106 protein-coding genes and 1 tRNA gene (1 of these 107 running past the window's edge) are annotated in these 112,212 nt (G+C 71.0%); 50 read left to right on the top strand and 57 right to left on the bottom strand.

Going from position 1 to position 112,212, the window contains the following annotated elements; all coding sequences use genetic code 11:
- The 3 genes in view from ACIP79_RS15655 to ACIP79_RS15645 are tightly spaced (at most 60 nt apart) and all read left to right on the top strand, a layout consistent with a single transcriptional unit that may run on beyond the window.
- Positions 1–550 carry the 3' portion of a carbohydrate ABC transporter permease gene (locus tag ACIP79_RS15655; protein ID WP_401223378.1) on the top strand. It extends 353 nt beyond the left edge of the window, so only the last 550 of its 903 coding nucleotides appear in the window; its start codon lies beyond the left edge, outside the window; the stop codon is at positions 548–550.
- 21 nt (positions 551–571) lie between these two features.
- On the top strand, positions 572–1,537 hold the full coding sequence (locus ACIP79_RS15650) for an arabinan endo-1,5-alpha-L-arabinosidase (RefSeq protein WP_401223376.1): 966 nt from the start codon (positions 572–574) through the stop codon (positions 1,535–1,537).
- A 60-nt stretch (positions 1,538–1,597) separates the two neighbouring features.
- Entirely contained in the window at positions 1,598–3,103 is a 1,506-nt protein-coding gene (locus tag ACIP79_RS15645) for an alpha-N-arabinofuranosidase (protein ID WP_401223374.1), read from the top strand.
- Here ACIP79_RS15645 and ACIP79_RS15640 read toward each other — a convergent pair.
- Positions 3,100–6,039, bottom strand: a complete 2,940-nt coding sequence (locus tag ACIP79_RS15640; RefSeq protein WP_401223372.1) for a beta-galactosidase — start codon at positions 6,037–6,039, stop codon at positions 3,100–3,102. The two genes, ACIP79_RS15645 and ACIP79_RS15640, sit on opposite strands and share 4 nt — an antisense overlap.
- A gap of 342 nt (positions 6,040–6,381) precedes the next feature.
- Here ACIP79_RS15640 and ACIP79_RS15635 point away from each other — a divergent pair, with 342 nt between their 5' ends.
- Positions 6,382–7,296, top strand: a complete 915-nt coding sequence (locus ACIP79_RS15635; RefSeq protein WP_401223371.1) for a sulfite exporter TauE/SafE family protein — start codon at positions 6,382–6,384, stop codon at positions 7,294–7,296.
- A 102-nt stretch (positions 7,297–7,398) separates the two neighbouring features.
- Here ACIP79_RS15635 and ACIP79_RS15630 read toward each other — a convergent pair whose 3' ends face one another.
- Complete coding sequence (locus ACIP79_RS15630; protein ID WP_401223369.1) at positions 7,399–7,965, bottom strand: TetR family transcriptional regulator; 567 nt, start codon at positions 7,963–7,965, stop codon at positions 7,399–7,401.
- A gap of 122 nt (positions 7,966–8,087) precedes the next feature.
- Here ACIP79_RS15630 and ACIP79_RS15625 point away from each other — a divergent pair, with 122 nt between their 5' ends.
- Entirely contained in the window at positions 8,088–9,017 is a 930-nt protein-coding gene (locus ACIP79_RS15625) for an SDR family oxidoreductase (protein WP_401223367.1), read from the top strand.
- Positions 9,018–9,117: 100 nt separating this feature from the next.
- The gene (locus ACIP79_RS15620; protein ID WP_401223365.1) at positions 9,118–9,657 is read left to right on the top strand and encodes a hypothetical protein; all 540 of its coding nucleotides are present in this window, start codon (positions 9,118–9,120) and stop codon (positions 9,655–9,657) included.
- An 8-nt stretch (positions 9,658–9,665) separates the two neighbouring features.
- On the opposite strand, the gene ACIP79_RS15615 is transcribed toward ACIP79_RS15620, so the two are convergent.
- The gene (locus ACIP79_RS15615) at positions 9,666–10,838 is read right to left on the bottom strand and encodes an acyltransferase family protein (protein WP_401223363.1); all 1,173 of its coding nucleotides are present in this window, start codon (positions 10,836–10,838) and stop codon (positions 9,666–9,668) included.
- A 229-nt stretch (positions 10,839–11,067) separates the two neighbouring features.
- Positions 11,068–11,502, bottom strand: coding sequence for a DUF3662 domain-containing protein (locus ACIP79_RS15610; RefSeq protein WP_401223361.1), 435 nt, complete (start codon positions 11,500–11,502; stop codon positions 11,068–11,070).
- Between the two features lie 88 nt (positions 11,503–11,590).
- On the opposite strand from ACIP79_RS15610, the gene ACIP79_RS15605 reads away from it, so the two are divergent.
- Positions 11,591–12,088 carry an STAS domain-containing protein gene (locus ACIP79_RS15605; RefSeq protein WP_401223359.1) on the top strand — a complete coding sequence of 166 codons (498 nt, stop codon included), beginning with the start codon at positions 11,591–11,593 and terminating at the stop codon, positions 12,086–12,088.
- Between the two features lie 44 nt (positions 12,089–12,132).
- Here the strand turns inward: ACIP79_RS15605 and ACIP79_RS15600 are convergent, their stop codons facing one another.
- Positions 12,133–12,546 carry an ATP-binding protein gene (locus ACIP79_RS15600; RefSeq protein WP_401223357.1) on the bottom strand — a complete coding sequence of 138 codons (414 nt, stop codon included), beginning with the start codon at positions 12,544–12,546 and terminating at the stop codon, positions 12,133–12,135.
- Positions 12,547–12,813: 267 nt separating this feature from the next.
- Here ACIP79_RS15600 and ACIP79_RS15595 point away from each other — a divergent pair, with 267 nt between their 5' ends.
- A complete protein-coding gene (locus ACIP79_RS15595) occupies positions 12,814–13,659 on the top strand; it encodes an RNA polymerase sigma factor SigF (RefSeq protein WP_401223355.1) in 846 nt (281 codons plus the stop codon).
- Between the two features lie 35 nt (positions 13,660–13,694).
- Here the strand turns inward: ACIP79_RS15595 and ACIP79_RS15590 are convergent, their stop codons facing one another.
- The 8 genes from ACIP79_RS15590 to ACIP79_RS15555 all read right to left on the bottom strand — a co-directional run bounded on the left by ACIP79_RS15590 (position 13,695) and on the right by ACIP79_RS15555 (position 24,112).
- On the bottom strand, positions 13,695–15,344 hold the full coding sequence (locus tag ACIP79_RS15590; RefSeq protein WP_401223353.1) for a pyridoxal phosphate-dependent aminotransferase: 1,650 nt from the start codon (positions 15,342–15,344) through the stop codon (positions 13,695–13,697).
- A gap of 192 nt (positions 15,345–15,536) precedes the next feature.
- On the bottom strand, positions 15,537–16,685 hold the full coding sequence (locus ACIP79_RS15585; RefSeq protein WP_401223351.1) for an aldose epimerase family protein: 1,149 nt from the start codon (positions 16,683–16,685) through the stop codon (positions 15,537–15,539).
- Between the two features lie 57 nt (positions 16,686–16,742).
- Positions 16,743–17,987: a multiple monosaccharide ABC transporter permease gene (gene mmsB / locus ACIP79_RS15580; RefSeq protein WP_401223350.1), complete on the bottom strand. Its 1,245-nt coding sequence runs from the start codon at positions 17,985–17,987 to the stop codon at positions 16,743–16,745.
- Positions 17,984–19,534, bottom strand: coding sequence for a multiple monosaccharide ABC transporter ATP-binding protein (mmsA, locus tag ACIP79_RS15575; RefSeq protein ID WP_401223349.1), 1,551 nt, complete (start codon positions 19,532–19,534; stop codon positions 17,984–17,986). The genes mmsB and mmsA overlap by 4 nt, the downstream gene beginning before the upstream one ends.
- 32 nt (positions 19,535–19,566) lie before the next feature.
- On the bottom strand, positions 19,567–20,679 hold the full coding sequence (gene chvE / locus ACIP79_RS15570; protein WP_383684010.1) for a multiple monosaccharide ABC transporter substrate-binding protein: 1,113 nt from the start codon (positions 20,677–20,679) through the stop codon (positions 19,567–19,569).
- A gap of 142 nt (positions 20,680–20,821) precedes the next feature.
- Complete coding sequence (locus ACIP79_RS15565) at positions 20,822–21,790, bottom strand: hypothetical protein (RefSeq protein WP_401223347.1); 969 nt, start codon at positions 21,788–21,790, stop codon at positions 20,822–20,824.
- A gap of 163 nt (positions 21,791–21,953) precedes the next feature.
- On the bottom strand, positions 21,954–22,958 hold the full coding sequence (locus ACIP79_RS15560) for a zinc-binding dehydrogenase (protein ID WP_401223345.1): 1,005 nt from the start codon (positions 22,956–22,958) through the stop codon (positions 21,954–21,956).
- Positions 22,955–24,112, bottom strand: a complete 1,158-nt coding sequence (locus ACIP79_RS15555; RefSeq protein ID WP_383684005.1) for a mandelate racemase/muconate lactonizing enzyme family protein — start codon at positions 24,110–24,112, stop codon at positions 22,955–22,957. Before ACIP79_RS15555 ends, ACIP79_RS15560 begins: the two co-directional genes overlap by 4 nt.
- 264 nt (positions 24,113–24,376) lie before the next feature.
- On the opposite strand from ACIP79_RS15555, the gene ACIP79_RS15550 reads away from it, so the two are divergent.
- Entirely contained in the window at positions 24,377–25,069 is a 693-nt protein-coding gene (locus ACIP79_RS15550; protein WP_401223343.1) for a hypothetical protein, read from the top strand.
- 211 nt (positions 25,070–25,280) lie between these two features.
- On the opposite strand, the gene ACIP79_RS15545 is transcribed toward ACIP79_RS15550, so the two are convergent.
- Positions 25,281–25,715, bottom strand: coding sequence for a MarR family winged helix-turn-helix transcriptional regulator (locus tag ACIP79_RS15545; RefSeq protein ID WP_401223342.1), 435 nt, complete (start codon positions 25,713–25,715; stop codon positions 25,281–25,283).
- 91 nt (positions 25,716–25,806) lie between these two features.
- Here ACIP79_RS15545 and ACIP79_RS15540 point away from each other — a divergent pair, with 91 nt between their 5' ends.
- Positions 25,807–26,829 carry an NADP-dependent oxidoreductase gene (locus tag ACIP79_RS15540; protein ID WP_401223340.1) on the top strand — a complete coding sequence of 341 codons (1,023 nt, stop codon included), beginning with the start codon at positions 25,807–25,809 and terminating at the stop codon, positions 26,827–26,829.
- A 105-nt stretch (positions 26,830–26,934) separates the two neighbouring features.
- On the top strand, positions 26,935–27,354 hold the full coding sequence (locus ACIP79_RS15535; protein ID WP_401223338.1) for an organic hydroperoxide resistance protein: 420 nt from the start codon (positions 26,935–26,937) through the stop codon (positions 27,352–27,354).
- 71 nt (positions 27,355–27,425) lie between these two features.
- Here ACIP79_RS15535 and ACIP79_RS15530 read toward each other — a convergent pair whose 3' ends face one another.
- Both ACIP79_RS15530 and ACIP79_RS15525 read right to left on the bottom strand, forming a co-directional pair.
- A complete protein-coding gene (locus tag ACIP79_RS15530; protein ID WP_401223336.1) occupies positions 27,426–29,963 on the bottom strand; it encodes a M14 family zinc carboxypeptidase in 2,538 nt (845 codons plus the stop codon).
- A 222-nt stretch (positions 29,964–30,185) separates the two neighbouring features.
- Entirely contained in the window at positions 30,186–30,914 is a 729-nt protein-coding gene (locus ACIP79_RS15525; protein ID WP_383687037.1) for an SDR family oxidoreductase, read from the bottom strand.
- Positions 30,915–31,068: 154 nt separating this feature from the next.
- Between ACIP79_RS15525 and ACIP79_RS15520 the strand changes: the two genes are divergently transcribed.
- Together ACIP79_RS15520 and ACIP79_RS15515 are read left to right on the top strand one after the other, a co-directional pair.
- On the top strand, positions 31,069–31,545 hold the full coding sequence (locus ACIP79_RS15520) for an RrF2 family transcriptional regulator (protein WP_401223450.1): 477 nt from the start codon (positions 31,069–31,071) through the stop codon (positions 31,543–31,545).
- A gap of 32 nt (positions 31,546–31,577) precedes the next feature.
- Entirely contained in the window at positions 31,578–32,387 is an 810-nt protein-coding gene (locus tag ACIP79_RS15515; RefSeq protein WP_401223334.1) for an EI24 domain-containing protein, read from the top strand.
- 149 nt (positions 32,388–32,536) lie between these two features.
- Here ACIP79_RS15515 and ACIP79_RS15510 read toward each other — a convergent pair whose 3' ends face one another.
- Positions 32,537–33,787, bottom strand: coding sequence for a pyroglutamyl peptidase (locus ACIP79_RS15510; RefSeq protein ID WP_401223332.1), 1,251 nt, complete (start codon positions 33,785–33,787; stop codon positions 32,537–32,539).
- Positions 33,788–34,023: 236 nt separating this feature from the next.
- Between ACIP79_RS15510 and ACIP79_RS15505 the strand changes: the two genes are divergently transcribed.
- The gene (locus ACIP79_RS15505; RefSeq protein ID WP_401223331.1) at positions 34,024–36,474 is read left to right on the top strand and encodes a beta-glucosidase; all 2,451 of its coding nucleotides are present in this window, start codon (positions 34,024–34,026) and stop codon (positions 36,472–36,474) included.
- 86 nt (positions 36,475–36,560) lie between these two features.
- Here ACIP79_RS15505 and ACIP79_RS15500 read toward each other — a convergent pair whose 3' ends face one another.
- Together ACIP79_RS15500 and ACIP79_RS15495 are read right to left on the bottom strand one after the other, a co-directional pair.
- Positions 36,561–37,553: an aldose epimerase family protein gene (locus ACIP79_RS15500; RefSeq protein WP_401223329.1), complete on the bottom strand. Its 993-nt coding sequence runs from the start codon at positions 37,551–37,553 to the stop codon at positions 36,561–36,563.
- A 42-nt stretch (positions 37,554–37,595) separates the two neighbouring features.
- Complete coding sequence (locus ACIP79_RS15495) at positions 37,596–38,498, bottom strand: SGNH/GDSL hydrolase family protein (RefSeq protein ID WP_401223327.1); 903 nt, start codon at positions 38,496–38,498, stop codon at positions 37,596–37,598.
- Between the two features lie 220 nt (positions 38,499–38,718).
- Between ACIP79_RS15495 and ACIP79_RS15490 the strand changes: the two genes are divergently transcribed.
- Positions 38,719–39,213: a DUF3145 domain-containing protein gene (locus ACIP79_RS15490; protein ID WP_387188323.1), complete on the top strand. Its 495-nt coding sequence runs from the start codon at positions 38,719–38,721 to the stop codon at positions 39,211–39,213.
- Between the two features lie 78 nt (positions 39,214–39,291).
- Here ACIP79_RS15490 and ACIP79_RS15485 read toward each other — a convergent pair whose 3' ends face one another.
- The 5 genes from ACIP79_RS15485 to ACIP79_RS15465 form a co-directional block, all read right to left on the bottom strand.
- The gene (locus tag ACIP79_RS15485; RefSeq protein ID WP_401223326.1) at positions 39,292–40,563 is read right to left on the bottom strand and encodes a beta-ketoacyl-[acyl-carrier-protein] synthase family protein; all 1,272 of its coding nucleotides are present in this window, start codon (positions 40,561–40,563) and stop codon (positions 39,292–39,294) included.
- Positions 40,564–40,644: 81 nt separating this feature from the next.
- The gene (locus tag ACIP79_RS15480; protein WP_365438688.1) at positions 40,645–40,893 is read right to left on the bottom strand and encodes an acyl carrier protein; all 249 of its coding nucleotides are present in this window, start codon (positions 40,891–40,893) and stop codon (positions 40,645–40,647) included.
- 70 nt (positions 40,894–40,963) lie between these two features.
- A complete protein-coding gene (locus tag ACIP79_RS15475; protein ID WP_401223324.1) occupies positions 40,964–41,995 on the bottom strand; it encodes a ketoacyl-ACP synthase III in 1,032 nt (343 codons plus the stop codon).
- Positions 41,996–42,011: 16 nt separating this feature from the next.
- A complete protein-coding gene (locus ACIP79_RS15470; RefSeq protein ID WP_401223448.1) occupies positions 42,012–42,926 on the bottom strand; it encodes an ACP S-malonyltransferase in 915 nt (304 codons plus the stop codon).
- A gap of 89 nt (positions 42,927–43,015) precedes the next feature.
- Positions 43,016–44,221, bottom strand: a complete 1,206-nt coding sequence (locus tag ACIP79_RS15465; RefSeq protein WP_401223322.1) for a PucR family transcriptional regulator — start codon at positions 44,219–44,221, stop codon at positions 43,016–43,018.
- Between the two features lie 95 nt (positions 44,222–44,316).
- Between ACIP79_RS15465 and ACIP79_RS15460 the strand changes: the two genes are divergently transcribed.
- The gene (locus tag ACIP79_RS15460) at positions 44,317–44,979 is read left to right on the top strand and encodes a pirin family protein (RefSeq protein ID WP_401223446.1); all 663 of its coding nucleotides are present in this window, start codon (positions 44,317–44,319) and stop codon (positions 44,977–44,979) included.
- A gap of 133 nt (positions 44,980–45,112) precedes the next feature.
- On the opposite strand, the gene ACIP79_RS15455 is transcribed toward ACIP79_RS15460, so the two are convergent.
- On the bottom strand, positions 45,113–45,931 hold the full coding sequence (locus ACIP79_RS15455) for a serine hydrolase domain-containing protein (protein WP_401223320.1): 819 nt from the start codon (positions 45,929–45,931) through the stop codon (positions 45,113–45,115).
- 19 nt (positions 45,932–45,950) lie between these two features.
- On the bottom strand, positions 45,951–46,424 hold the full coding sequence (locus tag ACIP79_RS15450; protein ID WP_401223319.1) for a GNAT family N-acetyltransferase: 474 nt from the start codon (positions 46,422–46,424) through the stop codon (positions 45,951–45,953).
- Positions 46,425–46,519: 95 nt separating this feature from the next.
- On the opposite strand from ACIP79_RS15450, the gene ACIP79_RS15445 reads away from it, so the two are divergent.
- Both ACIP79_RS15445 and ACIP79_RS15440 read left to right on the top strand, forming a co-directional pair.
- Positions 46,520–47,002 carry a MerR family transcriptional regulator gene (locus ACIP79_RS15445; protein ID WP_401223318.1) on the top strand — a complete coding sequence of 161 codons (483 nt, stop codon included), beginning with the start codon at positions 46,520–46,522 and terminating at the stop codon, positions 47,000–47,002.
- Positions 47,002–48,018 (top strand): aldo/keto reductase, encoded by a 1,017-nt coding sequence (locus ACIP79_RS15440; RefSeq protein WP_401223316.1) that lies wholly within the window; start codon positions 47,002–47,004, stop codon positions 48,016–48,018. Before ACIP79_RS15445 ends, ACIP79_RS15440 begins: the two co-directional genes overlap by 1 nt.
- Positions 48,019–48,255: 237 nt before the next feature.
- Here ACIP79_RS15440 and ACIP79_RS15435 read toward each other — a convergent pair whose 3' ends face one another.
- The 3 genes from ACIP79_RS15435 to ACIP79_RS15425 form a co-directional block, all read right to left on the bottom strand.
- Positions 48,256–49,122 (bottom strand): DUF4429 domain-containing protein, encoded by an 867-nt coding sequence (locus ACIP79_RS15435; protein WP_401223315.1) that lies wholly within the window; start codon positions 49,120–49,122, stop codon positions 48,256–48,258.
- A 76-nt stretch (positions 49,123–49,198) separates the two neighbouring features.
- A complete protein-coding gene (locus ACIP79_RS15430; protein WP_401223314.1) occupies positions 49,199–50,407 on the bottom strand; it encodes an alpha/beta hydrolase in 1,209 nt (402 codons plus the stop codon).
- Positions 50,408–50,622: 215 nt separating this feature from the next.
- Positions 50,623–51,282, bottom strand: a complete 660-nt coding sequence (locus ACIP79_RS15425; protein ID WP_401223312.1) for a TetR family transcriptional regulator — start codon at positions 51,280–51,282, stop codon at positions 50,623–50,625.
- Positions 51,283–51,452: 170 nt separating this feature from the next.
- Between ACIP79_RS15425 and ACIP79_RS15420 the strand changes: the two genes are divergently transcribed.
- Together ACIP79_RS15420 and ACIP79_RS15415 are read left to right on the top strand one after the other, a co-directional pair.
- The gene (locus ACIP79_RS15420) at positions 51,453–53,075 is read left to right on the top strand and encodes an MFS transporter (RefSeq protein ID WP_401223311.1); all 1,623 of its coding nucleotides are present in this window, start codon (positions 51,453–51,455) and stop codon (positions 53,073–53,075) included.
- Between the two features lie 235 nt (positions 53,076–53,310).
- Positions 53,311–53,616, top strand: coding sequence for a small hydrophobic protein (locus ACIP79_RS15415; RefSeq protein ID WP_401223310.1), 306 nt, complete (start codon positions 53,311–53,313; stop codon positions 53,614–53,616).
- A 53-nt stretch (positions 53,617–53,669) separates the two neighbouring features.
- On the opposite strand, the gene ACIP79_RS15410 is transcribed toward ACIP79_RS15415, so the two are convergent.
- Together ACIP79_RS15410 and aceE are read right to left on the bottom strand one after the other, a co-directional pair.
- Positions 53,670–54,467, bottom strand: a complete 798-nt coding sequence (locus ACIP79_RS15410; RefSeq protein WP_401223308.1) for a potassium channel family protein — start codon at positions 54,465–54,467, stop codon at positions 53,670–53,672.
- A 79-nt stretch (positions 54,468–54,546) separates the two neighbouring features.
- Positions 54,547–57,279, bottom strand: coding sequence for a pyruvate dehydrogenase (acetyl-transferring), homodimeric type (gene aceE / locus ACIP79_RS15405; RefSeq protein ID WP_401223306.1), 2,733 nt, complete (start codon positions 57,277–57,279; stop codon positions 54,547–54,549).
- Positions 57,280–57,738: 459 nt separating this feature from the next.
- Between aceE and ACIP79_RS15400 the strand changes: the two genes are divergently transcribed.
- From ACIP79_RS15400 to ACIP79_RS15375, 6 genes are all read left to right on the top strand, one after another.
- The gene (locus ACIP79_RS15400) at positions 57,739–58,179 is read left to right on the top strand and encodes a DUF3052 domain-containing protein (protein WP_383679461.1); all 441 of its coding nucleotides are present in this window, start codon (positions 57,739–57,741) and stop codon (positions 58,177–58,179) included.
- 214 nt (positions 58,180–58,393) lie between these two features.
- Positions 58,394–58,852 (top strand): peroxiredoxin, encoded by a 459-nt coding sequence (locus tag ACIP79_RS15395; protein ID WP_401223445.1) that lies wholly within the window; start codon positions 58,394–58,396, stop codon positions 58,850–58,852.
- A 112-nt stretch (positions 58,853–58,964) separates the two neighbouring features.
- The gene (locus ACIP79_RS15390) at positions 58,965–59,540 is read left to right on the top strand and encodes a TerD family protein (protein ID WP_055617911.1); all 576 of its coding nucleotides are present in this window, start codon (positions 58,965–58,967) and stop codon (positions 59,538–59,540) included.
- Between the two features lie 103 nt (positions 59,541–59,643).
- A complete protein-coding gene (locus ACIP79_RS15385; RefSeq protein ID WP_401223303.1) occupies positions 59,644–60,219 on the top strand; it encodes a TerD family protein in 576 nt (191 codons plus the stop codon).
- A 75-nt stretch (positions 60,220–60,294) separates the two neighbouring features.
- Positions 60,295–61,440 (top strand): DUF475 domain-containing protein, encoded by a 1,146-nt coding sequence (locus tag ACIP79_RS15380; protein WP_383679466.1) that lies wholly within the window; start codon positions 60,295–60,297, stop codon positions 61,438–61,440.
- Positions 61,441–61,562: 122 nt separating this feature from the next.
- Positions 61,563–62,300 (top strand): Tellurium resistance, encoded by a 738-nt coding sequence (locus ACIP79_RS15375; protein ID WP_401223301.1) that lies wholly within the window; start codon positions 61,563–61,565, stop codon positions 62,298–62,300.
- A gap of 23 nt (positions 62,301–62,323) precedes the next feature.
- On the opposite strand, the gene ACIP79_RS15370 is transcribed toward ACIP79_RS15375, so the two are convergent.
- Positions 62,324–63,184 carry a TerD family protein gene (locus tag ACIP79_RS15370; protein WP_401223299.1) on the bottom strand — a complete coding sequence of 287 codons (861 nt, stop codon included), beginning with the start codon at positions 63,182–63,184 and terminating at the stop codon, positions 62,324–62,326.
- Positions 63,185–63,372: 188 nt separating this feature from the next.
- Here ACIP79_RS15370 and ACIP79_RS15365 point away from each other — a divergent pair, with 188 nt between their 5' ends.
- From ACIP79_RS15365 to ACIP79_RS15355, 3 genes are read left to right on the top strand one after another with little or no spacing between them, the layout of a single operon-like run.
- Positions 63,373–64,545, top strand: coding sequence for an HpcH/HpaI aldolase/citrate lyase family protein (locus ACIP79_RS15365; protein ID WP_401223297.1), 1,173 nt, complete (start codon positions 63,373–63,375; stop codon positions 64,543–64,545).
- Between the two features lie 46 nt (positions 64,546–64,591).
- On the top strand, positions 64,592–67,081 hold the full coding sequence (locus ACIP79_RS15360) for a phosphoribosyltransferase (RefSeq protein WP_401223295.1): 2,490 nt from the start codon (positions 64,592–64,594) through the stop codon (positions 67,079–67,081).
- The gene (locus ACIP79_RS15355; protein WP_401223293.1) at positions 67,081–67,911 is read left to right on the top strand and encodes an HAD family hydrolase; all 831 of its coding nucleotides are present in this window, start codon (positions 67,081–67,083) and stop codon (positions 67,909–67,911) included. Before ACIP79_RS15360 ends, ACIP79_RS15355 begins: the two co-directional genes overlap by 1 nt.
- 88 nt (positions 67,912–67,999) lie before the next feature.
- Here ACIP79_RS15355 and ACIP79_RS15350 read toward each other — a convergent pair whose 3' ends face one another.
- From ACIP79_RS15350 to ACIP79_RS15335, 4 genes are all read right to left on the bottom strand, one after another.
- A complete protein-coding gene (locus ACIP79_RS15350; RefSeq protein WP_399213200.1) occupies positions 68,000–68,221 on the bottom strand; it encodes a zinc ribbon domain-containing protein in 222 nt (73 codons plus the stop codon).
- A 40-nt stretch (positions 68,222–68,261) separates the two neighbouring features.
- Positions 68,262–68,843, bottom strand: coding sequence for a DUF4383 domain-containing protein (locus tag ACIP79_RS15345; RefSeq protein WP_401223292.1), 582 nt, complete (start codon positions 68,841–68,843; stop codon positions 68,262–68,264).
- A 139-nt stretch (positions 68,844–68,982) separates the two neighbouring features.
- Entirely contained in the window at positions 68,983–70,419 is a 1,437-nt protein-coding gene (locus tag ACIP79_RS15340; RefSeq protein ID WP_401223290.1) for a hypothetical protein, read from the bottom strand.
- 74 nt (positions 70,420–70,493) lie between these two features.
- Entirely contained in the window at positions 70,494–71,303 is an 810-nt protein-coding gene (locus tag ACIP79_RS15335) for a DUF4097 family beta strand repeat-containing protein (protein WP_401223288.1), read from the bottom strand.
- A 202-nt stretch (positions 71,304–71,505) separates the two neighbouring features.
- On the opposite strand from ACIP79_RS15335, the gene ACIP79_RS15330 reads away from it, so the two are divergent.
- A tRNA-Val gene (locus ACIP79_RS15330) sits at positions 71,506–71,580 on the top strand.
- Between the two features lie 104 nt (positions 71,581–71,684).
- Here the strand turns inward: ACIP79_RS15330 and ACIP79_RS15325 are convergent.
- Entirely contained in the window at positions 71,685–72,440 is a 756-nt protein-coding gene (locus tag ACIP79_RS15325) for a hypothetical protein (RefSeq protein ID WP_401223286.1), read from the bottom strand.
- Between the two features lie 242 nt (positions 72,441–72,682).
- Between ACIP79_RS15325 and ACIP79_RS15320 the strand changes: the two genes are divergently transcribed.
- Positions 72,683–73,075 (top strand): hypothetical protein, encoded by a 393-nt coding sequence (locus ACIP79_RS15320; RefSeq protein WP_401223284.1) that lies wholly within the window; start codon positions 72,683–72,685, stop codon positions 73,073–73,075.
- 129 nt (positions 73,076–73,204) lie between these two features.
- A complete protein-coding gene (locus ACIP79_RS15315; protein ID WP_401223443.1) occupies positions 73,205–73,777 on the top strand; it encodes an AAA family ATPase in 573 nt (190 codons plus the stop codon).
- A gap of 42 nt (positions 73,778–73,819) precedes the next feature.
- On the opposite strand, the gene ACIP79_RS15310 is transcribed toward ACIP79_RS15315, so the two are convergent.
- Complete coding sequence (locus ACIP79_RS15310; RefSeq protein WP_401223283.1) at positions 73,820–74,155, bottom strand: hypothetical protein; 336 nt, start codon at positions 74,153–74,155, stop codon at positions 73,820–73,822.
- Positions 74,156–74,307: 152 nt separating this feature from the next.
- Between ACIP79_RS15310 and ACIP79_RS15305 the strand changes: the two genes are divergently transcribed.
- The 3 genes from ACIP79_RS15305 to ACIP79_RS15295 all read left to right on the top strand — a co-directional run bounded on the left by ACIP79_RS15305 (position 74,308) and on the right by ACIP79_RS15295 (position 76,885).
- Positions 74,308–74,766 carry a MarR family winged helix-turn-helix transcriptional regulator gene (locus ACIP79_RS15305; RefSeq protein WP_401223281.1) on the top strand — a complete coding sequence of 153 codons (459 nt, stop codon included), beginning with the start codon at positions 74,308–74,310 and terminating at the stop codon, positions 74,764–74,766.
- 104 nt (positions 74,767–74,870) lie between these two features.
- On the top strand, positions 74,871–76,295 hold the full coding sequence (locus ACIP79_RS15300; RefSeq protein ID WP_401223279.1) for an MFS transporter: 1,425 nt from the start codon (positions 74,871–74,873) through the stop codon (positions 76,293–76,295).
- 2 nt (positions 76,296–76,297) lie between these two features.
- A complete protein-coding gene (locus ACIP79_RS15295; protein ID WP_401223277.1) occupies positions 76,298–76,885 on the top strand; it encodes a hydrolase in 588 nt (195 codons plus the stop codon).
- Between the two features lie 170 nt (positions 76,886–77,055).
- On the opposite strand, the gene ACIP79_RS15290 is transcribed toward ACIP79_RS15295, so the two are convergent.
- A complete protein-coding gene (locus ACIP79_RS15290; RefSeq protein WP_401223275.1) occupies positions 77,056–77,967 on the bottom strand; it encodes a ketopantoate reductase family protein in 912 nt (303 codons plus the stop codon).
- A gap of 154 nt (positions 77,968–78,121) precedes the next feature.
- On the opposite strand from ACIP79_RS15290, the gene ACIP79_RS15285 reads away from it, so the two are divergent.
- The gene (locus ACIP79_RS15285) at positions 78,122–78,349 is read left to right on the top strand and encodes a DUF2277 domain-containing protein (RefSeq protein ID WP_401223273.1); all 228 of its coding nucleotides are present in this window, start codon (positions 78,122–78,124) and stop codon (positions 78,347–78,349) included.
- A 37-nt stretch (positions 78,350–78,386) separates the two neighbouring features.
- On the opposite strand, the gene ACIP79_RS15280 is transcribed toward ACIP79_RS15285, so the two are convergent.
- Complete coding sequence (locus ACIP79_RS15280) at positions 78,387–79,016, bottom strand: DedA family protein (protein WP_383679665.1); 630 nt, start codon at positions 79,014–79,016, stop codon at positions 78,387–78,389.
- Between the two features lie 252 nt (positions 79,017–79,268).
- Between ACIP79_RS15280 and ACIP79_RS15275 the strand changes: the two genes are divergently transcribed.
- A complete protein-coding gene (locus ACIP79_RS15275; protein WP_401223272.1) occupies positions 79,269–79,850 on the top strand; it encodes a superoxide dismutase family protein in 582 nt (193 codons plus the stop codon).
- Positions 79,851–79,909: 59 nt separating this feature from the next.
- Here ACIP79_RS15275 and ACIP79_RS15270 read toward each other — a convergent pair whose 3' ends face one another.
- The 3 genes from ACIP79_RS15270 to ACIP79_RS15260 all read right to left on the bottom strand — a co-directional run bounded on the left by ACIP79_RS15270 (position 79,910) and on the right by ACIP79_RS15260 (position 84,463).
- Positions 79,910–81,904, bottom strand: coding sequence for an FAD/NAD(P)-binding protein (locus ACIP79_RS15270; RefSeq protein ID WP_401223270.1), 1,995 nt, complete (start codon positions 81,902–81,904; stop codon positions 79,910–79,912).
- Positions 81,905–82,085: 181 nt separating this feature from the next.
- Positions 82,086–83,723 (bottom strand): alkaline phosphatase D family protein, encoded by a 1,638-nt coding sequence (locus ACIP79_RS15265; protein WP_401223268.1) that lies wholly within the window; start codon positions 83,721–83,723, stop codon positions 82,086–82,088.
- Between the two features lie 95 nt (positions 83,724–83,818).
- Positions 83,819–84,463, bottom strand: a complete 645-nt coding sequence (locus ACIP79_RS15260) for an HNH endonuclease family protein (RefSeq protein ID WP_401223266.1) — start codon at positions 84,461–84,463, stop codon at positions 83,819–83,821.
- 425 nt (positions 84,464–84,888) lie between these two features.
- On the opposite strand from ACIP79_RS15260, the gene ACIP79_RS15255 reads away from it, so the two are divergent.
- Positions 84,889–85,470 (top strand): TMEM165/GDT1 family protein, encoded by a 582-nt coding sequence (locus ACIP79_RS15255; RefSeq protein ID WP_383679680.1) that lies wholly within the window; start codon positions 84,889–84,891, stop codon positions 85,468–85,470.
- Positions 85,471–85,755: 285 nt separating this feature from the next.
- On the top strand, positions 85,756–86,430 hold the full coding sequence (locus ACIP79_RS15250; RefSeq protein WP_401223263.1) for an HAD family hydrolase: 675 nt from the start codon (positions 85,756–85,758) through the stop codon (positions 86,428–86,430).
- 445 nt (positions 86,431–86,875) lie between these two features.
- Here ACIP79_RS15250 and ACIP79_RS15245 read toward each other — a convergent pair whose 3' ends face one another.
- The gene (locus tag ACIP79_RS15245) at positions 86,876–87,847 is read right to left on the bottom strand and encodes a peptidoglycan-binding protein (RefSeq protein ID WP_401223261.1); all 972 of its coding nucleotides are present in this window, start codon (positions 87,845–87,847) and stop codon (positions 86,876–86,878) included.
- A gap of 187 nt (positions 87,848–88,034) precedes the next feature.
- Here ACIP79_RS15245 and ACIP79_RS15240 point away from each other — a divergent pair, with 187 nt between their 5' ends.
- From ACIP79_RS15240 to ACIP79_RS15230, 3 genes are all read left to right on the top strand, one after another.
- On the top strand, positions 88,035–90,116 hold the full coding sequence (locus ACIP79_RS15240; protein ID WP_401223260.1) for a DHA2 family efflux MFS transporter permease subunit: 2,082 nt from the start codon (positions 88,035–88,037) through the stop codon (positions 90,114–90,116).
- A 184-nt stretch (positions 90,117–90,300) separates the two neighbouring features.
- A complete protein-coding gene (locus tag ACIP79_RS15235; protein WP_401223258.1) occupies positions 90,301–90,993 on the top strand; it encodes a hypothetical protein in 693 nt (230 codons plus the stop codon).
- Positions 90,994–90,998: 5 nt separating this feature from the next.
- A complete protein-coding gene (locus ACIP79_RS15230) occupies positions 90,999–91,955 on the top strand; it encodes a hypothetical protein (protein ID WP_401223256.1) in 957 nt (318 codons plus the stop codon).
- A 124-nt stretch (positions 91,956–92,079) separates the two neighbouring features.
- On the opposite strand, the gene ACIP79_RS15225 is transcribed toward ACIP79_RS15230, so the two are convergent.
- Positions 92,080–92,499: a DUF1992 domain-containing protein gene (locus ACIP79_RS15225; protein WP_383685928.1), complete on the bottom strand. Its 420-nt coding sequence runs from the start codon at positions 92,497–92,499 to the stop codon at positions 92,080–92,082.
- Positions 92,500–92,619: 120 nt separating this feature from the next.
- Here ACIP79_RS15225 and ACIP79_RS15220 point away from each other — a divergent pair, with 120 nt between their 5' ends.
- Positions 92,620–93,015 carry a hypothetical protein gene (locus ACIP79_RS15220; protein ID WP_383685927.1) on the top strand — a complete coding sequence of 132 codons (396 nt, stop codon included), beginning with the start codon at positions 92,620–92,622 and terminating at the stop codon, positions 93,013–93,015.
- A gap of 36 nt (positions 93,016–93,051) precedes the next feature.
- Here the strand turns inward: ACIP79_RS15220 and ACIP79_RS15215 are convergent, their stop codons facing one another.
- A complete protein-coding gene (locus ACIP79_RS15215) occupies positions 93,052–93,723 on the bottom strand; it encodes an O-methyltransferase (protein WP_401223253.1) in 672 nt (223 codons plus the stop codon).
- A gap of 362 nt (positions 93,724–94,085) precedes the next feature.
- Here ACIP79_RS15215 and ACIP79_RS15210 point away from each other — a divergent pair, with 362 nt between their 5' ends.
- Positions 94,086–96,149 carry a bifunctional glycosyltransferase 87/phosphatase PAP2 family protein gene (locus ACIP79_RS15210; RefSeq protein ID WP_401223251.1) on the top strand — a complete coding sequence of 688 codons (2,064 nt, stop codon included), beginning with the start codon at positions 94,086–94,088 and terminating at the stop codon, positions 96,147–96,149.
- Here ACIP79_RS15210 and ACIP79_RS15205 read toward each other — a convergent pair.
- Both ACIP79_RS15205 and ACIP79_RS15200 read right to left on the bottom strand, forming a co-directional pair.
- Complete coding sequence (locus ACIP79_RS15205; protein ID WP_401223441.1) at positions 96,103–97,713, bottom strand: hypothetical protein; 1,611 nt, start codon at positions 97,711–97,713, stop codon at positions 96,103–96,105. The two genes, ACIP79_RS15210 and ACIP79_RS15205, sit on opposite strands and share 47 nt — an antisense overlap.
- 191 nt (positions 97,714–97,904) lie before the next feature.
- On the bottom strand, positions 97,905–98,318 hold the full coding sequence (locus ACIP79_RS15200) for an ATP-binding protein (protein ID WP_401223249.1): 414 nt from the start codon (positions 98,316–98,318) through the stop codon (positions 97,905–97,907).
- Between the two features lie 87 nt (positions 98,319–98,405).
- Between ACIP79_RS15200 and ACIP79_RS15195 the strand changes: the two genes are divergently transcribed.
- Together ACIP79_RS15195 and ACIP79_RS15190 are read left to right on the top strand one after the other, a co-directional pair.
- The gene (locus ACIP79_RS15195) at positions 98,406–99,254 is read left to right on the top strand and encodes a helix-turn-helix domain-containing protein (protein ID WP_401223247.1); all 849 of its coding nucleotides are present in this window, start codon (positions 98,406–98,408) and stop codon (positions 99,252–99,254) included.
- Complete coding sequence (locus ACIP79_RS15190; protein ID WP_401223245.1) at positions 99,214–99,477, top strand: DUF397 domain-containing protein; 264 nt, start codon at positions 99,214–99,216, stop codon at positions 99,475–99,477. The genes ACIP79_RS15195 and ACIP79_RS15190 overlap by 41 nt, the downstream gene beginning before the upstream one ends.
- Here the strand turns inward: ACIP79_RS15190 and ACIP79_RS15185 are convergent.
- Positions 99,464–100,048: a cysteine hydrolase family protein gene (locus tag ACIP79_RS15185; protein ID WP_401223243.1), complete on the bottom strand. Its 585-nt coding sequence runs from the start codon at positions 100,046–100,048 to the stop codon at positions 99,464–99,466. The two genes, ACIP79_RS15190 and ACIP79_RS15185, sit on opposite strands and share 14 nt — an antisense overlap.
- Before the next feature lie 74 nt (positions 100,049–100,122).
- On the opposite strand from ACIP79_RS15185, the gene ACIP79_RS15180 reads away from it, so the two are divergent.
- On the top strand, positions 100,123–101,145 hold the full coding sequence (locus ACIP79_RS15180) for a GlxA family transcriptional regulator (RefSeq protein ID WP_401223241.1): 1,023 nt from the start codon (positions 100,123–100,125) through the stop codon (positions 101,143–101,145).
- 78 nt (positions 101,146–101,223) lie between these two features.
- Here ACIP79_RS15180 and ACIP79_RS15175 read toward each other — a convergent pair whose 3' ends face one another.
- Complete coding sequence (locus tag ACIP79_RS15175) at positions 101,224–102,468, bottom strand: cytochrome P450 (RefSeq protein WP_401223239.1); 1,245 nt, start codon at positions 102,466–102,468, stop codon at positions 101,224–101,226.
- A gap of 296 nt (positions 102,469–102,764) precedes the next feature.
- On the opposite strand from ACIP79_RS15175, the gene ACIP79_RS15170 reads away from it, so the two are divergent.
- Both ACIP79_RS15170 and ACIP79_RS15165 read left to right on the top strand, forming a co-directional pair.
- Complete coding sequence (locus ACIP79_RS15170) at positions 102,765–103,934, top strand: steroid 3-ketoacyl-CoA thiolase (protein WP_401223237.1); 1,170 nt, start codon at positions 102,765–102,767, stop codon at positions 103,932–103,934.
- 140 nt (positions 103,935–104,074) lie between these two features.
- Positions 104,075–104,422, top strand: a complete 348-nt coding sequence (locus tag ACIP79_RS15165) for a hypothetical protein (protein WP_401223235.1) — start codon at positions 104,075–104,077, stop codon at positions 104,420–104,422.
- A 51-nt stretch (positions 104,423–104,473) separates the two neighbouring features.
- On the opposite strand, the gene ACIP79_RS15160 is transcribed toward ACIP79_RS15165, so the two are convergent.
- Entirely contained in the window at positions 104,474–105,067 is a 594-nt protein-coding gene (locus tag ACIP79_RS15160) for a TetR/AcrR family transcriptional regulator (protein WP_401223233.1), read from the bottom strand.
- 218 nt (positions 105,068–105,285) lie between these two features.
- On the opposite strand from ACIP79_RS15160, the gene ACIP79_RS15155 reads away from it, so the two are divergent.
- Positions 105,286–106,161, top strand: coding sequence for an LLM class flavin-dependent oxidoreductase (locus tag ACIP79_RS15155; RefSeq protein WP_401223232.1), 876 nt, complete (start codon positions 105,286–105,288; stop codon positions 106,159–106,161).
- A gap of 34 nt (positions 106,162–106,195) precedes the next feature.
- Here the strand turns inward: ACIP79_RS15155 and ACIP79_RS15150 are convergent, their stop codons facing one another.
- The 6 genes from ACIP79_RS15150 to ACIP79_RS15125 all read right to left on the bottom strand — a co-directional run bounded on the left by ACIP79_RS15150 (position 106,196) and on the right by ACIP79_RS15125 (position 112,143).
- On the bottom strand, positions 106,196–106,879 hold the full coding sequence (locus tag ACIP79_RS15150; RefSeq protein WP_401223230.1) for a YoaK family protein: 684 nt from the start codon (positions 106,877–106,879) through the stop codon (positions 106,196–106,198).
- Between the two features lie 55 nt (positions 106,880–106,934).
- Positions 106,935–107,483 carry a YciI family protein gene (locus tag ACIP79_RS15145; RefSeq protein WP_401223229.1) on the bottom strand — a complete coding sequence of 183 codons (549 nt, stop codon included), beginning with the start codon at positions 107,481–107,483 and terminating at the stop codon, positions 106,935–106,937.
- Positions 107,484–107,748: 265 nt separating this feature from the next.
- Complete coding sequence (locus tag ACIP79_RS15140; protein ID WP_401223227.1) at positions 107,749–108,162, bottom strand: transglycosylase SLT domain-containing protein; 414 nt, start codon at positions 108,160–108,162, stop codon at positions 107,749–107,751.
- 377 nt (positions 108,163–108,539) lie between these two features.
- The gene (locus tag ACIP79_RS15135; protein ID WP_401223225.1) at positions 108,540–109,367 is read right to left on the bottom strand and encodes an ECF transporter S component; all 828 of its coding nucleotides are present in this window, start codon (positions 109,365–109,367) and stop codon (positions 108,540–108,542) included.
- Entirely contained in the window at positions 109,364–111,040 is a 1,677-nt protein-coding gene (locus ACIP79_RS15130; protein WP_401223224.1) for an ABC transporter ATP-binding protein, read from the bottom strand. Before ACIP79_RS15130 ends, ACIP79_RS15135 begins: the two co-directional genes overlap by 4 nt.
- On the bottom strand, positions 111,037–112,143 hold the full coding sequence (locus ACIP79_RS15125) for an energy-coupling factor transporter transmembrane component T (protein WP_401223439.1): 1,107 nt from the start codon (positions 112,141–112,143) through the stop codon (positions 111,037–111,039). Before ACIP79_RS15125 ends, ACIP79_RS15130 begins: the two co-directional genes overlap by 4 nt.
- Between the last annotated feature and the right edge of the window lie 69 nt (positions 112,144–112,212).

The raw sequence follows: 112,212 nt of genomic DNA, 5'->3' as shown, positions 1-112,212 counted from the left end.
CGGCTTCGCCCGCACCGAGTTCCGCGGCAAGAACGCTCTGCTGGGCCTGGTGATGACCGGCCTGATGGTCTCGCCCGCGGTGCTCGGCGTCCCCCTCTTCACGACCGTCCAGCAGATGGGGATGGTCGACACCTACTGGGGCATGATCCTGCCCCAGTGCGCGCCCGCCGCGATGGTGTACATCCTCTACAAGTTCTTCCAGGGCATCCCCAGGGAGCTGGAGGAGGCCGCGTTCATCGACGGCGCGGGCCGCTGGCGGGTCTTCTTCACCATCGTGCTCCCGCTCTCCCGCCCCTCCCTCGCCGCGGTCGGCATCTTCACCTTCATCGCGTCCTGGAACAACTTCCTGTGGCCGTACATGGTGACCAACAACCCCGACCTGATGACCATGCCGAACGGCATCGCGACCGTCATGAACTCCTACGGCATCCAGTGGGCCCAGCTCATGGCGGGCGGCCTGATGGCGGGCCTGCCGCTGATCGTCGTCTTCGTCTTCTTCCAGCGCCAGATCGTCGCGGGTGTCGCGCACACCGGTCTCGCGGGCCAGTAACTCCCGACAAGGAGCTACCAGTTGAAGCACACCAAGCTCGCCGCGGTACTCGCCGCCGCCCTCCTCGCCCTGCTGCCGGCGACGGCACAGGCGGAGACCTATCCCGACCCCGTGGCGATCACCGGACAGCGGATCATCCACGACCCGACCGTCATCCGCCTCAACTCCGGTGAGTACGCGGGCTATTCGACCGGCGGGGTGATCGGCGCCCGCCTGTCGGCGGACGGCCGGCACTGGAACGACGCGGGCAACGCCTTCGCCTCGCCGCCGAGCTGGTGGTACCAGTACAACGACACCGGCGACCCGTGGGCCCCCGACATCTCCTACCGCGCGGGCAGGTACTGGCTGTACTACGCGGTCTCCTCCTGGGGCACCAACCACTCCGCGATCGGCGTCGCCACCTCCGCGTCCGGCCGCCCAGGCACCTGGACCGACCAGGGCAAGGTCTTCTCCTCGGAGACGACCGACAGTTGGAACGCCATCGACCCGGCGATCACCAGCGCCGGCGGCCGACTGTGGATGGCGTTCGGCTCGTACTGGACCGGCATCCGCATGGTCGAGCTGAACCGGACCACCGGAAAGGCGGTCTCCGGCGCGACCGTCCACCACCTGGCGACCCGCCCGGACGCCCCGTACGCGGTCGAGGGCCCGTACATCCTCCGACGCGGCGGCCACTACTACCTCTTCGCCTCCTACGACGCGTGCTGCGCGGGCGTGAACTCGACCTACAAGATCAGGGTCGGCAGGTCCACGAGCGTCACCGGCCCGTACGTGGACAGCGCGGGCAGGTCCCTCCTGAACGGCGGCGGCGACCTCCTGCTGGCCGGTCACGGCAGGTACGTGGGAACCGGCGGCCAGTCGGTCTTCCGCGACCGGGGCCAGGACTGGCTTGCCTACCACTACTACGACGCGCAGGACGCCGGCACCCCGAAGCTGGGGCTCAACCGGCTGGCCTGGACGCCGAGCGGCTGGCCGCGGGTGGCCTAGGAGCGCGGAGCCGCACCCCCATCCCCCACGAAACAGGAACCACCGTCCCGAAAGGCGCCCATGCACGACAAGGCTAGTTTCACCCTCGACCCCGCCTTCACCGTAGGCGACGTGAACCCCCGTCTCTTCGGCTCGTTCGTGGAACACCTCGGCCGCTGCGTGTACACCGGAATCTTCGAGCCGGACCACCCCACCGCCGACGAGGAGGGTCTGCGCCAGGACGTCCTCGACCTGGTCCGGGAACTCGGTGTCACCACCATCCGCTACCCCGGAGGCAACTTCGTCTCCGGCTACAAGTGGGAGGACTCGGTCGGCCCGGCAAAGGACCGCCCCCGCCGCCTGGACCTCGCCTGGCGCTCCACGGAGAGCAACCGCTTCGGCCTCTCCGAGTACATCGCGTTCCTCCGGAAGGTCGGCCCCCAGGCCGAGCCCATGATGGCCGTCAACCTCGGCACCCGGGGCGTCGCCGAGGCCCTGGAACTCCAGGAGTACGCCAACCACCCGGCCGGCACCGCCCTGTCCGACCTCCGCGTCACCCACGGCGACAAGGCCCCCTTCGGGATCCGGCTGTGGTGCCTGGGCAACGAGATGGACGGCCCCTGGCAGACGGGGCACAAGACGGCCGAGGAGTACGGCCGTCTCGCCGCCGAGACCGCCCGCGCGATGCGGCAGATCGAGCCGGACCTCGAACTCGTCGCGTGCGGCTCCTCGGGACAGGGCATGGAGACGTTCGCCGCCTGGGAGGCGACCGTGCTCCAGGAGACGTACGACCTCGTCGACCACATCTCCCTGCACGCCTACTACGAGGAGACCGACGGCGACCGGGACTCCTTCCTGGCCTCCGCCGTCGACACCGAGTCCTTCATCGAGAACGTCGTGGCGACCTGCGACCACGTGGGCGCCCGTCTCAAGTCGAAGAAGAAGATCAACCTCTCCTTCGACGAGTGGAACGTCTGGTACCAGAGCCGGCCGAACCCGCACCCCGTCGAGGACTGGCAGGAGGCCCCGCGCATCCTGGAGGACGTCTACTCCGTCACGGACGCCGTCGTCTTCGGCTCGCTGCTCATCGCGCTGCTGCGGCACGCGGACCGGGTGACGGTCGCCTGCCTCGCCCAACTCGTCAACGTCATCGCCCCGATCATGACGGAGCCGGGCGGCCCGGCCTGGCGGCAGACGACCTTCTTCCCCTTCGCGCAGGCCTCGCAGTACGGGCGCGGCCAGGTGCTCGACGTACGCGTCGACTCACCGACGTACGAGACCAGGAAGTACGGCGAGACGGACCTGCTGCACGCCACCGCCGTGCGCGCCGAGGACGGTTCGGTCACCGTCTTCGCGGTCAACCGCGGCCAGAGCGAACCGCTGCCGCTCGAAGTCGCTTTGAACGGACTCGGGTTGACGAAGGTGATCGAGCACAGCGCGATCGCCGACGCCGACCCGGACGCCGTCAACACCGCGGCGGACCAGGAGCGGGTCACCCCGCACCGGGTCGAGGGGACCGGTCTCCAGGACGGCACGCTGACCGCCGTCCTGGAGCCGCTGTCCTGGAACGTGATCCGGCTCGGCTAGCCGGTGGCGCGGCCGGGGGAGTCCACCACGGTCACCGGTACTCCGCCGGCCGCGCTGCCCATCAGCGTCAGCTCCACCTCGCCGGGACCCGAGGGCGTGGTCCCGTCGGAAAGCACGGCGAGGGCCAGCGTGTTCGAACCCCGGGTGCGCAGCAGGCCGTTCGGCAGCACGAAGGTGTGCTGGGGGCCCACGTCGTTGATGTACTGGCCCATGTTCCAGCCGTTCAGGAAGATCTGGACGCGGTAGGCGCGGTCCGGGTCGTCGGTGAGGGTGAGGCCGACCGAGGCGTCGACGCCGGGGTCCACGGCGAGCCGGAACGCGGTGCGGTACCAGACGACGCCCTGCCGCCGCTCGGCCCGCGGGAAGCGGGCCCTCTTCCAGTCGCCGTCGGCGAACCCGGGCAGATGCCAGCCCTCGCGCTCCCCGTGCAGGCCCCCGTGGTTGAGCGGCCCGCGCACCGGATCGGCGGCCGTCCCTCCCTGGATTCGCCAAGTAACTTCGGGAGAGGCGCCGTTGAAGGTCACCGCGGTCAGACCGCGGGCCGCCTTGTGGGTGTCGTCCGCCTTCCCGTCCTGGTCGTGCTGCATACGGCGGACGAGCACGGAGAGCACCCGTGACCCCTCGCCCGCGGGGAGGGGGAAGGTCACCGTGGCGTCCCAAGTCCCCTGCCTGACCGTCCTCTTGTCCGGCACCGGCATCCGGTGCGAGCCCAGTGGCCGCCCGTCGAGCCAGGCCATCAGCAGACCCTGGGTGCCCGTGGTGAAGGCGAGGGACACCGACTCGGCGGAGCCCTCGAAGTGCCCCCGGTACCAGACGTCTCCGTAGTGGAAGCCGTAGTCGTCGGCGAACAGCACGGGTTGTCCGGCCGGTACGGGAGTGGTGCTGTGCGAGGAGGTCCGGTCCGCCACCCGCCATCCCGAGTCGTCGAATCCGGTGGCGGACTCCGGGTTCTCCTCGCGCCGCCGCCAGCCGGTCAGCGCGGGAAGCGGGACCTCCGGCACCCCCGGCAGCCGCCGTTCGACCCGCAGACTCCCGGAATCCGTGGCCCGCGTCCGCAAGCCGCGCTGATTCCAACGGACTTCACTCATCCCGCGCGGCCCCCACACCTCCAGCTCCGCCGCCTCCACGGTGTCCCCGGTGAGCTCCACGGCTGAGCCGCGCAGGTGGGCGGTGCGCAGCAGCGCGGGGCCGTGCACCAGCACCGGGCCCGACGGGGTGTCGTACCGCCACAGCCGCCCGGAGGTCTCGTCGTCGGCGAGAAGCAGCAGCAGCGGCGCCCGCACACCGCCGCCCTCCACCAACACCCGCGTGAGACCGCCGAGTCGGGCGTGGATCCGCAGCACGCCACTCTCGTACGTGTGATCCGCGTCCCCCGCCCGCACGGTGACCGTCGGTTCGCTCGCGCACTCCAGCGCGGTCTCGGTGTTCTCCCCGGAGCGGCCGGTGAGCACCGCGATGTCCTGCCGCCCCGCCGTGAGCCACAGCATCGGCTGCGCGGTGGAGTACACCAGCTTCCGCCGCCCCAGGGAGATCCCGGCGGCCAGCAGTCGCGCGTCGCGCGCGGGCACGGTGAGCGGGAGCCGAGCGAGCGGGACCCGCGTCGTCACCTCCGCCGTCCCGTCGTTGCGCACGACGTGGAAACGCGCGCCGGTGTCCGGGTTGACCAGGGGATACACCGTGAGCCGCGGATCCGTTCCGGTGACGGGACCGGCGCGGTCCAGCTTGGCCAGGTCGGGCACGGAACGCAGCAACTGCCCGATCTGGTGCATCGGGACCAGCTTGGGAGTCGGCCGGCGTGCCTCGTCGAGGGCGGCGCCGTAGTCGTAGGAGGTGTAGACGACCGGCGCGGGCAGCCAGCCCCAGGACGTGCCGCCGAAGGTCATGTAGACGTTGTGGATCTTGATGCCGTTGGCGAGGTTGGTGAGGTAGAACCGCCTCTCGTACGCCGCGTCACGCGTCCTGGCCGACTCCGCGTACCCCTTGCCGCCGAACTCGGCGCCGCCCCACGGGTCGAACCAGCCGCCCCCGAACTCGGCCATGAACCCCGGCGTACGGGGACTCGCGGTCGAGCCCCCCTTCGTACCGCCGGCACCGAAGTAGCCCCAGTCCGGAGGGGGTTGGGCGGGCGAGGGATACCCGTCGAAGCCATACAGGTAACGCCCCCTCTCCCCGCCCGTGTCGAAGGTGCCCGGCGCCCAATGACCGTTCCTGCCCTTGTCGTTGTGGAACAGCGGCACGTCGATGCCGTCGGCGCGGACCTTGGCGTACAGGTGGGCCATGTAGTCGCGGCCGAGAGGGCTGTCGACGTGGTCCGCGTACTCGTTCTCCAACTGGTAGAGGACGACGGTGCCGCCGCCGTCGCTGTGGAGGTGCCGGGCGACGATCCGGTCGACCGCGGTCAGCCACTCGTCGACGTGCCCGAGGTAGGCCGGGTCCGAGGTCCGCGCCGTGCCCTCGGTGACGGTCAGCCAGCCGGGGAAACCGCCCGCGTCCACCTCGGCGTTGATGTACGGGCCGGGACGCACGATCACGTACAGCCCCGTCTCGGCGGCCGTCCGCAGGAACAGGTCCAGGTCGCGGACGCCGGTGAAGTCGTAGGTCCCGGGCGCGGGGGAGTGGTAGTTCCAGGACACGTAGACGCTGATCGTGTTGAAGCCGTGGGCGCGCAGCTTCTGCAGGACGTCCCGCCACAGGGAGGGGCTCGGCAGCCGGAAGGGGTGGACCTCGCCCGACCAGAGGACGACGCGTCTGCCGTCGATGAGCATCGAGTACCTGTCGAAGCCGATGGTGTGCCGCTCGCCGTCGGCGCCCGGCGTGCCCGGCGCGGGCCCGGTGGGCACGGTCCCGGCGGCGTACGCGCTCCCCCCGCTCCCCAGCGAGAGCCCGAGCGCGGTGGTCGTGGCCAGTGCGCCGAAGGTACGTCTGCTCAACACCATGTGGATCTCTCCTGGACAGCGGCGGCTCGGGCGGCCATTGTCCAGGTCGATTCGTCCCGTAATGGCGGTACGGCGACCTCGGCGCGGGCGGATTACCCGGTACGGGCGGCCCGCACGTCCGGGGATTCCCCGTCGGCCCCGGCGTGGCGGCCCGGGACACCCTGAGCTGCCAGGCCGCGGTCCCCGAGGTGAGGCCGTCCGGCGGAAGGACGGGTTCCGTCTGTGAAGCGTCCTCATGCGGCACCAAGGCCGCGCTCAGGTTCAGCCCTTAACGTCACGTCCCGTTCATTCCTGTCGACCGGACGGGAAGTCCGGACACCGAGAACGACGGGACGGCTCCCCTTGCGCACGCTCATCCTGCTGGCCCTCGCCGGCCTGGGCGCCCAGCTCGTGGACGGCAGCCTGGGCATGGCCTACGGCGTCACCTCCACCACCCTGCTGCTCGCCATGGGCACCAACCCGGCCCTGGCCTCCGCCACGGTCCACCTCTCCGAGATCGGCACCACCCTGATGTCGGGCGCCTCGCACTGGCGCTTCGGCAACGTGGACTGGAAGGTCGTCGCCCGCATCGGCGTGCCGGGCGCCGTCGGCTCCTTCCTCGGCGCGACCGCGCTCTCCCACCTCTCCACCGAGGTCGCCGAGCCCGTGATGTCGCTGATCCTGTTCGGCCTGGGCCTGTACGTCATGTCCCGCTTCACCTTCCGCGGCATGCCCAAGGGCAACCTCGGCAAGCCGCTCCGCAAACGGTTCCTCGCCCCGCTCGGCCTGGTCGCCGGCTTCCTGGACGCGACCGGCGGAGGCGGCTGGGGTCCCGTCGGTACGCCCGCGCTGCTCGCCAGCGGCCGGATGGAGCCGCGCAAGGTGATCGGCTCGATCGACACCAGCGAGTTCCTGGTTGCCGTCGCAGCGAGCCTCGGCTTCCTCTTCTCCCTCGGCTCCCAGGGCCTCAACTGGGGCTGGGTCGCGGCCTTCCTGCTCGGCGGAGTCGTCGCCGCGCCGCTCGCCGCCTGGCTGGTCCGGCTGGTCCCGCCGCGCGTCCTCGGCTCCGCGGTCGGCGGCATCATCATCGTCACCAACGTCCGTACGCTCCTCAAGAGCGACTGGATCGGGGCGTCGAGCTCGGTCAGCACCCCGGTGTACGTCCTCCTGTACGCGCTGTGGGCCGCCGCCCTGACGTACTCGATCCGCGCCTACCGCAAGGAGAGGGCGGCCGAGGAGCCGGCCGTCGAGGAGCGGCGGCCCGTCGCGGTCCGCTGATCCTTCGCGGTCGGGTGGTCGGGTGGTCCGGCCGGGTTTCCGGGGTTGTGGCACCCCCTGTCCGCCTCACCGGCGATGGCGGGAACTGCCGTATGGGCAGGCCTAGTCGCCCGCGGTCACGGCCTTGAGCTCGTCGAACGACTCCCTCATGATCCGCGACATGCCCTGCGGGTCGCTTTCGCCGACCCACCGCTCGAACCCGATCTTGAAGACGGCGATCCCCGCCTCGGCGGCCAGGCTCGCGGCCGGGTCGGTGACACCGCGGCGGCGCAGGGCGTCGGCCAGCGCCGCGGAGAGCGTGGCGAGCTTGATCAGCTCGCGCTCGCGCAGCTCCGCGTTCGCGGCGATGACCTTCTGGCGCTGCCGGGCGTGTGCGTGGCGCTCCTCGAAGGCCGTCGCGGCGGCGTCGAGGGCCAGTGCCACCGCGTCGATCGGGGTCGCGGAGTCCGGGGCGCTCTCAAGGGCTCCCACCATGAGTTCCTCCAGCATCGCCGAGCCCGCGAAGAGGACCTCGCGCTTGTCGGCGTAGTGCCGGAAGAAGGTCCGTTCCGTGAGACCGGCCCGCTTGGCGATCTCGGTCACGGTGGTCTGTTCGAACCCGCGCTCGCTGTAGAGCTCAAGTGCGGCCTTCTCCAGCCGGCCGCGCGCGTTCGGCTCCCATCGACTCATGGCGCTGATTCTATGTGATGACAGTGACTGGCATCAGATGTAGGGTGATGACAGTCGCTGACATCGCCTGTCTCGTCGCGTCCGGCGTGGCGCGGGCGGTCGGCCTACTCAGGAGGTTTCCCATGCGTGTGTTCATGACGGGTGCGTCCGGCTGGATCGGTTCCGCGGTCGTTCCCGAGCTCATCGGCGCGGGTCATCAGGTCACCGGGCTCGCCCGCTCGGACGCCTCGGCCGCCGCCCTCGTGGCGGCGGGGGCGGAGGTGTGCCGCGGCGACCTCGACGACCTCGACGGCCTGCGTGCGGCCGCCGCCGCGTCGGACGGCGTGATCCATCTCGCGTTCAAGCACGACATCGCCTTCTCGGGCGGCTTCCAGGACGCCGCCCTGGCGGACCGCCGCGCCGTCGAGGCCTTCGGCGAGGCGCTCGCGGGCACGGACCGGCCGTTCCTGATGGCTGCCGGGACGATCGGGATCGCGCCCGGCCGGGTGGCGACCGAGGAGGACGGGCACGGCTCCGACATGGCGGCGGCCTCCGGGGACGAGGGGCCGCGGCTGCGGCTCGCCACCTCCGAGCTCGCGCTCTCCTTCGCCGACCGCGGCGTCCGCTCCTGCGTCGTACGGCTCCCCCCGACCAACCACGGCGAAGGTGACAACGGCTTCATGACGGCCCTGGTCGGCATCGCCCGCGCGAAGGGCGTGTCCGGCTACCTCGGGGACGGCTCCAGCCGCTGGCCCGCCGTGCACCGGCTCGACACCGCGCACCTCATCGCCCTGGCTCTGGAGAGGGCCCCGGCGGGATCGACCCTGCACGCCGTCGCCGACGAGGGCGTGCGGATCCGCGACATCGCCGAGGTGATCGGACGTCACCTCGACGTCCCCGTGGTCTCCGTCCCCGACGAGGACGCGGCCGGGCACTTCACCTGGCTCAGCGGCTTCCTGGGAGTCGACAGCCCCGTCTCCAGCGCGCACACCCGCGAGTCCCTCGGCTGGCAGCCGACCCGTCCCGGACTCCTTGAGGACCTGGAGAAGGGGCACTACTTCCACACCGCCTGATCCGGCGGGCGGAGGCGGCCGTACGTCCTTGCCGACCCGCCGGGGCTCCGGACGCGGCGGGGTGCATGATGAGCTCTCCGACCGGGGTGGGAGGCCAGGCGTGGCTTATGTACTTGAGGCGGTCGTCGCCCGGGACGAGTTGCTGCGAGCCGTCTCACGGGAGCTCGCCGAGAGTGGGGCAGGGGTAGGGACAGTGGCAGCTGTGGTGCCGCTCGCCCAGGGCCTGGCGCTGATGCCGATGACGGACCGGCTCTTCGACGCGGTCACGGACGGCGGTGACGGCGCTCGTGACGGTCACAGCGGTGCGGAGGGGTCGCTGGGATTCTGGCGGCTGCCGAAAGGCTTCGACGGACGGCTCGCCCGGTGGTCCGCCGTCGGTCCGGTCGCCTACGTCGAGGCCGAGTACTTCGGCGGCGTGGGCGAACAACGCGCCGTCGTCTGGGCCGACGGGGCCGTCGCACTCGGGCCGCTGCACAAACCCGAGGACCGGCCGTGGTCCTCCGCCGGGAGCCCTCTGTCCCAGGCGCTCCGGCGGCTCGGCGCGGTGGCCGGCGCGATCGGGGACGAGTTCCAGGCCGTAGGACTCGACCGTCATCGGGACACCGGTGACTGGCTGCGGCTCGCGGACGACAGCCCCTAAGGGCTTGGTCAGTGCCTGGCGTCCAGTCTGCTGAACGCCCCGTTCAGGCCCCGTTTGAGTCTCCGGGACAGTGGGACCTCGACGAAGCGGTGGACTAGCCAGCTCAGGGCGAGCATCGCGGCGATGACGGCGGGGACCAGGAGGCGGGCGTCGACGCGGTCGTGCAGGTGGTGGATCAGCGTGGTGCCGACGCCGTAGTGGAGGAGGTAGAAGGGATAGGTGAGCGCTCCCGCCGTAGCCGTCCACCTCCACCGGAACCTGTCGGTCGCACCGAGGGCGATGGCCGTCATGAGGAGCAGGAAGAGCGTGTAGAGGATCACGGAGCCGGACCAGCCCGAGACCTTCTCCACGCTGATCCGGGCGAGCAGTTGGTTCTGGGACATCACCCAGGCGAGGCCCAGGATGCCCCAGAGCAGCAGGTCCTGGCCGAAGCGGTGCATGAGGTACAGGGCGAGTCCGGCGATGAAGAACCAGGCGGCCTCGGGGTTGACGACCGTCACCAGCAAGGGGATCCCCGAGTTGTGCGCGACCGCCGCCAGCGCGCCCCAGACGCAGCAGAACAGCACGACCCTGCGGTAGGTCAGCCCGGCCGCCACCACCAGCATGAAGACGACGTAGAACCGCAGTTCGGACCAGAGTGTCCAGTACACGCCGTCCACCGCGGGCGCTCCCTCGCCCTGCTGGAGCATCGAGAGGTTGAGGATGACCTTCGCCGACGGAACGGCGCTGAACTCCGCGGGCCACAGGGTGAGGACCGCGGTGGTGAACAGCACCGCGAACCAGTAGGCCGGGTAGAGGCGGATCACCCGCGAGACGAAGAACTCCCTGGGCCGCCTGCCCCAGCTGGACATACAGATGACGAACCCGCTGATGACGAAGAAGAACTCGACACCGATCCAGCCGTACGCGGCGACCGGGAAGAGGCTGGGGAAGATCTCCGACACCGGCCGGTCCCAGATGTGGTTGCCCGGCCGGTCGGCCCGGTAGGTGCCGATGTAGTGGTGCAGCGCCACCATCAGGGCCGCCATCAGCCGCAGCGCGTCGATCACGTACAGCCGGGGCCGGCGCGGCGCGTCCCCGGAGGCGGTCGGCGACTCGTCCCGCGCCGGCGGGAGCTGGTCGTGCGGGAGTGGCTGGTGCTGCTGCCGGTGCCCGGTGGCGACGCTTCCGGCCCGTGTCACGTGTCCGTTCCGCCTGTCCGGCCCCGTACGGGGAGCCCTTGTCCGAATGACCGAGAGGGGCGGCGCGGCCCACGGCGGATCCGGCGCCTCCGTACCGCGTCCCGGGCCGTGCACGGCGGCCCGGGGGCTCGCTCGCCGGCGCCCACCCGGGCGCCGCGCCGCCCGGCGGACCGTACCCGCACAGCCTGGGAGCCACCTGGGTGCCGCGTGGCCGCGGGCCGCGGCGGGGCTAGGGCGTGTCGTCGCGCGGGAGCCGGGAACTGGACGACACGGCCTGGGGAGAGGTGCCCTGGGCCGGCACGATGCGGCTCCGGACCCGGAAACGGTCGACCCCCGCCGCCCGTGCGGGGGCCAGCCGGACCGCCACCGGACCGGCGAAGGTGTACCCCTGTTCCGCGGCGTGCCGGCATACCTGCGCCGCGAGCTGTCCGGCCAGCAGCGCGCTGTCGGGGGTCAGCCGGCGGTGGGACTCCGGCGGGAGTTCGATGACGAAGGCGTTGGGGACCAGGGTGCGGCGGCTGTCAAGGATCAGCGCGTGGTCGTCACACTCGCGACGGAGTCTCCCCACCACCTCGGCCTGCTCGCGCGCGGGCGGGATGAGCAGCTCCCACAGGGCGTCCGACCAGCGCTCCATGGCGCGTTCGAGGTCACCGAGGAATCTCATCCGGGTCCGCTGCCCACCGGAATCCGGGGCACACGCACCCATACGGGTGTCGCGCGGAACGGCGCCGAGAGCCTACGGTGGAGGCGCGATGTCCACGCAGACCCACCGCCTGACGATCACCGAGGTCACCGACTGCGACGCCTGCGCGGTGCTGCGGGTCAGTGGCGAACTCGACCAGAGCTGCGAGGCGTTCTTCCTGAGCACGCTCGCCGCCAGTGTCGACGCCGGACACCGGCATCTGGTGCTGGATGTGACAGCCCTCGTCTTCTGTGACTCCCGAGGTCTCAACTGCCTGCTCGCCGTCCGCTGGCTGCTGCGACGCCGGGACGGGAAACTCCTCCTGGCCGGTGCGGGCCGCCGCCTGACGGAGCTGCTGGTGGGGACGGGAAGCTCGGAGCTCCTCCCCACCCGGCGCACGGTCGCCCACGCCCTGCTCGACCTGCCCCCGGCGCACCGCCCCGTCTGGCCGCCGACCTCGGCACCCGAGCCGACGCTGCCCCGTGAGAGCGGTCCGGGAGATCCGGCTCAGCAGCCGCCTCCGGTCCTGCCGCGACAACATCCGCCGCAGGACGACGAGAGCGAATAGCCGACCGGGGGAGGCACTGTCAGAGAAGCTCTACCGAGGAAGCACTACCGAGGAAGCACCGCCCGTACGGTCTTGCCGCCCGGCCCCGTGCTCACGGTGACGCGGTCGGCCAGGTTCTGGACCATCGGCCAGCCGAAGCCGCCGGTTCCGCCCGTCAGGTCGGGCGCGCGCTCCCGCGGCGGCCGGGGGTCGGGGTCGGTGACCGCGACGATGACGGTGCCGTGCCGGGCCGACAGGCGCAGCGAGCAGGTCGCGCCGTGCGCGTGCCGTACGGCGTTGGTGACGAGCTCGGACACCACGAGGGCGACGCTCGACGCGGCCAGGGTGTCCATCGGCGGGTCGAGACTGTTCATGAACATGTGGGCGAGATCCCGTGCGTCCGCGGCGGCCTCGGGCCGCGCGTCGAAGACGGCGTGGTCCGGCGGCCTGTTGTCGATTCGCGGATGACGCGTTCGCATAGGCCCCTCCTCGTACGGGGTGGCTTTCGTTCAGGATGAACGGTTGCCCCTGAAGCGGGTGCTGTAACGCACTCAACTGTGAGGACCGTGAGTCACCACTCGTCACGCGGGACCGGCCGTCGGAAGATCCTTGGGGTGGGCTTTACAGATTGTCGGGTTCCAGGGGGAGTGAGACGGTGAGACCCGGGTAGGCGCCGACTACGCTTCTGTTGGGGATGGCAGAGGGCCGACGGACCAGGGAGGGCAACGATGACGACGATGGCGACCATGACGACGGCTGACCGGACACACACGGAGGCCGGATTCGCGGGGCTGCCGGAGATCGTCGACCCGCAGACGGTCGCGCCGAAGGACGCGCGCGACCTGTCGACGCGGTTCTTCGCTCAACTCGCCGTACTGGAAGAGGGAACCCCCGAGTACCAGTACGCGCGCAACACCCTCATCGAGATGAACATGTCGCTGGTGCGCTACGCGGCGGGCCGGTTCCGCCACCGCGGCGACGACATGGAGGACATCGTCCAGGTCGGCATGATCGGCCTCATCAAGGCGATCGACCGCTTCGAGCTGAGCCGCGAGAACCAGTTCGCCACCTTCGCCGTGCCGTACATCGTCGGCGAGATCAAGCGGTTCTTCCGTGACACCTCGTGGGCCGTGCACGTGCCGCGCCGGCTCCAGGAGGCGCGCGTCGAGCTCGCGAAGGCCACCGAGGAGCTGAGCACCCGCCTGGGGCGCGCTCCCAAGGTCGCCGAGCTGGCCGTCCTGATGAACCTCACCGAGGACGAGGTCATCGAGGCCCGCATGGCCTCCAACGGCTACAACTCCACCTCCCTCGACGCCGCCATCCACGGCGACGCCGACGAGGGCGAGACCGCTCTCGCCAGCTTCATCGGCGAGGAGGACCCCGCGATGGAGCTGGTCGAGGACTTCCACGCCCTCGCCCCGCTCATCGCCGAACTCGAGGACCGCGACCGGCTCATCCTCCAGCTGCGGTTCGTCGACGAGCTGACCCAGTCGCAGATCGGCGAGCGCCTCGGCGTCTCCCAGATGCACGTCTCGCGCCTGCTGACCCGCACCCTGTCGCGGCTGCGCGAGGGAATGCTCACCACTCACTGACCCTCCGGCCCCGCACCCGGACAGGCCCCGCCCGACTAACCCGCCTGGTTGTACATCGCTCCCGCTGCCGGCCATCCCATGGCCTGCGGCGGAGGTTCTGGTTGTGTGCGGCCGCGGACCTGGGCGGCGGTCAGTCCGCTGGGGTGACCGGCCTGCTGGGTGGGGCCGGGCTGCTGGGGCTGTACGGCGGCGGCCATGCCCGGCATCCCGGTCTGTGTGTACGCGGGCAGTCCGGCGGCCGGGACCGGGGCGTACTGGGGCATCGGGGCGGCCTGCGGCTGCGGAATGACGGCGGCCGGCGGCGGTGCCATCGCGGCCGCGGGCGCGGCGGGTATCAGGCCCGGCATGGCGCCGGGGGCCTGCGCGGCGGCCGGCGGCGGCCAGGTGGCCTGCTGTACGGGCTGCGGCTGCTGCACGGGCTGTGCGGGCGCGAGGCTCGGCATCGCCGCGGCCTGCGCCGCGAGCCCCTGCATGCCCGCGCCGTTCGTGGCGCCGACCAGCCGGTCCACCGCCGCCGTACCCGAGCTGTAGTTGGCCGCGTTGTTCAGCTCGGGCACGACGGCTCCCCTCCTGGTCCCGTAGAGCACCCCTTCCAGGCCGGACACCAGGCGACGCACGTCCACCTGGGGGCGCACCACGAGCCGCAGGAAGCGGCTGGACGAACCGATCTTGTTGCCGCACTCGCGGACCAGGATGCGGTGCTCGGTGAGCAGCCGGTCCCGGACCACCGTGCCTTCGGCGCCCACGGGGAGGCGTACGAAGAGGAAGTTGCCCTGCGACGGGTAGACCGTCAGGCCGGGCAGGTGAGAGAGCTGCTGGGCCATGTCGAGCCGGTCGCGGCGGACCATGTGCAGGCTCTGCATGTACTCCTGGCCGTGGTTCTTGAGCATGAACACCACGGTCTCCGCGAAGGAGTTGAGGTTCCACTTGGGCAGCATCGAGCGGACCTTGCCGGCCAGCGCCGGGTTGGCGACCATGTAGCCGAAGCGGATGCCGTGCAGGCCGAAGTTCTTGCCCAGGCTGCGCAGCACGATGACGTTGGGCCGCATCACGGCGTCCTCGACGACACTGGGATCGTGCTCCGCGTCGGCGAACTCCAGGAACGACTCGTCGATGATGACGAGGTCCAGGTCCGCCATCGCGTCCATGAACTGCACGAGCGACTGGCGGGGGATGAAGCCGCCGTCGGGGTTGTTCGGGTTGCAGATGACGGCGACCCGGGTGCCGCGGGCGCGGATGAACTCGGCGTACTTGGCGAGGTCGAGGGCGAACCCGCTGGACTCCTGGAGCGGGAACATGTCGACGCGCTTGCCGGTCTCCATCGGCTGGTCGGTCCAGCGGCCGAAGGTGGGGACGGGTATCGCGAGGGATTCCCGGACCAGCAAGTGGTCGATCCAGGTGATCAGTTCGGTGGAACCGTTGCCCATCGCGACGCATTGCGGCGGTAGTTGGAGAAGGTTGCAGAGCTCGGCCGTGATGGTGTCGGCGCTGCTCGGGTAGTACGTGATGATCTCCCGCAACCGGCCCGCCAGGTCGTCGAACATGGCGGGCGTCGGGAAGTACGGGTTGCACGGGATACAGAAGTCGACCGGACCGGCCCCTTCGCCGCCCTCACGGGTGAGCGCTGCCATCGAGGGGCTGTGCGCCGCCGTGCTGCGGAACAGCGAGGTGACGTTGTCGGCCATGGAACCTCCGTAAGGCGCGGGCCCGGTGGGGAGGACGGGCCCTGACGTCTGTGGGTGGCCCGCGCGGGGGAGCGCGGGCCACCCATTCATACGGATGCGGGGGAGGCGCTGTTCAACTCGTGTGAATTCCGTGAGTGTTGGTGATCACAGGCAACCAGGAGGACCGGAAGTCCGTCCACGCCCGCGGAATCCTCAGCTGCCGAAGGTGTGCACCGTGCTCGTACGGTACGTCTGACCTGGCCGAAGCGTGGTCGAGGGGAACGACGGCTGGTTGGGGGAGTCCGGGAAGTGCTGGGTCTCCAGGCAGAGCGCGTCGCCCTGCCGGTAGATCCGGCCGCCGGTGCCGACCAGCGTGCCGTCCAGGAAGTTGCCGGAGTAGAACTGCAGGCCCGGCTCGGTGGTGGCGATCTTCAGGGTACGCCCGGAGGAGGGGTCCCGCAGGGTCGCCGCGTGCTCGGGCTTCGCGGTGATCCCCTTGTCCAGCGCCCAGTTGTGGTCCAGGCCCTTGCCGTACAGCAGTTGCTGGTCGGCGACCCGGATGTCCTCGCCGACCGTCTTGGCGCGCCGGAAGTCGAAGGGGGTGCCCGCGACCCTGGCCAGTTCGCCGGTGGGGATCAGCCCCGAGTCGACCGGTGTGTAACGCGCGGCGGCGATCTTCAGCTCGTGGTCGTAGATCGAGCCGCTGCCCTCGCCGGCCAGGTTCCAGTAGACGTGGCTGGTGAGGTTGACGACGGTGGCCTTGTCGGTGGTGGCCGCGTAGTCGATCCGCCAGTCGCCCTGCCGGGTGAGCGTGTAGGTCACCTTGACCCTGAGCGTGCCCGGGAAGCCCTGTTCGCCGTCGATGCTCGTGTAGTGCAGGTGGAGGCCGACGTCGGAGCCCTTGGTGAAGGGCTCGACGTCCCAGACCCGCTTGTCGAAGCCCTGGGCGCCGCCGTGCAGGGTGTTCTCGCCGTCGTTGACAGACAGCTGGTGGGCGGTCCCGTCCAGCGTGAACCTGCCCTTGGCTATGCGGTTCCCGTACCGGCCGATCAACGCGCCGAAGTACGGGCTTGAGGCGACGTAGTCCTCGATGTTGTCGAAGCCCAGCGAGACGTTCTTGTACCTGCCGTGCCGGTCGGGGACTTCGAGCGACTGGACGATCCCGCCGTAGGACAGGACCTTGAGCCTCGTCCCGCCGTTCGCCAGGGACCAGCTGTGGACCTTGGTGCCGTCGGCGAGCTTGCCGAAGAGCGACTTCACCGGCGTCCTGCCTCCCGTGGCGTGTGCCGTGCCGCCGAGCGTGGCGGCGGTGATTCCGGCGGCTGCCGCCGCGGTGAGGACCGTGCGTCTGTTCGTTTCCATCTCTAGCGGCTCCAGAAATAGGTACGGGGGCCCTTGCGGACCCCCGTACGACAGGACTTACGAACCGACCTTGCGTTTGTTCCACACGTCGAAGCCGACCGCTGCCAGCAGGGCCATGCCCTTGATGACCTGTTGCCAGTCGGAGCCGACGCTGAGGAGGTTCATGCCGTTGTTCAGCACGCCGAGGACGAGACCGCCGATGATCGCGCCGAGGACGGTACCGACACCGCCGCTCATGGACGCGCCGCCGATGAACGCCGAGGCGATGGCCTCGAGTTCGTAGTTCAGGCCCGCCTTCGGAGAGGCCGCGTTCAGGCGGGCGGCGATCGCCATGCCCGCCAGGGCCGCGAGCGCGCCCATGTTCAGGAAGACCAGGAAGGTGACCTTCTTGTCCCGGACGCCGGACAGCTTCGCCGCCGGCAGGTTGCCGCCGATCGCGTAGATGTGACGGCCGAAGACGGCGTTGCGCATGAGATAGCCGTAACCGACCACCAGCACGCCCAGCACCAGCAGGATGATCGGCGCGCCCTTGTAGCTGGCGAGCAGCATCGTGACGACGAGGATCGCGGCGACGATGGCGACGAGCTTGAGCAGGAAGATGTTCCTGGGCAGCACTTCCAGCGAGAACTCCTGCTGGCGCTTGCGGTCGCGGACCTCCTGGAGGACCGCGAAGACGATCAGCGCGATGCCGAGCAGCAGCGTGAGGTTGTGGTAGTTGGTGTCCGGGCCGGTCTCCGGGAGGAAGCCGTTGCCCATCTTCTGCAGCCCGTCCGGGAACGGGCCGAGGGTCTGGCCCTCCAGCAGGATCTCCGTCAGACCGCGGAAGATCAGCATGCCGGCGAGGGTGACGATGAACGACGGTATGCCGCCGTACGCGATGAAGAACCCCTGCACCGCGCCCGCCACCGCGCCGATCAGCAGGCACAGCACCACGGCGACCGGCCACGGCACGTCGTGCTGCACCGTCAGCACGGCCGCGAACGCGCCCACGAACGCGGTGAGCGAGCCGACCGACAGGTCGATGTGGCCCGCGATGATCACCAGCATCATGCCGATCGCGAGGATCAGGATGTAGCTGTTCTGCAGCACCAGGTTGGAGACGTTGCGCGGCAGCAGCAGGTCACCGTCGGTCCACACGGCGAACAGCGCCACGATCAGACCGAGGGCGATCAGCATGCCGTACTGGCGCATGTTGCGGCGCAGGCCGTCCAGCACCAGCTGGAGCAGGCCGCCGCCGGCCGAGCCGCCGGACTTCCCCGGCGGCGCCGGGGCCGGGCTCTTGGCGGTCACATCCGTGCTCATCGGGATACCTCTTTGTCCTTCGTCATCTGGCGCATCAGCGCTTCCTGCGTGGCCTCGGCCCGCGGGACCTCGCCCGTGAGCCGCCCGGCGGCCATGGTGTAGATGCGGTCGCACATACCGAGCAGTTCGGGCAGCTCGGAGGAGATGAAGACGACCGCCTTGCCCTCGGCGGCCAGCTTGTCGATCACCGTGTAGATCTCGAACTTGGCGCCCACGTCGATCCCGCGGGTCGGCTCGTCCAGGATCAGCACCTCGGGACCCGCGAAGATCCACTTGCTGAGGACGACCTTCTGCTGGTTGCCGCCCGACAGCTTGCCCACCGGCTCGAAGACGGTCGGCGCCTTGATGTTCATGGACTTGCGGAAGCCCTCGGAGACCTGCCGCTCCTCGTGCTCGTCGACGACCCCGCGCCTGGAGACCTTGCCCAGGGCGCTGAGCGAGATGTTGCGGTTGATGGTGTCGATGAGGTTGAGGCCGTAGTGCTTGCGGTCCTCGGTGACGTACGCGATCCCGTGCCCGACCGCCTCGGGCACGGTCTTGGTACGGATCTCCTTGCCGTCCCGCAGCACCGTGCCGCCCGCGTACCGGCCGTAGGTGCGCCCGAAGACGCTCATCGCGAGTTCGGTGCGCCCGGCGCCCATCAGGCCCGCGATGCCGACGATCTCGCCGCGCTTGACGGTGATCGACACGTCGTCGACCACCTTGCGCGACTGGTCGATGGGGTGGTGCACGGTCCAGTTGCGCACCTCCAGGGCCGGAGCCGCGCCCACCTCACCCTCGTACGGGGTGCGGTCGGGGAAGCGGTGGTCGAGGTCGCGGCCGACCATGCCGCTGATGATCCGGTCCTCGGTGGTCTCCGCGGCCTTCACGTCGAGCGTCTCGATGGACTTCCCGTCGCGCAGGATGGTCACCGAGTCGGCGACCCTGCGGATCTCGTTGAGCTTGTGGGAGATGATGATCGAGGTGATGCCCTGGTTCTTCAACTCCAGTATGAGATCCAGGAGTTTGCCGCTGTCCTCGTCGTTCAGGGCGGCGGTCGGCTCATCCAGGATGAGCAGCTTCACCTTCTTCGACAGCGCCTTGGCGATCTCCACGAGCTGCTGCTTGCCCACGCCGATGTCGGTGACGCGGGTCTCGGGGTGGTCGTTCAGGCCGACCCGGCGCAGCAGCTGGGAGGCGTGCCGCAGGGTCTCGTTCCAGTTGATGAGCCCGCGCTTGGCGTGCTCGTTGCCGAGGAAGATGTTCTCCGCGATGGAGAGGTAGGGCACCAGGGCCAGCTCCTGGTGGATGATCACGATGCCGTGCTGCTCACTGGCCCTGATGTCCTTGAACGTGCAGACCTCTCCCTCGAAGAGGACCTCCCCCTCGTAACTCCCGTGCGGGTGCAGGCCGGAGAGGACCTTCATCAGGGTCGACTTGCCGGCTCCGTTCTCCCCGCAGATGGCGTGGACCTCGCCCTGACGGACGGTCAGTGTGACGTCCGACAGCGCCTTGACGCCGGGAAAGGTCTTGACGATCGAGCGCATTTCCAGGACGGGTCCCGCCATGGTCGTGCCTTCCAATCCCTAGAGTGCGGCGGTTACTTGAGGTCGCTTTCCTTGATGTAACCGGAGTCGACGACGACCTTCTGGTAGTTGGCCTTGTCGACGCTCACCGGCACCAGCAGGAACGCGGGAACGACCTTCGCGCCGTTGTCGTACGTCTTGGTGTCGTTGGTCTCGGGCTTCTTGTCGTTGAGCACCGCGTCGACCATCTCCGAGGCCACCTTGGCCAGTTCACGGGTGTCCTTGTAGACGGTCATCGCCTGCTCGCCCGCGATGATCGACTTCACCGAGGCGACCTCGGCGTCCTGGCCGGTGACGACCGGCAGCGGCTTGCTCGCGGAGCCGTAACCGTCCGACTTCAGCGCCGAGATGATGCCGATGGAGATGCCGTCGTACGGCGAGAGCACCGCGTCGACCTTGCCGCTCTTGTACGAGGCGGTGAGGATGTCGTCCATGCGGCGCTGCGCGGTCGCGCCGTCCCAGCGCAGCGTGGTGACCTGGGTCAGCTTCGTCTGGCCGGACTTGACGACGAGCTTGCCCTCGTCGATGTACGGCTGGAGGACGGTCATCGCGCCCTGGAAGAAGTACCGGGTGTTGTTGTCGTCGTTCGAGCCCGCGAAGAGCTCCAGGTTGAACGGGCCCTTCTCGCTGCCGTCCTTCAGGCCGAGCTGCTCGACGATGTACGAGCCCTGGAGCTCGCCGACCTTCTCGTTGTCGAAGGAGGCGTAGTAGTCGACGTTCTTCGTGCCGAGGATCAGCCGGTCGTAGGAGATCACCGGGATGTCGGCGTCCTTGGCCTGCTGGAGCACGTTGTTCAGCGACTTGTTGTCGATCGCGGCGACGATCAGCGCGTCCACACCCTGCGTGATCATGTTCTCGATCTGCGAGACCTGCTGGTCCGGCTCGTCCTCGCCGAAGACCAGCTTGGTCTTGAAGCCCTTGGACTCCAGGTTCTTGACAACGTTCGCCCCGTCGGCGATCCAGCGCTCGGAGGACTTGGTGGGCATCGAGATCCCGATGGTGGCGTCCTTGGCGTCGCCCCCCTTGTCCTCGCTGCCGCCGTCACTGTCCTGCCCGCAGGCGGAGAGGGTGAGGGCGAGGGAAGCGGCTCCGGCTATGGCGGCGAGTGCGGCTCTGCGGTTACGCATGATCATCATCCTTGATGTGTGTGCCGGTTCGGTCAGGCGGTGCGAGGACGTTGTCCGAGGGGAGTACGAGGTACGACCGAGAAGAGGTGTGTGGGATTGTGTGCGGCTGCGTCGTCTTTTGTGAAGCGGTTGGCCCGGAACGTTATGAGGGCGTTTCGAACCGCACAAGTGCGCCCGGCAACCGCGAGCCCAGCGGCGCCATTTCGCCGTCCGCCCCGTGCCGCGCGAGCAGGTCCAGGGCGAGCCGGCCGCGCCGCACCCGCTCCCTGGCCGTGTTCAGGGTCAGGTCCCGCAGATGGTGTCCGTAGGGGTAGATCCCGGGGGACTTGGACAGGCCGAACTTCAGGTAGAGCGGTGCGCCGCGCCGGATCAGCTCGGCGACCTCGTACATCCGCACATACCCGCCGAGATCGTCGGGAGCCTCGATGTACATGTCCATGGGAGCGGCCGAAACCCGCCGGATCTCGGTGAGGTGATAGAGCGTCAGGTCGCTGGGCACGTTGAGGGAGTCCGCGCCGAGGTGCTCGTAGACGGCGTACGCGGCCGGGTTGACCGGGCCCACCAGCGCCGAGAGCTTGAGGGTCGTGTCGGCCGGGATGATCCCGGCCACGCGCGCCCTGTGCAGCGTCCACAGCACGCCCTCGTCGGCGACGAGCAGGCACTTCACGCCCAACTCCGTCGCCCTGATCGCGTCTTCGACGCATCCGGCGACCGCGTCGTGGCCCCGGGCGCGCAGTCCGGCGCCCCGTGAGTCGGAGCGCACCGAGCCGCCGATGTCCCAGGTGCCGCGCGGGCCGGTGAACAGGCAGAGCTCGATGTCGTGTTCGTCGGTGGCCTCGACCATCTCGGTGATCTCCGAGTCGGTCAGCATCCAGACGCCGCTGCCCTGGCTGATCCGGTGGATCGGCACATCGAGCCGCGAGGACTCCTTGAGGACCACGGCGAGCGCCTCGGGGCCCTCGACGGAGGGAACCTCGGTGCGCCAGCGGCCGCCTCCCGGGAAGGTGTGCGGCGAGGCGTCGGCGGGGGAGAGGGGCGGTGCGCCCAGGCCGAGCGCGGCGAGCGCCTGCTCGCCGGGTCGACGGGCTGCCGGAGGCGGGGCGTCGGTCACAAGCTGTCCTTCGCGTTCGTTGACTTGGAGTGCGTTCGACATCTCGAACGCGGTTCGTGTCGGTGGGTGTACGCCGGTACGGGAGTGGTCAGGCACCCCGTACCGGCGTACCGCTCAAGGGAGCGGAAGGATCTGGCTCATGGACGGTGGTGAACGAACGGGTTCATGGGCGTAGCAGGACCTTTCCGACCTTGGGATCGCCGGACCCCACCAGCTCGATGGCCTCGGCGAACTCGGCGAGCGGCAGCTCGTGGCTGACCATCGGCAGCGGGTCCAGGAGCCCGGCACCGAACACCCGCACCGCGTGCGCCCAGGCATCAGGGGGCGCCCCGAACACGGTGTGCACCTCCAGCTGCCGTACGACGAGATCGGTGGGGTCAAGACCCTCCGCGCCCGGCGCCGGAATACCCGTGAGGACAAGACGTCCGCCGCGCCTGAGCAGGGAGGCGGCGGTGCGCGCGGCGGACGCCGACCCGGCGGTTTCGACGACCACGTCGAAGTCGGCGGGCAGTTCCTGGTCCCTGGTACGGAAGTCGGTGGCGCCGAAGTCCCTGGAGAGCGCCGCGCGGTCGGGGCGGGTGCCGACGACCAGCAGCTCGGCCGGGGAGCCGGCCTTCAGGAACTGCACGGCGAACATCCCGAGCGTCCCGGTGCCCACGACCGCGACCCGTTCGCCGGGCAGCGCGTTGGCCTTGAGCGCGGCGGCCGCGATGCAGGCGGCGGGCTCCAGCAGCGCCGCCGCGGTCAAGTCGGCGTCGTCGGGCAGGACATGGAGAAGACGGGCGGGGAGGGTGAGGGTGGTGGCCATCGCGCCCGGCTGGGTGAAGCCGGTCTCCTCGTACCCCGCCGTGCACAGCGTGGTCTCGCCCGCGTGGCAGCGGTCGCACACCTGGCAGTTGCGGAAACCCTCGCCGACGACCTTACGGCCGACGAGAGCGGCCGGCACTCCCGCGCCGGCCTCCTGCACGGTCCCGGACCACTCGTGGCCGGGCGTGAGGGGGTAACGGACGTACCCCTCGGGCCGGTTGCCCTGGTAGACCTCGCGGTCGCTGCCGCAGATGCCGACCGCGTGCACGCGCACCAGCGCCTCGCCCGCCGCCGGCCGCCGGGGCTCGTGGCGGATCAGCCGGTGCTCGCCCGGCGCCGCGACGACGACCGCCGTACTCACTGCGACCCCTTGGGCTTGCGCTGCTCCCAGCCGTCCGCCCACAGGTCGAACCGGGCCTGCTGCTGCGGGAACTCGGCCGCGGCGTCGGTGTCGAGCTCGACACCGAGACCGGGCGCGTCCGAGAGGTGGAAGTAGCCGTCGACGACCTCCGGGGCACCCTTCACGACCTTCTTGATCTCCGCGTCCGCGAAGTCGTTGAAATGCTCCAGGATCTTGAAGTTCGGTGTGCTGAAGCCGACTTGGAGGGAGGCGGCGGTCAGGACGGGACCGCCCACGTTGTGCGGCGCCACCAGGACGTAGTGCGCCTCGGCGGTCGCGGCCAGCTTCCGGGTCTCCCAGATGCCCCCGATGTGACCGACGTCGGGCTGGATGATGTCCACGGCCTGGCTCTCGAAGAGCTCGCGGAACTCGACGCGGTCGTGGATCCGCTCACCGGTGGCGACCGGGATGTCCACCTTGGCCGCGACCTTCTCCAGCGCCTTCAGGTTCTCCGGCGGGACCGGCTCCTCCAGCCAGGCGGGCTTGAAGGGCGCGAGCTCGTGGGCGAGCCGGACGGCGGTCGAGGGCGAGAACCGGCCGTGCATCTCCAGCATCAGCTCGGTCTCGGGACCGATCGCGTCGCGCACGGCCTCGATCAGCGAGACGGAGTAGAGGGTGGCCGCGTGGTCGAGCTCGAAGTGGCCGGTGCCGAAGGGGTCGATCTTCAGCGCCCGGTAGCCGCGGGCCACGACCGCCTGTGCGGCCTTGTGGTAGGCCTCCGGGGTCCGCTCCGTGGTGTACCAGCCGTTGGCGTACGCCTTGACCTTGTCGGTGACCTTGCCGCCGAGCAGCTGCCAGACGGGGACGCCGAGCGCCTTGCCCTTGATGTCCCAGCACGCCATCTCGATGACGGCGATACCGGACATCACGATCTCGCCGGCCCGCCCGTAGTCGCCGTACTTCATCCGCCGGACGAGGTCCTCGACAGCGAACGGGTCGGAGCCGAGAATGTGGTTGGCCTCGGCCTCCCGCAGATATCCGATCAGCGCGTCGGTGTGGCCCAGCATGCGGGTCTCTCCGACTCCGGTCACACCCTCGTCGGTGTGCACCTGGACGTAGGTCAGGTTCCGCCAGGGTGTCCCGACCACGTGTGTGCTGATTCCCGTGATGCGCACGGCGATTGCCCCCTGTGCTCTTCGGCTCTGTTCGAAATTTCGTCACACGTTCGAAATGCTGGCGTGACACTAAGGAAGTGGCCCCGGGGGTGTCAATGGGTCGAACACATAACGGTTTCGACGCGATGGGCGCGGGATGCCCGGCGATGGCGCGGAATGTTCGGGGGCGTCCCCAACTGGCCGACCGGAACCGATGGTTCACTACACAACATTCACAGCCCCGACTAGGAACGGAACGTGCGGGGAACCTAGTCTTCCGGCGTCATGGACTACTGCCACCCGTGCCGCAGGCACCTCAATGGCGCCCTCGCATGCCCGGGGTGCGGTACACCAGCCGAGAAGGTCCGCGAGCACGCGGACGCCGTCGGATCACGCCCGGAGGCCGACGAGGACGTCGGTGAGACTCCCGAGGGCGACGACGCGCATCCCCGTGGGCGGCGGCGGGGGTCCGGTGCCGGGCCTGCCGGGCGGCGGGACCGGAAGGCCGCCGCGCACCGGAAGCGGCGGCGGGGGGCGTTGATAGCCGGGGCGGGGCTGTTGCTCGCCGCGGGTGGGCTGAGCCTTGCCGAGCTCGGTGTGGAGGGGCCGGGATCCAATCCGCAGGCCTCCACGGCGGACGAGTCGCCCGAGGGGGGTGCCGCGACTCCGGCCCGGACCGCTCTCCCGATCGACGACGCGGAGGGCTCTTCCGGTGCCGGCGCCTCCGCCTCCGGATCGCCGTCCGCCTCCTCATCGGCCTCGCCGTCGGCGTCGGTGTCCGCCTCCCCCTCCGACTCCGCGTCGAGCGACCCGCAGGACCAGTCGCCGTCCTCGACCCCCGACGCCACGACCTCGACCCCGGCCTCGCCGGACCCCACCACCTCCCAGCCCCCGAGCCCGGACCCCACCTCGGCGGACCCGACCCCGTCTCCTACGCCCTCGGAGACGTGCGCGCAGTTCCTGTGGTGGTGCTCGTAGGGGTTTCTTCGCCCCCTCCGCCCCTTCCCGTCCCGTTCCTGGGGGCTGCCGCCCCCAGACCCCCGCTTCGCGCTGACGCGCTCGTCCTCAAACGCCGGACGGGCTGAAAAACTTCAGCCCCTCCGGCGTTTGAGGAGCGGGGGTTCGGGGGCGGAGCCCCCGAGTACGGGACGGGCAGGGGCGGAGGGGGCGAAAAACGCCCTGCCCCCGGCTACGCCGAGAGCATCCGCTGGAGCAGCCCCCGCAAGGACAGCCGCTCCTCGCGGGAGAGCCCGGCCAGCGGCTCGCGGGCGAAGCGGAGGGAGTCGCGGAGGCCGCGAGCGACCCGCCGCCCCTCGTCCGTCGCCGCCGCCAGCTTGACCCGCCGATCGGTCGGATCGGGCCGCCGCTCGACCAGCCCCCGCACCTCCAGCCGATCCACGATCCCGGTGACGTTCGACGGCTCGCACTTGAGCTTCTGGGCAAGCCGCCGCATGGGAAGCGGCTCCAGCGACAACAGGCTCAGCAGCCGCGCCTGCGCCCCGGTCAACGCGTGCTCGGCGGCAGCCTCCTCGTACTCCTCGTGATACCGCGCCACCACCGTGCCGATGAGGTCGACGACCTCCAGCGTCAGCGGGTCGATACGGGGAGTCTTCTGCGTGGCCATGCGTTCAATGCTAACCGCTTACTTGACATCATGAAATATTCAAGAGCATGGTTGTTTCAGTTAGTGAAGTAGTTGAGAGAGGCGTACCCATATGACCGACACCCCCCAGCTCCCCGCCGTCAGCCGCGAGTGGACCCTCGTGAGCCGCCCGGTCGGCAGGCCGGTGCCCGCGGACTTCGCCCTGGTCGAGGCGGAGATCGAGCAGCCGGGCGAGGGCCAGGTGCTCGTGCGGAACAGTTACGTCTCCGTGGACCCGTACATGCGCGGCCGCATGAGCGACGCCAAGTCGTACGTCGCCCCCTACGAGCTGGGCAAGGTCATGCAGGGCGGCGCGGTCGGCGAGGTCGTCGTCTCCAACGCCGAGGGCATCGCGGCCGGCGACCACGTGCTGCACTTCTTCGGCTGGCGCGAGTACGCCGTGGTGGACGCCAAGCACGCCGTCAAGGTGGACCCGGACGCCGCGCCGCTGAGCACGTACCTCGGCGTGCTGGGCATGACCGGCCTCACCGCGTACGCCGGTCTGCTGCGCACCGCCTCCTTCAAGGAGGGCGACTCGGTGTTCGTGTCGGGCGCCGCGGGCGCCGTCGGCAGCCAGGTCGGCCAGATCGCCCGGCTCAAGGGCGCCTCGCGGGTCATCGGTTCGGCGGGCTCCGACGAGAAGGTCAAGCTCCTTCTCGACGAGTACGGCTTCGACGCCGCGTTCAACTACAAGAACGGCCCCGTGAACGCGCAGCTGCGCGAGGCCGCCCCCGACGGCGTCGACGTCTACTTCGACAACGTCGGCGGCGACCACCTGGAGGCCGCCATCGGCCGGCTCAACCGGGACGGCCGCATCGCCGTCTGCGGTGCGATCTCCGTCTACAACAACACCGAGCCCGCCCCCGGCCCGAAGAACCTCGCCCGCCTGATCCAGACCCGCGGCCGCATCGAGGGCTTCCTCGTCGGCGACCACTACGACCTCCAGTCGCAGTTCGTCCAGGAGGTCGGCCCCTGGGTCGCCTCGGGCGCGCTCAAGTACCGCGAGACGGTCGTCGAGGGCATCGAGAACAACCTGGAGGCGTTCTTCGGGGTCCTGCGCGGCGACAACATCGGAAAGATGATCGTCAAGCTCTGAGCGCCGCCCCGCCCTTCTGCTGGACTTCCGGCATCCGGTAACTTCTTTCCATAATCGTCGCGATCGTGGGCGCGAGTCGCGGCTGACCAAGGAGGAACGCACCGTATGTCCATCCAGCAGTCGGACGTCCTGTACACCGCCGTCGCCACCGCAGAGAACGGGCGCGACGGCCGGGTGACCACCGATGACGGCAAGATCGACGTCGTCCTCAACCCGCCCAAGGAGATGGGCGGAAGTGGTGTCGGCACCAATCCCGAGCAGCTCTTCGCCGCCGGGTACAGCGCCTGCTTCCAGGGCGCGCTCGGTGTCGTGGCCCGCCAGGAGAAGGCCGACATCTCCGGCTCGACCGTCACCGCGAAGGTCGGCATAGGCAAGAACGAGGACGGGTTCGGCCTCATCGTCGAGATCTCCGCCGCCGTTCCGAACGTGGACCCGGCGACGGCTCGGGCACTGCTCGAAAAGGCCCACCAGGTCTGCCCGTACTCGAAGGCGACACGCGGCAACATCACTGTGACGCTCGTCTGACGGCGGTCGATCCGTACGCCAGAGGCCGCACCCCGCGTCATGGGGTGCGGCCTCGCGGCATACGGACTTTGCTAGGAGACTGTCAGCAACGCCCTTCCCACCTGCGGGAACTGGCCCTTCGGATGGTCGCGGAAGAGCGGCTCGGTGCCGAAGAGGACCGCGTGCGGGCCGCTCACCACGGAGGCCTGGCCCGCGGCGGCCGTGGGCCCGGCCGTGCCGTCGGCCAGCGGACGCCAGTGCCCGGCGACCAGCGGATCACCCGTCGCGTACGACTGCTCCACGCGCACCCCGGGGCCGAGGTCGGTGAACCAGAGCGGCGCGTAGACGAAGCCGTGATCGGGGGCACCGGCGGTCACCGGGCCCGAACTCACCACCCGTACAACGCCGTTGGCGTCACCGTCGGCCGCCACCGGGCGCACCGGGAGCAGCCCTGTGGCGGCGTTGAGCGCCGCGCCGGCCGCTCCCCGCCCCACCAGGCCGTGGGTGCCCAGAAAGGCGCCGAGAGCGGCCCGTGCGGACGCGTTGAGCCCCGTGTGGCTGAGCCCCGACGACGCGAACAGCACATCCGCCGCCGACCAGTCGAAGCCGGCGTTGAGGATCGCCGTCGACACCGGCACCACGTCGAAGTTCATCTCGCGCAGCGCGAACAGCTCGCCCGGGGTGACGGCGGCGGCCACCCGGGTGTGGTGCAGCGGAGTGCCGCCGGTCGCCTTCGTCGCGTCGAAGGCGACGTCGTACTCGCGGGCCAGGGCGACCGCCCTCGCCCTCGCCGAACCCGGCACGAGCACACTGCCGTCGGCCGCCAGGCGCACCGGAACCCCCTGCTTCAGAAGGGAGTTGAGGGCCGCGATCTCCCGCGGGTCGTCGAGCCGGAGCCGCAGGGTGCCGCGCGGCGCGACGTACCCGACGCCGGCGGCCGCGTCGACGGGGCGCCGCGGGACGGCCGCCAGGCTGGTGCCGCCGCGCACGGGTGTGACCGTCACGCCCCACAGTCGGCCCAGGCTCCACCCCGAGATGTCGTACATGACCGACACCTTGTCGCTGATGTCCGTCCCGTCCGCCAGCAGCACGTTGGCCATGCCGCGCTTGGGCTGCCGCAGGTCGACGACGTAGCTGCCCTTCGGGTACGACCGTCCCGCGAGCCGGAAGGCCCCGGTCGCGCGGGTGACGCGGACGTCGTTGGCGAGCAGATGGTCGACCAGCCGGGCCGCGGCGGTCGCCGAACGCTGCGTCGCGCCCGCCGGAACGACGTACGCGCGCGGGAACTCGGTCGTGTAGACGTCCTCGGGCCCGATGCCCGGGACGCCGGGGACCGTCTCGGCGGAGACCGGCACCTGCGCCGCTCCCTCCGCGCCGCGCCGGAAGACCTCGATCTGGTCGGCGATCAGTGAACTCCGGTGCGTGCGGGCGAAGTCGAGGGTCGCGCGGACGGCCGCGTCCGCGACGTCGACGTTGACGGCGGCGCGCCGCCTCAACTCCGCCACCGGCAGCGACTCGTAGGCGGCGTTGTTCACCTGCAACGGGATCTCGACGGTGTGCGCGGCGACCGTGCCGTGGAAGGCCGCGTACTGCGGCGTGAAGATCGGCGGCCAGTCGTCCCAGCCCTCCTCCTGGTCGCGGAAGGGGATCTGCGCGGGCTCCACACCGTCCTCGGCGGGCGTGTAGCCAAGGCCGTTGACGGCGGCCTCCATGCCCAGGGCGTTGGCGTAGGTGTTCTTGAGGAAGAGGTCGTACTCGTAGTTCTCGCCGTGCGGCGGGGTCGTCGGCTCGATCAGCGTGCCGTTGACGTAGCCGTGCAGGTCGACCATGACCGCGGGCTGCTTGTCGATGCCGATCTGGCGGATCGCCCGGGACTCGGGCTGCGAGGCGGTGATGAAGTCCCGGTTCAGGTCGAAGCCGTTGGCGTTGGCCCGGGTTCCGGCGATCCGGCCGTCCGGGTTCGCGGTGATGTTGAAGTACAGCCGGTTGTGCGCGAGGAGGTCGGCGGTTCCGGCGTCCTTGGCCGTCGCGAGCCGCTCGACGGCCCTGAGGGCGGCGTCCGTGCCCTCCCACTCGTTGCCGTGGATGTTGTTGTTGAAGAAGACGGGCGTCTTGTAGGTCCTCTTCACCGCCGGGTCCTTGGCCGCCGCCCGCGGCGCGTTCTCGATCAGCTCGCGCATCCGTTCCTGCGCGCGGGTCTCGCGGGCCGACTCGGGCGCGGTGACGGTGACGAGGTAGAGCCGGTGGCCGCCCGCCGACTCGCCCGCGATCTCCACACTGACCCGGTCGCCCAGCCGTTGCAGGGCGTTCAGCTTCGGGGCGATCGCGTGGTACGGGGTGAGGCCCAGCTTGACGGACCTGTCGGCCGGGTTCTCCGGGTCCGGGGTGAGGACCTGTTCACGGGGATAGCCGGCCGTCGTGCCCGAGAGGTCGGTGACGGGGGCGGCGAGCGCGTTGCGGGCGGTGCTCGCGGAGTTCCTCGCGGCGCCGTTCCCCGCGGCGCCGTCCTGGGCCGATCCCTCGCGCACCGGGGGATCGCGGTCGGCGGTGGCGCTGTGCGGGACGAGCAGGAGCGAGCCGGTCGCCGTGACGACGACAGAGGCGGTCAGTACGGGTCTCGGTAGGCGCACGCTTCGTACCTCCTGAGTGATCCCCGGGGCCGGTCCTGTACCGGTCGGCACAGGACCGACCCGTACAGGACCGGTGGTCGGGTCGGTACGGCGAGGTGTACCTGTTCGACTCTCCCGCAACAAGAGGGCGTTGCCGTCCCGCACGCGGTCACCCCTCCGCGTGCGTCCGTACATCACCGGGCGCTGTCAACGCCCTGGCGGTGGCGGTGACTTCGGCGTGGCTCAGGAGAGCCAGTCGGCGTAGTGGGTGGGAGCGAGGTGGGCGTCCTTGTCGGTGAGGACGTCGCCCTTGACGGCGCCGAACATGCCCGCGGTGGGGTCGGTCACCACCGTGCGGCCGTCGGCCTTGTGGGCCAGGGTGATCCGGCCCAGCTCGTCCAGCGCGAAGATCTCGGGCCCGCCGATGTTGCGGATGCCCCCGATCGGGGCGCCCGCGGCGACCTCCGCGACCGCGTCGGCGACGTCCTTGGCGGCGATCGGCTGGATCGGCGTCGCGGGCAGCCGGACGGTGTCCCCGTCGGTGGTCCAGGACAGCACCGCCTCGATGAACTCCATGAACTGCGTCGCGCGGACGATCGAGTAGGGGATCGGTCCGGCCGCGAGGATCTCCTCCTGGAGCGCCTTCGCCTTGTAGTAGTCCAGTTCGGGGACCTGGTCCACGCCGACGATCGACAGGATGACGAAGTGACCGACGCCGGCCCGGTGGCCCGCGGCCAGCAGGTTCTCCATCGAGGTGCGGAAGAAGGCGGGGGAGGCCTCGTCGAAGGTCGGGGAGTTCGTCAGGTTGACGATGACGTCCGCGCCCGCCGCCGCGTCGTCGAGCCCCTGACCGCTGATGACGTCGACGCCGGTGGACTGCGAGTGCGGTACCGCCTCGTGCCCGGCCGCGTTCAGGTTCCTGACGACCTGCGAACCGATCAGTCCCGTACCGCCGATGACCGCGAACTTCATGGCATGCCCTTCGCTTGGGGATTATGTCCGCAATATGGCATATGAACGCCAGGGCGGCGCCGGGTGCGCCGAACTCGGACATCTTTCATCCGAGAATATACTCGGACATTCACTGTCCGAGTCAAGCGGGTCTGGTTACAGTGATCGGGTGAAGATGTCCGGCGGAGTCGAGTGGGCCCTGCATTGCTGCGTCGTCCTCACCTCGGTCGACGAGCCCGTCCCCGCCACGCGGCTGGCGGAACTGCACGACGTCTCGGCCAGCTATCTGGCCAAACAGCTCCAGGCGCTCTCCCGCGCCGGGCTGGTGCGCTCGGTGCAGGGCAAGGCGGGCGGCTACGTGCTCACCCGGGAGCCCGCCTCGATCACGGTGCTCGACGTCGTCGAGGCGGTCGACGGCCCCGCCCCGGCCTTCGCCTGCACGGAGATCCGCCAACGCGGCCCGCTGGCCTCCCCGGCCGAGTCCTGCACCGCGCCCTGCGCGATCGCCCGTGCGATGAACGGCGCGGACGAGGCCTGGCGAGCCGCGCTGCGCGCGGTGTCGATCGCCGATCTGGTCCGGAGCGTCGGCTCGGACTACGGCCCCGGCGCGATGGCCGGAATCGGCAGATGGCTGACCGCGACGGAGGCGTGAGGGCTCCGGGAGAACGAGGTTAAGGTTCCCCCATGCGTGACTTCGGGGTGGGCTTCAACTACTTGATAAAGGGCCAGCGATGGGTGGCCAGGCACGGGAAGCAGTACGGCTTCGGCCTGCTCCCGGGACTGATCACCCTCGTGGTGTACGCGGCGGCCCTCGTCGCCCTGGCCATATACGGCGACGACCTGATCGGCTGGGCGACCCCGTTCGCGGACGACTGGTCCAGCCCCTGGCGGGGAGCCTTCCGCGGCCTGCTCACCGCCGTCCTGTTCGCCCTCGCCCTGCTCCTGTCCGTCGTCACCTTCACGGCGGTCACCCTGCTCATCGGCCAGCCCTTCTACGAGAACCTCTCCGAGAAGGTCGACCGTGACGTATCCCCGGACGGCACGGCCCCCGAGTCGGGCCTGCCGCTCTGGCGGGAGCTGGGGATCTCGGCCCGCGACAGCCTGCGCATCGTCGTCAGGGCGGCTCTGTGGGGCCTGCTGCTCTTCGCCCTCGGCTTCATCCCGTTCGTCGGCCAGACGGCGGTCCCGGTGATCGGCTTCTTCGTCACCGGCTTCTTCCTCACCGAGGAGCTGACGGCGGTGGCCATGCAGCGCCGCCGGGTCGGCCTCCGCAAGCGCCTCGTCCTGCTCCGCTCCCGCAAGAGGCTGATCTGGGGCTTCGGCACCCCGCTGGCCGTCTCCTTCCTCGTCCCGTTCGTCGCCGTCTTCCTGATGCCCGGCGCGGTCGCGGGCGCCACCCTGATGGCCCGCGACCTGCTGGGCGAGGAGACGACGGAGGGCGAGCGGGGCGGCAGGGCCGCCGCGAACAGGCAGCGGTCGGCGACCCAGGGCTGAGCCACGCCCCCCGAGCGACACCCACCGCCCCCGGTCAGCCTCCGGGCCCCGCCCACCCCCGCCGCTCCCGGTCAGGCCCCGGGCCCTGGGCCCCGCCCACCGCCACCACTCCATCAGGCCCCAGGCCCCACCACCGGCCGCCGCTCCCGTCAGGCCCCCGCCTCCAGCGCCACCACCAGGATCGCCCGCACCTGGGCGATGATGTCCAGCCGGTTCCGTACGAACTCCGCGTCGGTGATCACCCCGGTCGCGGGATCCGTGTTGCCCGTGCCGAACTGGAGCACGGGCGTGTGCACATGCCCGCCCGGCAGACTGTCCTTCAGCCCGAGCCGGTCGCGCAGCAGCGTCGCGCGGTAGGCGATCTCGTTGGACAGGTAGTCCCCGCCGCCCCCGGCACGAGCCGTCGAACCAGGTGTAGGACCGTCCGGCCGTACGACCGCGGTGGTGCCGCCCGCCGGGATCTCGGTCACCGACGTGTTGTCGTACACCGGGAAGCGGCCCGTTTCGGCGGCGACGATCTCCGCGTACGGCAGGGTCGTCGACGTCCACTGCGGCTGCGAGGCCGGGTCGGTGACCGGCACGGTCCCGGTGACCGAGAGATTCCGGTTGTCCGCGAAGCCGCCGCGCCAGGCGCCGTTGGTCCGCTCCACGTCGAACCGGCCCACCCGGCCCTGGCTGACGGTCGTGAACAGGTCCACCCGGGGCAGCTTCGACCGCAGTGTCCGCTCCACCGTGCCCTCGGCGAAGTCCTCCCAGCGCACCGGGAACACGGCGGTCTCCACCCGCGCCGGACCGTCCGCGGTCCGGATCGTGGTGCCGTCCAGGGCGAGGGCATTGGCCCCGGACGGGTTGGAGATCCGCACGTCACGGTCCAGCGTGAACGGGTCGAAGCCGGTCACCAGCACCCGCTTCACGCCCTTGGCCCGCGGATAGCGGAGGTCGTCCTGACCGCGCGAGGACGCTTCCAACCTGGCGAGCAGCCTGTTCCGTTGGGCGTCGGTGAGTCCGAACTCCGGCGCCCACTGCCGTATTTCACGCGTCATGCCGAGCCGGGCCCAGTACAGCGGCCGGTCGTCGTCCCTGCTCAGGTCCCCGCCCGCCGGACCCCGGCCCTGCGCCCGGTCCACGGCCCGCCGCCACAACCGCGCACCCTGCTGCACGGCGGCCCGCTCGGCCCGCGCGTACGAGTCGGCCTTCTCCAGCGCCCGCGCGAACCGCGATGCCACGGCGTCGAATCCGGAGCGCCGCAGGATCTCCTGGGGCGCGGCCCTGTCGAGCCGCAGCTCCTCCACGGTGGGGGTCCCGGCGGCCGACGGGGCGGCGGAGGAGGTGGGCGCCGCCGAGAGCCCCGCCACCATCGCCAGTCCGAGTACGCCGATCCGAGTACGTATGTGATTCAAGGGAGTTCTGGCCTTCCGCCGCCGTGGGGTGTGCCGGACGGCGGCAGTATCCCGTGACGGACGGGGCGTACGCCATGGGGCGTGACGGAGGTGAGGGAGGTGACGGACGTGACGGAGATGGGGAGGCGGGGTTCCGGGGGACTCGCCAGGTGTTCTCCGGGTCTCTTCCCCTGGACAGGATTGAGACGCCGCGAGCCTGTCAAAGACTCCAGGGACTTCAACGTGGAGGTGCCGCCGTGCCGGAGACCGCGCAGAGCCCGTCCGACCGGGCCCGTGAGAGGGTCGTCGAGGCGGCGCTCGGCAGGCTCGGCCTCGACGCCAAGGCGCGTCTGCTGTCCGGGCAGGACATGTGGTCGCTGCCCGCGCTCCCGGAGATCGGGCTGGGCTCGCTGGTCATGTCCGACGGGCCGGTCGGTGTCCGCGGCGTCCGCTGGACCGTCGACGACCCCTCCGTCGCGCTGCCGTCCCCGACCGCGCTCGCCGCCACCTGGGACCCCGATCTCGCCCACCGCGCCGGGGTCCTGCTCGCCCAGGAGGCCCGCCGCAAGCAGGTTCACGTGCTGCTGGCGCCGACCGTGAACCTGCACCGCTCCCCGCTCGGCGGCCGGCACTTCGAGGCGTACAGCGAGGACCCGTATCTGACCGGCGTGATCGGCGGCGGCTATGTGCGGGGCGTCCAGTCCGGCGGCGTGGCCACCACCGTCAAGCACTTCGTCGCCAACGACGCCGAGACCGACCGCTTCACGGTGAACAACCTCGTCTCCGCGCGCGCCCTGCGCGAGCTCTACCTGGCTCCCTTCGAGGCCATCGTCGACAGCGCCCGCCCCTGGGGCGTCATGACCGCCTACAACTCGGTCAACGGCACGACCATGTCCGAACACGGCCACCTCGTGAACGGGATCCTGCGCGGCGAATGGGGCTTCGACGGCTTCAACGTCTCCGACTGGCGGGCCGCGCGCTCCACGTCCGCCGCCATCGAGGGCGGCCTCGACGTCGCCATGCCGGGCCCGCGCACCGTGTACGGCGAGCCGCTCGCCAAGGCGGTGCGGGACGGCCTGGTCGCGGAGGCCGCGGTCGACGCCGCCGTACGCAACGTCCTGCGCGTCGCCGCCCGCGTGGGCATCCTGGAGGGCGCCGAACCGGTCGTGTCCGAGCCGCCCGCCACCGTCGACGGCGAGTCGCTGGCCCGCGAGATCGCCCGCCGCTCCTTCGTGCTCGTCCGCAACGTCGTCCGCAACGAGAACGCGGTCCTGCCGCTCCACCCCGGCACGGTCGCGCTCAGCGGTGCGGCCGCCCGCGACGCCCGCGTCCTCGGCGGCGGCTCCGCCACCGTCTTCCCCGCCCGGATCGTCCCGCCCCTCGACGGCCTCACCGCGGCCCTTCCCGAGGGCAGCCTGACGTACGACGTCGGAGCCGACCCGAACGAGGAACTCGCCATCGCCGACAGGGGGTTCGAGCTCCGAGCCGTCTGCCGCGACGCGTCCGGCGACGTCATCGGCGAAGGCGCCGCCCCCAACGGCCACATCCAGTGGACGGGCAACGACCTCCCGGACGGCGTCACCCACGACGCCCTCCGCACCGTCGAACTGACCGGCACCTTCAATCCGCGTGACACCGGCACGCACACCTTCGGCATCAAGGGCCTGGGCGCGTTCACCCTCACCGTCGACGGCACCACGTACTACGACGACGTGCAGCGCACCGACGAGGACAGCCCCTTCCAGACCTTCTTCGGCGCCCCGGTGCCCCATGCCCTTGCCGAACTGACCGCGGGCCGGCCGGTGGAGGTGTCCCTCACCCACACGCTCGCCCGCGCCAAGGACAGCCCCGTCAAGATGATCGCCTTCACGCTCGCCCACCAGGAACCGCGCCGCGACGCCGACGAACTGATCGCGGAGGCCGTGGAGTCGGCCCGCGCCGCCGACACCGCCGTCGTCGTGGTCGCCACCACCGAACGCGTCGAGTCCGAGGGCTTCGACCGCGAGAACCTCCGCCTCCCGGGCCGCCAGGACGACCTGGTCCGCGCCGTGGCCGCCGCCAACCCGAACACCGTCGTGATCGTCAACTCCGGCTCCCCGGTGGAGCTCCCGTGGCGCGAGGAGGTCGCCGCCGTCCTGCTGAGCTGGTTCCCCGGCCAGGAGGGCGGCGCGGCCCTCGCGGACGTCCTCACCGGCGCCCACGAGCCCGGCGGGCGGCTGCCCACGACCTGGGGCTCCCTCGCGGCGGCCCCGGTCACCCGCGTGGCCCCGGAGGACGGTGAACTCCCGTACGCCGAGGACGTGTTCATCGGCTACCGGGCCTGGGAGAAAGCCGGCGCCACCCCCTCGTACGCCTTCGGGCACGGCCTCGGCTACACCGACTGGACCTACGAGTCGATCGAGACCGACGGCACGACGGCCACGATCCGGATCCGCAACAGCGGTGAGCGGGCCGGCCGCGAGGTCGTCCAGGTCTATCTGGCGCCCACCGAGCCGGACGGCGCCCGCCCCGCCCGGTGGCTCGCCGGGTTCGCCGGTGTGGAGGCGGGACCGGGCGAGAGCGCCGAGGCCGTGGTGGAACTCCCGCGCCGCGCCTTCGAGGTATGGGACGAGACGGCGAACTCGTGGGCGTTTGTGAAGGGTTCGTACGAGATCCAGGCAGGACGCTCGATCGCGGACCGCCGAGTCGCGTCGAGCATTACGGTCTGAGCCAGGCCGACCCGCCCTCCTGAGCAGCCCCGGTCCGGAACCTGACATCCGGGCCGGGGCTCGGCAAGCTTTTGGTCCCGCGGGCCCTAGGCGCGGACCGCGAACCGCCAGACGGTCTCCGACCGGTACACCCCGCCGGGCCGCAGCTCGGTGCTCGGGAACTCCGGCCGGTTCGGGGAGTCGGGGAAGTGCTGCGTCTCCAGCGCGATGCCGTCGCCGGGCGCGTAGGGCACCGAACCGTCGAGGTGGTCGGCGGTGTAGAGCTGGAGGCCGGGCTCGGTGGTCGCCACGGTCAGTACGCGCCCGGACGCCGGGTCGTACAGCTCGGCCACCTCCACCGCCGTCCCGGTCAGCCCCTTGTCGAGCACGAAGTTGTGGTCGTACCCGGTGCCCGTCTTCCGCGCCGCACGGAAGTCGAAGCGGGTGCCGGCCACGTCCAGGAACTCACCGGTCGGGATGAGGTCCTCGTCCACCGGCGTCAACCGCGAGGCGGCGAGCCGGAGTTCGTGTCCGCCCGCGCTCCCCGAACCGCTCAGGTTCCAGTACGTGTGGTTCGTCAGGTTCACCACCGTCGGCGCGTCCGTGACCGCCTCGTACGCGATCCGCAGCGCGGGGACCGTCCCGACCACGTCCAGCGTGTAGGTCGCCGAGACCTCCAGGCTCCCGGGGAAACCCTCCTCGCCGTGCGGAGAGGTCCGCGACAGCCGGACACCGTGCTCGACCGGCTGTGCGTCCCACACGCGCTTGTCGAAGCCGCGCTCGCCGCCGTGCAGGGAGTTGGTGCCGTTGTTCTGCGCCAGGTGGTACGTCGGGCCGTCGAGCGGGAAGCGCCCGCCCGCGATCCTGTTCGCGTACCGCCCCACCAGCGCCCCGAAGTACGGCTCGGGGTGCGCGAGATAACCCGCCAGGTCGGGGAAGCCCAGCACCACGTCGGTGGTCCGCCCCTCCCGGTCCGGGACCTCGACCGACTGCACGATCCCGCCGTACGTCAGGACCCGCACCCGTGCACCGGCCCGCTCCAGCGTCCAGCGGTGGACGGGGGTGCCGTCGGCAAGCGTGCCGAAGAGTTCGTCGTACATGATCCAGAGCCTAGGCCACCGGACCGCCTCCCGATCGAACTCCTACGCCACCGGCTTCCTCGCCGTCACCACGCGATAGGCCGTCTCCGCGAGCCAGGCCTGCCCCGACTTGCTCGGATGGAACCAGTCCCAGTGGCTCAACTCGTCCGTCCCGAAGCGGTAGTCGAAGACCGCGCCGCCGTCGAAACGGCAGTACCTGTCCTTGGCGCAGACCTCCGCGAGCACGGTGTTGTACGCCTCCACCCGGTCCTGCACCGTGTCGCGCCGCAGCGTCGCCGCCGCGTCCAGGGAGTCCGCGTCACCCAGCATCGAGGGGCAGATGCCCAGCTTCCAGACCTGCTTGCCGAGCGGGTTGGTGCGGCCCTCGGACCACAGCCGCTTCAGGTCCGGCACGCTCGCCACGTACACCTGGGCCTTGGGCAGCGACTCGCGCAGCGTGTCCAACGCGTCCTCGAAGTCGGTCCGGAACTCCGCGACGGACGTCATCGCCGAGACGGACGAGCGGCAGGCGTCGTTGGCGCCGGCCATCACCGCCACCAGGTCGGGCTCACGCGTGACGGCCTGCGCCATCTGCCCGGGCAGGTCCGCCATCCGCGCCCCGGTCACCGCGTAGTTCCAGCTGTGCTCCGCCGCCCCGGCCGCCCCCAGCAGCCGTACGGCGAGACTCCGCACCCCCGCGTCGCTGCCGGTCGCCCAGGACGCCTCGGGGCAGTCGGACAGCACCGTGCACGCGTCGAAGCCACGGGTGATCGAGTCGCCGACCGCGGCCACCGACCCGGGGCTGCGGTCCCAGGCCGGTGTGGGCCGCGGGGACGGCCTGCCCGCGGCCGTGCTGCCGTTCGGCGCGGGGGAGTCGCCACCGGTGGCGTCGCACCCGGCGACACCTAGCAGGGCCGCCGCCGCGACAGCGAGGACGGCCCGCGAACGATGGCTACGGTTCCGCATCCCCAGGTCCCCTCGTTCGTTGTGCAGGGTCGGTCCATACCCCGGCGAACATGGTCGGTCAACACCGCGTCCCCTTGGGTGAAACCTCAATGATTCTGCGCGCTGGGACCGACGGTACGTCACACTCCCCGCGCCGCCGCACGGTAGCCTCGCCACGTGGCCAACCCGCCACTGCCGTCCCGCTAAGTTACAAGATGTCTCGCTCTGTCCGGAGGCCCCAGTGACGACACGTGGAGTTCTCTACGTGCACTCCGCGCCCCGCGCGCTGTGCCCGCACGTCGAGTGGGCGGTCGCGGGGGTGCTCGGCACGCGCGTCAACCTCGACTGGATCCGGCAGCCCGCCTCGCCGGGCACCTGGAGATCCGAGTTCTCCTGGAAGGGCGAGGTCGGCACCGCCTCCAAGCTCGCCTCCGCGCTGCGCGGCTGGCAGATGCTGCGCTTCGAAGTCACCTCCGAGCCGTGCCCCACAGCCGAGGGCGAGCGCTACAGCTGCACCCCCGACCTCGGCATCTACCACGCCGTCACCGGAATCCACGGCGACATCCTGATCCCCGAGGACCGGCTGCGCGCCGCCCTGCTGCGCTCCCAGCGCGGGGAGACCGACCTGGAGGCCGAGCTCGCCAGGCTCCTCGGCAAGCCGTGGGACGACGAGTTGGAGCCCTTCAGGTACGCGGGCGAGGGCGCCCCGGTCCGCTGGCTCCACCAGGTCGTCTGAGCCCGCCCCGACCGCACGCGCAAGGGCCCCCACCGAATCGGTGGGGGCCCTTCACGTACGTGAGCGGAACGGCCGGAACTAGACCGTGCGGAACGCCAGCACCACGTTGTGGCCGCCGAACCCGAACGAGTCGTTCAGCGCGGCGATCCGGCCCTCGACGGGCAGCTTCCGCGCCTCGCCCCGCACGATGTCGGCGTTGGCCGCCGCCTCGGGGTCGAGGTTCTCGACGTTGATGGTCGGCGGCGCCACCCGGTGGTACAGGGCGAGCACCGAGGCGACCGACTCCACGCCGCCCGCGCCACCGAGGAGGTGACCCGTCATCGACTTGGTGCCGGAGACCGCCATGTGGTCGGTGTCGTCGCCGAAGACCTTGCGCAGCGCCTTCAGTTCCGCCACGTCACCGGCCGGCGTCGAGGTGGCGTGCGCGTTCACGTGCACGATCTCGGCCGGGTCCAGGTCGGTGTTGTCCAGCAGGTTCTGCAGCGCGTGCGCGATGCCGCGGCCCTCGGGCTCCGGCTGCACGATGTCGTGCCCGTCGGAGGAGATGCCCTGGCCGACCGCCTCCGCGTACACGCGGGCACCGCGCTTGGCGGCGTGCTCGGCCGACTCCAGGACCAGGACGCCGGCGCCCTCGCCGAGGACGAAGCCGTCGCGCCCCACGTCGTAGGGGCGCGAGGCACCCTGCGGGTCGTCGTTGTTCTTGGACATCGCCATCATGTTGCCGAACGCGGCGATGGGCAGCGGGTGGATGGCCGCCTCCGTGCCACCGGCGACGACGACGTCGGCACGCCCGGTACGGATCATCTCGATCGCGTAGCCGATGGCCTCGGCGCCCGACGCGCAGGCGGAGACCGGGGTGTGCACGCCGGCGCGGGCGCCCACGGCGAGTCCCACGTTGGCGGAGGGGCCGTTGGGCATCAGCATCGGCACGGTGTGCGGGGAGACGCGGCGTACGCCCTTCTCCTTCAGCACGTCGTACTGGTCGAGGAGAGTGGTCACGCCGCCGATGCCGGAGGCGATGACCGCGCCCAGCCGGTCGGGGTCGACGTTCGCGTCGTCGCCCGCCTTGTCGGTGAAACCGGCGTCGGCCCACGCCTCCTTGGCCGCGATCAGCGCGAACTGCGCCGAGCGGTCCAGACGGCGGGCCTGCGGGCGCGGAATGACCTCGCCCGGCTCCACGGCGATCTGCGCCGCGATACGGACCGCCTGCTCGGCGGCCCACTCCTGGTCGAGGGCGCGGACGCCGGAACGTCCGGCGACCAGGCCCTCCCAGGTAGAGGCTGCGTCGCCACCCAGCGGTGTGGTTGCGCCGATACCGGTGACGACCACGGTGCGATTGGTCGGGCTCACGGGAATTCTTTCTCCAACGGATACGAGGATTCAGCGGCGCCACCGCCGGGTGGCGGGGCAGTCAGTCCAGGGACCGGGAGATCAGCCCTGGTTCTTGAGGATGTAGTTGGTCGCGTCGCCGACCGTCTTGAGGTTCTTGACGTCGTCGTCCGGGATCTTCACGTCGAAGCGCTCTTCGGCGGCGACGACGACCTCGACCATGGACAGCGAGTCGACGTCCAGGTCATCCGTGAAGGACTTGTCCAGCTGGACGTCCTCGGTGGGGATCCCGGCGATCTCGTTCACGATCTCGGCGAGACCTTCGACGATCTCTTCCTGAGTGGCGGCCATGTCGGCGCTCCTTCGGTATGTATCCAGAGGGTGTGGCATTACTCCGGCCGGAGATATCCGGCCGGTGTGCCTAGGGGAGGGTAACGACCGTGGCGGCGTAGACGAGACCCGCCCCGAAGCCGATGACGAGCGCGGTGTCGCCGCTCTTCGCCTCGCCGGTCGCCAGAAGCCGCTCCATCGCGAGCGGAATCGAGGCGGCCGACGTGTTGCCGGTGGTGCGTACGTCGCGGGCGACCGTGACGTGCTCCGGCAGTTTCAGTGTCTTCACCATCGAGTCGATGATCCGCTCGTTGGCCTGGTGGGGAATGAAGACGTCCAGGTCGGCCGAGGTGATCCCGGCCGCGTCCAGCGCCTGCTGAGCGACCTTCGCCATCTCGAACACGGCCCAGCGGAACACCGCCTGGCCCTCCTGCGTGATGGCGGGGAACTTGATCTCGCCCTTGGAGTCGAGCGGGAGCTGCGAGACGTCGCCGATGTGGAAACGGTCCCACGGGACGGTCTGCTTGATCGTGCCGGCCTTGTCGCCCTCGCTGCCCCAGACCGTCGGGCCGATGTGCGGCTCCTGGGAGGGGCCCACCACGACCGCGCCCGCGCCGTCACCGAACAGGAAGGCCGTCGCGCGGTCCTCCAGGTCGGTCAGGTCGGACAGCCGCTCCACGCCGATGACGAGGACGTACTCCGCCGAACCCTCGACGACCATGCCCTTGGCGAGGGTCAGGCCGTAGCCGAAGCCCGCGCAGCCGGCCGAGATGTCGAAGGCCGCGGCCTTGTCCGTGCCGAGCTTGTCGGCGATCTCGGTGGCGATGGCCGGGGTCTGGCTGAAGTGCGAGACGGTGGAGACGACCACGGCGCCGATCTGGCCGGCGTTGATCCCGGCGTCCGCGATGGCCTTGCCGGACGCCTCGATGGACATCGCGGCGACGGTCTCCTCGTCGTTCGCCCAGTGCCGGGTCTCGATGCCGGAGCGCGAGCGGATCCACTCGTCGGAGGAGTCGATCGTCTCAAGGATCACCTCGTTCGGCACGACCCGGACGGGGCGGTAGCCGCCCACGCCGAGGATCCGCGCGTACGGGGCGCCCTTGCTCGGCTTGATCTTCGACATGCTCTCGGGCTCCTTGTCAGGCACTGTGCTCGGCGACGAGCTCGCGAGCCGCGTCGAGGTCGTCGGGGGTCTTCAGCGCCAGCGTCCGCACACCCGGCAGGGCGCGCTTGGCCAGACCGGTCAGGGTTCCGCCGGGGCACACCTCAAGCAGCGCGGTCACGCCGAGCTCCTTGAACGTCTCCATGCACAGGTCCCAGCGGACCGGGTTGGCGACCTGGCCGACCAGCCGCGCGACGACCTCGCCGCCGGTGGTGACCGCCTTGCCGTCCGCGTTCGAGACGTACACGAACCGCGGGTCCGCGGGAGTCAGCTCCGCGGCGGCCTCGGCCAGCGCGTCGACGGCGGGCGCCATGTGCTGCGTGTGGAACGCGCCGGCGACCTTCAGCGCGATGACCTTGCGTACGCCCTCGGGCTTGTTCTCCGCGAGGTCGGCGAGCTGCTCCAGGGTGCCGGCCGCCACGACCTGGCCCGCGCCGTTCACGTTCGCGGCGGTCAGACCGAGCTTCTCCAGGTGCGGGGTCGTCGTCGCGGGGTCCCCGCCGAGCAGGGCGGACATCCCGGTCCGCGTGACGGCGGCGGCCTCGGCCATCGCCAGACCCCGCTTGCGTACGAGCCGCAGCGCCGCCGTGTCCTCCAGGACTCCCGCGAACGCGGCGGCGGTGATCTCACCGACGCTGTGGCCCGCCACGGCGCCCGGGGTCACCTCGCCCAGCGCGGCGGCGGACAGCAGTCCGGCCGCGACGAGCAGCGGCTGCGCCACGGCCGTGTCGCGAATCGCGTCCGCGTCGGCCTGCGTGCCGTAGTGGGCGAGGTCGAGGCCGATGGCGTCGGACCAGCCGGCGAGGCGGTCGGCCGCGCCGGGGAGGTCGAGCCAAGGAGTGAGGAAGCCGGGCGTCTGGGCGCCCTGGCCGGGAGCGACGAGTACGAGCACACTCACACTCTCTCTTGTGGACGGCCACGACCGCCCGTGGGGACAGGGACGAAGAACACGAAGGGGAATTGTAGGGCTCCGACAAAAGCCTAGGCCTGAGGATCTCCGTCGGCCAAACGTCCCAGAATCAGCGCGATGCGCAGCGTGAACGCGGAGCGTACATCGGAAGGCGACCAACCGGTGACGTCAGTCACACGTCGGAGCCGGTAGCGCACGGTGTTGGGATGGACGAAGAGCATCCGGGCGGCTCCCTCCAGACTGCTCGCCTGCTCCAGATAGACGGCGAGCGTCTCCAGGAGTGCGGAGCCGGCCTCTTCGAGCGGTCTGTAGATCTCCTCCACCAACTGGTCCCGGGCGGCGGGGTCACCGGCGATGGCGCGCTCCGGCAGCAGATCGTCCGCGAGCACCGGGCGCGGCGCGTCCTGCCAGGCGAAACAGGCCTTGAGTCCGGCGGCGGCGGCCTGCGCGGAGCGGGTCGCGGCGAGCAGGTCGGGCACGACGGGCCCGGCGACCACGGGCCCGGCGGCGTAGGGGCCGATCAGCGACTTGGCGACGGCGAGCGGATTGTCGCTGCCGCCCGCGATGACGACCAGCCGGTCCCCGAGCACCCCGGTCAGCACCTGGAGCTTGGCGTGCCGGGCGGCCCGCCGGATCGCCTCGACCGTCAGTTCGCTGTCACCGTCGGGCGCCGTGCCCAGCACCACGCAGACATGTTCGGGCGAGTTCCAGCCGAGCGCCGAGGCCCGGCTGACGGCGCCCTCGTCGGCCTCGCCGGACAGCACGGCGTTCACGACGAGCGATTCGAGACGGGCGTCCCAGGCGCCGCGCGCCTCGGCCGCCTGCGCGTACACCTGGGCGGTCGCGAAGGCGATCTCGCGGGCGTAGACGAGGAGCGCCTCGCGGAGCACGGACTCGTCGCCCGGCGCCGCGACCTCGTCGATCGCGCTCTCCATCACCTCGATCGTGGTGCGCACCATCTCGACGGTCTGGCGCAGGGTGATCGCCCTGGTCAGCTCGCGCGGCGCGGTCCCGAAGACATCGGTGGAGATGGCCTGCGGAGCGTCCGGGCGCCGGAACCACTCGGTGAAGGCGGCGATACCGGCCTGGGCGACGAGACCGATCCAGGAACGGTTCTCCGGGGGCATGGCCCGGTACCACGGCAGCGTCTCGTCCATCCGCGCGATGGCCTGGGCGGCGAGGTTCCCGGACGACTTCTCCAGTCGCTTCAGGGTCGCCGCGTGCGCGCGGGCGTCGAGCGCAGGACGAGCGGTGTTGCTGGTTTCGGGTTCGGGCACGGGACAAGACTGCCTTATCCGGACGGAGGTGTGCGGCGGCGGGTCGCGCCCAGGCGCCGGGCGTGCGCGGCGTACGGGGCTACGGTGGGCCTGTGATGGATGTCCGCCGCGCCGACGAGCGCTACAGCGGAGGGGACCCGGAGGCCGGGATCTCCTCGCTCCACGCCTTCTCCTTCGGCCCGCACTACGACCCGGACAACCTCCGCTTCGGCGCCGTGATCGCCTGCAACGAGGAGCGGCTCGCCCCCGGCGCGGGCTTCGACGAGCACCCGCACAGCCACACCGAGATCGTCACGTGGGTGGTCGAGGGCGAGCTCACCCACCGCGACTCCGGCGGCCACGAGTCGGTGATCCGCCCCGGTGACGTGCAGCGGCTCAGCGCCGGGGGCGGCGTCAGGCACGTGGAACGCAACGACGGCACCGAGCCGCTGACCTTCGTCCAGATGTGGCTGGCCCCGCTGGAGCCCGGCGGCGACCCCGCCTACGAGATCGTCCACGGCATCGCGGACTCCACGCCGTACGCCGTCCCCGAGGCGGGCGCCATGCTCCACGTACGCCGCCTGATGGCGGGGGAGCGGACCGCCGTTCCGGACGCCGCGTTCGTCTACGTCCACGTCGTACGAGGCGAAGTACTCCTGGAGGACGAGGAACTGGTCCCCGGCGACGCGGCCCGCATCACGGACGCCAAGGACGTGGAGGCGGTGGCGGGCTCACCGGCGGAGTTGCTGGTCTGGGAGATGGCGGCGATCAGCTCTTAGCCCGTCCGGTCTCAGCCCGTCCGGCGTTTGAGGACGAGCGCGAAGCGCGAAAGGGGGGTCTGGGGGCGCAGCCCCCAGAAACGGGACGGGAAGGGGCGGAGGGGGCGAAAAACCCCTCAGCTCAGCCCAGAACTCAGCCCAGCTCGGCGAGGACCGCGTCGGTGAACACCGGCCACGCCTCGACGGCCCAGGGCCCGAACGCCCGGTCGGCGAGCGCCACGCAGGCCACCCCCGCGACGGGGTCGACCCACAGGAACGTACCCGACTGCCCGAAGTGCCCGAAGGTCCCGGACGAGGACGAACTCCCCGTCCAGTGCGGCGACTTGGAGTCGCGGATCTCGAAACCGAGCCCCCAGTCGTTGGGTTTCTGGTGCCCGTACCCCGGCAGGACACCCTTCGTACCGGGGAACTGGACGGTCATCGCCTCCGCGACCGTCCGAGGGTCCAGGAGCCGCGGCGCCTGGACCTCGGCCGCGAAACGGACCAGGTCGTCCACCGTCGAGACCCCGTCCTTGGCGGGCGACCCGTCGAGCGTGGTCGAGCCCATCCCCAGCGGATCGAGCACCGCCTGCCGCAGATACTCCGCGAACGGAATGTCCGTCGCCTTGGCGACGTGCTCGCCGAGCACCTCGAACCCGGCGTTGGAGTACAGCCGCCGCTCCCCGGGCGCGGACGTCACCCGGTGCTCGTCGAAGGCGAGCCCGGAGGTGTGCGCGAGGAGATGGCGCACGGTCGAGCCGGCGGGCCCGGCGGGTTCGTCGAGCTCGATCGCCCCCTCCTCGTACGCGACGAGGGCGGCGTACGCGGCGAGCGGCTTGGACACCGAGGCGAGCGCGAAGGCACGGTCGCCGGGCCCATGGCTGCCGAGCACCGCGCCGTCCGCGCGGACGACGGCCGCCGCGGCGGTGGGAACGGGCCAGTTGTCGATCAGCGCCAGGCTCTCCAGAGACATGCGTAGGAGCCTAAGCGGCTCAGAGGCGCAGCCGCATCGAGGGGTCCGGCTTGCGCACGAAGCCGAGCGAGGCGTACAGCGGTTCGGCCTCGGCGGAGGCGCTGAGGTCCACCGCCGTGACGCCCCGCTCACGGAACCAGCCGAGGAGCGTCTCCATGGCCGCACGGGCGTAGCCGCGGCGCCGCGCGTCCGGATCGGTGGCGACGCTGAAGACGTATCCGATCGCGCCGTGCGGATTGTCCGCGCGCCCGATCCGGTAGTCGACCGTCCCGGCGACGAGTGCCGCCAGGGCGCCCGGCCGGTCCGGGTGGTCGACGACGAAGGCCACGAAGTCCCCGTCGGTCTCGGCCAGCCTGCGGCGTACGGTGGGAAGCGACTCGGCGTGCCAGGCACTGGACGACGGCTCGGTGGCGAAGACCGAGTCGATCATCACCTGGCGCAGGCGTAGTACTTCCTCGGCGTCCTCGGGCAGGGCCCGGCGTACAGGAGTCATGATCCACAACGTAGACACGGCGACCGGGCGACGTCACGGGATTTTCATGGGTTCCGCTTGCTTGGAGTGCACTCCAGGGTTTTAGCGTGGTGGTCATGACGGTGATGGAGACCACGGCCGAGGCCGCCGAGACCGGTACCAGTCCCGATGTCTGTGCCGCGCCGCCCGAGCAGCGGCTGCGGCGCCCCGACGGGCAGGACAGCTACACGATCAGCGAGGTCGTCGCCTACACCGGCCTGACGGCGCACACCCTGCGCTGGTACGAGCGGATCGGGCTGATGCCGCACATCGACCGCTCGCACACCGGACAGCGCCGCTACAGCAACCGCGACCTGGACTGGCTGGGCCTGGTCGGCAAGCTGCGGCTGACCGGTATGCCGGTCGCCGACATGGTGCGCTACGCGGAGCTGGTGCGCGAGGGCGACGACACCTACCTCGAGCGCTACGAACTCCTGGAAGCGACCCGCAGGGACGTGCGGTCCCGGATCGCCGAACTCCAGGACACCCTCGCGGTGCTCGACCGCAAGATCACTTTCTACGCGGACGCCGGGCGGGCCCTGGCGTCGGAGAGGTCCTGATGACGGACAGCGAGATCGCGAAGCTGGAGCTCGGTACCGGCGGCCCCGAGGTCGGGGCGCAGGGCCTGGGCTGCATGGGCATGAGCTTCGCGTACGGCCCGGCGGACGCCGACGAGGCGCGGGCCGCCCTGGAGCGGGCACTGGAACTCGGTGTCACGCTCTACGACACGGCGGACGCGTACGGACATCGGGCGAACGAGGAGTTCCTGTCCCCGTTCTTCAAGGCGCACCGCGACGAGGTCGTCATCGCGACGAAGTTCGCCCTGTCCATTCCGCCGGACGAGCCGACCAGGCGGATCATCCGCAACGACGCGCCCTACATCCGGCAGGCCGTCGAGGCGAGCCTGCGTCGGCTGGACGTCGACGTGATCGACCTCTACTACATGCACCGGCGTGACGTGAACGTCCCCATCGAGGAGACCGTCGGCGTCATGGCCGACCTGGTGCGCGAGGGCAAGGTCAAGCGGCTCGGGCTGAGCGAGGTCACCGGCGACGAGCTGCGTGCGGCGCAGGGCGTGCACCCGATCACTGCCGTCCAGTCGGAGTGGTCGCTGTTCAGCCGGGACATCGAGGCGGGGGTGGTGCCGGTGGCGGCTGAGCTGGGGGTGGCGCTCGTGCCGTACTCCCCGCTCGGGCGGGGGTTCCTCACCGGGTCCTTCGCGAATGCCGCGACCGATCTGGGGGAGGGGGACTTCCGGCGTCACCAGCCCCGTTTCAACGGGGACAACGCCGCTGTCAACGCTGCGTTGCTGGAGCCGGTGCGGGTTGTCTCCGACGCGCACGGGGTGTCTCTCGGGCAGGTCGCGCTTGCCTGGGTGCAGCAGCGGGGGGCTGTGCACGGGCTTGCCGTCGTGCCGATTCCCGGCACCACCAAGGCGAAGCGCGTCGAGGAGAACACCGCCGCGACCCGTCTCGTCCTCACCCCGGACGAACTCGCCCTCCTTGAGCCCATCGCCGCCCAGGTCGCCGGCGACCGCTACGCCGACATGACTTTCACGTCAGCAGGCCGAGAGTAGTTTCCTCGCCCCCTCCGCCCCTACCCGTCCCGTACCTGGGGGCTGCCGCCCCCAGACCCCCGCATCGCGCTGACGCGCTCGTCCTCAAACGCCGGACGGGCTGAAACTCTCTAGCGCCGCCCGGGGTAAAAGTTTCAGCCCCTCCGGCGTTTGAGGAGCGGGGGTTCGGGGGCGGAGCCCCCGAGGGACGGGAATGGGTAGGGGCGGAGGGGGCGAAAACATCCTGCGTGGCCCCCGTCACAGCTCCGCCAACAGCTCCGCCTTCTTCGTGGAGAACTCCTCGTCCGTGACGAGGCCCGCGTCGCGGAGTTCCCCGAGGTGCCGGATCCGCTCGGCGATATCCGCGGGATCACGCCGAACCGCGTGAGCCGCAAGCGCAGCCACCGGCACAGGCGCCCCGCCAGAACCCCGCACCGCGGCCAGCACAGCCGCAGCGAACGGCAACGACTCATGCACCGGCCCGTACCCGAGCCCGAACACCACAGCCGCCGGATCCTGATCGGCCTGCGCCGGCTGCGCGACCGCCGGATCACGCCGCAGCAGCCGCAGGTGCCCCTCGAAGATCTCGGGAGAGCGCCACTCGACGCCGGTCAACTGGGCGACGGGGAAGGTCTGGTCCCCCGACTTCCACTTCGCGGAGGAGGCCCCCGTCCAGAACCACCGGAAGGACACCGACCGTCCGTCGAAGGACGCCTTCCCGTCGTACGCCTTGAAGTGCAACGGCGCCTCGGGAGGCGCGACGAGAAACCGCTCGGCGGGTTCGTCGTCCGCCGAGAGCCGGTCGCGCAGCTCGTCCGCGTAGTACTCGGCGAGCGTCTCCCGCTCGGCCGGCAGCACCAGCCGGTACGGATCGCACCCTTCCTTGAGCTGCCCCGCCGCCGCCTCGACGAGCGGATCGGCGCCGGGTCTCGGGACCGCGCGCAGCACGACCGTGCCGCGCTTCCCGGGCGTGAGTGTCACCGCCGCGATCGCGTCGAGCGGGATACGTCGTTCGCCGAGCGCCTGGAACAGCTTCGGCGTGCGGATTCCCCGTTCGAAGCGGATGAGCACGGAGTCGGACTCGAACTCCCAGGCGGCATGAAATCCGGCCAGTACGTCACCCATGCGGGCCATCGTATGCGGCACACAGGCTCGCGTCGCCACCCTGGGCGGACCGCGGTTCCTCTCGTTTCTACGCGCGTCAGGCCGACGACCCGCCGGACAAACCCGTCCGGCACGCGTCATCCGGCCGCGCGCAGTCCACCGAGCCGTATGAGCCGATGCCGATTTCCGCGAAGTTGTGGAGGCTGTCGGTGCCCGGCTCGAAGTAACCGGTGTGGCCCTTGGCGTCCCGCGCGGACAGCACCCGCGCCCCGAACGCCGCCGACACCGGGTCGGCGCCGTGCCCGAGTCCGCCGACCTCCAGATGCGGTACGTCCTGGATCCAGTCGTCGGAGTCCCGCATCGCCCAGACCTGGGCCGTGGTGCGCAGTCCCTCGGCGGTGTCGGCCCGCATGCCGGGGCTTCCCGAGACCGCTATGTCGGAGACCCGCGGGGGCAGTTTCCGGGCGGCGACCCCGCACAGCACGGAGCCGTAGCTGTGGCAGTACAGGACGACCGACGAGTCGCCGGGCAGCGCCCGTACCAGCGCGTTCAGCCGGACCGCGCCGTCCTCGGCGCGCATCGCGGTGGCCGACTCGATGCCGAGTCCGCTGGGCGCGGTGTAGTCGGCCCAGGCGATCACGGCGGTGTCGGTGGCGGGGCTCGCCGAGTGCTCCGCCGTGTAGAGGGCCTGTGCCATGCCGACGGGCGCCGAGTACTTCTTCGACGTGCGCTGGAAGGTGAGCAGGTCGGTGTCGACGCCGGGTACGACGACCGAGACGCGCTCGGCGGTGTCGAGGTCGCCGAAGACCTCGGCGATCCGGCCTCCGCCCCTCGGATCGAAGGCGAGGATCTCGCGGCCCTTTTCGAGCAGGTCCTCGTAGCGGTGCATACGGCGGCCGGCCTCGTGCTGTCCGAGTTCGGAGAGCCGGTTGTCGTGCATGCGTCCGCGCTCGACCCTGCGCTGCTTCTCCAGGGCCAGGCGGTTCGCCGTGTAGCGCAGCTCCACCGGGGCCCCGTTCATGTTGCCGACCGCGAGCGGGTAGCGGTGGGCGAGCCGGTCGCGCTGGCCGGCGTCGAGCGAGGCGAAGAAGCGGGCCAGGACGCCCGGCGCGGAGTCGGCGTCCGGGAGCGGGTGTCCGGCGAGGGTGCCGCGCTCCCAGGCGGAGCGCGAGGAGGCGAGGGCCGAGGACCCCCGATGACTGTGGATCGCGGTCCAGCCACTGGTGGCCAGCATCACGAAGACCACGGCCAGCGCGGCGAGTGCGCGCCAGACGTTCAGTTGGGGGGATGCGTCGAAGGAAGTCACTGGGAGGACACACTAGGAGAACAAGTGTGTCTCGCGTTAACGGAGTGAGGCGGATCACGTTTCTGGTGGGGTAATCAGGGCAAAGCGGGTTCAGTTTGAGTTAAATGCTCACGCTGGGTGAGTGAACTCCGGCTTTATGTGGGTTACATGTGACTCTGTGTGTGTGGTGAGGGGTGTCGCGAGCGGCGGCCGGGCCCCTCGGTGTACGGCTGCCGTTAGTCCGTACGCCATGTTTCGGCCAACGCGGGTCCCACGTGGCCGAGATAGCGGGCGGTCAGTTCACGGATCGCCTCGACGCTGACGTCCTCGCCCCGGCCCCACAGCCGGCCCGTCACGCGCATCACCCCGCCGAACACGGCGACCGCGACGCGCGGGCGCGGATCGGCGTCCACGTCGAGGCCCTCGCGCTCGGCGATCAGCCGCGCGATCTCCTCCTCCAGCTCCGCGGAACGGCGCAGGTGGACGGCGAGCAGGGAGGGCGTCGACTCGATCAACTGGAAGGTGCGCATGTGCAGTTCGATCGGGATGACGGCCTCGATCGCCTCGCCGATGGTGTCCCAGCTCTCCAGGACCGAGCGCCGCAGCACCTCCAACGGGGCCTCATGCGGCGGGCGTTGGCGCACCGCGGCGAGGAAGTGCGACTCCGCGATGCGCTGGGTGAGAAGGGCGACGTCCTCCTTGCCCGCGAAGTACCGGAAGAAGGTGCGCTGCGAGACCTCGACGGCGTCGGCGATCTCGTCCACGGTCGTCCGCTCGTACCCCTGGGCGATGAAGAGTTCGAGGGCCGTCCGCAGCAGCGCGTCCTGAGTGCGCTGCTTCTTGAGCTCGCGCAGCCCCGGCCGTGCCGGCGACCCGGTGCGGTCCGCGGTGTCCATGGTCCCTCTTCTCCGGCTTGCCCCGACCCTGCTTCTCCGGCCTGTCCCCGACCCGGACTCTGCGCATTCTGAACCGTATGCCCTGTTCAGGGTATCCGTGAGTGGCGTGACAGTTACCGACTTGTGAATCGGTTTGTCAACTGTCAGTGGCTGTCACTAGCCTCGAACGCATGACTAGTCAGACCACCGTCGACGCGACGGGCCCGGCCGACAAGGCCCCGGCACCCGTCTCCGGGCCGACGCCGACCACGGGGCTGCGCGGCCATCCGTGGTTCACCCTGTTCACCGTCGCCGTGGGCGTCATGATGGTCGCCCTCGACGGCACCATCGTGGCCATCGCCAACCCGGCCATTCAGAAGGACCTCGGCGCGAGCTTCGCCGACGTCCAGTGGATCACCAACGGCTACTTCCTCGCGCTCGCGGTCACCCTGATCACCGCGGGCAAGCTCGGCGACCGCTTCGGTCACCGGCAGACCTTCCTCATCGGCGTGATCGGCTTCGCCGCGGCCTCCGGAGCCATCGGGTTCTCCAGCAGCATCGCCCTGGTGGTCACCTTCCGCGTCCTGCAAGGCCTGTTCGGGGCGCTGCTGATGCCGGCCGCGCTCGGCCTGCTGCGCGCCACCTTCCCGGCCGAGAAGCTGAACATGGCGATCGGCATCTGGGGCATGGTCATCGGCGCCTCCACCGCGGGCGGCCCGATCCTCGGCGGTCTGCTGGTCCAGCACGTCAGCTGGCAGTCGGTGTTCTTCATCAACGTGCCGGTCGGCGTCCTCGCGCTCGTCCTCGGCATCCTGATCCTCACCGACCACCGCGCGGAGAACGCGCCCCGCTCCTTCGACCTCCTCGGCATAGCCCTGCTCTCCGCGGCCATGTTCTGTCTGGTCTGGGCGCTCATCAAGGCCCCGGCCTGGGGCTGGGGCGACGTCCTGACGTGGACGTTCCTCGGTGTCTCGGTGCTCGGCTTCGTGCTCTTCGCCCTCTGGGAGCAGCGGGTCAAGGAGCCGCTGATCCCGCTGGCGCTGTTCCGCTCGGTGCCGCTGTCCGCGGGTGTGGTCCTGATGGTCCTGATGGCCATCGCCTTCCTCGGCGGCCTGTTCTTCGTCACCTTCTACCTGCAGAACGTGCACGGTATGAGCCCGGTCGACGCGGGCCTGCATCTCCTCCCGCTGACCGGGATGATGATCGTCGGCTCCCCGCTGGCCGGATACCTGATCACCAAGACCGGCCCGCGCATCCCGCTCGCCGGCGGCATGGCCCTCACCGCGATCTCCATGTACGGCATGTCGACGCTGGACACGGGCACCGGCAGCGCCGTCATGTCGCTCTGGTTCGCCGGTCTCGGCCTCGGTCTCGCGCCGGTCATGGTCGGCGCCACCGAGGTCATCGTGGGCAACGCGCCGATGGAGCTCTCCGGTGTCGCCGGCGGTCTCCAGCAGGCCGCGATGCAGATCGGCGGCAGCCTCGGCACGGCGGTACTGGGCGCCGTGATGGCCTCCAAGGTCGACGGCGACCTCGCGGGCAACTGGGCCGACGCCAAGCTCCCCCCGCTCACCCCGGAGCAGGCGGACGCGGCCTCCGAGGCGGTCCAGGTCGGCGCCGCGCCGGTCGCGCCCGGCACCCCCGCCGACATCGCCGCACGGATCACGGACGTCGCCCACGACACCTTCATATCCGGCATGAGCCTGGCCTGTCTGGTCGCGGCCGCGGTCGCGGTCGTCGCGGTCTTCGTCGCGATGCTCACCAAGCGGGGCGTCAACGCGGACGCCGTCGGGGCCGGGGCGGGCCACATCTGACCCTGTTCCAGGGGCTGTTTCCCCTATCAGGGTGAGAACGCTAAAGCCCCCTGGCATCCGGCACGCGCCGCAGGTCACAGTGGGTCAAGTCCTCCGTACGACCTGGAGGACGACCGGAACCGCGGCGCGCTGCCGGAGGGGGGCAGCGCGCCGTCAGGTCTCAAGCCGGGATACGGGGGTACCCGCACATCGATCCGAACCGACCGAGTTCTCCCGGGAGTTCAGGAGTTGATGGATGATGGCGGGCTTTGGACAGAGCACGCGCAGGCACCCCCGGTCACGTAACCGTACGAGGTCACGGACCGGGCCGGATCGCGCGACTCTGGGGATCATCGGGCTTGTCTGCGCGATCGCCGGCTTCTTCGTACTGGGGATCGTCCTCGGTCCGGTGGCGATCGTCTGCGGCTGGCTCGCGATGGGCCGCAGTTGGGCCGGAGCCCGTCCCGTCGCGGCTCTCGTCGCGGTCGTCCTGGGCGCGATCGACACGCTCCTGGCCCTCGTGTGGCTCGTCGGCGCGGGGCCGGGCACCGGACTGTTCTGACCGCGGTCCACAGCCACGGCCGTACCCGCTCGCGGGGCGCACACGGCCGTTGACTACAGCGAGTGCTCCTCCGCCGCACCCGGTCCCGGGTGCGGCACCGCTGTGAGCGCCGCGTCCTCGGGCGCCGGGCCCCGCGACAGCGCGGCCACCTCCGCCCGCAGGGCGCGTACCTCGTCCGTGAGCGCGACGATCGCGGCGGTCTGGCGGCGTTCCTCGACGTCGTCCATCTCGAAGCGGGAGATGAACCAGGCGGCGATGTTGGCCGTCACGACACCCAGCAGCGCGATGCCGGAGAGCATCAGCCCCACCGCGAGCACGCGGCCCAGGCCGGTGGTCGGGGCGTGGTCCCCGTACCCCACCGTCGTCATCGTCGTGAACGACCACCACACCGCGTCGCCCAGCGTCCTGATGTTCCCCTCCGGCGAGTCCCGTTCGACGGAGAGGACCGCGAGCGAGCCGAACATCAGCAGGCCCACCACCGCGCCCGCGACATAGGTCGTGAGCCGTATCTGCGAGGCGATCCGGGCCCGTTGCCCGACCAGCAGCAGGGTGGCGACGAGCCGCAGCAGCCGCATCGGCTGGACCAGCGGGAGCACCACCGCGATCAGGTCCAGCCAGTGCGTACGGACGAACTCCCGGCGCCGCTCGGCCAGCAGGAGGCGCGCGCCGTAGTCCACCGCGAACACGCCCCACACCAGCCACTCCACCGCCGAGCACGCCCATGTCACGCGCCGGCCCGCCGCGGGCCACACGATCGGCACGGCGTACGCGACGGCGAACGCCAGCGCGAACCCCAGCAGCGGCCGCTGCGTACGCCGCTCCCACCGGACCTGTGCCGACTGCTCCTTCATCCCCGCATCGTAGAGAGAAGAGGAAAGCCGAAGGGGCGGCGGGGCCCATGGCCCCACCGCCCCTCAAGTGACGTACGGACTACGCGTCGCCGCCCGCCGACCCCGGGTCGGCGGCCTGCACGTCGAGCAGTTGGTAGCGGTCGATCGCCTGCTTCAGCACCGACCGGTCGACCTTGCCCTCGCGTGCCAGCTCGGTCAGCACCGCGACCACGATCGACTGCGCGTCGATGTGGAAGAAGCGCCGGGCCGCGCCGCGGGTGTCCGCGAAGCCGAAGCCGTCCGCGCCCAGGGACTGGTAGGTCCCGGGCACCCAGCGGGAGATCTGGTCGGGAACGGAACGCATCCAGTCCGAGACGGCCACGAACGGCCCCTGGGCCCCCGACAGTTTCTGCGTCACGTACGGGACGCGCTGCTCCTCCTCGGGGTGCAGCAGGTTGTGCCGCTCCACCTCGACGGCCTCGCGCCGCAGCTCGTTCCAGGAGGTCGCCGACCAGACGTCCGCCTTCACGTTCCAGTCGGCGGCGAGGATCCGCTGCGCCTCGACCGCCCACGGCACCGCGACACCCGAGGCCATGATCTGCGCCGGGATGGTCCCCTGGTCGCCGGATTTCAGGCGGTAGATGCCCTTGAGGATGCCGTCCACGTCAACGCTCTCCGGTTCGGCCGGATGCTGGATCGGCTCGTTGTAGACGGTCAGGTAGTAGAAGACGTCCTCGCTGTCGGGGCCGTACATCCTGCGCAGGCCGTCCTTGACGATGTGCGCGATCTCGTACCCGTACGCCGGGTCGTAGGCGACGCAGCCCGGGTTCGTCGAGGCGAGCAGCTGCGAGTGGCCGTCCGCGTGCTGGAGCCCCTCACCGGTCAGGGTCGTACGACCGGCGGTCGCGCCCAGTACGAAACCGCGCGCCAACTGGTCGGCCATCTGCCAGAACTGGTCGCCGGTGCGCTGGAAACCGAACATCGAGTAGAAGACGTAGACGGGGATCAGCGGCTCGCCGTGCGTGGCGTAGGCCGAACCCGCGGCGATCAGCGAGGCCGTACAGCCCGCCTCGGAGATGCCGTCGTGCAGCATCTGGCCCGTCGGCGACTCCTTGTACGCCAGCAGCAGCTCGCGGTCCACGGACTCGTACTGCTGGCCGAGCGGGTTGTAGATCTTCGCGCTCGGGAAGAACGAGTCCATGCCGAAGGTGCGGTACTCGTCGGGCGCGATCAGCACGAACCGCTTGCCGATCTCCTTGTCCCGCATGAGGTCCTTGAGCAGCCGTACGAACGCCATGGTCGTGGCGATCGACTGCTGACCCGAACCCTTCTTCACGCTCGCGTACGTCTTGTCCTCGGGGAGCGCGAGGGGCTTGGACCGCACGACGCGGGTCGGGACGTACCCGCCCAGGCCCTTGCGGCGGTCGTGCATGTACTGGATCTCCTCCGAGTCCCGGCCCGGGTGGTAGTACGGCGGTGCGCCGCCCTCCAGCTGCTGGTCGGTGATCGGGATGTGCAGCCGGTCGCGGAAGCCCTTGAGGTCCGCGGTCGTCAGCTTCTTCATCTGGTGCGTCGCGTTGCGGCCCTCGAAGTTCGGCCCCAGCGTCCAGCCCTTGACGGTCTGCGCCAGCACCACGGTCGGCTGGCCCTTGTGCGCCTTGGCCGCCGCGAAGGCCGCGTACACCTTCTTGTGGTCGTGACCGCCGCGCCCCAGGTGCAGGATCTGGTCGTCGGTCATGCCCTCGACCATCGCGCGCAGCCGGTGGTCGTGCCCGAAGAAGTGGTCGCGGATGTACGCGCCCGTCTCGGTGGCGTACGTCTGGAACTGGCCGTCGGGCGTGGTGTTCAGCTGGTTGACCAGCACACCGTCGCGGTCCTGGGCGAGCAGCGGGTCCCAGGTGCGGTCCCAGACCAGCTTGATGACGTTCCAGCCGGCGCCGCGGAACTGCGACTCCAGCTCCTGGATGATCTTGCCGTTGCCGCGCACCGGGCCGTCGAGGCGCTGGAGGTTGCAGTTGACGACGAAGGTCAGGTTGTCCAGGCCCTCGCGGGCCGCGATGGAGAGCTGGCCCAGCGACTCCGGCTCGTCCATCTCGCCGTCGCCCAGGAACGCCCACACGTGCGACTTGGAGGTGTCGGCGATGGAGCGCGCCTCCATGTAGCGGTTCATCCGCGCCTGGAAGATCGCGCCGAGCGGGCCCAGGCCCATGGAGACGGTCGGGAACTCCCAGAAGTCCGGCATCAGCCGCGGGTGCGGGTACGAGGACAGCCCGTACGGCGCCTTCGACTTCTCCTGGCGGAACGCGTCGAGCTGCTGCTCGCTCAGCCGGTCCAGGAGGAACGCGCGGGCGTAGATGCCCGGCGAGGCGTGCCCCTGGAAGAAGATCTGGTCGCCGCCGTCGCCCTCGTCCTTGCCGCGGAAGAAGTGGTTGAAGCCCACGTCGTACAGCGAGGCGGAGGAGGCGAAGGTGGCGATGTGACCGCCGACCCCGATGCCGGGGCGCTGGGCGCGGGACACCATCACCGCGGCGTTCCAGCGGGTCGCGTTCAGGATCCTGCGCTCGATCTCCTCGTTGCCGGGGAAGAACGGCTCGTCCTTGGTGGCGATCGTGTTGACGTAGTCCGTGCTGCGCATCTCGGGCACGGCCACGCGCTTCTCGCGGGCCCTCTCGATCAGCCGCAGCATCAGGTAGCGGGCGCGCTCACGGCCGCGTTCGTCGACGGCCGCGTCGAGGGAGTCGAGCCACTCCTGAGTCTCCTCAGGGTCGAAGTCCGGGACCTGGCTGGGAAGGCCGCCAATGATGATCGGGTTGCGATCGGATCCGGAAGCCACGCTGTTCCTTCGCTGTCAGAGGGGGCTGCACTTCGCTGTGTTCACACCGTTCCCCATCGTGTACCCGGCGAACGGAATCGTCACCTCTACCGATAGGTAACCGGGACGTTCTCGCAGTACGTTGGGACGTGCCCGGCCAAAACGCAACGATACGCTCAGTCCGTGACGCGTTCCGCAAAGACGTTCGGGCCTCGCAAGCCCGGAGGGTGCCGAAATCCACAAACCGGACAGAATGGTGTGGTCTGTGTCACCAAGTACCGCGATTCCATGACAGGAGTTGCGTCGACACCGCCAGGATCGTCACCGTTTCGGCGGTCTCGACCGCCGGGTACTTGCGCGATCCGCCCCGTCCGTGTGGACTACGGCCAATGCTTCGCGTACGCGCGTGGCGACAAGACTCCCCTAGCTCCGACAAAGCCCGGGGAGACCCCGACCAGAAACATGATCAGGAGGCAACCCGTGAGCGCGACCGCGGACCACGCGGAGGAGAGGACGAATCCCGCCGCAAGGCTGGGGTTCCAGCCCGAGCAGGTGGTCCAGGAGATCGGCTACGACGACGACGTCGACCAGGAGCTCCGCGAGGCCATTGAGGAAGTCATCGGCAGCGAGCTCGTGGACGAGGAGTACGACGACGTCGCCGATGCCGTGGTGCTGTGGTTCCGCGATGACGACGGCGACCTGACCGACGTACTGGTGGACGCCACCACGTACATCGAAGAGGGCGGCGCCATCCTCCTGCTGACGCCGAAGACCGGCCGTGACGGCTACGTGGAGCCGAGCGACATCGCCGAAGCGGCGACGACCGCGGGTCTGTCTGCGACCAAGAGTGCCAGCGTGGGCAAGGACTGGAGCGGTAGCCGGCTGGCCACCCCCAAGGGGGCCAAGTCCGGCAAGCGGTGACGCTCCGCCCGTCGGGCCGGGAGACCGGCTGCCGGGGCTCCCGTCCCCGGCCCCCCGGACATCCGGCCTGACCGCCTCGCCCTCGAACGCCGGACCCGCTGAGAAGTTCAGCCGGTCCGGCGTTCTGACATGTCGGCCTCTCCGCCGCCGGGGGTGCGCGCTGCGTAGGGTGGACTCACCCGAACAGCCCCCTGGAAGGGAAGCGCGCGTGACCATGTCGATCGAGGCCGGCACCAAGGCCCCGGACTTCGAGCTCAAGGACAACCACGGCGCCACGGTGCGGCTGTCCGACTTCCGTGGCGAGAAGAACGTGGTGCTGCTCTTCTACCCGTTCGCCTTCACCGGGGTGTGCACCGGCGAGCTGTGCGCCCTCCGTGACAACCTGCCGCGGTTCACCGACCGGGACACCCAGCTGCTGGCCGTCTCGAACGACTCCATCCACACCCTGCGCGTCTTCGGCGAGCAGGAGGGCCTCGACTACCCCCTGCTGTCCGACTTCTGGCCGCACGGCAACACTTCGCGCGCCTACGGCGTCTTCGACGAGGACAAGGGCTGTGCGGTGCGCGGCACGTTCGTCATCGACAAGGAGGGTGTCGTCCGCTGGACCGTCGTCAACGCCCTTCCGGACGCGCGCGACCTCGACGAGTACGTCAAGGCGATCGACACCCTGTGATTCTTCGGTCCCAAGCCCTGCAGGGTGCGGGAACCCCTCACTAGGATCGACTCGTTGATCCGATACCGAACGCAGTAGGGGCATCCCGCCCCTGGACACCAATGGAGGACTCGTGGGAGTCAGCCTCAGCAAGGGCGGCAACGTATCGCTGTCGAAGGAGGCCCCGGGACTGACCGCGGTCATCATCGGTCTGGGGTGGGACATCCGCACCACCACCGGCACCGACTTCGACCTCGACGCCAGCGCCATCCTGACGAACGCGGAGGGCAAGGTCAGCAGTGACGCCAACTTCGTGTTCTTCAACAACCTGAAGAGCCCGGACGGCTCGGTCGAGCACACCGGTGACAACACCACCGGTGAGGGCGAGGGCGACGACGAGCAGATCAAGGTCAACCTCGCCGGCGTCCCCGCCGACATCGAGAAGATCGTCTTCCCGGTCTCGATCTACGACGCCGAGAACCGCCAGCAGTCCTTCGGCCAGGTCCGCAACGCGTTCATCCGCGTCGTGAACCAGGCCGGCGAGGCGGAGATCGCCCGGTACGACCTCTCGGAGGACGCCTCGACGGAGACCGCCATGGTCTTCGGCGAGCTCTACCGGCACGGTGCGGAGTGGAAGTTCCGCGCCATCGGCCAGGGCTACGCCTCGGGCCTGCGCGGCATCGCGCAGGACTTCGGCGTCAACGTCTGAGCAACAAGGCCCTTCGGCTCACATCCGTCCGGCGCCGCACATCCCACGTGCGGCGCCGGACGCGCTCGGCAACCAACGTTTGACCTCGGGGAGGAAAAGGATCATGGGCGTCACGCTCGCCAAGGGGGGCAATGTCTCCCTCTCGAAGGCCGCACCCAACCTCACGCAGGTGTTGATCGGGCTCGGCTGGGACGCACGCTCCACCACCGGAGCCGACTTCGACCTGGACGCCAGCGCGCTGCTGTGCAACTCCGGCCGGGTGCTCGGCGACGAGTACTTCGTTTTCTACAACCAGCTCAAGAGCCCGGACGGCTCGGTGGAGCACACCGGCGACAACCTCACGGGTGAGGGCGACGGCGACGACGAGTCGATCCTGATCGACCTCTCCAAGGTTCCGGCCAATGTGGACAAGATCGTCTTTCCGGTCTCGATCCACGACGCCGACAACCGCGGACAGACCTTCGGCCAGGTCAGCAATGCCTTCATCCGCGTCGTCAACCAGGCCGACGGGCAGGAGCTCGCCCGCTACGACCTCTCCGAGGACGCCTCCACGGAAACGGCGATGATCTTCGGCGAGGTTTACCGCTACGGAGCGGAATGGAAGTTCCGCGCAGTGGGGCAGGGGTACGCGTCGGGGCTCCGGGGCATCGCTCTAGACTTCGGAGTCAACGTTTCGTAAAGCCGGGTACGGCGGGGGGAAACCCCCTCCGGACTTCGTCCGGGGGTAGCCCCCCAACACACGATGGGGTAACCAGTGGTCCTGAAAACCTTCGGCTGGTCGTTCGCGGTCACCGCGCTCGGCCTGGTCGCAGCGGTGCTGATCGACGGATGGACGGCGTTCGGGATCGTCCTGATCCTCTCCATCCTCGAGATCTCGCTGTCCTTCGACAACGCGGTGGTCAACGCCGGAATCCTGAAGAAGATGAGCCCGTTCTGGCAAAAGATCTTCCTCACCATCGGTGTTCTGATCGCCGTCTTCGGAATGCGGCTGGTCTTCCCCATCCTGATCGTGGCGATCAGCGCCTCGCTCGGCCCCATCGAGGCGGTCGACCTGGCGCTGAACGACGCGGACCGCTACCAGGAACTGGTGACCGACGCCCACCCGTCGATCGCGGCCTTCGGTGGCATGTTCCTGCTGATGATCTTCCTCGACTTCATTTTCGAGGACCGGGACATCAAGTGGCTCGGCTGGATCGAGCGCCCGCTCGCCAAGCTCGGCAAGGTCGACATGCTGTCGGTCTGCATCGCGCTGATCGTCCTGCTCGTCTCCGCGCTGTACTTCGCCCCTGAGGCCCATCTGCACGCCGGGCACGCCGACAAGGCGGAGACGGTCCTGCTCTCCGGCGTCGGCGGTCTCATCACGTACCTGGTGGTCGGCGGCCTCTCCAGCTTCTTCGAGAACCGCCTCGAAGAGTCGGAGGAGCGCGAACACGAGGCCGAGGAAGAGGCCAAGCGCAGCGGCAAGGAAGTCTCCGCCGTGGCCCTCGCAGGCAAGGCCGCGTTCTTCATGTTCCTCTACCTCGAGGTCCTCGACGCGTCCTTCTCCTTCGACGGCGTCATCGGCGCCTTCGCCATCACCAACGACATCATCCTGATGGCGCTCGGCCTCGGCATCGGCGCCATGTACGTCCGTTCGCTCACGGTCTACCTGGTCCGCCAGGGCACCCTCGACGACTACGTCTACCTGGAGCACGGCGCGCACTACGCGATCGGCGCCCTCGCGGCGATCCTGCTCATCACCATCCGGTTCGAGATCAACGAGGTCATCACCGGCCTCATCGGTGTCGTCCTGATCGCCTGGTCCTTCTGGTCCTCCGTGCGCCGCAACAACGCACTGGCGGCGGCCGAGGGGAAGGGCAAGGGCTCGGACGACAAGACCGAGGTCTCGTCCGGGGTCTGACCCCGGTCCGGGCTCCGGGGTGTGACCCGGGCCCCGGTGAGGAACGCTCTGAGAACGGGGCGGACGCGAGGACGAGTCCTCGCGTCCGCCCCGCGGCATATCGAGGCAACGTGGGGGCGGGAATGGGTATGTGGCAGGACCTGTGGCGCGGGCGCTCGGCGGACTTCGACTCGGGCAGCGCGGCCAGCAACTCCATCGAGCTGACCAAGCGCAACCGCACGGTGTCGCTCACCAAGCAGGGGGCGGCCACCGGGAACCTGCGCATCAACCTGTCCTGGCGGATGCGCACCTCCGACATAGGCGGGCCGCGACGCGGCAGCCTGCTGCGCCACCCCTTTCTGACGTTCAAGCCGGAAGTGGTCCAGGCGCACACCCAGAGCATGGTCAACGTCGACCTCGACCTCGGCGTCATGTACGAGCTCAAGGACGGCACCAAGGGCGTCGTCCAGCCGCTCGGCAGCTTCTTCGGCGAACTCAACGGCCCGCCCTACGTCAAGCTCAGCGGCGACGACCGCTTCGGCTCGGCGTCCGGTGAGACGATCTACGTCAACCTCGATCACCGCGACGACATCAAGCGGCTGCTGGTCTTCGTCTACATCTACGACCAGACCCCGGCCTTCGACCGTACGCACGCCATCGTCACGCTCTTCCCGAGCAACGGACCGCGCGTGGAGATCAGCCTCGACGAACGCCACCCGCAGGCCCGTTCCTGCGCGGTCGTGATGATCGAGAACGTCAAGGACGAGCTGATCGTCCGCCGCGAGGTGCGGTTCGTCTACGGCTTCCAGGCCGAACTGGACCGGCTGTACGGCTGGGGGCTCCAGTGGGGCCGTGGGTACAAGTCGAAGGCCGCCCGCTGAGCACCGCTCTCCTGAAGCGGGTGTCAGCGGCCGATGAACTGGGGTCCCTGCGGCGGCAGTCGGAAGTCCGGGTCCGGCTGGGCGCCGACCGCCTGCGGGAAGCCGTACGCCGGTGCCGTGGCCGGCGCCGTCTGGGGCCCGGGATATCCGTAGGCGGGCTGGCTGGACGGCTGTGGATAGCCGTACGCGGGCTGGGTGGCAGCGGGCGCGGTCTGCGGCCCGGGGTAGCCGTACGCGGGCTGCTGGGGCACCGGGGCGGGCTGCTCGGGAGGCAGCGGCATGGAGGTCTCCGGCGCCGGTGCGGGCGCCGACCAGGCGGGGGAGTCGGGAGCGGCCGGCTCCGACTCGTCCACCGAGATCCCGAAGTCGCCCGCCAGCCCCTGGAGGCCGTTCGAGTAGCCCTCGCCGAGCGCCCGGAACTTCCAGCCACCGCCGCGGCGGTACAGCTCGCCGCAGATCAGCGCGGTCTCCGAGCCGGTCTCCGGCTTGATGTCGAAGTACGCGAGCGGCTCGGCGTCCGCGACGGAAGCGTCATACAGCAGAATGCGCAGGCCCCGTACGCGGTCGAAGGTGACGTCCTCCGCCGACGCGACCAGCAGAATCTGTCCGACCGCGGACTCGACACCCGCCAGATCTGTCTGGATCGTGTCGGTAAGACCCTCTGTCCCGCGTTTCTTGCCGAGCAGCCTGACCGTGCCCGAGGGGTGGCGTGGCTGGTTGTAGAAGACGAAGTCCTCATCGGATCGCACACGACCGTCGGGGCCGAGGAGCAGCGCCGAGGCGTCCACGTCGGGGACTCCCTGTCCGGGCGTCCAGCGCAGCACCGCGCGTACCGCCGTGGCGTCCAGCGGGACGTTCGATCCCTTCAGCATCGCGTGCGTCATGCGGTCATCCTGCCCTCTGGGGCCTGGTCACGACAATGCGGGGCAGAAGATCCCCGCCCGCCAACGAAGAACAGCTGACACGGCTGCGTTACCAGAACTTCATGCTCGATGGGAACCCCCGACATGGATTCGTACGTACTATTACCGGCCACATTCGATCAGGCCGCCTAGCCGCTACGGGGAGATTCATGCGTCATTTTGGTCATATCGCCCCGGAAGAGCGTCAGCGCCTCTTCTACCGGGAGCCGACCCTCTTCACCGCCGAGTCACCGGCGCGAGTGCTCTCCGCGGCCCTCGGAGCCACCCTCTACAGCCCCGCGACCAGGCCCCAGCTCGCCGACGACATCGCCAAGCTGGGCGGCCGGGGCGTGGTCTCCATGGTGCTGTGCCTGGAGGACTCGATCGACGACGCGGAGGTCGTGGGCGCCGAGGAGAACCTGGTCAGGCAGTTCACCGACCTCGCCGGGCGGCCCGGGAGCCCGGAGCTCCCGCTGCTCTTCGTACGGGTCCGTGAGCCCGAGCAGATCCCCGACCTCGTCCGGCGGCTCGGCCCGGCCGTGCGGCTGCTGTCCGGATTCGTCCTGCCGAAGTTCACCGAGGAGCGCGGCGTCCCCTTCCTGGAGGCGCTGACGGCGGCCGAGAACGCGAGCGGGCGGCGCCTGTTCGCCATGCCCGTCCTGGAGTCGCCCGACCTGCTCTACGTGGAGAGCCGCAGGGAGACCCTGGAGGGCATCCACCGCACGGTCACCAAGTACCGCGACCGCGTCCTCGCGCTGCGCCTCGGCGTCACCGACTTCTGCTCGGCGTACGCCCTGCGCAGGGCGCCCGACATGACCGCGTACGACGTCCAGATCGTCGCCTCCGTGATCGCCGACGTGGTGAACGTGTTCGGGCGGGCCGACGGCACCGGCTTCACGGTGACCGGCCCGGTGTGGGAGTACTTCCGCGCCCAGGAGCGCATGTTCAAACCGCAGCTGCGCCGCAGCCCCTTCACCCCCGAGGCCGAGGACCTGCGTGACTCGCTGATCGAGCACGACATGGACGGGCTGCTGCGCGAGATCTCCCTCGACCGCGCCAACGGCCTGCTCGGCAAGACCTGCATCCACCCCTCGCACGTCCTTCCCGTGCACGCGCTGTCCGTCGTCAGCCACGAGGAGTACACCGACGCTGAGGACATCCTCCGGCCCGAACGCGGCGGCGGGGGTGTGCTGAGGTCGGCGTACACGAACAAGATGAACGAGGTGAAGCCGCACCGCGCCTGGGCCGAGCGCACCCTTCAGCGCGCCGAGGTCTTCGGTGTCGCCAACGAGGACATCGGCTTCGTGGAACTGCTGGCCGCCGGACTTCCCCACCAGCCCTAGCCGCCGCGCCCGAGCGGTGCCGCGTACTTCTACCGACAAGGAATTGATGAACAACGTGGTGTGGACGGGGACCTGGGTCGCCGAGCGGCTCGGCGTCGAACTGGTCGGCGACGAGAAGCTGAGCGACCTGCTGGGGCTCGCGCTGCGGCGCAACCCCAAGCGGGCGCATCTGCTCGTCTCGAACGTGCTCGGCAAGCACGTGCCGCAGTCACCGTCCGTGGTGTACGGCCACGGGTTCGCGCTCGGCCGCCGGGTGCGCGACCTGCTGGGCGCCGAGGAGTCCCGCGCCGCGGTGGTCCTCGGCTACGCGGAGACGGCCACCGGGCTCGGCCACTGCGTCGCGGACGGGGTGGGCCTCGCGCCCTACCTGCACTCCACCCGCCGGCCCGTACCCGGCGTCGCCAGCGCGGGCGGCTTCGAGGAGTCCCACTCGCACGCCACCTCGCATCTGCTCCTTCCCGAGGACCCGGACCTCCTCGCCGGCTCAGGACCGCTGGTCCTGGTCGACGACGAGTTCTCCACCGGCAACACGATCCTCAACACCATCCGCGACCTGCACGCCCGCTATCCGCGCGAGCGGTACGTGGTCGTCGCCCTCGTCGACATGCGGTCGGCCGCCGACATGGGGCGCCTGGAGGAGTTCGCCCGGGAGATCGGCGCCCGGGTGGACCTGGTGACGGCCGCCTCGGGGACGGTGCGGCTGCCCGAGGGGGTACTGGAGAAGGGGCAGGCGCTGGTCGCCGAGTACGAGGCGGCGGCGAGGGAGTCCTCGGGGTCTTCGGGCTCTTCCGGGTCCTCGGGGTCCTCGGGGTCCGGGGTGCTCGCTCCGTCGCGGCCCGGGAGGGTCGGCCGGGTCGAGCTCGGCTGGCCCGGCGGCGTTCCGGACGGCGGGCGGCACGGCTTCGCGCCCGGCGCCCGAATACGTCTGGACGGTGCGCTGCCCGCCCTGGCCGCCCGGGTCGCCGACGCGCTGCCCGACGACGCCCGGCGGGTGCTCGTCCTCGGCTTCGAGGAGCTGATGTACGCGCCGCTGCGCCTGGCCCGGGAACTGGAGCAGGTCGTCGCCGCCGAGGTGCGGTACTCCACGACCACCCGCTCCCCGGTGCTCGCCGTGGACGACCCCGGCTACGCGATACGCAGCCGGCTCGTCTTCCCCGCCCACGACAACCCGGACGACGGCCCCGGCGAGCGCTACGCCTACAACGTCGCCGGCGCCGGCTTCGACGCCGTGGTCGCCGTCGTCGACTCCACCGCCGACACCCCCGAACTGCACGCCGAGGACGGCCTGTTGGCACAGCTCGCCGCGCACACCCCGAGCGTCCTGCTCGCCGTCGTCCCCTCGTACGTCCCCGCACGGCCGTCCACCGAAAGGCCCTCCATGCTGCCCGAGCCCCTCCGCGGCCCAGCCTTCTCCAGTTACGCGCCGGAGGACGTCGGCTGGCTGCTCCAGGACCTCTCGGAGGTGACGCTGGAGGCGCCGACCGAGGAGCGCGAGGAGGCCATCCAGAGCGGCGGCGCCCACTACGCGGAGTCGCTGCCGGTCGAGTACCAGCCGAGCGCCCACTACCAGGAGCTCTTCCACGTCGCCCTCGACACCTCGGCCGCCCGGATCGCCCAGGCCGTCGGCGCGGTCACCGAACTCGTACTCGCCGAGAGATCACCGCGCCCCGTCCTGGTGTCGCTGGCCCGCGCCGGTACCCCGGTCGGCGTCCTGATGCGCCGCTGGGCCAAGGACCTCCACGGCCTCGACCTGCCGCACTACGCCGTCTCCATCGTCCGCGGCCGTGGCATCGACACGAACGCGCTGCGCTGGCTGGCCGCCCACCACGACCCCGCCGACGTCGTGTTCGTCGACGGCTGGACGGGCAAGGGCGCGATCACCCGCGAACTCGCCGACGCGATCAGGGAGTTCGAGGAGGCCGAGGGCGTCACCGGCTTCGACCCGGAGATCGCGGTACTGGCCGACCCCGGCTCGTGCGTACGGACGTACGGCACCCGCGAGGACTTCCTGATCCCCTCCGCCTGCCTCAACTCGACGGTCTCCGGGCTGATCTCGCGCACCGTGCTCCGTGCCGACCTGGTCGGCGAACACGACTTCCACGGCGCCAAGTTCTACCGCGAACTCGCCGGCTCCGACGTCTCCGTCGACTTCCTGGACGCCGTCACCGCCCGGTTCCCCGACGTCGCCGACGCGGCGGGCGCCCAGGCCAAGGAACTCCTCGCCGCCGACCGCACCCCCACCTGGGAGGGCTGGCGGGCGGTGGAGCGGATCAGCGAGGAGTACGGCATCCACGACGTGAACCTCGTCAAGCCGGGCGTCGGCGAGACCACCCGGGTGCTGCTGCGCCGCGTCCCCTGGAAGATCCTGGCCCGCGCGGGAGCGGGCGCCGACCTCGACCACGTACGCCTGCTCGCCGGGCAGCGTGGCGTGCCCGTCGAGGAGGTCGCCGAACTCCCTTACACCTGCGTCGGGTTGATCCACCCGAAGTACACGCGCGGTGCGACGGGTGCCGACGGCAGGGCGGTGAACGTCTGATGGCCCCCTCGCCCAGGACGCTCGTCGCCAGCGACCTCGACCGCACGCTCATCTACTCCACCGCCGCCCTCGCGCTGACGATGCCGGACGAGCTGGTGCCGCGGCTGCTCTGCGTCGAGGTGTACGAGGGCAAGCCGCTCTCGTACATGACGGAGACCGCGGCAGCTCTCCTCACCGAACTCGGCGAGGCGGCGGACTTCGTCCCCACCACGACCCGCACCCGCGCGCAGTACCAGCGGATCAGCCTGCCGGGTCCCGCCTCCAAGTACGCGATCTGCGCCAACGGCGGGCACCTGCTCGTCGACGGGGTGTCCGACCTGGACTGGCACGGACGGGTGACCACGCGGCTCGCCGGTGAGTGCGCGCCCCTCGCCGAGGTGCGCGCCCACATGGAGGCGACCGCCGACCCGCTCTGGGTCCGCAAGCACCGGGTCGCCGAGGACCTGTTCGTCTATCTCGTCGTCGAGCGCGAGCTGCTGCCCGAGGACTGGGTCAAGGAACTCGCCGTCTGGGCCGACAGCCGTGGCTGGACCGTGTCCCTCCAGGGCCGCAAGATCTACGCCGTGCCGAAGCCGCTCACCAAGAGCGCGGCGATGAGGGAGGTCGCCCGGCGTACCGGAGCGACCCTCACCCTCGCCGCGGGCGACTCCCTCCTCGACGCCGACCTGCTCCTCGCGGCCGACCGCGGATGGCGCCCCGGGCACGGCGAACTGGCTGAGGAGGGCTGGACCGCCCCGACGATCACCGTGCTGGCCGAGCGGGGGGTAGCCGCGGGGGAGCGGATCGTGGGGGAGCTGTTGGCGGGGGTCGGTAGCCCCGTAGCTCCGTAGCCCCAAAGCCCCGTAGCCACGTAGCTCCAAGGCCCGTAGCCCGGAGCTACGTGGCCCCGCAGATCGTGGCGACCCCCGCGTAGGGGGATCAGCCGCAGCAGCCCCCGCCGCAGCAGCCGCCGCCTCCGCCACCGCCGCCGGGGGCAGGGGCCGGCGCGGAGGCCGAGCCGCCCACGGCGACCGTCGACAGCAGCTTCACCGTGTCGTCGTGTCCGGCGGGGCAGGCCGCGGGGTCGGAGGACTCCGCCATCGGGCGGCTCTTTTCGAACGTGTCGCCGCAGGTCCGGCAGCGGTACTCATAGCGAGGCATGAGGCTCAGGTTAGCGGGCCCGCGGTGCCGCCGACGAGGGTCACTTGTCGAGCTCGGCCCGCCTCGCGCGCTGGAGGGCGACCGCGTGGACCTTGGCCCTCAGCCGCTGCTCCTCCTCCCGCCGCTCGGGATGGCGGGACCTCCAGTACGGGTTGTCGTGGGGCAGCGCCGAGCCGACCCTCCCGTACATCCCGAAGAACATCAGCAGGACGCCCACGACAAAGCTGAACAGCACGTTCTGGATGCGGAACGCGAGGAAGTTGGCGCCGGTGTCGAGCAGCGCCAGGTTCACGAAGCCGCTGAGGATGAAGAGGACGCCGAGGACCATGTTCAGGGTGGAGGCGAAGTTCCCGCCGATCACCATCCCCGCGAACAGGAGCAGCCCGGCGCAGATCGACAGCACGCTGAGCGCGCCGTTGGTGCTCAGCCCCGCGACCTGGTCCCCGCGGGTGTCGAAGAAGCCGACCTTGTCGATCAGGCCCAGGATGCCGAACACGAGCAGCACCAGGCCCATCAGGCCCGCGCCGATGCGGTAGAAGGTGCTGAGACGGTGATCGACGGGCAGATGCTCGTCGAGGTTGATGCGCCGCCTGGTTCCCGGGCGGAGTACGTGCGTGGCCATGTCCGCCTCCTCCCGCTCTCAGCGGAGGCCTGCCTCCCGCACCTGGCGGAGGCCCGCGTCGTCTCTTCAGCATCCGCCCGGGACGCCGGGACCGCCACCTCCGGGCCTCACGAGCCGGCCCGTCGGCCCGTCGGCCCGCTCAGGCCCCGCCGCCCCGTTCCTCGCGGATCTGCGAGACGACCCGCGTCACCGACTGCCGTACCGCCTCGGTCTCCGTCAGGAAGTGCCAGTAGTCGGGGTGGCGGCCCTCCAGCGAGGTGATCGCGCGCTCCAGGCGGGCCACCGCGTCGTCGAGGGGGCGGGCCTGACGAGGGTCCGGGGTGTTGCGGCCCGCCATCGCGAGGCGCTGGGCGTCCCTGATGGCGAAGCGGGTGCGGTCGATCTCCTGCTGCGGGTTCTTCGACACGGCGTTCAGCCGCCGCAGCCGGTCGCCCGCCGCCGACACCGCCTCGTCGGTGTTGTTGAGCAGCGCACGGACCGTCGACAGGAGGGCGGTCGCGTCGGGCCAGCGCTGCTCCTCACGGGCGGTCCGCGCCTCCTTCAGCTTCAGCTCGGCCTGCCGTACGCTCTCCGCGGCCTGGTCCGGTACGTGCTGGAGGTCCTGCCAGCACGCCGCCGAGAACCGGCGCCGCAGTTCGCTCAGGACCGGCTCCACCTGCCCGGACCGGGTGGTCAGCGCCTGCGCGCGGGTACGCAGCGAGACGAGGCGGTGGTCGATCTCGGCGGCCCGCTCCGGCAGCCGGTCCGCCTCCGCCCGTACCGCCTCGCCCTCCTTCGAGACCCGCTCGGCGCGCTCCAGCGTCTCCGGCACGCCGTGGGTGCCCGCCCCCTGGTTCAGCTTGGTCAGCTCGGGGGCGAGGGCGGCCAGCCGGGCGGCGAGGTCATCGGCCCTGAGCCCCGCTCCCCGTACGCCGTCCAGCGCGTTCGACGCGGCCAGCAGGGTCTGGCGGGCGCGCTCGACGGACGGGGCGAGCCGGGCGAGCTGGGTCTCGGCCTTGCCGAGCAGCGGTCCGAGCCCCTGCTCGAACCGGTCCAGGTCCGTCTTGACGCGGCTCAGCTCGTCCTTGGCGGCGGTGAGTTCGGTGCGGGCCCGCGCGGCGACCGAGGCCTCCAGCTCGTCCCGGTCGAGGTCGTGGGCGTCGACGGCGGTGATGTACTGCTGGCTGGCCTCGTCGATGCGCCGGCCCAGCGCCTCGAAGTCGGAGACGGCGCGGCGGGCGGCCGGGGAGGCGTCGACGGCCGTGATCGTCTCTATCGAGATCCGCAGATCGCGCTGGGCGGTGTCGAGTTCGTAGAAGGCGGCTGCCGCGGCGTCCTTGGCGGCCTGCGCCTCGGCCCGCTGGCCCTCGGAACGCCCGCCGAACCAGCGCCGCGTGCCGCCGCCGGCGAAGGCCGCGGGCAGCGCGAGGGCGACGAGCAGGGGCAGGGACATGAGGGTCAGCGCGTCACGGGCGGCGTGGGAGAGGGCGTGCCGAGCACCGGTGGCGCGGCCTTCCCGGGACCCCGGGGGGCGACCACCTTCTGCCTGTGCGCATGGCACAGACGGCGTGTACGGCTGTGAAGGTGTCGCCGTCACATCCCTCTCCCGTGCTGTGATTCGCCCTGCCAGGTGTCATTCTCCCACCCGTTGAGGACGAACACACGGGTCGGTTAGTTCGCGGTTCGCACCGTGATCTTCCCGTCGCCGGTGCGGGCGGACACCACATGGGAGCTGGCGTCGCTCCGAGGCACCGACACGTCCACCGAGCCGTCTCCCGTGTCCGTCGTCACCTTGTACGTCTCCTGGGGCAGCGCGATCGTGACGGAGCCGTCTTGGGTGCGGGACTCGACGAGGTCGGGGACGGTGTCGAGTTCCAGCCGTACGGAGCCGTCGGCGGTACGGGCCTGGACGCGCCGCGAGTCGACGCCGGACGCGTGGATGGACCCGTCGGCGGTACGCAGGTCCAGCGGTCCTGCGGAGTCCTTCACCCGCACCGATCCGTCGGCCGTACGGATGCGCAGCGACTCCTCGAAGCCCTCCGCGCGCACGCTTCCGTCCCCGTCCTTCACGTCGACGGAGACGCCGCGCGGGACCACGATCCGGTGCTTGGCCGAGCAGTCGGCGATCACTCCCGAGCACTTCATCCGCAGTACCAGCCGGTCGCCGTCCATCTTCCAGGTCACCCTGGGGTCCCCGCCGATGGCGACACTGCCCTTGAACCAGCGGGTGACCTCGACCTTCCTCGCGTCCTCCGAGTCCGCCACGACCAGTTCCAGGGCGGAGTCGTCGGAGTCGACGGTGAGCGTACGGCCACTCAACGCGAAGGAGCGCTGCTCGGGGTCCTTGTCGTCCCCGGCATTCGCCCCGCACCCGACGGCGAGCACCGCGACGACCCCGACGACTCCGGTGACGGCGACCGCCCGGGTGCGGGTACGTGCGGTTCCGGTGCGTGCGGTTCCGGTACGTGCTGTGCGAGCCATGTGGATCTCCCCCTGCGATACGGCGACGGTGCCGGGCCCCTCTGGCACCTGCTCTTCCGACGCACCTCGAACCTACGGATCCGCGCACCGCGGGGGCATCCGGGCCGCTCCCGGATCAAGGGTGGGGTAAACCCCCGAACGGGCCCCCGGATACGGGTTTGCCGGGCATGCCCCCAGGCAATGTAGGCTGTCGACTCGTCCTGGGCGCGTAGCTCAGTGGTAGAGCGCCGCCCTTACAAGGCGGATGTCGGCGGTTCGAAACCGTCCGCGCCCACCAGGTCCGGGATGTGTGCGAGGCCCAGGTCAGCCGGTGTGAATCGGGTGGCCTGGGCCTTGGTCTTTGCCGGCCTTCGGCTGGTCTTTTCCGGCAGGGTGGGGCGTCTACGCGGGGACTGCTTTCCTGGCCATGCTGTCCGCGTAGTTGAGCAGGGCCGAGACGGTGTCGCGGGCTGTGCCGAGGTGGGCGTTGTCTCCTGGGGTCAGGGTCACTGAGGCGAAGACGTCTCCGCGTACGCCGCCGCACTCCCAGTAGGCGGCGGTGGCGCCCTCGACGGCGGCCCCCTGGAAGCAGTAGTTGCCGGGGGCCGGGTCGTCGGCGAGTGGCGTGTCCCAGACGGACAGTTCCTTTATGTGGGCTTCTCCGCGCTGCCGTGCGTCGTCGCCGGCCGGGTAGATCTCCAGGTAGGCGAAGATCTGGAAGGTCTCCTCTCCATCGTCGCCCGGGAGGAACACGCCGACCTCGGGGTCGATGCCGATCTTCAGCTGTACGGACGTCAGTTTGGTCGGGCCCGACTCCATTCCGGAGTTCGTCGGCGCCAGTCCCTGCGGTACGAGCGGATCGGGGAGCCGTTGGTCGAAAGGGCCCCGCTCGACCAGCGCGGCAAGGACCACAGGGTCGGCCTCGGGGGAGTCGTCGCCGGGCTCGACCAGGAAGAGCGGCACAACTCCCGCGACCGTGGCGAAGGTTACGGCGAGGGTGCCCATCCTGTTGTGCCAGGACTGCGGGAGCAGTTGGACGACGCCGACCGCCGTACAGATGGCGCCGATCGTCAGCACCATCCGCAGCCAGCCGTTCGTCACGAGGAGGTTGGCCACCAGCAACTGCCCGACCCCGGCGAGCGCGAGCGCCCCGCCCATCCCGTACCTGATCCGAAGCCGACGCCGACTCTCCTCGGACCGCCCACCGGACCCGCCCCCGTCGGCCCCGCCCGCGCCGGAAGCGTCTCCCGAGCCCGACGCCGACGTGTCCGTACCCGAATCGGCCCCGTCCCCGGGCACCGTGGTTGAGCCGACCATGGACTGAAACGGCCCTCCCATCCGGATCAACTACCGCTTGAAGCAAGCCAGATCGTACGACAGCGGCTCGTATTGTTCCCGGCATGTTCGAGACGATCCAGTGGCACTGTCATGTCCGGGCGACAGACCGTCGCGCCGCGGAGCGGGTGATCGGCCGCCTCGCAAGTCGGTTGGATCGCCCCATCGAGCTCCAGAGCTACGAACGGTATGGGAAGTTTCCCGAGCTCGCCCGGTTGCGGCTGGTCTCTCCGGTCCGGTGCCCCACTGCGGAGCACGCGTTGATGACCGCCCTTGAGTACGCGTGGACGATCGCGACGCCATGGAGCCTCGGCAGTCCGGGACCGAGCCCACGCCAGGAGTTCGAGGGCATCGCGGCCGCCAACATCGGAGCCCGTTTCAGCGTCCCTGGGATCGAGTGGATGGAGTTCCGCATCACGAGGTCGAGTGGCAGCGGAGATCTTTCGGGGACCGAGTGACTCCGTTTGGGATCATGGCCGTGCGGCGGGTGTTGGCCCGCGGGGGCAATGCGGGCGGAAGGGGGGCATCTCGTGGCGACCGAGGTGAATGGTGAGGCCGCGGAGGGTGTCGAGTTTGAGCACTCGCGGATTCCTGCGACCCCCGTCGGTGGTGTCGTCGTTCTGCTCAACGGGGCTTCCAGTTCGGGGAAGAGCAGCATCGCTCGGGAGCTTCTCGGGGTGCTCGACGGGACCTGGTTCCATATGCCGGTGGACGCGTTCCACTCCATGCGTGGGGGCGGTGAGATCGCGGACGAGGATCTTCAGGCGGAGATCGACCGGACGGCCAAGGGCTTTCACCGGGCCGTCGCGGGGATGGCGGCCGGGGGCAACAATCTCGTCGTCGATCATCCGCTGAGCCGTCGCTGGCGGTTGCTCGACCTGCTCGGTCTGCTGGTGCCGGAGGACACGGTCCTCGTCGGAGTCCGGTGTCCGCTGCCCGAGTTGGAGCGCCGGGAGCGTGAACGCGGGGACCGCTGGCCGGGGTTGGCCGCCATGCAGTACGACGCGGTCCATTCCCACGGGCCGCACGACCTCGACGTCGACACCAGCCTCCACAGCCCGCGGGAGTGCGCTCTGCGCGTACGGGACCTCCTGGCGGACCGTCCGCGCCCAACCGCCTTCGAAACGCTCCGGCGGACCCTTCGAACACCGCTCAGATGACTCCTCCGGCGGCGTACTGACCGGCGTACTGACCCGCCGCCCTCACGCCGGGCCTTCCGGCCCGGCGTGCTTCAGGCGCGCGCGGCCGTCGACCGTTTCCGCGGGCGTGACCTCCGACCAGTAGCGGTGGCAGGTCACGAACACCGCGAGCTCGCGTTCGCGGCGGCGGAGCTTCTCCACTTCGGCCTGCTCGTCGGGGGTCCAGCCGGGGGAGGCGGGGCGTTCCACCTTGCGCCAGCCGTTGGTGTCGCTGAAGCCGTCCAGCGGTTCGACCGACCAGGGGAGTCGCTTCAGCAGGGCCAGCAGCTCGGCCCGGACCTGATGCAGCTCCTCCTGACCGGCCAGGAGGTCACTCGGAAAGTCATAGGTCGCAGCCACGCGGCAATGGTACGCCTGTTCGAATTTGGGATGCGAGTTCCTTCCGGGACTTCACGCGGACGGATGAGGCCATGCATGCCGCGATTTTTCTCGCAGGTAAGACTGTCCAGTTGCAACTGGACAGTCTTACCTGAAGGAATTACCGTGGAGATATGGATCAAGACACCGACGGTTCCGGCGGCGCCTCCGACTCCGCCGCGCGCGCCGCGCGTGATCTGCGCGTGGCGTTCAGCCGGCTGCGGCGGCGTATCAGGGAGGTCTCGGAAGCGACGGACCTCACGCCCTCGCAGGTGTCCGCGCTCACGCTGGTGAGCAAGAGCGGAGCCGCGACGGCCAGTGCGCTGGCCGCCGCCGAGGGCGTCCGCCCGCAGTCCATGGCCGCCACCCTCGCCGCACTCGACGAGCAGGGGTTCGTCCAGCGGAACCCCGACCCGGGGGACGGCCGGCGCCAGCTCGTCACGCTGACCGACGCCGGGCGCGAGCGGGTCGAGGGCACCCGGCAGGCCCGTTCGGAGTGGCTGGCCCAGGCCTTCGAGGACCGCTGCACGGAGGCCGAGCGGCAGACCGTCATCGAGGCGATGGCCGTACTGGAACGGCTCACCCGGCCGTGATACCGATCCTCGCCGCCCGAATACCGCACCGAGCCCGTTCGGCCCGCCCCGCCCGGCACCCCCGCCCGACCCCTACCGGCTTCGACCGCCGCCTCATCGCCCCGATGATCATCGGCTCCGTACTCAACCCGGTGAACTCCTCGATGATCGCCGTGGCGTTGGTGCCGATCGGAGCCGCCTTCGGGGCGCCGCCCTCGCGGACGGCGTGGCTCGTCTCCGCGCTGTATCTCGCGACCGCCGTGGGGCAGCCCGTCGTGGGGCGGCTGGTCGACACGTACGGGCCCCGTCGCCTCTACCTCATCGGTACGGCACTGGTGGGTGTCGCCGGACTGCTCGGCGCCCTCGCCCCGTCCCTCGGCGCGCTGATCGCCGCCCGGGTGCTGATCGGATTCGGTACGTCGGCCGCGTATCCCGCGTCGATGTACCTCACCCGGAGCGAGGCCGAACGCACCGGGCTCAAGAGCCCGGCCGGGGTCCTGACCGCGCTCTCGGTGGCCAACCAGACCGTCGTCGTCATCGGCCCCACCCTGGGCGGACTGCTCATCGGCGCGGGCGGCTGGCGGCTCATCTTCACCGTCAACATCCCGCTGTCGCTGGCCTGTCTGGTGCTCGGTTCGCTGCGGTTGCCGAAGCACCCCTTCCGGGCGGCGGACGCGGCCGACGCGCCGAACGCGGCCGACGCGCCGGACGCGGTCGCCACGCCGGACGCGGTCGCCACGCCGCCGGCCAAGCGCGCCGTGGACGTCCCGGGCATGCTCCTGTTCGCCGCCATGCTCGTCTCGATGATGCTGTTCCTGATGGAACCGGGCGTCGCCGAGCTGTACCTGCTGGGGCTGACGGCCGCCGCGGGGACGGGCCTGGCCCTGCGCGAACTACGGGTGCGGGAGCCCTTCATCGATCTGCGGGTGCTCGGCGGCAACCTGCCCATGCTGGCCACCTTCCTGCGCCAGTTCCTGGGCTTCACCGCCGTCTACGGCTTCCTGTACGGCTTCACGCAGTGGCTGGAGGAGGGCCGCGGGCTGCACGCGTCCGCCGCCGGACTGCTGCTGCTCCCGCTGTCGTTGAGCGCGCTGATCGTCTCCAGCGTGACGGGACGGCGTGAGGCGGTGCGCGCCAAGCTGGTCGTCGGCAGCGTCGTGCAAATCGTCGCCTGCGCGCTGCTGCTGGTGGTGGGCTCCGGCAGTCCGGTCTGGCTGCTCGCGGGCGTCGGCCTCCTCATGGGGATACCGCAGGGCCTGAACGGCCTCGCCAACCAGAACGCCCTCTACCGGCAGGCCGACGCCGACCGCATGGGCTCCGCCGCCGGACTCCTGCGCACCTTCACCTACCTCGGCGCGCTGGGTGCCTCCGCCGCCACCGCGACCTTCTTCGCCCACGGCGCCGACACCCACGGGCTGCACGAACTGGCCCTGTTCATGCTCGTCGGAGCCGTGCTGCTGCTGGTGGCGACCCTCCTGGACCGCTCCCTCCGCACCATCACCCCCACCACCTCCGCGACCCCCACCACCCCCGTTTCCGGAAAGGCCTGACCATGGCTCTCACCACGCTCGACCCCCGTACCGCACTCGTCCTGATCGACCTCCAGAACGGGATCGTCGGGAACCCGGGCCTCGCCCCGTACCCCGGCTCGGAGGTCGTGGAGCGCGCCGGCCGGCTCGCCGACGCCTTCCGTGAGCACGGCCTCCCGGTCGTCCTCGTACGGGTCACCGTCGCCGCCGACGGCGCGGACGCGGTGCCCGGCCGCACCGACGGCGGCAGCCGCTCCCGTACCTGGCCCGAGGGCTGGGACATCGTCGTCGACGACCTGACCGGGCACCCCGAGGACATCACCGTCACCAAGCGGAACTGGGGCGCCTTCCACGGCACCGACCTGGACCTGCACCTGCGCCGCCGGGGCATCACCCAGATCGTGCTGGCCGGCATCGCCACCAGCATCGGCGTGGAGTCCAGCGCCCGCGCCGCCCACGAGCACGGCTACCACGTCACCCTCGCCACCGACGCCATGTCCGACATCACCGAGGAGACCCACCGCAACAGCGTCGAGCGGATCTTCCCCCGCCTCGGCGAGACCGGGACGACGGCCGAGGTCGTCGAACTGCTGGCGAAGACCCGCGCCTGACGCGTCGGGAGCGCGAAGCCCGCCTCGGACGCGTCCGCGGGGCTGAAGCTGCTCCCCGACGCGTCCGCGGGGCTGACGCCGCTCCCGGACGCGTCCGCGGGGTTGAAGCCGCTCCCGACGCGTCAGGAGGCCGAAGCCGCTCCCGACGCGTCCCCACGGCGGCGGTGCGGTCAGTGACCGGCCGTCGCCAGCTCCCGTACCAGCCTGCTCGCCACCGGCACGGCCACCCCGTGCCGCTCGGCCGCGCGCAGCAACGCGCCGCCGATCGCGTCCAGTTCGAGCGGGCGGCCCGCCTCGGCGTCGCGCTGCATGGAGGACTTCGTGGCGGCGGGGAAGGAGTGGTACGGCACGAGCGCGGCGGCCGGGTCGGCCGGGGCGCCGCACGCGGTGCTGACGGCCGCCGTCTCCTCGACCAGCGCCGCCAGTTCGGCACGGTGGCGGGTCCGTACGTCGCCCAGCGGCAGCGCGTAGCGCGTGGTCAGCAGGGCGAGGGGCGCGAGGAAGGTCAGCTTCGCCCACAGCGTCGCGGCCTCGCTGTCCTTGACGCGCACGCCGAGCCCGGCACCCTCCAGGGTGGCGGCGAGCGCGTTTAGCCGCTCACGTCGCACGGTCTCACCGGTCAGGTCGACGTCCGCGAACGGACTGCCGTGCTCGATCAGGCCCGGCGCCAGGCGGGTCGACTCCACGCGGATCGCCGCCGGGGCCACCCGCTCGGAGCCGTAGCGCTCGCGCAGGGCGGCGGGGTGTTCGACACCGTTCAGGAACGGTACGAGGAGGCCGTCGCCCGGCGCCCCCACCGGGACCCGCTCCAGCGCCGCGTCGAGCGCCGTGGCCTTCACCGCGATCAGGATCGCGTCGACGGGTTCCCGCAGCTCGGTGTCGGCCTCGACCCGGGCCGTGAAGTCGCCGAAGTGCCCGCTGCGTACGCGGATGCCGTCCGCGCGCAAAGTCCGCGCGGTCTCGTCCCGCGCCAGGCAGATCACCCGGTGTCCGGCGCGGGCCAGCAGCGCCGCCAACAGGCCGCCGACCCCGCCGGGGCCGAGCACCGCGACCGTCGTATCCGGAACTCGTTCTGTCCTCATGGCTGTCCTGGTCCTCTCGTCGGTCGGCCCCTGGAGAGGTGGCCGCCTCGGAACGGATCATCCCAGCCGGTGCGGGGCCGCCGATACCCCGGTGCGGTGCCGCCGATACCCGGGTGCGACGGACGGCGGGCCGGGTACGCGCGACACTGGACGTATGTGCCGCAGCATCAAGACACTCCGTCCGCCCGTCATCCCCGAAGAGGCCACCGAGGAGGAGATCCGCGCCGCCGCGCTCCAGTACGTCCGCAAGGTGTCCGGCTTCCGCGCCCCCGCCGCCCACAACCGTGAGGTCTTCGACCACGCGGTCGAGGCGATCGCGGCGGCCACGGCCGAACTCCTGGACGGCCTGGAGGTACGCGGCGCGACACCCCAGCGCGCCTGAGCCCGCTCAAGCGCGCGTCAGGCACGCCCGCCCCGCCCTACGTACCGTCCGGCTGCTCCTCCGACACGGGAGGCCGCCGCATCAGGTACGCCGCTCCCGCGCCCGCGCCGAACAGCGCCAGGAGCGAGACCCCCGCGGCGAGCCAGGTCGCGCCCAGCCACTGGCCGCCGAAATAGCCGAGGGCGACGCTGTAGACCGCCCAGGCCAGGCCCGCCAGGATCGACCAGGGCAGGAAGTCGCGCACGCGGCGGTGGGCCGCGCCGGCGCCCAGTGAGACGACCGAGCGGCCGGCCGGGGCGAAGCGGGCGATCACGACCAGCGCGCCGCCGCCCCGTGCGAGAGCCGCGCCGAGACGTTCCTGCGCGCTGGTCAGCCGACGGGAGCCGGCGATGGCCCGGTCGAGCCGTTCGCCGCCGCGCCAGGCGAGGCGGTAGGCGACCAGGTCGCCCAGCACGGAGGCCGTGGCCGCGGACAGGGTGAGGAACAGGATGTCCGGCACCGCGTGGGGGACATCGCCGGTCGCGGAGCCCGCCGCGGCGGCCGTCGCGGCCATGATGACCAGCACCCCGCTCGGCAGCACCGGCAGGAAGACGTCCAGCAGGACCGACGTGGCCACCGCCACGTAGATCCATGGGCTGCCCGTCAGCGACCCCACACTCTCAAGCACCGAAACACTCCCCTGTGACTCCCCCGTAGGCACAACCACGCCGCGGCGTAGCGGGGAGCGGCAAGGCGGCCTGTGACAGCCATACAGCGTACGCGGCCGGTGTGACAGCAGTTCCACGGGGGGCTCGTGGGTCACTCGCGGCACGTTCACCCGGACGCCGCCTCCGCACGGCGTACCTCGCCGACTTCCCGTACCAACGAGTGGGGGACCGATCTCGCGGGCGCGCGCAGGCCCGGAAGGAGTGGGACAGCGATGGTGGCAGGAATATTCGTCGGTGCCGTGGCGTCGGCCGTGCTCGCGACGGGCGGTGCCGGTACGGCCGCACCCGACGGCTACTGGATGCGGACGGACGCGCGCTTCGCGCCGCCCACCGCCTTCGTCCCGTCGGCGGCGGTGACGTACGAGGCGTCGCTCGTGCCCGCCGCCGCCCGGATCGAGGTGAGCCAGCACACCCAGGCCGGCGGCGCCACGACCGTGCGGCTGAAGGTGGCGGGTCTGAAGCCGGGTCACGTGTACGGCGCGCATGTGCACCGGAAGCCGTGCGGCGCCGAACCGGCCGCCGCGGGCGGCCACTACCAGCACCGTGAGGACCCTAAGCAGCCGTCGAAGGACCCGGCCTACGTCAACGCCGACAACGAGGTCTGGCTGGACTTCACCGCCGACCGCGACGGTGCGGGCGGCGCGAGCGCGCGGCACGGCTGGAACTTCAGGCCCGGCGAGGCCGCCTCCGTCGTCCTGCACGACGGGCGGGGCATGGCCGGCGGCAGGGTCGGCTGCTTCACGGTCCCGTTCGGATGGACGGCAGGGTCGGCCGGGTCGGCCACGGCGGACTGAGCGGGTACGACCACGGTGCCCGCCCCTCGTCTACCGCGTCCCACGGGGCCCGCCCCACGTCAGGTGAGGAAGCCCTGGTCAACGCTCGCGAGTTCAGCATGTGGCCATGAGTCCGACCTCGCTTGCGATGCTGACCGCGACAGCAATTGCGCGTCCGTCACCGCCGCCGTCCCGGCCGTCGTCGCGGGTGGTCCCGCCACCGAGGCCGCCCGCAGTGCCGCCCGCGCGACCGCGTCCGCGTCAGCGAGTGTGACCGAGTCCACGCCGGGTCTGGCCCCGGCCGCGGTCACCCAGTGCACCCCTTCCGTGGGCACGCCGAAGGCGAACCGGCGTGTGTGCGCCCGGCCCTGACGGTCGATCAGGCGGTAGGGGCGCGGTGTCACGTCCAGTCCGCCGGTCTCGTAGCCGTCGACGGTGTGCGGGCGGCAGTGGCCGGTCGCGAGCAGTCGCCCGAGGAGTTCGTCGGCGGTGCGCCGCACGTCGGCCTCCGGCAGCCGCGCCTCTATCAGCGTCGTCGCGCGGACGGCCGAGCCCGGCACGTCGGGGGAGTGCGCGACCCAGGCCCTGTCCTCGGCCCGCACCTCGGTACGGGGGCCGAGGACGGTCAGCGTGCCCGCCTCGATCAGCGCCGCCATCTCCTCGACGCGCCTCCGGGGCGGCCCGATGGAGAGGAACGCGTTGAGCGGTGTGTACCAGCGGTCCAGGTGCTCCCGGCGCGAGACGCCCGAGAGTCCTCCGTGGTCGACGATCTGCCGCAGTTCGTTGCGCAGGTCGCGCAGCACGTCCAGGGCGGCCTTGAGCGGGCCCTCGACGTTCCCGAGCGCGGCCTGCGCGGCGTCCTCGCGCAGATGACCGAGGAGCCAGTCCCGCCAGGCGCCGGGATCGGCGAACACCCGACCGGTGTACGGGCGCGAAATGCGTTCCCAGGACCAGCGGTCGGCGTCGGGGACGCCGAACTCGGCCAGTATGGCGGCCTCTTGGGGGCCGCGGTGCGGGGCGGCGAGGAAGCGGTCCCTGAAACGTCCGGGTCCGGTGAGCCCCAACAGCCCCTCGTAGTAGACCGTTTCCACCTCCTTCGCCACCAGCGGCCATATCTCGCGCAAGAAGTCCGGCGCGTCACCTTTGTTCGCGTTGTCCGCGCGCTTGCGGAAGGAGGCGATCACGTCGTCGGTGAGGACGAGGGGGAGATGCCGGCCGTAGGGGCCCTTCGCGTTGTCGCCGCGGGCCTGGTGCGGGATGCCGCGGCGGGAGCCGGCGTACAGGAGCGGCTCCTCGCCCGAGGGGAGGTAGCGCAGGGCGCCGTCGCGGGTCCGGGTGAAGCGGCCGCCGCGGCCGGTGGTCAACAGGGCCATGTGGTCGAAGAAGTTGAGGCCGAGGCCGCGCAGCAGGACGGGCTCCCCGGGGGCCAGCGGGGAGAGGTCGACGTCGGCCGGGTTGGCGGGCCGGACGCGGCGCAGGCCGTGCTGTTCGGCGTACGTGGCCAGGCGCCGTTCCGCGGGGTCGGCGAGGACCGGCAGGTGGCCCTGGGTGAGGATCACGGCGCCGAGGCCGGACAGGGTGCGGCCGTCGGAGAGGGTGAGCGTCTGACGGCCGTCGCGCGCGTCGTCGAGCCGGGTGGCGCGGGCGCCGTGCACCTCGACCCGCACCTCGGGCGGCGCCCCGCGGACCACCTGGGCGAACACCCACTCCAGGTAACGGCCGTACTGGGCGCGGGTCGGGTACTCGTCCGGCCCCACGCCGCCGCCCGCCCAAGCGTGCAGGCTCGGCCCGGGGCGTATCGGCCCCGAGCAGTCCACGCTCTCGTCGGTGAAGAGGGTCACCTGCGAGGCCACGGTGTTCATGAGCAGGTGCGGCGACTGCGCGGTGCGCCAGACGCGGCCGGGTCCCGGCGGGGCGGGATCGACGACGTGGACGGTCAGCCGCGCGCCGGGGGCGAGGAGTTCGGGCACGGAGGCGCAGAGGCGTTCCAGGACGCTGGTGCCGCGCGGGCCGGCGCCGACGAGGGCGACGCGGACGTGGGGGGTCCCGGCGGGCGCGGCGGGTAGTGCGGACAACGAGGTGACTCCCGGGCGTGGGGGGCGCGTAGCGGCGGACCGCCCGCCGGAAGCGGACGGTCCGCATCATCATGCCGTCGTGCGGTGCGGGAGCCGAGACCTGGGGCGGATCATCGGCCCCGCATGTGGGATGCCTCACGAGCATCCGGGACAAGGCGCACAACAACCGTGCGCAATGGGCTTATCGGGGGGTGAGTTCGGATTCGTGCACCGTCTCCAGGCGGGTGCCGTCGCGCAGGGCCTTTGCCTGGTCGAGGCGCAGGGACGCGGAACGGCCGCGCAGCGTCAGGGTCATCAGCTGGTTGCCGAACCAGGGCCCGGCGGTCCTGCCCCACTCGACGGGCGGGTGCGCGCAGCGCCCGTGCCGGCGGAGCCGGTGCCCGATCACGCGCCCCAGCCGACTCCACCCGAAGCGGAAACCGAACTTTATGTAACCGGGGACGGAGTTGTGGACGGGGGAACAGGTCAACTGGACCACCCGGGAGTCGGGTTGCACACCCTCGACCCAGGACGGCTCGGCGACGTACGCGTGGTGCACGTCCCCGGACAGCACGCACACCGTCGCCGGGAAGTCCTCGCCCGTGCCCACCTCCGCGATGAACTCGGCGAGGGCGTCGAAGGAGGACGGGAAGGCCGCCCAGTGCTCCAGGTCGGCGCCCCTGCGCACCTTCTCCCCGAACCGCGCCCACCGCTCGCCCCGTTCGCCCACGCACAGCGCGGCGTTCCAGGCCTCGGCGTCGTGTATCAGCGGGGGGAGCAGCCAGGGCAGGGAGGTGCCGATGAGGAGATGGTCGTACGAGCCGGGCGACTCCAGCGCCTGTTCGCGCAGCCACTTCGCCTCGCCGGGGTCGATCATCCGGCGGTTCTGCTCGTCGAGGACGCGGGCCGCGCGGGTGTCGAGCATGACGACGCGGACGCGGCCGAAGTCGCGGCGGTAGCTCCAGCGGACGGAGGCGGGGTCGGTGTCCGCCCGCTCGGCGAATTCGCGCAGTACGTCGGTGCCGTCGGGGGACTCGCGGACGGCGGCGTACAGGGGGTCCTCGGCCAGTTCGCGGGGGGAGAGGTTGCCGAGGTGCTGGTAGACCCAGTACGAGGTCAGGCCGCTCAGGATCCGCTCGCGCCACCAGGGCGTGGCGCGCATGTCGGCGACCCAGGAGGCGCTGGTGTTCCAGTCGTCGATGACGTCGTGGTCGTCGAAGATCATGCAGCTGGGCACGGTGGACAGCAGCCAGCGGATCTCGGGGTCGAGCCAGGACTCGTAGTAGAGGTGGGTGTACTCCTCGTAGTCCGCGACCTGGTGGCCCGGCGGGTCGTCGAGGCCGCGGCGGGCGGCGATCCAGTCGAGCGTGGCCTCGGAGATCTCGTCGGCGTAGACCTGGTCGCCCAGCAGCAGCAGGACGTCCGGGCGTTCGCCCTCCGGTGACCCGGCGATGCGGGCCGCCAGGGTGTCCAGGGCGTCAGGGCCCGCCGGGTCCTTCTCGTTGTCGGGTGGCGCGGCCCAGCGGCAGGAGCCGAAGGTGACCCGCACGGTGTCACCGTCGGGGGTGCTGACGACCGAGGGCGGATAGCGCGAGTCGGGCAGCGGCCACACGGGCACGTCGTCCAGCAGCACCTCGTACGCCGTCCTCGTGCCCGGGGTCAGTCCGCTCACCGGCACCAGCGCGTAGTGGTGTCCGGAGATCTGGAAGGTCGGGGCCCGGCCGCGAGTGCCGTCGGCGCAGCGCACCTCGGCGGTGCACGGACGACTCGTCTCGACCCAGAAGGTCGCGGACGAGCCGTCGACGTACCTCAGCAGCGGTCCCAGGCGCAGTTCCGCCAAGTTGATCAGCCTCCTCCGTCGCCCCGTAGGGTACGGAACGACGGAGGGTGGCGTGGCTGTTCCGGGAACCGGGCGCTGAACAAAAGGTGTGGGTTTCAGCAGCCGCTGAGGACCGAGGTCAGTTTGGACTTCTCGGCGGAGTCGACCGAGAGGTCGTAGTAGTACTTGACCTGGACCCAGGCCCGGACGTACGTGCAGGCGTACGCGGTGCGCGACGGCATCCAGGTGGCCGGGTCCTGGTCGCCCTTGGACTGGTTCACGTTGTCCGTGACCGCGATGAGCTGCGGACGGGTCAGGTCGTTGGCGAACGCCTGGCGGGTGGCGCTGCTCCAGCCGTCGGCGCCGGAGTCCCAGGCCTCGGCCAGCGGCACGAGGTGGTCGATGTCGAGGTCGGACGCGGCGGTCCAGGTGGCGCCGTCGTAGACGGAGTACCAGCTGCCGCTGGTGGCGGTGCAGGCGGAGTTGGTGACGACGCTGGAGCCGTCACGCTTGAGGACCGTCTCCCGGGTGTTGCAGGCGCCGGAGATGGTGATCCAGTGGTTGAACAGGTCGCGGTCGTAGCCGGTACGGTCCTCCGTCGCGACGGTGAGGGACGCGAGGTAGGTACGGGCGGTGGCGGCGCTGACGGGCGTGGGGAGCGCGGCGGAGGCGGTCGGGCCGTTGAATATCCCGACCATGGCTATCAGTCCGGTGACGGCGGCGAGTATGCTCAGGCGTCGACGCGCGTAGACCTTGGGCATGCGAACTCCCTTGTGGTGGGGGGCCGTTGAGGACGAGCGAGCACATGCTTGCGGCGGCGCGTTTCCAGGAGATGTGCGCCAGGTGAGAACCTAGTGACGTGTACATGTCACATCAAGACCTGTGACCGACCAGAACACCTACGTCGACCATGGGACCAAAGTCACTACGTCCCCTTCTGCGCCGTCGCGTACCATGGACGACGCAGAAGGGGAGTAGCTCTTCGCCGGGACCGTCGACATACTGCTCAGCTCGTCTGAGCCGGCGCCCGGAGGCAGACCTCGTGACACGGGGCCGGCCAGCGAGACCTTCGGCAAGCAGTGCACTGCCCGTGCCTCTCGGCGCGGGTGACGCCGTGTGCTGCCATGCCGAGGTGTCGCAGCGCAGCACGGACTCTCGGTGGGGCGGCCCGACCGATTGAGGGATTTTGATCAGCTTCAGCGTGATGGCGCTCGTCTTCGGTGTCGTCTTCCTGGCCGAGTTGCCGGACAAGACCGCGCTCGCCGGACTCGTCCTCGGCACCCGCTACCGCGCCTCGTACGTCTTCGCCGGCGTCGCCGCCGCCTTCGCCCTCCATGTCGCTCTCGCCGTGGCCGCGGGCAGTGTCCTGACCCTGCTGCCGCAGCAACTCCTGCACGCCCTCACCGGCGTCCTCTTCCTCGGCGGCGCCGCGGTGCTCCTGATGAAGAAGGACGAGGACGAGGCGGAGGTCCGCAAGCCCGAGAACCAGGGCTTCTGGAAGGTCTCCGGGGCGGGCTTCATGCTCATCCTGGTCGCCGAGTTCGGCGACCTCACGCAGATCATGACGGCGAACCTCGCGGCCCGCTACGACGACCCGCTCTCCGTCGGGCTCGGCGCGGTCCTCGCCCTCTGGGCCGTGGCCGGGCTCGGTATCGTCGGCGGCAAGGCGCTGATGAAGCGGGTGCCGTTGCGGCTGGTGACCAAGGTCGCGGCGGTGCTGATGCTGGGGCTGGGATTGTGGAGCCTGTTCGAGGCGCTGGTGGGCTGAGGCGGGCCCGGCCCGACAGGGTCCAGCCCCGTCGACCCAGGTGTCCATCCCGGGCCCTCCCGGTGTCCCGGCGTCATCGGGAAGGTGTCCTTTCCCGCCCCGGGGGACTGAATGCCTGGTCGGAGGCGGTGGCGCCGACCCCCCTCCGTTTTGTATCGTAAAGAAACAAAGTGACTCCCGTCCGCACACCCTGACCGGCGGGCGGGGTCACCTTGTCCCTCGGGGGACGCGGCCGGGCCCCCTCCGGCCTCAGCCACGTCTCCCACATCTCCCGCGCTCTGGAGCATGCCGATGACGACGGCCCCGACCGTTCTGACCGCCCGCGCCCTCCTGCTCGACATGGACGGCACCCTCGTCAACTCGGACGCCGTCGTCGAGCGCTGCTGGCGCCGCTGGGCGGACCGGCACGGGCTGGACGGGGACGAGGTCATGAAGGTCGTCCACGGCAGGCAGGGGTACGCCTCCATGGCCGTACTGCTGCCGCACCGGCCGATGGAGCAGAACCACGCGGACAACGCGCGGATGCTCGCGGAGGAGACCGCCGACATGGACGGGGTCGTCGCGATTCCCGGTGCGGCGGAGTTTCTGGCTGCGCTCACCGGGGCGGGGTTGGCGCATGCGCTGGTGACCTCCGCGGATGTCGGGCTGTCCACCGCGCGGATGGGCGCGGCCGGGCTCGCGCTTCCCGATGTGCGGGTCACCGCGGAGTCCGTCGGGGCGAGCAAGCCGGATCCCGAGGGGTTTCTCAAGGGGGCGGCCGAGCTTGGGGTGGCGCCGGAGGACTGTGTCGTCTTCGAGGACTCCGGGGCGGGGATCTCCGCGGGGCGCTCCGCCGGTATGCGGGTCGTCGGGGTCGGCCCCCGAGCCGGCTTCCACCGTCCCGACGCCCTCGTCCCCGACCTCACCAAGGTCCGGGTCGAACCCCTCTGGGGCGGCGGCATCCGCCTCCACCTCAACTGACCCAACCCTTCCTCGCCCCCTCCGCCCCTACCCGTCCCGTCCCTGGGGGCTGCCGCCCCCAGACCCCCGCATCGCGCTGACGCGCTCGTCCTCAAACGCCGGACGGGCTGAAAAGCCACCCCCGGCCCAGAGCCGATACGGCGAGCGGCCCACCGGCGGAAGGGCCCTCGGCCCGATGGCCGCCCACCGGCGGAAGAGGGCGGAGTCCACTCGGCCGGAGACCTGCTGTGGCCCACCGGCGGAAGAGGGTGGAGACCGCTGGGCCGGAGACCTGTTGTGGCCCACCGGCGGGAGGGGCCGGGGGTCGGTACATCACATGCCCGTCGCGTACGTTCGCGTCACCGGGGTCGTCTCCAATCGACCGGCGTTTGATCCGGCGGCGACGGGCGGATGTACCGGCCCCCGGCCCCGACCCACCCACCCGGCATCAGCCCACCCCGCCCGCTCAGGGCTCCGTAGTCTCCTTCTCCAGGCTCGTGCGGGTGGCTGTGCCGTAGATGCCCATGCCGTCGGTTGTGAGTCCGCGGGCCCATTGGTAGCGGGAGACGGCGTCCTCGACTCCCCGGTCGTAGTCGCCGTCGATGTCGCCTATGTAGAGGGCCAACTGCCGTAGGCGGAGCTGGAGTTCGGTCACCTCGGCGCCCCGGTCGCCGCGTCGGAGGGCCGGGGAGGTCTCCGGGGCGTCGTCCGGGGCGCCGCCGGTGGCCTCGGCCGGCCCCGTGGCGCGGTCGGTGGTGGCCGTCTGGGTCGGGGTGGCGGAGGCGGACCGGGACGCGGAGGCGCTCGGCGAGGGGGACGCCGAGGGCGACGCGCTCGTGCTGCGCGACGGGGTCCGTACGGCGGCCACCGGCGCCGTGGACGAGACGCTCGCGGACGCCGAGGCCGACGCGGACGAGGCCGAGACCTCCGGCACACTCGCCCGCACCGCGTCCGGCGCCCCAGCCCCCCGCGAGGGCGTCTCGTACGAGAACAGCCCGCTGGCGAACCCCGCCCCGGCCAGGACGATCACCCCGGCCCCCAGGACCCCCGGAATCACCACACGCCGCCGCCGACGGGCAGGCGGTGCGTCGGCGGGCGCACCGGGCGTCCCGCCCGGCACCACCCCGAGCCGCATCGTCGCCTCCGCCGCAGCGACACCGGAGAACTCCGGCACCACGACGACCGGCAGCGCAGCCGTATCCGCCGCGCCCACGCCCACGTCAGAGGAAGTCCGCGGATCCACATCCGCGCCCCCCGGCTCCAACTCCACATACGGCCGTATCCGCAGCGGATCAAAGTCCTCCGCCGCAGCCGCCTCCGCCGTACGCGCATCCCGCAACGCGTCGGACGCCCGCTGCGTGCACACGCACGACGGCGAGCCGTCCGGCGCGCGAGGCGCCGCGCACTCGGGGCAGACATGCCCGTTCGGTTCACTCACGCTTGGGTCCCTCCCCTGTCCTCCCCCTGAGGAACTCCAGAGATTATCCGTAGGTCCGTCACACAATCTCCCCGGTGCCCCCGGAAGCCCGCACTCCGCGGTACCGGACAGGACTCAACAGGCCATAACCGGTCACACCGATCAGGATGGACAATGACCGACAGGCGGGGACCGGCGGGAGGTCCGCATGACCGAGGACGGGCACGGCACGCCCCGGGGCGTGAACGAGAGCGCCGCGCGCCGCCGCGACGCGGCGGCCACGGACGCCGGCGAGCACGCCCACGGCAGTGTCCTCGTCTCGATCGGCGCGCTGCTGCTCGGCATGCTGCTCGCCTCCCTCGACCAGACGATCGTGTCGACCGCGCTGCCGACCATCGTCAGCGACCTGGGCGGCCTGGAGCACCTGTCCTGGGTCGTCACCGCGTACCTGCTCGCGTCGACCGCGGCGACGCCGCTGTGGGGCAAGCTCGGCGACCAGTACGGCCGGAAGAAGCTCTTCCAGACCGCGATCGTGATCTTCCTGATCGGCTCCGCGCTGTGCGGCATCGCGCAGAACATGCCGCAGCTGATCGGCTTCCGGGCGCTCCAGGGCCTGGGCGGCGGCGGACTCATGGTGCTGTCGATGGCGATCGTCGGAGACATCGTCTCGCCACGTGAACGCGGCAAGTACCAGGGCCTGTTCGGCGCGGTCTTCGGCGCGACGAGCGTGCTGGGACCGCTGCTCGGCGGCCTGTTCACCGAACACCTCAGCTGGCGCTGGGTGTTCTACATCAACCTCCCCATCGGCGTCGTCGCGCTCGCGGTGATCGCGACGACCCTGCACATCCCCATCCGTACCGCCCGGCACGTCATCGACTACCTCGGCACCTTCCTCATCGCCGCCGTCGCGACCTGCCTGATCATGGTGGCCTCGCTCGGCGGCACCACCTGGGACTGGAGTTCGCCGCAGATCATCGGTCTCGTGGTGCTGGGCGTCGTACTCGCCGGATGCTTCGTCGCCGTCGAGCGCCGGGCGGCCGAACCCGTTCTCCCGCTCAAGCTCTTCCGCATCCGGACCTTCGTACTGTCCGCCCTCATCAGTTTCATCGTCGGGTTCGCGATGTTCGGCGCGATGACGTATCTGCCGACGTTTCTCCAGGTCGTCCAGGGCGTGACACCGACGATGTCGGGCGTGCATCTGCTGCCGATGGTGTTCGGGCTGCTGATCGCCTCCACCGTCTCCGGCCAGATCGTCAGCCGCACCGGCAGATGGAAGGTGTTCCCGATCGCCGGTACGGGGATCACGGCCATCGGCCTGCTGCTGCTCCATCAGCTCGACGAGCACAGCGGCACGGGGGAGATGAGCGCGTACTTCTTCGTCTTCGGCCTGGGCCTCGGCCTGGTCATGCAGGTGCTCGTGCTGATCGTGCAGAACGCGGTCTCGTACGAGGATCTGGGCGTCGCCACCTCGGGGGCGACCTTCTTCCGGTCCATCGGCGCCTCGTTCGGCGTGGCCGTCTTCGGCTCGGTCTTCGCGAGCCGCCTCGGCGACAAACTGACGGCCGCGCTCAGCGGGCGGCAACTGCCGGCGGGGATCAGCGTGGACGGGCTGAAGGCCGACCCGAAGGGCATCGCCGAGCTGCCGGCCGCGCTGCGGGCACCGGTCCTGCACGCGTACGCCTCGTCCATCACCGACGTCTTCCTGTACGCCGCGCCGGTCGCCGTCCTGGGCTTCGTGCTGGCCTGGTTCCTGCGCGAGGACAAGCTGCGCGGGGCGGTCACGGCACCGGACGCCACCCAGACGCTGGCGAGCAACCCGGTGCAGCGGTCGTCGTACGACGAGGTGTGCCGGGCGCTGTCCGTGCTCGGCACACGGGAGGGGCGGCGCCAGATCTACGTGGAGATCACCGCGCGGGCCGGCTACGACCTGCTGCCCGCCGCGAGCTGGCTGCTGCTGCGGACCCGGAAGTACGGCTGGGCCGAGCCCTCCCAGCTCGCCGAGTACAGCCGCGTACCGCTGTCGGTCGTGATGGCCGCGGCCCGGCAGGTCGAGGAGCGCGGGCTCGCCGTCCGTGAGGGACTGGACCTCGTGCTGACGGCCGAGGGACGGCAGGCGGCGGCGAAGCTGTCCAAGGCGCGCGAGGACTCGCTCTCGGAGCTGCTCGGCGACTGGTGGGACCAGGACCGTCCGACCGATCTGATCAGGCTGGTCGAGGACTTGAACGCGGAGCTGTGCGGCTCGGACGCGGAACGCCCGCACGACGGATCGGTCCCGCGCCGCGCGGCCTGACCCACGGGTGTTGCTCCAAGGTTCCCGAGGTTCCCGAGGTTCCCGAGGTTCCCGAGGTGCCGTAAGCCGTTCGCGAACGGATTTCGGCGGGTCCCGGCGCGGCGCCCGCTGTTTGAGAGGCGTGCTACGGGCAACACGGTGCAAGAACCGGCCCGTTGGGTCGAGTAAACCTCGGAAGGCACCCATGTCCACAGGCGTGATCATCGCTCTGATCGTGATTGTGGCGGCCGTTGCCGTTGTCGCGGCCGCCGTGACCCTCCTCGCTCGAAGGCCGCAGGGCGGGCGCAGCCTGCAGCGGCGCTTCGGGCCCGAATACGACCGGGCGGTGGCCCGGCACAACGGTGACGTGAAGGCCGCGGAGAGCGATCTCCAGGAACGCGTGAGCCGGCACGGCTCGCTGCGGCCGAAGGCGCTGGAGCCCGCGGCCCGCGAGCAGTACACGGCCCGTTGGGCGGCAGCCCAGGAACGGTTCGTCGAGTCGCCGCGCGAGGCCGTGGCCGACGCCGACACGCTGCTCGGTGAAGTGGCCGGCGCCCGGGGATTCCCCGGCGGTGACCAGTACGACGAGCAGTACGCGGCGCTCTCGGTCCACCACGGGCCGCACGTCCACGGCTACCGCAGGGTGCACCGCGCCGCGCTGGCCCGTACCCCGGACGGCCACGGTACCGAGGAGCTGCGTGAGGCGATGGTCGAGGCCCGCGCGCTCTTCGAGGAACTGGTGTCCCCCACCCGCCAGGACAACTCCCACCACCGGCCGGAGGCGGACGCGAAGTCGTCCGCCGACCAGACCACCGCCAACCGCCCCGAGGGCGCTGCCCCCGAGGGCCGATCCCACCAGCCCTGGTCGTTCAACAGGCGCCAGGCGAAGGGGAGTTGAGTAACATGAAGGACATCTCGGACGACACCACCAAGGACCCGAACGAGACGGCCAAGGACCCGACCCGCTCGGATCCGGCCCGCTCCGACGCGACCCGTCCGGACCCGGCGCGCTCCGACCCGATGAAGGGCAGCGCCCGTCCGGTGACCGGCGAGGCCGCTCCGGCCCCCGAGGCTCCGACGAGCAGCCCCACCGGCGTTCCGACGGGCCGCAAGACCGAGCCGGGCGACGACGCGCGGGCCCGCCGGACGGACCCGGCCCCCACCGCCACCGCCACCGGCACCACGTCGTCGCGTGAGGACACCGACGCCCTCGACCGCACGACGGGCGACCGCGCGACTGCTGACCGCACGACGGGCGACCCCACGTCGCGCGACGCCGCGGCCCGTGCCATCGACGGCCGTGACACCGCGTCCCGCGAGGCCAAGGAAACCGGAACGGGCACGAGCACGGGTACGGCCCCCGGCACAGGCACAGGCACAGGCACAGGCACAGAAACCGGCCCCGCGACCAACGGGCGCGCCGCCGCCGTGCACGAGGTCCGGCCGCTCCCGGAGAAGGACACCCCCAGCGCCCACGACACCTCGAAGTCCCACGACACGTCCAGGGACCACGAGACGTCGAAGGCTGATGACACGTCCAAGGCTCACGACACGTCCAAGGGCCACGACAGCCGTCTGATCCCGCAGGACGAGTCCGACAAGTTCGAGCTGCGGCTGCGGCACGCGGTCGGTGGGTTCGTCGACGGGCCCCGGGACGCCGTGCAGGAGGCCGACCAGGTGCTGGAGGAGCTCGCCGCGCGGTTCGCGGACGCCGTCTCCCGGCGCCGCAAGACCCTGCGTACGTCCTGGCAGGGGAAGACCGGCGAGGAGAAGGCCACCGCCGGTACCACCGACACCGAGCAGCTCCGGATAGCCCTCAAGGACTACCGCGAGGTGGCGGAACGCCTCCTGAAGTTCTGACCCGCACCACGCGTGACCGGCACCACGCACGACCGCGTCACGCCTGACCGGCACCCTGAGGCCGCGCCCCGGACACATCCGGAGCGCGGCCTCAGCCGTACCCGCACGACGGCCGTCACCGTCGTCACCCGCCGTCGGCCGGTGACTCCCGCCGCTCGCGCCACTCCCGGACGATCTCCTCGACGTCGTACGGCTTGAGTCCGAGGGGCGGGCCGGGCGGCGGTTTGAACATGAGTTCGCGGATCTTGGCGTTGATGTCCTCGACGATGCGGCGCACCGCCCGCTCCGAGGGCGCCGCGGAGGCCGCCGCGAGCGCGTCCTCCGCCTCCTTGCGCAGGACCAGCGTGGGGGGAAGCACGGACAGGCCCTCGCGGGCCATCTTCCGCTTGATCCACCACAGTTCGTCGTACGGAGTGTCGGAGATGGCGGGCATCGGCTTGCCGGCGCCGGGGAGTTGCGTGAACTCGCCGCGCGCCTCCGCCTCGCGGATCTGCCGGTCGACCCAGGACTCGAAGCTGACGCCGGGTGGCTTGCGCTCGGTCATGAGTCCCATTGTGCAGTAGCCCGCACGCTGGGGCGACGCCGCGAACTATCATGCGGCGGCGGCGCGTCAAGCACGCTCCGTACGACGACAATCGGTCCGGCGGGAACTGAAGGAGCGCACGTGCTCGAACTCACCATGGCCTCGGTCACCGGGGCGGACGCGGGTGCGACGGCCGGCATGTTGATGGCCGACGCGCCCAGCGAGCCGGGTGCCATGCTGCGGGTGGGCCGGGACAAGGCCGTGTGCCGTCTCGCGACCCCGGACGACTGGCTGTTCGTGTCCCGGGTGCATCTGGAGTTCCTGTGCGGCCCCGACGGCGCCTGGCAGGTCACCTGGTTGCAGGGCTCCCGGCCCGACCCCTCCTCCGAGGTGCGGCTGACGCTGGCCGGCGAGTTGACCCGGGCCCTCGCGTACGGCGGTACGGCCAGGCTTCCCGCGGGCGGCTCCGGCGAGATCGTCATCCTGGACCGCACCGGCCCGTACAGCGTGAACGTGGGCTTCTACCACGAGGTGTGACCCCGAGACCCCGAGACCCCGTGACCCGCGGAACGCTCAGGCCAGCACGCGGGCCAGCGCGAACCCGTCGTACCCCTTGCTCCCGACCGTCTGGATCGCCGTACCGTTCAACTTCGGGTGGGCGGCGATCAGTTCGAGCGCCTCCCGGGTGCCGCGGACGTGCGCCTCGGTGTTGCCGGGGTCGGCGACCTTGCCCTCGCGGACGACGTTGTCGAGGACGATCAGGCTGCCGGGGCGGGTGAGCTTGAGGGCCCACTCGACGTAGTGCGGGTTGTTCACCTTGTCCGCGTCGATGAACACGAGGTCGAACGGCTCGGGGTTCTCCTCGGCCAGCTTCGGGAGCGTCTCCAGGGCGGCCCCGACCCGCACCTCGGCGATCTTGTCGAGGCCCGCGCGGGCGAGGTTGCCGCGGGCGACCTCGGCGTGTGCCGGGTCGTACTCGAAGGTGATCAGGCGGCCGTCGGCCGGGAGGGCGCGGCCCAGCCAGATCGTGCTGTAGCCGCCGAGGGTGCCGATCTCCAGGACGCGGCGGGCGCCCTGGATCTGGGCGAGAAGCTGGAGCAGCTTGCCCTGGTTCGGCGCGACGTTGATGGGCGGCAGTCCGGCCGCGTCGCTGTCACGCAGCGCGGCGGTCAGGGTGTCGTCGGCGGGGGCGAGGAGGGCGGCGAAGTAGTCGTCGACGTCGTCCCAGAGCTGCGACTCGCTCATGCACCATGCCTTTCGTATGCCTAGTTAGATGCGCTAACTAGTCCTGCGGGTGAATCTAGTCGCGGACGCCCCGGCTATCCAGTGGATCCGGCCGGCGGCAGTGCGCATAAATGCCGCGTATGCGGCGAGGCGAACAGGGCGGGCGTGCCCGTTCGGTGGCCGGTCTGTGATCTGTGTCGCGGTCCCGTGGTGGCACTGAACCGTTCGCGCACTATCGTCATCCGGACAAAAGATGGAAGGACGTCAGGTGAAGAGGGGGTTGCCTGCGTCTCTCGACCGGGGCGGTGCGAGCCTCTGGGGACCGGACAGGAAACCCGCGCGCGGGACGCGTGGGACGAACGGGGCGGGAGGGCTGACGCGGCGTGGCGAACGTGGAGCACGGCGGAAGAGCGGGTAATGCCTTCGGGGCGGGGGCTGCCGAGCGAGCGAGGGCGCGGCTGAAGGCCGTCCGCATCGGGATGTGGGTGATCGCCGCGGTGCTCGCCGTACGGCAGCTCACCGCCGTCCTGAGCACCCCGAAGGGGGAGCGGCTGACCGATCTGGAGACCTGGGTCGGTACGGACGGCGTCCTGCACGTGAAGGGCTCGCTGTACGACTCGACGCAGTTCACCGGCACCCCGTTCGGGGGGCTCGTCCTCAAGCCACTCACCCGTTCGGCGGAACAGGCCCTCGGCTGGGGCTGGACCTTCGGCACCCTGCTGCTGGTCGTCGCGCTCGGGCTGGTCACGGCGCGCGCCCTGCCCGAGCCCGTCACGCGGCGCGCGACCCTGCTCGCCGCGCCCGTCGCGATCAGCCTCCTGATGCTGTCGCTGCCGGTGCGCAACACCCTCTACCTCGGCCAGACCAGCATCATCCCGGTGCTGCTCGTCCTGCTCGGCTGCTTCGCCGTACGCGGGCAGCGGGCCGCCGGCGTGCTGATCGGCCTCGCCGCCGCCCTCCAGCCCGCCGTGCTGCTCTTCGCGCCGCTGCTCTGGTTCACCGGCCGCAGACACGCCGCCGTGGGCACCGGAGCCACCTTCGCGGGCCTCACGGCGCTCGCCTGGGCCGCGATGCCGCACGACTCGTACACGTACTGGGTGCACCACGTGGCGGGCGCCGGTCTCGGCGGCAAGGCCGACGGCCTCGCCAACCAGTCACTGCACGGCGCACTGCTGCGGTTCGGTCTTGAGGGGCCGCTGGAGATCGCCCTGTTCCTGCTGCTCGGAGCGGCCGTCGCCGTCCTCGGCCTGCGCCGCGCGGTGCGCTACGCCCAGGACGGACAGCTGCTGCTCGCCGTCGCCGTCACCGGCTGTGTCGCCGTCGCCGTCTCGCCCACGACCTGGCAGCACCAGCTGCTGTGGGTGCTCCTCGCGGTCGTCGGCCGGGTCGGCAGGAAGACCTCGGACCGCTACATGTGGCCCGTCGCCGTCGTCCTGGTGATGACGCTGCCCGCCAAGATGATGCTGCCGAACATGCCGGTGCTCCACCCGGTGCGCGACAACGTGGTGCTGATCGCCGCGCTCTCCGCCGCCCTCGTGGTGCCGTTCCTGTCCCGCACCTCGGAGTACTACCGCAGACCGATCCCCACCGAGTACGCGCCCGCCGTACCCGCCCGGTGGAGCCGCGTCCCGCTGCTCCCCTTCCTCGGCCGGGTCCTCTCCCGCCCGAACCTCCTCCTCGAACTGCTGCTGATCCGCGTCGGCTACTCCGCCTACCAGCAGGTCAGGCTGGCCGCGACCGGCGGCACCAACGACGGCGCCCGGGTCACCGCCGAGAAGCACGGCGACCAGATCCTGTCGATGGAGCAGTTCCTGCGCATCGACATCGAGCACTGGGTCAACCACGCCGTCGTGAAGGTCGACTGGCTGCGCGGCTTCTTCGACTTCTACTACACGTCCTTCCACTTCTTCGTCCCGCTGTCGGTGCTCGCGGTGCTCTACGTCCGGCGCCCGGGGGACTACCGCTGGGCCCGCGCGGCACTCGGCTTCGCGACGCTGTTCGCGCTCGTCGGCTTCTGGCTCTACCCGCTGGCCCCGCCCCGCCTGATGCCGGGTCTCGGCGTCATCGACACGGTGCACGGCGTCCAGGACTTCTCCAAGCCGGACTACGGCACCCTCACCGCCCTCACCAACCAGTACGCGGCGATGCCCTCGCTGCACTTCGGCTGGTCCCTGTGGTGCGGCCTGGTGATCGCGATCCTGGCGCCGAAGTGGTGGATGAAGGCGCTGGGCCTGCTGCACCCGTTCTTCACCGTCTCCGCGATCGTGGCGACCGGCAACCACTGGATCCTGGACGCCGTGGGCGGCGCGATGGTGGTGGGCGCGGGCTTCGGGCTGACCTACTTGCTCCAGGGGCCCCGGCCCCGGGCACTGCCGGAGCCGGAGCCGGAACCGGTCGAGCTCAGCAAGAAGGAGCCGGTCCCGGTGACGGGCCGTACGCCGAGCTGATCCGGTACTCGCCGGGGCGGGTGACCGTCAGCCGGGAGAACTCGCCGTCCCGCGTGAGGCAGCCCCCGTCGGCGCGCAGCCACGGCGAGTACGCGACCTTCACGGTCACCGAGCCCGGCCCCGGCACCCGCACGTCGACCTCGGCGCTCGTGGTCCGCAGGACGGTGCCGGGCGCCGACACCAGCGGCACCGCGTCGCGCACCCGGAACACCCGCCAGTGGGCGTCGTTCCACACCGGCTCCAGCCAGGCGGGCGGGTTCGCCACCAGGCGGGCCTCCTCCTCGGCGAACCCGTCCGGCTTCCCGTCGGGCAGCACGACCAGCCCGACGGCCCAGCGGTCCAGCCAGGCACGGTAGGTCGCGGCGGAGAAGGTGCCGTCGTAGAAGAGCCGGCCGCGCTCCATGTCGAGCTGGCGGTTCCAGCCGCGCGCCATGTTCACGTGCGGGGCGAGCGCGGTGGCCTCGCGGTGGTTGCGGGCGGGCACCACCTCGACGCGGGTGCGGTCCGCGCCGAGCCGGTCGAGGGCGCCGACGACCCCGCGGGTGTCGGCGGCCCACGCGGGCACGTGCGTCGACACCTCCAGGTCGTCGACGGTCTTCTGGCCGACCCAGAACAGCGAGTAGCACAGGGCCCCGATCAGCGCGGTGCGCCGGACCGCCTTGAGACGCGGCGCGCCGAGCAGCACCGCGAGCAGCGCGGCCGGGGCGAACAGCTCCGCGAACCGCTCGACGTTCGTGCCGACGGGCGAGGCGACCAGATACGTCAGTACGGTCCCGGCGGCGTAGACGACGCCGCTCCACCGCGCCACCCGCCAGCCGCGCGGCGCGAGCACCGCCACGGTCAGCCCGAGCAGCACGGGCGGCCAGATACGGTCGGCCGGCATCAACTGCTCGCCGCTGAACGGGAACAGCAGCGTCGTCGCCCCGACCACGACGGCGGGCGGCGCCAGCAGCACACCGGCCCGCACCCGGTCCCGCGCGACGAGATACGCCGCCCCCACCACCGCGAGGAACAGCCCCGCCACCGGACTCGCCATCGTCGCCAGCGTCGCGTAGGCCGTCGCGAGCAACAGCCGCCGCTCACGGGTCAGCAGCACGCAGGCCGCGAGCCCGAGCGCCACCCCGAGCGCGAACGTCGTACGCCCCGACGCGACGTTGCACCACAGCGCCAGCGACGCGAGCAGCGCGGGGCCCACCGGCCGCCGTATCCCCGAACGCCCGATCAGCACGGCCGCCAGCCAGCAGGCGGCGACCCCGGAGACGACGGTCACCGTGCGCACGCCGAGCCCGGCCATCAGATACGGCGATATCAGGCTGTAGTTGGCGGTGTGCATCCCGCCGTACCAGAACAGGTTGTACGCCGAGCCGCCGTTGCGGGACACGAACTGCGCCCAGGCCTCCTGGGCCGCGAGGTCGCCGCCGCCGGTCGCCAGGAACGCCCACCACACCGCGTACAGCGGGAGGGTGGGGAGCGTGGCGAGGAGCGGAAGCCGGTGGCGGTGCCAGAAGCCGCTGAGGTGGTGGTTCCGGTGCGGTGCCGGGTGGTCCTGCCGGACGGCGGTCAGTTCGGTCAGATCGGCGAGGTCGGTCGCGTCGGTCAGCTCGGTCGGATCGGTCAGCTCGGCGGAGACCACTGCTCTGGGATTCCGTTCGAAGTCTTCGAGGGTGGGGTGTGGTTGTGCCGAGTGTGTAGACGCGACATGGACCGAAAACGTTCAGCAGGGAGCTACGGGAAGTCGCGACGAGGACGAAGTCGCTACGTCCGCACGTCTGCCCCGGCCAGGCACTCGAACCACACCGTCTTGCCTTCACCGGTCGGCTCCACCCCCCACTCGTCGGCCATCGCGTCGACCAGGACGAGGCCCCGGCCGCCCTCCGAGTCGCTGTCGGGTGCCGAGACGACCGGAAGGGCGGCCGAACTGTCCGACACCTCGACGCGGACGCCGACCGGCATGCGCAGCACCAGCAACTCGCAGCGTCGGCCCGGGACATGGCGCAGCACGTTGGCGAGCAGCTCGGTGACCGCCAGGCCGACCGGGTCGGCCAGCTCCGGCATCTCCCAGTAGCGGAGGTAGGCGCGGACGATCCGCCGGACGTGACCGGCCGAGTGTTCGCCGACCGTGAAGCGCATGCCGTACTGGACGGGTGGGGGAGGAATGAGTTCGTTCACATGACGAGCGTGACGGCCATTGGCTACGCTGAGCTACCGACCGAACACAACTGACTCGCGGGCCGAGTTGGCAGACAGGGGCCGTACGTGACCAACATCAGCGTCCTCGACCCGAGCGCGTCGCCGCTCGACTACTACGGCTTCGAGCTGCGGCGGCACCGGGAGGCGGCGGGCCTGACGCAGAAGCAGTTCGGCGACGTCATCAACTACACCGGGTCACTGGTGGGGCAGATCGAGACGGCTCGGAAACTCCCGACGGACGTCTTCAGCGAGCGGGCCGACGCCGCGCTGGGCACGGGCGGGTTGTTGTCGCGGTTGGTGGGGCTGGTGTTGCGGAGTCAGCTTCCGGGGTGGTTCCAGCAGGTGGCGGAGCTGGAGGCTCGGGCGGCTGAGATCTGCACCTTTCATACGCACCTGGTGCACGGCCTGTTGCAGACCGAGGGCTACGCGCGTGCCGTACTCGGTGCCCTGGACTCCAGTCGGCTCGATGACCGAACTGCCGTACGGCTGGCTCGGCAGCGCATCTTTGAGAAGGGCGAGCCTCCGGTTCTTTGGGCGGTCGTCAGCGAGGCTGCGCTGTACCAGGAGATGGGCGACTCGCAGACTATGCGGGACCAACTGGAGCGCCTGTTGGGCTTCGAGGAGAACCCCCGGATCAACGTTCAGGTGCTGCCGTACTCGGCCGGGGCGCACGCCGGGATGACTGGTTCCTTCGACCTTTTTCGCTTCACGAGTGACCCGGACATCGTCTACACCGAGGGTTACGGGATGGGGCATCCGACCGCCAACCCGGACACTGTCAAGGACTGTTCGCTCCGTTACGATCATCTACAGGCCGCCGCACTGTCCCTCCGGGACTCGGCGCATGTGATCCGGCACGCAATGGAGGAACGCTATGGGGAGCAACGCGACTCCGACCGGCATCCAGTGGCGTAAGGCCAGCTACAGCACCGACACGGGCGGTTCGTGCGTCGAGTGCGCACCCCTCGGCCCCCTGGCCTGGCGAAAGTCGACGTACAGCAGCGACCAGGGTGGCTCGTGCGTCGAGATCGCCCCAACCCCCCACGCCACCATCGCCGTCCGGGACTCAAAGGTCCCCGACGGCCCCTCCCTCACCCTCACCCCGGCCGCCTTCGCCGCCTTCGTCACCGGGCTTTAGCGACCAGTTCCTCCGTCGTCACCACCGTGGCGAAGTCGCCGCCGTGCAGGGTCACGGCGGTCGCGCGGGAGAGTTCGTCCGCGGTGAGGTGCCAGCCGAACGGGCCCTCCTGGTCGAAGGTGTACGTCGCGTCGAGGGCGAACAGGACGTCGTAGCCGAGGTTGCCGCCCATGCGGGCCGTGGTCTCGGCGCACATGTTCGTCTGGATCCCGGCGACGGCGATCTGGGTGACGCCCTCCGCCTTGAGCCAGGCGTCCAGGTCGGGGGTGCCGTAGAACGCCGAGTTCACCGTCTTGGTGATGAACAGCTCCGGGCCCTTGCCCGCGCCGCGCCGCTGCTCGACGTAATCCTTGAAGCCGTTGCCGGGCTGCCCCGGCCGCAGGGGCGAGTCCGGCTTGACCGAGTCGTGCCGGACGAAGACGACCGGGCGGCCGGTGTCCTGCCAGACCGCGATGAGGGAGGCGATGTTCTCGTCGGCGGCCGGGTTGTTGCGCGAGCCCCAGGCGGCCAGGTCCTCGAAGCCCTGCTGTACGTCGACTACCAGCAGCGCGGCGTTCTGTGTGATCTCCATGCGCACCATCGTGCCGTCCTTCACGCGCCCGCTCCAGGGGGCAGGAAGCCAGCGTTCGATGATTTACTGCCAAGGTGACCCGGTCGACGACACAGACTCACCGCATCGCCCTCCTCGCCTTCCCCGGCGTGCGGGCCTTCGACGTCAGCGTGATCACCGAGGTGTGGGGCGTGGACCGTACGGACCGGGGCGTACCCGCCTTCGACCTGCGCCGGGTCGCCGCCGACCCCGCTCCCGTGGCGATGCGCGGCGGACTCGCGGTCACCCCGGACCGGACGCTGGCCTGGCTGCCCCGGGCCGAGCTGATCGTGGTGCCGGGGCTCGACGACCATGTGACGCCCGCGCCCGAACCCGTACTGGAGGCGCTGCGCCGCGCGCACGCCCGGGGCACCACCGTCGCCGCGCTGTGCGGCGGCGCCTTCACGCTGGCGCAGGCGGGGCTGCTGGACGGGCGGCGCGCCCTCACCCACTGGCGGCTGATCGACCTGCTGCGGGAGCGGTATCCGACGGTGCGGGTCGAGCCGGACGCGCTGTTCGTCGAGGACGGCAACCTGTGGACGTCCGCGGGGACGGCCGCCGGGATCGACCTGTGCCTGCATCTCGTCCGTACCGTGCACGGCGCGGAGGCCGCCGCGGCGATCGCCCGCTCGATGGTCACGGCGCCGTTCCGGGCGGGCACCCAGGCGCAGTTCATCGAGCAGCCCGCCCCCGCGGACCCGGACGCCGACGCGCTGGCCGCCGTACGGGAGTACGCGCTCGGGCATCTCGACGAGCCGCTCACCGTGCCCGCGCTGGCCGCCCGCGCGGGCATGTCGCCGCGCTCCTTCGCCCGGCACTTCGTGGCGGCCACCGGGACAACTCCCGTGCGCTGGCTGCTGGATCAGCGGGTCGCGGCGGCCCAGCGGCTGCTGGAGCGGACCGGGCTCGCCATGCCCGAGGTGGCCCGGCGGGCGGGCTTCGGCAGCGAGGTCACCATGCGGCAGCACTTCGCGGCGCGGCTTGCGACGAGTCCACGGGCGTACCGGGCGTCGTTCGCGGGTGCGGGTGCGGGCGTTCACGTGGGTGTCGTGAGCGGGGGAGGCAGGGGCGGGGCGTAGGGATGGTGGTCGCTCCTGCCTCCCGCGCGTGACGGGCCGGCGGTGCCGGGAGGTCGTCGGCCCGCGTACGGACGGGTGTCACGTATGGCTGACCTGGAGTTCCTTGACGCCGTTGAGCCAGGCGGAGCGCAGCCGGCGGGGGTCGCCCGCCAGTCGCAGGTTGGGCATGGCGTCGGCGATCGCGTTGAAGATGAGGTCGATCTCCAGGGTGGCGAGGGACTTGCCGAGGCAGAAGTGCGGGCCTCCGCCGCCGAAGCCGAGGTGGGGGTTGGGGTCGCGGGTGATGTCGAAGAGCTCCGGGCGGTCGAAGATCTCGGGGTCGTTGTTGGCGGAGGAGTAGAAGACGCCGACGCGCTGTCCCTTGCCGATCCGCTGCCCGCCCAGTTCGGTGTCCTGGGTCGCGGTGCGCTGGAAGGAGACGACGGGGGTCGCCCAGCGGACGATCTCCTCGGCGGTGGTCTTGGGACGTTCGCGCTTGTAGAGGTCCCACTGGTCGGGGTGGGTGAGGAAGGCGTGCATGCCGTGGGTGATGGCGTTGCGGGTCGTCTCGTTGCCCGCGACGGCCAACAGCAGGACGAAGAAGCCGAATTCGTCCGGCGCGAGGTTGCCCTCGTCCTCCGCGGCGACCAGGGTGCTGACGATGTCCTTGGCCGGGCACTGCTTGCGGTCGGCGGCCATGTTCATCGCGTAGGAGATGAGTTCGGTGGCCGACTCGGCGCCGACCTCCTCGGTGATCGCGTACTCCGGATCGTCGTACGCCACCATCTTGTTGGACCAGTCGAAGATCTTCGATCGGTCGTCCTGCGGGACCCCGATGAGCTCCGCGATGGCCTGGAGGGGGAGTTCGCTGGCGACCTGGGTGACGAAGTCGAAGGCGCCGTCGGGGCCCGCGCCCGCGAGCGCGCTCTCGACGATCGAACCGGCGCGGGCGCGCAGGGCGCTCTCCAGGGAGCGGATCGCGCGCGGCGTGAAACCGCGCTGCACGATCTGGCGGACCCGGGTGTGCTCGGGCGGGTCCATGTTGAGCATGATCAGCCGCTGGACCTCGATTGTCTCGCGCGGGATGTGCTCCTGGAAGCGGATGACGGCGGTGTTGAGGAACGAGGAGAAGATCTCGGGGCGCGTGGAGACGTACTTGACGTCCGCGTGCCGCGTCACCGCCCAGTAGCCGTCGTCCTCGAAGCCCGCGATACCGGGCTGTTGCGCGATCCAGTGGACGGGTTCGGTCGCGCGCAGCTCGGCGAACTCCGGCAGGGGAACGCGGTGGTGCAGCAGATCGGGGTCGGTGAAATCGAACCCGTCGGGCAGCGCAGGACAGGGCATCGGCAACTCCCGCCGTTCAGACGGCCTTCTCTCGGCATGTTCTGACGGTCCATCAGAGACTGGAGACTGCCGTGAAGGTAGTAACGGGTTCTACAAGTCGCAAGGGGCACGGCGACTCGAATCGTGTCCGGTATTCGCGGAGACGGTGACTTCCACGGCTGCACGACCCTTGCGGCACCGGGGGTTGGCTCAGCAGACTGCACAACAGAACTAGAACGCGTACTAGTTCGGCGCGGCGGGTGGCCGGGACGCCCGCGCCGCGCGGGTGGACAGGCCCAAGGAGAGGACGAGCCCCCATGGTCGCGGAACCCGTCATCGTCGAAGCCGTACGCACCCCCATCGGCAAGCGCGGCGGCGCACTCGCCAATCTGCACCCCGCCTACCTGTTGGGCGAGACCTACCGAGAACTCCTGGGCCGAACCGGCATCCAGGCCGACTGCGTCGAGCAGATCGTCAGCGGCACGGTCACGCACGCCGGCGAACAGTCCATGAACCCCGCCCGCGTCGCCTGGCTCACCATGGGCCTGCCGTACGAGACGGCCGCGACGACGGTCGACTGCCAGTGCGGCTCCTCGCAGCAGGCCTCGCACATGGTCGCCAACATGGTCGCGGCCGGCGTCATCGACGTCGGGATCTCCTCCGGCGTCGAGGCGATGTCGCGGGTACCGCTGGGGTCCGGGTCCAAGCACGGGCCGGGCAAGCCGTTCCCCGACGAGTGGAACGTCGACCTGCCGAACCAGTTCGAGGCGGCGGAGCGCATCGCCCGCCATCGCGGTCTGACGCGCGAGAACGTCGACTCGCTGGGGCTGATCTCGCAGGAGCGTGCCGCGGGCGCCTGGTCGGAGGAACGCTTCAAGCGCGAGACCTTCGCCGTGCAGGTGCCGACCACGGAGGAGGAGCAGCGGGCCGGGCAGGGCATGTGGCGGCTCGTCGACCGTGACGAGGGTCTGCGGGACACGTCGATGGAGGCGCTGGCCCGCCTGAAGCCGGTCATGCCGACGGCCGTCCACACCGCGGGCAACTCCTCCCAGATCTCCGACGGCGCCTGCGCCATCATGTGGGCGTCCAAGCGGATGGCCCGCGCCCTGAAACTGCGCCCCCGCGCACGGATCGTCGCCCAGGCCCTGGTCGGCTCCGACCCGCACTTCCACCTCGACGGCCCCATCGACGCGACCCGCGCGGTCCTCGGCAAGGCCGGCATGACCCTCAAGGACATCGACCTCGTCGAGATCAACGAGGCCTTCGCCTCAGTGGTGTTGAGCTGGACCCAGGTCTTCGGACAGGACCTGGAGAAGGTCAACGTCAACGGCGGCGGCATCGCGCTGGGCCACCCGGTGGGAGCGACGGGCGCCCGCCTGATCACCACCGCCCTGCACGAACTGGAACGCCGCGACAAGGAGTTCGCCCTCGTGACGATGTGCGCGGGCGGGGGGCTGGCGACCGGGACGATCCTTCAGCGGCTGTAGGCGTCCGCGAGTACCCGAGTGGTGACCTTGGGGCCGGCGGCGGAGCCCGTCGGGCATATACGGGCCGGAGTCGCAGCGGCCGGTGGACTACAAACCCTTCCGGCCCGTGTAGGGAGGGCCTCACCCATCTCGAAGTCACCGTGGTCTGGACGTACTCCGCCTATTGCGGCCCTCTGGTCGACCGGGCCCGTTCGTTTCTCGGCTTCACCATCAAGACGGTGCCCCCGGCCCTGACCGGCTTCGTGCTGGACAGCGACGCGGTCCACGTGGAGGGCTTCTCGGTGGTCGGCGGGCACTGGGAGGCCTGTCTCGTGCGGGAGGCGACAGAGGCGTACTGCGAGGACGACGACGAGGACTTCGACGCGGAGTTCCCGTCCGCGGAGGCTGCCGCGCGCTCGGCGGCCACCTGGGCGAGCGAGGCCGGCCGCAAGCCGGATCTGCCGGGACTCGTCGAGGTGTTCGCCGAGGAGGACGTGGTCCTCGCGTAGGAGTTGTTCTTCCGGCTCCTCGACAGGCTGGGGGTGTGACGGTCGGGTCCGTCAGTCGAGCGGTTCGCGCAGGCCCCCGACAAGAATCCCCACCAGACGACGCGCGTCGTACGCCGGGTCGGACTCCGCGCCGATGCACAGGTTGCCCACGCCGCGCATGAGTTCGTAGGCCTGGAGGCCGGGCTGGATCTCGCCCGACTCGGCCGCCGCGTCGAGCAGTTGGGCGCAGACCGGGACCAGGCGGTCCAGGAAATAGGCGTGCAGGGTCGCGAAGCCGGTGTTGTCGGACTGGAGCGCCGCGGCGAGGCCGTGTTTGGTGACCAGGAAGTCGACGAAGAGGTCGATCCACCGCTCGAGGGCGGCGTGCGCGGTCGGGGCGGTCGCCAGGAGGGCGGGGCCCGCCTCGGCGCACGCCTCCACCTGGTGCCGGTAGACGGCGATGATCAGGTCCGCCCGCGTCGGGAAGTGCCGGTAGATGGTGCCCAGGCCGACCCCCGCCCTGGCCGCGATGTCACGTACCGGCGCCTCCACGCCCGAGGCGACGAACGCCGCGGCGGCCGCGTCGAGCAGGGTCTCCTTGTTGCGCCGGGCGTCCACTCGCTTGGACCGGTCCGGCTGTCCCGCGTCCTTGTCGCTCGCGTGCACCGCGTCGTTCCCTTCGCCGCCCCGCCGTCTCCGCGCCGGGGCTTGCCAAACGGAACCTTGTTCCGTACCTTCCGGAACGAGGTTCCGTTTATTCATGATGTCAGAGCGGAGCCCGGCCCGTGCACGGACTCCGTGGCTTCCGGGCCGGTGGGCCTCCGCCTGAACCCCGGCCGCGCGCCCCGGTCGGCGCCGCCGGTGTCGAAAGGACCAGGATTTCCATGCCGCACACACCCCGGCCCAGTTTCGGGATCATGACCGCCCCCACGCAGGTCGACTACCACGAGATCCTGCGCGTCTGGCGCGAGGCCGACACGATCCCGGAGATCGAGCACGCCTGGCTGTTCGACCACCTCATGCCGATCTTCGGCGACCCGGACGGGCCCGCCTACGAGGGCTGGACGCTGCTCTCGGCCCTCGCCGCCCAGACCCGCCGCATACGGCTCGGCCTGCTGGTGACCAGCAACCGGTTCCGGCCGCCCGCGCTGCTGGCCAAGATGGCCACGACCGTCGACGTCGTCTCCGAGGGACGGCTCGACTTCGGCATCGGCGTCGGCTCGCGCCCGCATCCTCCGCAGGCCAGGCGCGAGTACGCCGCACACGGCCTGCCCTTCCTGGACACCGCGTCGGCCGTGGAGAGCCTCGCCGAGGCCTGCACGGTGATCCGGCGGCTGTGGACGGAGGACAAGCCGTTCGACTTCGACGGCACCCACCACCGGCTCGCCGGGGCGTTCGGCAGTCCCAAGCCCGTCCAGCGCCCCCACCCGCCGATCCTCATCGGCGGACGTGCCGCCGCGACCCTGCGCGTGGTCGCCGAGCACGCCGACCTGTGGAACATCCCCGGCGGGGACATCGCCGACGTCATCAGCCGCAGCGCACTCCTTGACCGCTACTGCGCCGAGATCGGCCGCGACCCCGCCACGATCACCCGCTCGATCCACCTGTCGGTCTCCTACGACCGGCCCGACACCACCCGTAAGGCGATCGGCGAGGCGGTCGACGCGGGCTTCGGGCACATCGTCCTCGGGCTGTCGGCGCCGTACCCGGCCGAAGTCGCACGGTGGGTCGCGGACGAGCTCATCGGTACGGCGGCCTGACGTGGGGCGGCCTGACGTGGGGCTGCCGTACTGATCACTCCCGCGCCGACGCCGTCACCGCCAGCACGCCCGTCACCGCCGCCGCGACGAGGAGGGGGATGCCCAGGCCGTGGTGCAGTACCAGCCACGCGCCGAGCAGGGCTCCCGCCAGCATCGCCACGACGGAGGCGACGCGGCGGAAGGAGCGGTCGTCCTTGCCGCCGGCCAGGCGGGAGTCGGCCGCGACGGCGGTCAGGGTCATCGTCAGGACGGTGGTCGTCAGGTCGGCGACGCCGAGTTTGCGTACGGTCGCGTTGCGCAGGCCCATCGCGACGGCGGTGAGGGCGATGACGGCGTACGTCGTGCCGGTCGCGTCCGGAGCCGCGAAGGCCACCGCCGACGCCGCGCCCACCAGCACCGCCTCGGCGGCCAGCGTCAGCCGGGTCCAGGTCCGGCGCGAACCTCCGCCGAGCCACACCGTGAGGCGCCCCCCGATCACCGCGCCCGCCAGGAAGCAGCCCAGCGACGCCGCCGTGTGGGACACCGAGAAGCCCGGCGCCCCGGCGGCGGCGAAGCCGAGTACGACCACGTTGCCGGTCATGTTGGCGGTGAAGACGTGGTGGAGCCCGAGGTAGCTCACCGCGTCGATGAGCCCGCTGACCACCGTCAGCGCGAGCAGGACGGGGACCAGCGGCAGGCCGCGGGCGTCGGGGTCAGGAGTCTGCGGCTCGGTGCTCACCGGTCCAGTGGACCGCAGATCGCCCGGCAAGTCGATCTCCGGGGTCCCCGGGCCGTCATCGTCGGCCGCCGAACTGCCAGTTGTGCACCTCGATGGCGGCGTAACGGCCGGGGGTGAGGAGGGCGCGTGCCGTGTCCGGACCCGGGGACCGGACGAGTGCCGCCGTGCCGAGCCAGGCGGTGCCGTCGTCGGACAGCAGCGGCCCGTAGACGATCAGGCCGTCGTGGTCCGGCGGCGGGGTGACATCGGCCGGCTGCCCGGCGCCGAGGCCGATCACCAGGTACCGGTTGCCGCCGGTCCTGCCGCCAGGGAAGTCCCACATGGTGCGGCCCAGCGTGTTGGACCACCGCCGGACCAGCACGTCCCGGTAGACGCCTGCCTGGTAGTTCGGCTCGTCGAAGGCGAACGCGCGAGCGGCGGCGCGGTCGGGCAGGTCCACCATGTGCACGCTGCCGGTGGCTGTCTCACCGTCGTCGGTGAGCGTCGGGCCGCGGGCGATCAGCTCCTTGGCGTATCGGTCCATGTAGGACCAGTGCTCTTCCAGCAGCTCGTCGCGCAGAGTCGCCGAGCCGGGCCGGTCGCGGTGGTAACAGAGGAACTCCATGCCCGAAGGGTCTCTGGGACGAGCTGATCGGGTCGAGCGGTTTCCCGGGTGGAATGGAGCGGTTTCCCGGGGGGAAGGGGAACGCCGAAGCGGCGGGCCCGGGATCGGGACCGCCGCTTTCGGATGGCGCGGGGTGGCACGCGGTGGCGCCGGGTCGTGAAAGAGACGGCGCCAGATCGTGCGTGGTCGTGCGTGGTGGTGCGTGGTGGTGCGTCGTGGTGCGTGGTCATGCGCGGTGGTGCGTGGCAGTGCGTGCCGGGCCGGCTCAGTACCAGCCGTTGGCCTGCCAGAAGTTCCACGCGCCGACCGGGCTGCCGTGGCGGTCGTTCATGTAGTTCAGGCCCCACTCGATCTGGGTGCCGGCGTTGGTCTTCCAGTCGGAGCCGGCGGAAGCCATCTTCGAGCCGGGCAGGGCCTGGACCAGGCCGTAGGCGCCGGAGGAGGAGTTGGTGGCGTCGACGTCCCAGCCGCTCTCGTGCTCGACGATCTTGCTGAACGCATTGTACTGCGCGGCGTTCGGGATCATCTTGTGCGCGATCGTCTTGGCGGAGGAGGCCGAGGAGGTCGCTGCCTGGGCCGGAGCGGCGGTCAGCACCATGCCGGTCGTGGCGGCGGCCAGGGCGGCGGCGGTGAGGGCCTTCTTCGGGGAAGCGATGCGACGGATGACGGAGACGGACACGGAGAACCTTTTCCTTCGGGGACAGGGAGTCGGCGTACACATGCCGAGTCACGCGTTACGTGGCGGGGAATGTGTCGGCGCCGAGGCCCGGGTGGGCTCGTCGGCGCCTGGCGACTGCTCCAGAGAAACAGGCCGGAGGGGGCGCCCGCAATGACCCCTTTTACTAGTTGTGGTCGCATGCGAGTAGAAATGGCCCTGTGTGATCTGGATCTCAAACCCCAGGTCAGGGTGCATTACGACGCGTCCATGTCACCCTTTTCCGCTACGACCGCGCTTCGTATGTGACCAAGGTCCTGTGGGCCGGCTCACCCCGCGTGTGACGGACGGCGTACGCGTGTGCACGGGGTGCGGCCAGGCGGTGTGACGGGCGCCGCAGATCACTTCGGTTCGAACGTGACCGGCGTCTCGAAAGCGGCCCGTCGGGTGGCCCGGCGGAGCGCCTTGAGGAGGGTCGCGCCGAGCGTGAGGGTCAGCACGACGGTGACGACGGCCCGGCCCAGGTCCCAGCCGAGCGAGGTGGCCAGGCAGTAGGCGACGAACCGGGCCAGGTTGGCGGGGAGCGTGTCCGCCGGGTCGAAGGCGACGTTCGAGGCCTGGGCGTCCATGAAGGGCCAGCCGGCCAGGTTCATGACGGTGCCGTACGCGAAGGCGGCGAGGAATCCGTACACCGCGAGCAGCGCCAGCTCACCGCGCCCACGCAGCCGGTCCGGGCCCGGCAGCAGCCCGGCGCCCATCGTGAACCAGCCCATGGCCAGCATCTGGAACGGCATCCACGGACCCACCCCGCCCGTGAGCAGCGCGGACGCGAACATCGTCACGGACCCGAGCACGAACCCGAACCCCGGCCCGAGCACCCGCCCGCTCAGCACCATCAGGAAGAACATCGGCTCGATCCCGGCCGTCCCGGCACCCACCGGCCGCAGCGCGGCGCCGGTGGCGGCCAGCACGCCGAGCATCGCCACCGCCTTCGGACCGAGCCCGGACTCCGAGATCGTCGCGGCGACGACCCCGACCAGCAGGACGAGGAGACCCGCGAAGAGCCAGGGCGCGTCCTGCGCGTGCGTCCCGGCCTGCGAGGTGGGGTCGGCGAGGAGCGGCCAGCCGAACGCGGCGACGCCGATGGCGCTGGTGAGGAGGAGGGCGAGGGAGGAACGGGGGCCGAGACGGACGGCGCGGGCCTGCCGCTGCACCGGGTGGGCGGTCACGCGAGCGCCTCCCTCACCTGGGCGACGGTCAGCCACGGCTGCGGCGCCAGCACCTTCGTGACCTGCGGGGCGAAGGACGGGGAGGCGACGACCACCTCGGCGGTGGGCCCGTCGGCGACGACCTCGCCGTCCGCGAGGATCACCACCCGGTGGGCGAGCTCCGCCGCGAGTTCCACGTCGTGGGTGGCCAGCACGATGGTGTGGCCCTCGGCGGCCAGCGCCCGCAGCAGGGTGACCAGACGGGCCTTCGCCGCGTAGTCGAGGCCGCGGGTCGGCTCGTCGAGCAGCAGCAACGGCGGGCGGGCCGTCAGTACGACGGCCAGCGCGAGCGCCAGCCGCTGGCCCTCCGACAGATCACGCGGGTGCGTGTCGTCGCCGATCCCCGGCAGCAGCTCCGACACCAGCGCCCGGCAGCTCCCCGGCTCGGCGCCCGCGTCCGCGTCGGCCGCGGCGCACTCGGCGGCCACCGTGTCCGCGTACAGCAGATCCCGTGGTTCCTGCGGTACGAGGCCCACCAGGCGTACGAGGTCACGCGGGGCGGTGCGGTGCGGGACGGCCCCGCCGACGCGCACGGTCCCGGCCGCCGGTTCGACGAGCCCGACCAGCGCGGCGAGCAGGGTGGACTTGCCGGCGCCGTTCCGTCCCATCAGCGCGATCGTCTCGCCCGGGACGGCGTCGAGATCGACCCGGCGCAGTGCCTCGACTCGTCCGCGCCGGACGCCGAGAGCCTCCACCGCGAGCGGTCGCCCCGGCACGGGTGTCCCGGAGGCGCGTCTCAGCGGGAAACGGCCGCGGCGGGAGGGCCCGGCGGCCGGGGCCGGGGCCGCGGTGGGCGGCGGTACGGGCGCGGGGCCCGCTGCCGTGAGCCGTTCCCGCAGGTCGGCCGCCCTGCGCCGGGCGTCGCGCACCGTGAGCGGCAGCGGGGACCAGCCGGCCAGCCGGCCGAGGCCCACGACCGGGGGATACACGGGGGAGACCGCCATCACCTCGGCCGGGGCGCCCAGGAGCGGGGCGGCTCCCGGGGACCGGAGGAGGACGACCTGGTCGGCGTACTGGATGACCCGTTCGAGGCGGTGCTCGGCGAGCAGGACCGTGGTGCCGAGGTCGTGCACGAGGCGCTGGAGGACGGCGAGGACCTCCTCGGCCGCGGCGGGGTCGAGGGCCGACGTGGGCTCATCGAGGACCAGGACCCTCGGGTGCGGGGTCAGCACGGAGCCGATGGCGACCCGCTGCCGCTGGCCGCCGGAGAGCGTCGCGATCGGACGGTCGCGGAGATCGGCGAGGCCCAGGAGATCGAGGGTCTCCTCCACCCGGCGGCGCATCACGTCCGGGGCCAGGCCCAACGACTCCATGCCGTAGGCGAGTTCGTCCTCGACGGTGTCCGTGACGAAGTGCGACAGCGGGTCCTGGCCCACCGTGCCCACCACGTCCGCGAGTTCGCGGGGCTTGTGCGTACGGGTGTCGCGGCCGGCGACCGTGACCCGGCCGCGCAGGGTGCCTCCCGTGAAGTGCGGGACGAGACCGCTGACGGCCCCCAGGATCGTCGACTTGCCGACCCCGGACGGGCCCACCAGCAGCACGAGTTCACCCTCGGGGACCTCGAAGTCCACGCCCTGGACGGCGGGTTCGGCCGCACCGTCGTACGTCACGGAGACGTCCTCGAAGCGGATCATGAGGGCTGCTCTCTGCGAGTCGGGACGGAGACTTTGGCGGCCGCGGGGGTGGAGGCCTTGGCGGGGGCCGGGGTGATGAAGGCGGGCAGCAGGCCCAGCAGGATCGCCGCCGCCGGCCAGAGCGGGAGGGCGGGGGCCACCAGCGGTACGACTCCCGGGCGCAGCGCCGAGAGGTCCCGCGACGCGGAGACGACCAGCAGGGCGGCGACGGCGACACCGGAACCCGCGACCAGCCACGCCCGTACGCCCCACGCGTCCGGCCGGTACCGGGTCCGCAGCGAACGACGGCCGCCCAGCCAGAGGCCGCCCAGCGCCGCGCCCAGCCCGGCCAGCAGCACGGGCAGTCCGTACGTGCCGCCCTCGGCGGTCAGCAGTCCGTACGTTCCCGCGCAGACGCCGAGCAGGCCGCCCAGCGTCAGGGCGGCCGTGGTGCGGCGTACGGCGGGAGCCACCTCGGCCGTCCGGCCGTACCCGCGTGCGTCCATCGCCGCCGCCAGCGCGACCGAACGCTCCAACGCGCCCTCCAGGACCGGGAGTCCGACGTGCAGCAGACCGCGCAGGCCCCGGTCCGAGCGGCCCCGCAGCCGACGGGCGGCGCGCAGCCGCTGGGCGTCCGCGATCAGGTTCGGCGCGAACGTCAGGGCGACGACGACCGCGACGCCCGCCTCGTACAGGGCGCCCGGCAGTGACTTCAGCAGCCGCGCCGGGTTGGCGAGCGCGTTCGCCGCGCCCACGCAGATGAGGAGCGTGGCCAGTTTCAGGCCGTCGTACAGCGCGAAGACCAGGCCCTCGGCGGTGACCCGGCCGCCGATCCTGATGCCCTGCGCCCAGTGGGGCAGCGGGAGTTCGGGCAGGGTGACGACGACATGGCTGCCGGGGACGGGCGAGCCGAGGACGATGGCGAACGCCAGGCGGATACCGAGGACGGCCATACCGAGCTTGAGGAAAGCACCGTACGACCGGGCCCAGGGAGCCTCGCTCCGCCGGGCCGCCACGACGTACCCCGCGACGCCGATCAGCAGAGCGAGAAGCAACGGATTAGTGGTCCGGGACGCGGCCGTCCCAAGCCCGAGAGCCCAGACCCACCAGGCCCCGGGGTGCAGGGCGTTGGAGCGACTCGCCTCCGCGGCGCGGACACGGTTGCGGCGCCAGGGGCGGCCCTTGCTTCCGCC

Source organism: Streptomyces sp. NPDC088747 (assembly GCF_044751025.1).
Classification (GTDB): domain Bacteria; phylum Actinomycetota; class Actinomycetes; order Streptomycetales; family Streptomycetaceae; genus Streptomyces.
The sequence above is the reverse complement of the archived record's forward strand: the minus strand, read 5'-3'. Positions and strand labels throughout refer to the sequence as shown.

Bases quoted from the DNA above. Each gene is read 5' to 3' on its own strand.
- ACIP79_RS15645 (WP_401223374.1), top strand. From the start codon at position 1,598: ATGCACGACAAGGCTAGTTTCACCCTCGACCCCGCCTTCACCGTAGGC.
- ACIP79_RS15640 (WP_401223372.1), bottom strand. From the start codon at position 6,039: ATGGTGTTGAGCAGACGTACCTTCGGCGCACTGGCCACGACCACCGCG.
- ACIP79_RS15630 (WP_401223369.1), bottom strand. From the start codon at position 7,965: ATGAGTCGATGGGAGCCGAACGCGCGCGGCCGGCTGGAGAAGGCCGCA.
- ACIP79_RS15625 (WP_401223367.1), top strand. From the start codon at position 8,088: ATGCGTGTGTTCATGACGGGTGCGTCCGGCTGGATCGGTTCCGCGGTC.
- ACIP79_RS15610 (WP_401223361.1), bottom strand. From the start codon at position 11,502: ATGAGATTCCTCGGTGACCTCGAACGCGCCATGGAGCGCTGGTCGGAC.
- ACIP79_RS15605 (WP_401223359.1), top strand. From the start codon at position 11,591: ATGTCCACGCAGACCCACCGCCTGACGATCACCGAGGTCACCGACTGC.
- ACIP79_RS15600 (WP_401223357.1), bottom strand. From the start codon at position 12,546: ATGCGAACGCGTCATCCGCGAATCGACAACAGGCCGCCGGACCACGCC.
- ACIP79_RS15595 (WP_401223355.1), top strand. From the start codon at position 12,814: ATGACGACGGCTGACCGGACACACACGGAGGCCGGATTCGCGGGGCTG.
- ACIP79_RS15590 (WP_401223353.1), bottom strand. From the start codon at position 15,344: ATGGCCGACAACGTCACCTCGCTGTTCCGCAGCACGGCGGCGCACAGC.
- ACIP79_RS15585 (WP_401223351.1), bottom strand. From the start codon at position 16,685: ATGGAAACGAACAGACGCACGGTCCTCACCGCGGCGGCAGCCGCCGGA.
- mmsB (WP_401223350.1), bottom strand. From the start codon at position 17,987: ATGAGCACGGATGTGACCGCCAAGAGCCCGGCCCCGGCGCCGCCGGGG.
- mmsA (WP_401223349.1), bottom strand. From the start codon at position 19,534: ATGGCGGGACCCGTCCTGGAAATGCGCTCGATCGTCAAGACCTTTCCC.
- chvE (WP_383684010.1), bottom strand. From the start codon at position 20,679: ATGCGTAACCGCAGAGCCGCACTCGCCGCCATAGCCGGAGCCGCTTCC.
- ACIP79_RS15550 (WP_401223343.1), top strand. From the start codon at position 24,377: ATGGACTACTGCCACCCGTGCCGCAGGCACCTCAATGGCGCCCTCGCA.
- ACIP79_RS15545 (WP_401223342.1), bottom strand. From the start codon at position 25,715: ATGGCCACGCAGAAGACTCCCCGTATCGACCCGCTGACGCTGGAGGTC.
- ACIP79_RS15540 (WP_401223340.1), top strand. From the start codon at position 25,807: ATGACCGACACCCCCCAGCTCCCCGCCGTCAGCCGCGAGTGGACCCTC.
- ACIP79_RS15535 (WP_401223338.1), top strand. From the start codon at position 26,935: ATGTCCATCCAGCAGTCGGACGTCCTGTACACCGCCGTCGCCACCGCA.
- ACIP79_RS15525 (WP_383687037.1), bottom strand. From the start codon at position 30,914: ATGAAGTTCGCGGTCATCGGCGGTACGGGACTGATCGGTTCGCAGGTC.
- ACIP79_RS15520 (WP_401223450.1), top strand. From the start codon at position 31,069: ATGTCCGGCGGAGTCGAGTGGGCCCTGCATTGCTGCGTCGTCCTCACC.
- ACIP79_RS15515 (WP_401223334.1), top strand. From the start codon at position 31,578: ATGCGTGACTTCGGGGTGGGCTTCAACTACTTGATAAAGGGCCAGCGA.
- ACIP79_RS15500 (WP_401223329.1), bottom strand. From the start codon at position 37,553: ATGTACGACGAACTCTTCGGCACGCTTGCCGACGGCACCCCCGTCCAC.
- ACIP79_RS15495 (WP_401223327.1), bottom strand. From the start codon at position 38,498: ATGCGGAACCGTAGCCATCGTTCGCGGGCCGTCCTCGCTGTCGCGGCG.
- ACIP79_RS15480 (WP_365438688.1), bottom strand. From the start codon at position 40,893: ATGGCCGCCACTCAGGAAGAGATCGTCGAAGGTCTCGCCGAGATCGTG.
- ACIP79_RS15475 (WP_401223324.1), bottom strand. From the start codon at position 41,995: ATGTCGAAGATCAAGCCGAGCAAGGGCGCCCCGTACGCGCGGATCCTC.
- ACIP79_RS15460 (WP_401223446.1), top strand. From the start codon at position 44,317: ATGGATGTCCGCCGCGCCGACGAGCGCTACAGCGGAGGGGACCCGGAG.
- ACIP79_RS15455 (WP_401223320.1), bottom strand. From the start codon at position 45,931: ATGTCTCTGGAGAGCCTGGCGCTGATCGACAACTGGCCCGTTCCCACC.
- ACIP79_RS15450 (WP_401223319.1), bottom strand. From the start codon at position 46,424: ATGACTCCTGTACGCCGGGCCCTGCCCGAGGACGCCGAGGAAGTACTA.
- ACIP79_RS15445 (WP_401223318.1), top strand. From the start codon at position 46,520: ATGACGGTGATGGAGACCACGGCCGAGGCCGCCGAGACCGGTACCAGT.
- ACIP79_RS15440 (WP_401223316.1), top strand. From the start codon at position 47,002: ATGACGGACAGCGAGATCGCGAAGCTGGAGCTCGGTACCGGCGGCCCC.
- ACIP79_RS15435 (WP_401223315.1), bottom strand. From the start codon at position 49,122: ATGGGTGACGTACTGGCCGGATTTCATGCCGCCTGGGAGTTCGAGTCC.
- ACIP79_RS15425 (WP_401223312.1), bottom strand. From the start codon at position 51,282: ATGGACACCGCGGACCGCACCGGGTCGCCGGCACGGCCGGGGCTGCGC.
- ACIP79_RS15420 (WP_401223311.1), top strand. From the start codon at position 51,453: ATGACTAGTCAGACCACCGTCGACGCGACGGGCCCGGCCGACAAGGCC.
- ACIP79_RS15415 (WP_401223310.1), top strand. From the start codon at position 53,311: ATGATGGCGGGCTTTGGACAGAGCACGCGCAGGCACCCCCGGTCACGT.
- ACIP79_RS15410 (WP_401223308.1), bottom strand. From the start codon at position 54,467: ATGAAGGAGCAGTCGGCACAGGTCCGGTGGGAGCGGCGTACGCAGCGG.
- ACIP79_RS15395 (WP_401223445.1), top strand. From the start codon at position 58,394: ATGTCGATCGAGGCCGGCACCAAGGCCCCGGACTTCGAGCTCAAGGAC.
- ACIP79_RS15385 (WP_401223303.1), top strand. From the start codon at position 59,644: ATGGGCGTCACGCTCGCCAAGGGGGGCAATGTCTCCCTCTCGAAGGCC.
- ACIP79_RS15375 (WP_401223301.1), top strand. From the start codon at position 61,563: ATGGGTATGTGGCAGGACCTGTGGCGCGGGCGCTCGGCGGACTTCGAC.
- ACIP79_RS15370 (WP_401223299.1), bottom strand. From the start codon at position 63,184: ATGACGCACGCGATGCTGAAGGGATCGAACGTCCCGCTGGACGCCACG.
- ACIP79_RS15365 (WP_401223297.1), top strand. From the start codon at position 63,373: ATGCGTCATTTTGGTCATATCGCCCCGGAAGAGCGTCAGCGCCTCTTC.
- ACIP79_RS15360 (WP_401223295.1), top strand. From the start codon at position 64,592: ATGAACAACGTGGTGTGGACGGGGACCTGGGTCGCCGAGCGGCTCGGC.
- ACIP79_RS15355 (WP_401223293.1), top strand. From the start codon at position 67,081: ATGGCCCCCTCGCCCAGGACGCTCGTCGCCAGCGACCTCGACCGCACG.
- ACIP79_RS15350 (WP_399213200.1), bottom strand. From the start codon at position 68,221: ATGCCTCGCTATGAGTACCGCTGCCGGACCTGCGGCGACACGTTCGAA.
- ACIP79_RS15345 (WP_401223292.1), bottom strand. From the start codon at position 68,843: ATGGCCACGCACGTACTCCGCCCGGGAACCAGGCGGCGCATCAACCTC.
- ACIP79_RS15335 (WP_401223288.1), bottom strand. From the start codon at position 71,303: ATGGCTCGCACAGCACGTACCGGAACCGCACGCACCGGAACCGCACGT.
- ACIP79_RS15325 (WP_401223286.1), bottom strand. From the start codon at position 72,440: ATGGGCGGGGCGCTCGCGCTCGCCGGGGTCGGGCAGTTGCTGGTGGCC.
- ACIP79_RS15320 (WP_401223284.1), top strand. From the start codon at position 72,683: ATGTTCGAGACGATCCAGTGGCACTGTCATGTCCGGGCGACAGACCGT.
- ACIP79_RS15305 (WP_401223281.1), top strand. From the start codon at position 74,308: ATGGATCAAGACACCGACGGTTCCGGCGGCGCCTCCGACTCCGCCGCG.
- ACIP79_RS15300 (WP_401223279.1), top strand. From the start codon at position 74,871: ATGATCATCGGCTCCGTACTCAACCCGGTGAACTCCTCGATGATCGCC.
- ACIP79_RS15295 (WP_401223277.1), top strand. From the start codon at position 76,298: ATGGCTCTCACCACGCTCGACCCCCGTACCGCACTCGTCCTGATCGAC.
- ACIP79_RS15290 (WP_401223275.1), bottom strand. From the start codon at position 77,967: ATGAGGACAGAACGAGTTCCGGATACGACGGTCGCGGTGCTCGGCCCC.
- ACIP79_RS15285 (WP_401223273.1), top strand. From the start codon at position 78,122: ATGTGCCGCAGCATCAAGACACTCCGTCCGCCCGTCATCCCCGAAGAG.
- ACIP79_RS15275 (WP_401223272.1), top strand. From the start codon at position 79,269: ATGGTGGCAGGAATATTCGTCGGTGCCGTGGCGTCGGCCGTGCTCGCG.
- ACIP79_RS15260 (WP_401223266.1), bottom strand. From the start codon at position 84,463: ATGCCCAAGGTCTACGCGCGTCGACGCCTGAGCATACTCGCCGCCGTC.
- ACIP79_RS15250 (WP_401223263.1), top strand. From the start codon at position 85,756: ATGCCGATGACGACGGCCCCGACCGTTCTGACCGCCCGCGCCCTCCTG.
- ACIP79_RS15240 (WP_401223260.1), top strand. From the start codon at position 88,035: ATGACCGAGGACGGGCACGGCACGCCCCGGGGCGTGAACGAGAGCGCC.
- ACIP79_RS15235 (WP_401223258.1), top strand. From the start codon at position 90,301: ATGTCCACAGGCGTGATCATCGCTCTGATCGTGATTGTGGCGGCCGTT.
- ACIP79_RS15230 (WP_401223256.1), top strand. From the start codon at position 90,999: ATGAAGGACATCTCGGACGACACCACCAAGGACCCGAACGAGACGGCC.
- ACIP79_RS15225 (WP_383685928.1), bottom strand. From the start codon at position 92,499: ATGACCGAGCGCAAGCCACCCGGCGTCAGCTTCGAGTCCTGGGTCGAC.
- ACIP79_RS15215 (WP_401223253.1), bottom strand. From the start codon at position 93,723: ATGAGCGAGTCGCAGCTCTGGGACGACGTCGACGACTACTTCGCCGCC.
- ACIP79_RS15190 (WP_401223245.1), top strand. From the start codon at position 99,214: ATGGGGAGCAACGCGACTCCGACCGGCATCCAGTGGCGTAAGGCCAGC.
- ACIP79_RS15185 (WP_401223243.1), bottom strand. From the start codon at position 100,048: ATGGAGATCACACAGAACGCCGCGCTGCTGGTAGTCGACGTACAGCAG.
- ACIP79_RS15175 (WP_401223239.1), bottom strand. From the start codon at position 102,468: ATGCCCTGTCCTGCGCTGCCCGACGGGTTCGATTTCACCGACCCCGAT.
- ACIP79_RS15170 (WP_401223237.1), top strand. From the start codon at position 102,765: ATGGTCGCGGAACCCGTCATCGTCGAAGCCGTACGCACCCCCATCGGC.
- ACIP79_RS15155 (WP_401223232.1), top strand. From the start codon at position 105,286: ATGCCGCACACACCCCGGCCCAGTTTCGGGATCATGACCGCCCCCACG.
- ACIP79_RS15145 (WP_401223229.1), bottom strand. From the start codon at position 107,483: ATGGAGTTCCTCTGTTACCACCGCGACCGGCCCGGCTCGGCGACTCTG.
- ACIP79_RS15130 (WP_401223224.1), bottom strand. From the start codon at position 111,040: ATGATCCGCTTCGAGGACGTCTCCGTGACGTACGACGGTGCGGCCGAA.